Source organism: Paraburkholderia bryophila (assembly GCF_003269035.1).
GTDB classification, from domain to species: Bacteria; Pseudomonadota; Gammaproteobacteria; order Burkholderiales; family Burkholderiaceae; genus Paraburkholderia; species Paraburkholderia bryophila.
The window spans coordinates 1-115,343 of sequence record NZ_QLTK01000008.1; the positions used below are offsets into that span (position 1 = coordinate 1).

Sequence of the window (115,343 nt, forward strand, 5' to 3'; positions counted from 1 at the left end):
TAGAAAAACGCCTTGTCCCAAGGTACCGCGATTACTCCGCCCGGCCCGTTGTGCCGGAAGGCGTACACCATTCGCGTCTGGCGATTGAAGCGCACGGCCTTGTGCCTGTAGTTGAAGCAATCGCGCAGCAATATCACAACCGTGAGCACGCAGCACAGCACCGTAATCACGGTGAAGACCCACATGCCGGCGCTGAACACTCCCTGTTCACCGTTCCTGACCATCGCAGGCGTATCGACAATCGCGCTCTGCGCGGCTTCCACGGTGAGTAAAGCAAATGCCGGGAAACAAAGCAGGAAAGCAAGAAGGCCCCAGCCAATCTGCGAGTAAGAAGCGTCGCAGACTTCGAGATAAACATCGTTCATCCCGAATACGGTGTAAGCATCGGCAGCTTCATCGACGACGGGCTTGTGAACATTAATGCGCCGTGCGACCTCTTCCTCGGTTAGTGGACGGTTGATTTGAATCTTTGTCAGGTAATCGTATGCCATGGTGACTCGCTTATGAGGTCAGCGCTTCGAACTGCTTGCGTTCGTCGAGTTCTGAGAACTTTTCCGTCGCTGTACCGAAGAAGCACTTACTGAGCCATTCCTCGATTTCCCGGTGCTTCTTCCATGCTATTAAAAGACCGATGACAACAAGCACAACCATAAGTGCAAAAATCAGGACGGTTGCGCCGGCAATCATGGCAAGGCACAGCAGGCCGTTTGTAACGGCAGATGCAAAATACAAGGAGGCTAGGCCCGCATGTCCGGACTCTCGTTCGGTCTTGAATTGCTGGAGGTCATACCACGCCCCGACCAATCCGGCTACCGCACCTACGACACGGAAGGCAATTTCGATAACGGTGCCCCATTTCAGCAACAGCTGCGAATAACGCCCCCCTAGTTTGCTAAATGCCTTCATTCCATTACCAACCGTCTGGAAGGACGCCGCACACGTTGAGACGATAGCAGCAACGAACTTGTCATGGTTCTCCTTGCGGTTCAGCGCACTCGACTTTGCCAACTCCTTGCTAGCCAACATCCAGTTCACCGCATTGAAGATGACCCCGATGACGCCGTATCCAACTTCACCCTGTGTCGCGGCCCGAAATTTTGGAAGAAAGCTCGCATTGATGTTCTCTTCCGTCAATACCGCGCGCACTCCCGGTGCAAAGATTGCCGCCCCCCTGCCACTGAGGGAAGTAGCGCCCGATGACGCCTGGAGAGCCTCATCGGCGTTGAAGACAATGAACTGCGGAACCTTGATTGGGCCATCCTTGGGAGACGAGCTCTGGAAAGTCTTACGCAGGTTCGCGTTCAACGAACCCAGGCTTGGACGTTTGTTCGCGGGCATCTGTTCGTACATCTGGCGCGCCATATAGGAAATCCACTGGTTGACGGTTCCTTCGACGGGCTTGTAGATGACGGTGGTGCGCGAACGCAGACTCATGCACGCTGTGAGAACCCGGACACTCGCTGTATCGCCAGTCTTGGCAATAAAGCCGGCAATCGGGCCACCCAGTTCGTGCAGCATTCCAGCCACTGCCTTGTCGGCCCGCACAATCAGGCCCTGACCTTTCTTCTCGAGAATCTCGTTGGCAGCGTGGTTCAGCTCAATGAGCTTTGCTGCCGGCTCCCGCACTTCAAGCATAGGGAATCCTGCCGCTTCCTTCAGTTTTTCAGCCGACGGGTCGTGGTTCAGAATCATCGAACGCAGAAGCGGATTGTGGCGGTCCTTCAAGTCTCCCTTGGCCCATTCGAGGACCAGGTCATAGACCACCCTGCGGTCAGCCGACCCATATATACATGCGTAGAAGAGTTCGGCGTATTCGACGCCCTTTGCCACATCGAGTTCGTGGAAGTCCCACGCAAACACCGTCCTCAGCTGCGTGCCCTTTAGCCAGGCGACATAGTCGTCTGCGAGCGGGTTGAGCACAGTGTCTTCTATCTGCTGCATCTGCGTCTTCATGTTATTGCGGAACTGCGTCACCGCATTCTGGCTGTAGGATTCGGTGTACGGCTTCCAGGCCGCGGCCTTCACCGAATCCATCTCCCGTTCCTTCTGCTCGTCGATGGACTTGACCTCCTTTTCGTAGGCCTTCCCCCCATCAAACAGGGAGTAAAGGGCGTACGTTTCAGCCGACTGTCCCTTGAGCTGCTCTGCGGCCGCATTCTCGTCCTCCTCTGCACTTTCTTCGATAGAGGATTTCATTCCGTCAATCGCGCTCGCCGTCCACATTTTTCTCTGATACGGCTTCATGGCCGCACCCATCGCTACAAACTGCTCGGCGTTGAGCTCCTGCGTGATGCCAGCTGGGTCCCAAAGTGCGAAGAAGACGCCATTGCCCTTGTCGTGTGCGTCCGTAAATTGCTTGAGCCCGTCCGCTTCGCTTGCGCGGTCCTTGAAGGCAAACGGCGAGCAAGATGCAGCGACGTCCACGCCGCCCTTGTACTCGAGCACATAGTCGGTAACGTGCGCAATGGTCTGGGCATGCTTCTGCGAATGGTTGCCGCTCGCCCATCCCGCTGCATCGAAGAGCTGCATCCGGTGGTCCCTGCAACCATTTTCGTTGGCTTCATAGCGCTTGCGCACAGGGCCCGTCCAGCGTACGTCGCTGAAAGCCAGATAGACCTTGCCGGCCTTCTGCGGATGGTCGATGCTGATGCACTGCGCGAGTTCCTTGTGCCCGGTCTGTTGACAGTTGAACCCTTTCTCCTGGGTTTCAGGCAGGTCGACGTCGAGCGGGTAGTTGAAGACATAGCCCTCGGACGTCACGCCGTAGATTTGCCACTTGCTTTGGGACGGGTAATAGACGTGGATGAACCCTTTGCGCACCGAGCGCAAGAAGTAGGTCGCCTTCTTGGGACCTACGCCTGTGACCCCGTCACCAAACGGTCCCTTCGGCAACGCAAGCGCCGTGGCCGCGCCGAGATTGTGAGCATTGGTCGCGGCAGCTGCCGCATACCGTACCGGCAGAATCAGAAGACCCGTCTTTTCACACATGTTGCAGGACTTCTGGCACGCTGCATTGGCTTTGGCGTTTGCCGATGCGGCCTGGACCTTCGGAATGGTACCCATAGTTACTCTCTCTGCCTTGCGTTATGTGTTGTTGCGTTACGCATACAGCGCCGCTTCCTGCGCAATCTGCGCCCAGTTTTCATCGGTCCACAAAGCGGTGATTTCCGAGTACGACGACGTCTGCCCCGGCTGAAGCGCCGCGGCGACCTTCGGATGTCGGTCGAAATTCGGTGAGACCAGCAAGCCCTGTACGGCAAACACCGTCAGGTCCTCTCCCGCGAGGCGATATCGGGCTCCCTTCGTGAACAGGGCGTCGAGCTGACGAGGGGTGCGCTCATCAACGGGCTCCCCAGCGTTCCGGATGGACTGCAGCGCCTGCTCGATGAGATGCAGGCGGCGCAGCGATGCCCACTGGTCAGTCGACGGCGACAGGCGTTCAGCAGGCGCGACCGCCGGACGCTCCACCGTCAGCCATCCACTGCCTGAGAAATAGCGCCAGCGCAGCACTGGTCCGAACACGAGCGATAGCTGTTCCGGTCGAAGCACCCATCCAAGGTTGCGAACCACCCGGGGGTCGTAGAATCGGAATACCGAGTGGCCCTCGGGTTCGCGCGGCAGCGCAAGCATGCCACTGACGTGCCGCATCAACGTCTCGGCGCTTGCATCAGTCTCAAGCAGCGCACAGACGCGCGGTGGGAGGCCCTCCTGCAGGTCCCGAGCCGCAATGGTCTCGATAGCCGGAAGTTGCTGTTCAGAGTGCTCCACTGCGTAAAGCAACGGCATCACCCCTTTGAGTTCCGGCATCGCAGTCGGGACAATCTCGCCGACTTCGTACATCCGTGGCGCCGTGCCAAGGTCAACGAGGCCGTTGTCGGGCTCCACAATCAGGTACTGGTCCATGGGTACGCCTAGTCGACAATGGCCGCACCGGCCTGCGAGGCAGAAGCAAATTTCTGCGCACACGACTCAGTCACTGGCAGTTGTGCTGCGGCGTTCTCACTCGCCGGGCCCTGGAACGAATGCTGGGTACCTTTGATTTCGACCAGGCCCGGCGCATGTACATAGATGTTGCCCCCAGCCAGGCGAATCGTTGCACCACCCGCCATCAGTTTGATTTCCTTGTCTGCCATCACATTGACGGCATCAGAAGTCGACACAACCTTGACAGTCCTGTCGGCCGTAATCTCGACGTTATCGGATTGGGCCTGCAGCTCGACCTTTCCTTTGCCTGCGAAGAGCTTCATGCCCGAGTTCTGCACGAAGAGACTGAGTTTTTCGCCCACGCTTGCGATGAGTGACTTGGACGCCGCAATGTGCGTGCTGGCGCCACTCACGATGTTGACGTGCTCCGTCGCCGCGGCCTGGATGGATTTCTGCGTCGAAAGGCCGATACCGGAGGGGCTGGCGAGCAGCATCACGGGCTGAGCGAATCCATTCGCCTCGCCAGTTCCACCGCCGGCCGTGTTGCCGCCCCCCGAGTTTGCCTGCCGCGCGCTCTGCGTCGCGGCTGCGAAATCGTTGATGGTGTCCTGAGCATCCTGCAAGCCTTCGGCCTGACTGCCTGTTGCGACTTCGGAGCGTCGCTCAACGACACCGCCCGAGTCGACGAGGTGCTGGTGTGCCTCCTTGACATCGAGCGGCTGGCTCGACGTGCCGACCTTCGCGTACGTCGAGAGGTACATACCCTGCGAAGCGCGCACAGCGCCGTACGAATCGGTCTTCAGGTCGAAGCCAGTCCCGAGATAGCTGCCGCGCGTATTGCCTTGCTGGTCAATGAGGTAGCCGAGATGCAAATAGCTTTGGGACGTGCTGCTGAAAAGCTGCGCCCGGTTCTGGCCCGTCGAATCGTCCATGACAAGCTGGTTGTAGCCTGTGCCCTGGAATTCCTTGGACTTGTAACCCGAGAGCAAGCCGTTGGAGTGCCATTGCGGCGTCTGCTGTCCGTTGAACAGGCTTCCGCTGACGACCGGGCGGTCACAATCGCCGTCCAGGTAGACGATTCCCACCTCATGTCCCACACGCGGGACAAATACGCCGCCGAGCGTCCCGCCGGCATTCGGTGACATGACGCGTAGCCAGCAGGAAGCCTTTTCATCGCCGCCGTTCTGCCGGTCCCAGTGCATTAGCACTTTGACCCGGTTGAGGCTGTCCGTGAACACTTCCTCATGATTCGGGCCGACCACTGTCGCGGTCTGGGTATGCATCAGGGGCTTACGGTGTTCGAAGGGACTGCGAAACGGAACAGTGCGTCGCTGCGTTTCCAGTTCGACGAGGAAGAAACCTTCGCCGCCCAACGCGTCATTTACATTGAAGGCATCCGACGAACCCGCGTGATATGAGCGAGCTTCAGCAAGTTGTGACTGAAGGCTATGGCGGAACTGTGTTCCGGTCGAAACCGGCAGGTTGTTCTCGATGTACCAGGTCACGGCCAGAATCGCAAACTGACGATTTTCCGCGCTGTCGGATGCGAGAGCGGTTGCGCCCTCAAGCTGGAACCAACGTCCCACATCGGCTCGCCGTACGCTGCCCGTCGCAAAGAAGCGCTTCGCGCGGGACTCCCATTCTTCGAGCCGTGTTTTTGACAAAGTGTCGCCACGAGCACTGTCGCCGTAGGTATATGCGCCTGTGTACTCGTAGACCTCGGCCTGGTCGGGCAGGTCACCTTGCTTGTCGACTGTCGGCGTGGACAGCTCTTTCTTGAAGGTTGGATTCTTATAGTCGAATGTGCGCGTGGTGTAGCTCACACTCTGCAATGTGCGTGCTCCGCCCCACTGGACTATTGCATCCGTTTCACTTCCAGCCCCCGCTCGATAAAACGACACATCTTGCGGAGCAAGGGCTTTAACGGTGTAGAGGTCGTCCGTGATGACCAGCGTGTGCGCTTTGCCGTCATCCGCCTGTTCAAAATAGCCGAAGAGACCTTCCGCTTCCATAATCCGGTGCACGAAGTTCCAGTCGTCTTCATATTGAACGCAGAACGACCGCGGAGGTAGCTGGTTACGGAGGTCGAAGCGATAAGCGCCACTTGACTGGGGATGCTCGTTGAATACCGCCGAGATTATGTCCTCTGCCGTCTTGTCCTGAAATATCCGCGCGTCGCTGCGAAATTTCAGGAAGTGCAACCACGACGAAAAGCTAATCTGGTAAAGCTGAACGCTGCCGTCGGAGCCCAGAAATCGCGCAGTATGAACGTAGCCATGACGCGGTAAATACGACGAGTCAGTCTGTTGAGTCCAGAGCGTCACCGGTTTCGCGATGAGGGATTTGAGCTCGATAGAGTCTTTCAGGGAAGCGACATCGACAGTGAAGTCGTAGTTGCGTCCAATGCGTGAAGTGCCGACCACGCGGACTGGCACCAGCGTATTGCCGCCCAACGCAGTATCCAGTTTCAACAAGCGTCGAGATTGGTCCATCCCCGCGCCCAGCACCGTTGCCAGGTCATTTACCGTCATTTTCAGACTCCACCCCCAGATTGCCACGCAGAATAATATGATGAAAAACTTTTCCAGACAATTTTTGTCAACGAACGCGTGCAATCAGTTTGCGATTCGGAATTATTTGCAGATGCGCACATGAAAGGTAGCTTTTTCCGCTTTGGTGTTTATCTGCGCGGCGGGAGATAGTTTTGCTATGCGATGAACAGGCTGCATTGATTGTCGCAGTAGTCTCCCTCAAAAATTGAAATATCGAAGCGTCCGAATCATGGACAAACACAAATATCGCCCATACCGAGTACGCGCCGCGCTCCGACTGACACGCCATTTACGTTCCCAGCCAACATTCGTTGCCCCATCCCGCACTTTATGGAAAAACAGTTTTCCGGGGCAACTGCCGATGAATGACACATGATGTTCACCTAAGCATCACTTTCAGATTGTTAAATATTGCAATCCACGGCAGCGATTTTCGTTTTGGATTCATAGTGCCTATGTTTTCAGCGGGTCATTGACAACAAAACTCCACAAGATTGAAAACGAGTACAACGTGTATGGATTTCATGGGCCAGCGCCAGAATCAATCGATTTGCGATTTTTATGCGAAATGAATAGAAAGAGAGGCGGTGGTCGTTATGTATCCACTAAGACATCCGCAAAGGCCACGCTTCTACCACCAACGCTAGAAGCTGTCCGCTCGCTTTCACTACGCAATCACCTTGCGCTCACCGCATTACGAGCAGGCAGTGGAAACGGGCACCTGCTAAGCGACCTGATACGTGCGCTGTACCTAGCCTGGTATCTTCGTGAAGCAGGCTTCGGAGCGATTCACCACGCATTTTTTCCTGAAGCCGCAGAGGCGCTCGAGAGCAGCGCGGCGCGGGCAACAGCAGACGATGTCTGGCAGGTCAGTCCGGACGAAGCGGCGATTCTCGAACGGCTGCTGGCACTTCATGACGAGCAACTGGCGAATACGCCTGTCGGCGTCATGCTCGGGGCACAAAGGCGGCTATTGCGATTCGCAACGAGTGACCGGAAAACACCGTGGCAAGAGACCGGCCGGTGACCGGGGAAGACGGGCGCGTGGCGCTCACGCGCGCTTCTCCGACCTGGCCGCAACAGCCGCTAAAATCGGCGCATCGAGAAGGACGGGGAAAATCATCATGGCTGCAAGAGGCGCTTCCGGCGCGATGACGCTGATAACGGAATACGACGTAGCGGGCAGCCCAATACGCGTGCTGCGACTGGAATCTGCGACCAATGGAAGAGCCGTTCTGCTGCTGGAAGTCGATGAGCGCAAACCCGGCATACACCGCGAGGTGAGGCACGAGATAACGCCGTCGGAACTCATTGCCGTCATTCGAGCAAATGGGGCAGCGCTGCCAAGCAAACCGCACAACGACCGTCTCATCTCCGACCCGATGTGAGTGCCCTCCATGGGCGATAGGTACGTCGTTCAACTCAATTTTTACGCCATGGCGGTGGGCGAGTTCAATAATCTAGTGCTTGCGAAAAGATATCTCGTCGAGCTCCTCGAAAACGATTCTGCGCGGCAATACGTTGCTCAACGTCATCCGGATTTGATGGTGGCGTTCGAGTCCATCATTGCAACCATTTCCCTCGACCAGCAGCAATTCAGCGCGGTCCTCTAGTCGAACCCTGACATAGCGGCGGTCCACACCGCGTGCGACGCGCAGTGAGATAAGCGCCATCGATTCGACTTCTGCGCCCCGCAATGGCGATGTTGCGTCCTTCTTTCGTTTTTGCAGAACCGCGCGCCCGTTTCGCGGCGAACCGCGCAGCAACGATGGCCAACGTCCTCGTGAACAGCTCCCAGCCAAGCTTTCGGTCCTCACTCATGAGGTCCCAGTGTTCTTCATTGATACCCCGTTTTACATTTGCGGCCATTGGTCGCCGACCTGGCGAATCGTCATTTTTGGGCTTCCATGCAAGAGATTCGCCTTACGATACATCGTTGAAATTGCGACAGCCATGTCTGGTCCGCGCAGAGTGTCTGCCCATGCTGGGGTAAGACCGTCGACCACACAGGCGAACGAGACAATCAGACTGGCCAATCAGTCAATAATCGGACAAAATCTATCGTAATTCGAGTTGTTTTCGGACAAACGATGGGTAACGGGCCGGTAATTCAGATAATTTTCGGCTAACGGTAGCGCCACATTATTCCGGCGTATTGCATGCGTTCCGGACAGTGCGGCGTATTATTTCGCTAATTTACGGACAAACTGGTCATCTCGGAACGGACGATGACGCTAAATTCAGACGCGAGCACGGCAGAGGTCTTCTTTTCCGGGGAAGACGAGGCTCAAGCGCGCGCGCTGCGCCGCCAGGTAGAGAGTGGCGCGTTCAGGCGCATTTACGCTGGCGTCTTCACGCAAAACCTGGACAGTCCACTCGAATCGGTCGTTACCCGAAACTGGGCGGCAATTGCAAGCCACCTGCTTCCGGGCGCAGTGATGGCGTACCGGTCTGCGTTGGAGCATCGTCCGGTTGACGGTGTCATCCACGTTCGCCGCGGCCGCACGCGCCGCACGCTCGCGCTGCCCGGACTCCTTGTCGAGGTGTATCCGGGAGCGGGACCGTTACTCGAACCGCCGGCGTCGGACGTTCCCTATCGCGGCATTTACTTGCCGAGCGAGGCACGGGGTTTCCTCGAGAACATGGCAACGGGACGCGGAGCTTCCGAGCGGGTGATGCCTCAGGAAGCGGTTGAGCGACGGCTCGACAACATTCTCACCATCAGGGGCAAGTTCAAGCTTAACGACTTGCGAGAGTGCGCTCGGGTGGTCGCGGACAAGCTGGACATGCAATCGGCGTTCACGCGGCTTGACGGTCTTATCGGCGCGCTGTTGGGCACACATGAAAAGAAAAAACTCAAAAGCAAACAAGCCTTAGCGAGAGCAGCAGGCAAGCCATATGACCCTGAGCGGCTCGACCTCTTTGATGCGTTGTTCGCGCAGTTGACCGCGAATGTGTTTCCGCACGTCGCAGACCCAGCGGCAGAAGGCAGCGCCATGGAGAATTTTGCTTTCTTCGAGGCATACTTTTCGAACTACATCGAAGGCACAACGTTCGAGGTAGCTGAAGCCGAGCAAATCGTTTTCGAGGGCGCCATTATTCAAGACCGTCCTGAGGACTCGCAAGATATTCTCGGAACATTCCATGTTGCGACTTCGTCTCCCTGGAGAAACAGGACCGCGCCGAACGCCGACCAATTTCTCGCCTGGCTCAAAAACATCAATGCAATTGTGATGTCGGGCCGCCCCGACAAGTTGCCGGGACAGTGGAAGGAGCAAGCAAATCAGGCAGGGAACACGTATTTTGTCGCGCCAGAACTGGTGCCGGGGACATTGAAAGAAGGGTACGAACGCATTGCTGCACAGACGGACCCCATGGCACGAGCGCTGATGACGATGTTCGTAGTGACGGAGGTTCATCCGTTCAAGGATGGCAACGGCCGTACGGCGCGACTGGCAATGAACGGCGCCTTAACGGAAGCCGGCCTTTGCCGCATTATTGTGCCTACCGTGTATCGCGAGGACTACCTGCTTCCCTTGAAGCGATTGTCAAATGAACGGGACGCGGGGCCATACATAAGGTCGATGACGCGTGCACAAGACTGGACCTCGCGATTCGACTATCGCCAGCCGCGGGCAGGCTTGAAGCAACAGCTCGAACTGAGCAACGCGTTTCAGGAAGACCTGAAGAACTACAGGCTGATTTTCCCTGAAAAGACGACTACACCGTAACTGAGCGAAGAACATAAACGCTGCTGACAAAAGCCCGCAATATCGACCAGAGCGTTGTGCGAAAAACTGCCCGTAAAACAAGGAAATTCTGGCGGATTCCGTGAAGAAGTGGCGCTCACGCGTATGGCGGACATGATGAGAGCACCACCGTGAGGAATGGGGCGGTACCGCCGGCCGGTCGTCGAGCAAAATAACAGTGGCGATGCTTCGTCACCCGATGAGTTGCGACAAACCGCTGCGGTGTGGCCACTAGCTCACCCTATGTATCCGGCAATGGGTCGAATTCATTTATAGCAGCGGGGTTCGCAACATTCTCGCTCTTAATTTACCTAACGCTTTGTCGTTCAGCCAAAGCGACTTCCGATATTGAAGTGAGAGTTCCGCGTGCTGCAGAAGCGCGTACGTGTCCTCTGGCGTTGGCTGGCTCGGTGCGATTTCCGCGGACAAGCGGGCCGTAACCCGCATCAAGTGTTCCTGGACCGATTCAAGATTGGCGAAGTCCAGCTCTTCTGTTTCGTATTGCATGGCGCCGTCGAGGTCGCGGCGCGCGAGTAGCATCTGGCCTTGGAGGAGGTTCCGAAATGTGTTCCACTCGTACATGGTGATTCCATGCCGTGTGCACATGTCAAAGTTTTCAACTGTGTGAACAAGAAGAAAGCGGCTCCTCTCGCCCAGTGGCCCTGCACCCACCAACTTCTTTCCCAGCTTACTCACGAGACGGTTGCGAACTTGCTCTGTATCAATCAACTCGCGGAGGCGACTGAGTTGCCCGATACCGTGATTGATGTTTTCGCCGCGACCGAACTCGTCGAGTTCGTCGCGCAAATACGGTTGAAGCACCTGGGCTCGATGTTTGACTTGGCAGAAGTAAAAAAGGTGCGTCGCATTGTCGTAAATGATGATGTCTGCGTCGTACCTGGCGTCCTTGTCCTTGAATTCGGGCCACGCCATAAAACGCGAGCCTTCGAGTCGGTCCCGGAGATACTGGAGAATGTAGTCGCGTTCGAACCAGTGCCCGATGGGTGGGCCGATTTGGCTGAAAAGCGGCCGCACATAGCGTTGCACTGCGAATTTTAAATTCAGGTTGTGGACGTGCAAGTGTCGAGAGTCGTCCGCTTGAGTAATAAACTGGTCGCCGGGAATTTGCGCGGCCGATTCATCCAATAGCGCATCTATTTCCGCATTGCCAAACCCTGCTCGCCGCAAGTGCTCGCGGGAGATTGAAGCCAGCGGGCGGTCTTCCAGGACGACGCGCGAGAAGTTACCCACGTCCCATCGAGTTGCAAGGGGATGCAACCAGACAAAGCACAGAAGCTCGGCGCGCGCCCACAGTTTTGGGACCACAGCACCATTCTTCGTCGGCAAGAGCTTCGTGACGTATTGCCGGTGCAAGCAGAGGTACTTATCAAGGATGGAATCGACCCATGCTCGAAAGTACTCGGCTTCTCGTGCCGGTCCGTCAAACTGGTCAAGGCTGCGCGACACCATCAAAGCATTGTAAGTGTCCGCCATGTTGCTCTGCTGCGCCCAGTAGAGTGAGAACCAACGTATCTTGCGCGCGGCATGCAGTCGAGCAGGAATGACGTAATGCATGGCGCGGCCGGCATCATTGGCGGCTTCGAACATACCGGTCATCAAGTGCACAGCGACCTCGCATTTGACATAGAGCGCCAGGAGCGAGGCCCGAGCCGGCCCGGATAATTCATTCCATCGAATGTTAGCTTTTGCCAGGTCTTCCTTGGCTAACCCAACGTATGCCTCGACTGCGATGACGGTATTTTGTCCCAGTGGCTCGGGAGGGCCATTCGGTTCATTCGCAAATGCGCCGACCCACACATCAAGGGCGGCAGTACCCAGGCTCAGGCGAGACCGTTCCCGAAAGACATGCCGCAAGACGCTGTCTTGCAAGAAAACGATTGAACTACCCAACGGCGACGGCACGTGTTCGAGCACATCATCACGCGAACATTTCCACGGTGAATATAAGAGCGAATACGCGGTGCGTCGCGCATCGGCGGGCAGACGTTCGAGATTGTCGGACAGGTGTTCAAGCCAGTGAGCCGATGCCGAGCCATCGAGAGGAAAGCCGTGATGCATGTTTTGTCGTTGTTGGCGTAAGTCGATTGCGGGTGGGCTGGGCATGCGGGAGCTATGACGCCCAATGACTATGTCGAAACGTCCGTTCGATAGAGTGGTCTGAACGGCTTGAACCCGTTACACGACCAAGGCCACTAGCGGTGAATAGACGAGGGGCAGGAGCACGCAGTCCGGTTTGCCGGATACCGTTACAGCGTCTTCTCGGCTCGCTCGCTAGTTGCAACCACGGGGTCGCAAGCCTCGGCAAATTTTCGGAATGAACCGAGCGTCAGCTGCAGTCCCGTTTCACCTCGCGGCACGGTCGTGAATAACCTTAAGCCACGTCACTTGCCAACTTTTCGTATCCCGCGCGTATCACGTTCGCGATGAGCGGACGGCGGGCGGTGAGGAATTCCTCGTAGTCCATGCTCCACCAATCGTTTGGTAGCGCGTGCCACCTGCACATCTGCGCCAGCTCCTCATGCGAAAAACGAGCGGCATAGTGCGGCCAGTAGCTGGCCGGCGGCCCGTCTGAAATTGCGATGTTGTCGTCCCATTCAACCAGTGCGTAGTTTGCAATCTGATTGATGTCACGCACACTATCAATGCCTTGCTTCTTCAAATATTGCTTCGGAAACAGGTGGTGACGCTCCAGCGCTTTTTTCTGTCCGTAAGCAGGTGGGTCCAGTAAGTCCGCAACCGGACTCTTGGAAAAAAGCGCTCGGGCGCCAATCAGCGTTTGCGCGGCATAGAAGCCAAAAAGTGCTGGACTGCGGCCTGCCGACGTAGCGAGCTCCATGGGCAGAGTCTTTGTCCAGTAGTCATCGGTCAGCGTTACAGCCTCCACAGCGGCGAGACGTGCCAGAAACTGCTCGGCTGACTTCAAATCGCGTAGCTCGGCGAGGTCCTGCTCCATTCGTGACTCGGGTGAGGACGTGAAGCGACCAGTCAGCAGCGACATGAACAACCACCGCGCAACCGCATTCTTGAGCAGAAAACCATCCACGTCATACTCCGTGCGCCCGAGCAGATACAGCTGGTAAGCAAATACCAGTGCATTAACCGAGCTGATGGTCTTCTCACTGCGATAACCTGCCGCGCGCACGATATTGAGGAAATCGGCCCAGTATGTGAGGTTCAACACGCGGGCCTGAGCGTCGCGCAGCTTGGTGAACTGGCTGTCGCGCTGGCCTGGACTCACGTCCCCCGTGGATAGGTCCTTCCCACGAAGCAGCGAGTACACGTGTTCCAGACGCGCGCGCCGGAAAGCGACACCGACATCGACGCGAAGTAAATGGTCGGGGTCCGGCTGAAAGATTTGGTTGAACGGGCTCGGCTGCCCTGTGGGTGATGGCTGACGAGCACGACGGCAGAACTGCTCCAGTTCGGAACGACCATCGTCCCAGAAAACTGACATGAGGGTGAGGATGAAGTCCGACTGGTTGAGCTTCTTGCCCTCGCTATTAATGCGAACAAAAACGTCAGCCACCTGTTCCTCGCTGCACTGTTGCGAGAGTTCCAGCGCAATGAAGGGGAAGTTCGTCAGACCAGCCAAGCGACCGATGGCATCGGCAATCTTGTCTTCCTCTGCCTCAGTCACCTCGCGCGCTGCCGATAAACGCTCAAGGTATTCGCGAATGGTCTTGTGGGTCGGCCGGCTGAATACCTCGGAAATATCAAGAATGTATTCCGGGTCTCGCTCGGTGGTTGCATCAGGTACTGCGAAAGTGCCGGTCTGGGGACGGAAGGCGATGCGAATGTGTTCGCGCTCAAAATTTTCTCGCAACACGGCCTCTCGGCGAATGACCGCATACAGGGATGTCAGCCGTTGCTGGCCGTCGACGATGAGCAGCGAAGGTGCCTTCTGTTTGTTCTGGTCACCAATCACTTTGGCATCAGTGCCCTCCGCTCCCGTCTGCCAGAACAGGAAGTAGCCGACCGGATAGCCGCGATACATTGAATCAAACAGGTCCCGCACCTTGGCATTTGCCCAGACGAAGGGTCGCTGAATGTCGGGGAGGCCGATGCGGCCGAAACCAATATCATTGATAAGACCGTCGAGGCTGTAGTGGACTTCTTTGAATAGGGTGTCGCTCATAGTCACTGGAGGGTTAAATTTCTTGCCTGGAGATAACGTACTGCGGCATGTCTGAGTCCGCCCCGATAATCCACTTCGAGCACTCTTCTCAAAGTACAACCTTACTAATCCCAGCGCCGTCTCAATGTAGCAATTCTCGCGTCCGACCGGAGAGCCTTGCCATCCGGTCCACACAACGCAACTGAACCTTCTGGCAGACCGAAAACGGACTCAATTTGCCGTTTGATGCTGCCGATACTGGCATCAGCACGTGCCGCGCGGTAGCGCGCCGCAGATTCAATTCTGAACCCCTTAAGGTTTACCTCGTCCTCCTCTGGCAATTCATCTTCGATTTCTTCAATAACTGCCTTCTCCGTCCCCGTGTCGTCACACTCGAGGGACTGGGGTGAGCGGCCACCATCCTCCGACCGGCTTTCGACGCTAGACCAGGTGAGAGCATCCTCAGGAACCCACAGGTTCCCATGTTCAAGGTGATATGCCATCACCGATTCACGGGTCGAGATATAGTCGCTCAGTCGCGACCGAGCACCCGGCAGGCGAGACAGTTCCGATTGGAGCGCCTGAAGAATGGACAATGGACCGGCTACGCCGATGAAGTCCGAGTTAGTCATCTCGTGGAAATTGAAACTTACGGTTGCGTGAACGTATATCGTGGCGCGCATGCTGGGTTCCTTACTTGCGAGCGAGGCAAGCGTCCGCCGTATTGTTCGCATCCGCTCCAGGTCGGAAATGCTATCCGTATCAATCTCGACTGTCGGAATAGGCTCTGAACTCTTCTTGAAATTTAGTTCACTTTCAGGCTTCGTGGTCACGGTCTCTCTCGCAATTGTTATGGACGCCGCGCACCTGACAAAACGGATGGCGCATCCACTGGCACTATAGAACTGTTACAACACCAATGCAGTTACGGCATAACCGGCAAATCCTTTAGGCACACTACATCGTTCGACCTTGCTGGAAAGAAGGACTTATGTGATGTAGTCAAACCGGGCCATCGTGGTATTTCCAAACTACAGCCAGGCGAAAAGGACTTTCAGCACTTCCAATACGCATAAACATCACACCGCCCCGTAGGCGCCCCCCGTGATTCGCATCAGCGCGGACTCTTAGGGGCATAGAAAGTGCATCGAAGAGTGGTTCGGCAAGCTACGTACATTTCATCGCAACAATCCGCTTCTCAATGCAGCTAGGCGCGCGTCGTCCAGTTCAATCTCGCCGGCGCTTGTCCTGCCCTCGTCGACGAACCGCGTTAGCGAGCCACAGTCTCGGCAGTAAGTCTCACCACGCGACCTGCTACGGGCAGATACAGCCATTGCTCCTTGACCTGCTTACCCGTGCACTTTTCAACAGCTTCCGCGTAGGCAGACAGCTGCGAACCGTACTTTTGCACACTCGCATCGTCTCGACTGGTACCGCCCGGGTTGGACTTATGGTCAATGAGGACCCAACCGTCAGGCGTATCCACTAGCAAATCGACGCGGCCTCGCAGCCGCGTTCCGTCTGTCCGGTTCGCCTCGAGAGGCATCTCAACGCGAACCGAGCCGCCCGGCCAGCGACGCTCCAGCCAGCTAAAGAAGGCTTGCACCTGGGCAACGACGGCCGCGCTGTCCACCGCATGTGCTACTCCCCAAGCACCAAGAATGCGTTCGACATCGGCGACGTCGCCCCTTCCAGCCACGCCGACACGGGCGATACACAGATGTAACGCGCTTCCCAGCATTTCCATTTCGATGCTGGCGGTAATCGCGACGCGCACGCCAATGGGTTCGGATTCGGCGACAGCGTACATACCGCCTTCCGCATCGCTCGGTCGATACCAGAGGGGCGGCGCATCTTTCGCCGGGGCGGCAACGTACCAGCTACATGTGGACTCGTCCTGTGCGGGCGGCGCAAGACCAATGTCTGCCGCGGTCCAAGTTCGGGCCTCGCGGAAGATGGTTCGTTCATCCGGAAGTACGACTGGCTCGGTTGCCCCGAAAAGCAGGTCCCCCGCTCTCACCTCATCAACCCATGCACGGTTGACGCCTCGACTCCGCTGGCAGGTGACAAGGACGTTTGCGTCGCGTGCACGCGTCATGCTGACATAAAGCAGGCGCTTGCTCTCCGCGAGCGCATCCGCCTCCATCATCTGCCCGATGGCGCTTCCCTCTGCGTTAGCGGCGGACTGCGGCTGAGTTCGCTTGGCCCAGGTTTTTGGCCAGAAGTGCACAAAGCGATTTTCCAGTGGCCGCTCGGGATTGAACTCGCCGTCAGTACGCGCGCGAACACCCCACAGGGCACTTCTTGTTGCGGTTCCGAGGGACGTGAGAATGACGACGGGCCACTCAAGCCCTTTCGCACCATGGTGGGTCATCACGCTGACAGCGTCGTCAGCGGTCGCCGACCGGTCGTCGGCTTGACTATCGGCGAGCGAGTCGAGCCAGCGCAGAAGTCCGCTAACTGTGGCTGGACGCCTGGCAGCGATACATTCGTCTTCATAGGCCGCACCGAGGTCCATTAAGGCTTCAACGTTGGCAATTCGGGTCCTTGCCTGATGCGGCGAACTCGACCACTGGCTTGCAACACGGGCAACGTGTGACTCGGACTTCGCGAGTCGCAATGCCTCTCGCGGCGTCAAAGCAGCGAGGGTCGGCCTCAATGTCTCCAGACGGACAAGAAGCGGATGCGCGTCGTCACCCTCGGCTTTCCACAGGGAAGGGCTAGCGCCCTCGCCGGCGATATATTCGAGCCGGTCACCCAGCCACTTCTGCGCCGGAACGCTATCCGCGAGGGTCAATATCAGCGCAGTTGCGACGCTGTCCCCCGCGTCAAGCAGGCGTCGAAGGCACGCAAGGACGAAGATGGCTTCGGGTGTGCCAAGAAGTCCGGCTCTCGGGCTTGCGGACGGTACGCCCCATTGCGTCAGAGACGTCACTGCAAGTTCAACCTGGTCGTTCTTGCGACACAGGACCGCGATGTCTCCAGGGCGAACGGGACGTTCCTCTTGAGTTTGCCGGTCCACGACCCTCAGCTCTGACTTAAGCAGCTCGCTGACTGCCTGCCCCAAGGCGAGGTAGTCGGACTCGTTGTTCCTGCTTTCGAAGTTCCAGTGAAATAGTGCTGGTTGCCCTGCGATGTCCCCCCGCGATGGTTGCAGGCATACCTGCGATGGTTGTAGTTGCGGAAGGAATGCGGAGTTGAAGACAGCATTCGTCAGGGACACAAGCGATGGCGTCGAGCGTCGGGAAGTGGTCAATGGCTCTCCCAGCTTGCCGCCCCAACTTTCGACAGCTGCAAGAATGCCGGCAATGAGCCGTGCGTCCGTCCCACGGAATCCGTAAATGGCCTGCTTCGGGTCCCCAACCCAGACCGAATGTTTGGCCAGTTTGGCGAGTTCCACGAAGAGCGCCAACTGCAACGGACTCGTGTCCTGAAATTCGTCGACCATCACGAGGTCGAGCTCGTCGGCCAATGCCTTCCGGACGTCCTCGTTTTTCCGGATGACTTCCAGCAGCAAGACCTCCTGGTCGCTAAAGTCCACTGCGCCCATCATGCGCTTGGTTTCGGCATAGGTCTCGAGCGTCCCGCCTGCGAGGTCAAACACCAGGTCAAGATAGGCGCGCACATCGTCATGAAACTCGGGATGCGATTCGTGCGCCTGGGCAGCTTCCGAGACGGGAGTTATGGCCGCACGGACCGCCGCGCCGGCATTCAGGCTACAAGCCGCAATCCAGTCGGGCCAGCACCAGCGCCCCTCACGAAAACACCGTTCGAGACGTTCCAGGTCCCGGTGACCGTTCCGGAGGTTTTGGGCGACATTGCCACCCGCTGCCTCGATTGCCGCGATGTGCAACGACACATCCGACAGGGCCTTCGTCAGGGCACCAGAAAGTACGCTTGTTGGGTCGTCCCCTGTCGATGGGGTCGACCAGTTTTCCAACATCAGGTCGGCGTTCCGGCGACCCATCGCTCGCACCTCTTCGGCGGGAATATCGTTATTCCTCGCGGCGTTGACCACGTCCTCAATTTGCGCAGACCACTCCGCGTGCTCGATGCCAAACTTGATGGTGAGCGCGACGAGCTTTTCCCGCCCCGATTCATCGAGCGTCTCTGCAAGTGAAGTCGCCAGCAGGCGCCTGCCCTGACCTTCACTCAGGACCGTCTGGTCCGGGGATAGCCCTATCTCAAAACAGAAGCGCTTCAGCAACTGGCCGCACACACTATTGACCGTACCGAGCTTCGCCTGTCCGATGGCAGTGGCGAGTTCGATTTTGCCTTTATTCAACAGCCAGGAGCGGGCGCGCTCGCGCAGCTCCGTTGCTGCCTTGACCGTGAACGTAGTCGCGAGGACGGCGTGCGGCCGCGCCTCACCTGACTCGAGTGCCTCGGCGAGCGTAGATGTGAGCTTGTAGGTCTTACCGCTTCCAGCGCCCGCACTAATGAATTCGATGTTATTCATTGCTCCCACCCTCCGAGCAGCACCATATAGTCCTTATCCCACGTGTTCGGCCCGTTCACCTGCAGCGTGCCCTCCGGTCCCTGGAAATCTTCTCCGCCGCCAACAGGAACGACCTCGATGTTGCCCGCAGCCCATTGGTTGGTTCGCCAGTCCCAGCTTGCCTTTGCCTGCTGAATGAGACCAGTCGTTGCAGCCAGAGGCGGTGTCCGAACCTGGGCGGTCGGGATAACGTCGGGTGCGCTCACGTACATGGCGCCCGACTCAAAAATGAAATACCCCAGTGCCGCCGGCGTTACACCGGTTTGCTGCTGGTAAAGCGAGGAGTAGAGTGCCAGTTGGAGATGCTGTCCATCGAGCAGCGTGGCAGCGTAATACTTGTCGCCGCGCCACTTCATATCCAACGCGACGACATTGCCTCCCGGCAGTTCAACGAGCAGGTCGATTTTGCCAATGAGCGGCACGTGGCCGAGCTGGCCCGCGACAGGCAGCTCCGTGTAAACGCGCCTAGCGCACGCCGCACGCAGATGGCGCATCATCGAGCGGATTGCGTGCTCGCATACGCTTTTGAATCGTTGCTGACCGACCCCGGCACCGTGCATCAGCAAGACTGCCCCCTCTGTCCGAAGGAGAGAATCGACGTTGTCCCGGAACCACGTCACTGCTTGCTCATCGGTCCAGTTGAGGCAGTCCGCCTGCTGAAAGAACTTTTCGAAAACCCGATGCGCGAGCGTTCCGAGGAGATTGTTGCCGTCCCTTGCCTCTAGTATCGAGGCCGGACGCATACGTGCGATGCGCTTGAACGCATAGAGTGCCGGCGCATTGAACAGTTCGGATATGGACGTGTACGACTGGTCCGTCGTCGGAAGCGTAATCGGACCATCGAGGTCGAGCGCACGAGGCGTTGGAGGCAATGCCGTGTGCTTGAGGTTTTCTGCAAGCGTCCCGACGAGCTCACTCTCAACTTGTGCGTCAAGGTCGACACGGTGCTTCATCAGGTCCGGCCACAGTTTCAGTAGCAGTTGCCGAACGGGATGCTCCTCAGCCCCAGGAGGCGGCAGAACCATAATGAACTGCCGCCTGGCGGCCAGCAGCGGACGCAGCCATTGCCGCGCCAATAGCTCCAGCTCACGCTGCGGATTTCGTACCTCGACGCCAAGGCTACTGAATGCCTCGAGCTCCGACTTCGTCCAGTGAAGCGGCGGGGGCAACTGCGGGGTCGAAGGCATCCACCAGATGACCTCGTCAGCTGGCTCAATGCAGGCAGCGGTGTCCGACTCGGCCCGAAGGCAGCCCACCTGCGCCGGTGCGAACGGATTTCCTGCACTCGCGGGCGTTGCGTGTTCCAGAAGCTGTTCGACCACGCGCGGCGTGATGTTGGGTGCGCCCTGGTTTTTCAACTCGAGCAGCCCATCCCGAACAGCGGCGCATTGCTCTATCGCAGCGCCGAGCGTTGCGTTCAGCAGGCCATTGTCCGCCAGACGTTTGCGCAACGCGCCGGCCAGCTTCTCGACCCGTACCAGCAGCGCATCCACCGGTGCGCCAGTATCACGATTCCAGCGCTCGCCCTCGAGCCAGAAAGCGATGTCCTCGAGTATGGAGTCCCCGTTCTCTTCGACGCGAATTTCCTGTTTCGCTGACTCCCAGGCCCCGCCTCCGATACCCGGCTGCTCCGCGACAGCTTTTGCGAGGCGGACTCGCGCCTTGCGTCGGAAGGGACCGATGGGATGGGAGAGAAACTCGACGAGGTACCCGATGTCAACCGGGTCCCAGCACATTTCGAGCGCGAGCCCGAGGGCCTGCAAGGCAGGGCGCAAGCTGCTGGTATGGCGAAAGCCGCTGCTGGCGCCACCCGTCGCTACCATTGTGGCATCCACAGAGTCACCGTCTGACCCACAGACCAGGAGCCGGTCGGCGGCGGTTTGACGGCAATATGCGCTGAGCCAGTGCTCAGCGGCCTCGCGGGTCGACGCCTGAACGAGTACAACACTGCCGTCAGCAATCGGGTTCACGAGGGGACAAAGTTCCCCGTGCACAACCGCCTCGAGCGCGTGCTGCTGAAGTTCGCGAAGCAGTCCATCACCCTGAGGCTCGGGCTGCCACTCTCTGACATCCGGCAGGCACGAGAGGACCTCGCGCCACAACCGTGGGAAACTGTCCAGCGGGTCGACGAGCAGTACCGATTCGATTGGCGTCCGCTCAGCTTCGAGCGGTGCGAGCACGGCCACGAGCCGTTCCGCCTCTCCGGGTGGGATGTTGCCCATCGCACTGTGCTCCACCTCTGCCATCTCCCGCAGCCGTTGGGGACTATCCGTGGGCGCGGTTCCATCCCAGCCGCCCATACGCCATTCGTCACGCCAAGAAAGAAGTTTGGCGCTCGTACCGACACCATCGGCCTCGAGCGAACGACCATAGAACCGCGGCTGCGCGGTTTGCCAGCGCAGGTGCCCGAGATAGCTCGTGACGCGCTGCGCCGCGCTCACCTCGGGACGGCTCAGTCCCAGCCAGGTTTCGAGAAGCCCCAGCAGGCCCATGGGCCCGACGACAGGCTGGTCAAGGGCGTCCTTGCGGGACGGGCCTAGTCGACTGTCCAGGTTCAGTCCAAGAATGATATGCATGAGTGGTCTCGAGTAAGGCAATCCTTGAATGCCACGCCCTTTACTGCATCGTCATCAAAGCACGGACGCGACTTTCGAGATTGCGCAGGCCGACAGTCGCAAGTTCTGGTTCGACGCATCCAAAAAACTCCGCGCGACGCGGTTCCAGGTCAATCAGAAAATTCCTTTCATGCTGACGCCACCTTTCGCGAGGCAGCATACTCTCGGGCGAAACGACGTGAAAGGCGCTCCCAATCGCGACGAAGAGGTCGTCGTCGGTCATTTCGAGTTGCATTCGATGCAACTTGACATATTCGGGCGCATCTTCCTGGAAGAACACAACGCCAGGTTTGACCGCTTCAACCTCGCCACAACGCGGGCAGGCTGTTTCAAGGTGATATTCGTCCCCGTCTTTAGGGAAGCGGAGGTCGCACGACGTACAAAGCATCGAATGCATGTCACCGTGAAGGTGTGTGACGTGCTGCGCGCCAGCCCGCTCGAGCAAATCGTCGATGTTCTGGGTGACGAGCCGGACGCGCTCGTTTCCCCACGTGTTTTGCCACGCGGCGAGAATCCGGTGCGCTTCGTTCGGACGTGCGTCCCGTTACTGTCTCGGATGCAAGCGCTCCGCACTCGCTCCATTCGATACCCTCGCGTTCGAGCCACTGAACAATGTGGGAGCGGCTCTCGAGACACCGATAGTCGGCGCGGTGCGGTCGCTTCGCCTTCAGGAAATCGAGATAAAGCACGTCCCGCTTCAGTCTCCGGGCGATTGCATCAACGTGTTCCAGAATCTGTGGCATGGGATTTCACGGTTTAATTGCAGTGAGAAGGTTCTGTCGAGCCGGCATCATTCGAGGACGTAGTCAATCGCCGCGGCACACGTTTGATTGCCAGTCCATGGTGTCGAGCCGACGTGAACACCCGCAGCCCAGTGACCGGGTCATTGCGCGACAGGATTGCGACCTCGACGTCGTTGCTCTCGCCGCCATTGAAGGCAAGAAGCTTCCGCACCAGCGGAAAGGCCACGCCGGGGCCTGCGGGGATATCCAGCCGCGCTGCCTGAAGCGCGCAATATGTTGACGGGTCATCTTCCACGAACATCTGGTTCTCTTCCTCGAAATCGAAAAGCGCTCGTGCGGAGACAGCGATGGTGATTTTCGTGCTCGAAGTCATAGGTCTCTCCTGTGGCCGAGCACCATGATGCAGGACGACTGGGACAAAAAGTGTCCGCATCGTCCCGTAGAATCATCGCTAACGGGATGCAGAACAACTCACCTTCGACCAGAGCCCAGAATGACAACCTCAAGCCTTGATGAAGCGATTCTTCGCATCCTGCCGACAGACAGGGACCTGGAGTCGTGGATGTCCACGTCTCAGGTTCTTCAGTTGCTGGAAGACCGGGGACACGGCGTCGACTATCCGAAGCAACTTCGACGACGCCTTTCCATGCTGGAGCGGGACCTGCTTGTCCTATCGACCGTGTCGGGCCGGCATCGGCTCTGGCAACGCAAATCCTGGCTGCACGGCGCCGGCCAGGTGGCGAGTCTCATGAGCGCTTCCGAGGCTGTCGCGTTTCACGCGCTGAGGCGTTTTGTGGGAGACAAGCTACCCGCGGCAGTGACCAAGGACATCGAGCCACTCTTCAAGGCCGCTGACACGCGACTTTCTCAAGCCCGCGAGGACAGTCGACTGTATCGGGCATGGGTCAACAAGATTGACTCGGTCGAGCCCACCTATATGCTGAGCCGGCCCCACGTCAATCCCGAGGTCTTTCAGACGGTCGTGACCGCGACATTCTTTGAGCGCGAACTGCTTGTCCGATATCGCCAGGCTTATAGGGAGACCAGGGCCGACGACTTCAAGCCGAAGCGGCTCTGGCCGCTCGCGCTTGTCGAGTCAGCTGGGCTCATGTACATGGTTGCGCAGAGTCCGGACCACCCGCCAAGACCCGATGATGGCAAGCCTGACTGGCTTCGGCTTTTGTATCGGCTGGACAGAATCGTTTCGGCAGTCGATTCCGGAGACAAGTTCGCGTACCCACGCGATTTCCGGCTTCAGGACACGATTGAGAATGAACAGGTTTTCGACTTTCTGCCAGAGGAGCCTGTCGTACTGGAGCTTGCGCTGGAACCGGGTGAGGCGAAACGACTGGAGGAGCGGCGCATGTCGAAAGACCAAAAACCTGAGCCGCTACCTGATGGTCGTATAAAGGTGACCGGGACGGTGGTTCCCAGTGTGAAGCTGCGATGGTGGCTTCGCTCGCTCGGCGCTGCAGTGGAAATACTGGCACCACCTGCGCTTCGAGACGAGTTCGCGCGCGACGCGGTCGCGTTAGCGAAGCGCTACGGCGCGGCAGCCTGAATCGCGGAAACGATGTTTCCGCCCGGCATAGGTCAAACAGCGTAATCGAGGTACCAGGTGGATAACGACGATGCAATCAGGCACGCAGCCGACTGGATTCGCGACGCGGACGGGCTGCTCATCACTGCGGGCGCCGGCATGGGCGTGGATTCCGGGCTGCCTGATTTTCGGGGAACAGAGGGGTTCTGGCGTGCCTACCCGGCGCTGCGCCATCATGGGTTTTCGTTCGAGGATATCGCCAATCCCGCCGGCTTTGCGAGCAATCCACGCTTGAGTTGGGGATTCTATGGGCACCGACTCGCGCTTTACCGCGCAACCGTACCGCATGCCGGTTTTGACATTCTTCTCAAGTGGGCGTCGACGATGAAGCACGGTGCCTTCGTGTTCACCAGCAACGTCGACGGTCAGTTCCAGAAAGCAGGCTTTGATGTTGAACGCATCGCGGAATGCCATGGAACCATCCACCGTCTTCAATGCGTCGAGGCGTGTACCGAGGAAACCTGGCCGGCTGACGCCTTCCTGCCCATCGTCAACGAGACGACCTGTCTGCTCGAAAACGCGATGCCGAGGTGCCCGCATTGCAATGGCCTCGCACGGCCGAACATTCTGATGTTTGGGGACTGGCAATGGGTGGAGAAGTATGCGGACCGGCAGGAGAGACGACTCGCAACCTGGCTTGAGTCCGTCGAGCGACTCGCCGTTGTCGAAATGGGGGCAGGCCGTGCTTTACCGACCGTCAGGCGCTTCAGCGAGCGCCACGGACCTCGCGTCATCCGTATCAACCCGCGTGAGTACGCGATTCCGGAAGTCGTGGGTTTGGGTATCTCAGGCGGCGCGTCCGAAGCGCTTCAGCTGCTTGATAACGTGCTCGGTGGCAGCGTGTAAATCACGCAGGTAAAGAAATGAAAGGGTTGGTCGTTAACAACAGTCGATGACGTCGTAATGAGGCATAGCGAGTGCACATCTACGGGCAAGAGACGAGCGCTCAGCTTTTAAACGGGTTCATGGCATTCACGAAAGCCATCAGCGAACAGCAATCAGAGAGAAGATATGACACGACTGAGTACGGCGACGGGGAAAAAGCAGTTTGAATACTCGGGGGACACAAAAACCGGAATCGAACTCTTCTACGGCGATGGCCTGCAGACTCCCGGTCGCGTTAGCGCGGAGACTATCCATGCGCTCCTCGCTGAGTTTGCGTCGAGAGGGGGTCCGGTTTATGTCGGGACCAGCTTCAACAACCCCCGACTCGGCAGTATTGGTGACTGGTTGCTATCGCGTGAAAAACAGAACCTCGCATGCTATCTGGTTCCGACGCTGGAGCATCTTGGCTTGGGAGCATATGACGCGAGCCGTCGTCGATTTTCATTCATCGAGCGTCATGGCAACGGAAATGCAGATATGTCAGACGCGCAGGCGCAGTTGATGCCGACTGAGAGCTTCGACGGCGGGTCGCTGGCAATGGAAGCTGGGAAAATGATGTCGCGTGTTGCCGAAGAAGTGACTAGGGTTGCGCTGTCTCCAGTCCAGCGGATTGAGTGTTCGCTGTCCGGTTTCGCTAATGCCGAGACATTGCGTTTGCGATTGAATGAATGGAGCCTCCCTAAAGAAGGCGAGTTCGTCGTGTACCGTTTCCAGACCGAGGCACCAGAGGAATTTCACGCTGCGTTCCCTGAAAGCTCGGCGTGCACGTACAAGCTTAGCCGCAAGAATGAACTGACGGATGATGGCGTCACGCTCTATGTCGGAAGTTCAAGAAGCTTCGCGAGCAGGCTGCAGCAGCATTTCGGTTTCGGCTCCGAAGGAACCTATTCACTTCATCTGAAGCGCTGGGTCCCGGAAACGCTGTGCCATACGCCGCTGGTGCTTGAGTATTGGACCGTTCGCGATAGCAAACAGGTGCGACCCATTGTTCTCCAGACTCTGGAGGACTACCTATGGGACCATAGTCAGCCTGTATTCGGCCGACGCGGCTCGAAATAGCGGTGCGGGACAACGGCGCGCCAATCGGGTGGTGGCGCAATTCAAGGCTTTCGGCGTTGACCGCCCGCCCGAGTCGACGAGATGTTGGTTGCGAACTCAATCCCGGAGCCGATATGTTTTCGCATGGCCAGAACCTTATCTTGTGCGAGGCAGGCATCGCGCATCGCAGTGGTGAACGGGTCAATCGGCTGCCGGGCCGGCGGAGCAGTTCTTCATGCTTCAAGTCTTGTTCTTTCGATGTTGAATGTCCTTCGGACGGAACGTCCGTCCAACGTATTGCCGCGACAAGCCGCGACGGCGGCTCTCACGCGCGCTGCGAGGCGTAAAATCTCGAAAGATTTAGCCGTAAAGAAGAGGTCTTTCCCGAACACGGGATGGACAGACGAGAGAGACCATGCGGACTGCGCCGCCGAGCGAAGCCGCCTGAGGACCGGGGTTATGCAAAAGACATTGTTGTCGCTTATCCAGGAGGCGAAGCCGCGTCGCGCGCTCTTCACCACCTATACGTTCAGCGTCTTCTGGTTCGAGACGTTCGTGCTGCCGACACTCCGTAACTGTGGGTGTGAGCAGATTGACGTGCTGATTGACGCACGCGAGGCGCAGCGGTCGACGGAGGAGGCGACAAGCCTGCACGCGGGCACTGCGTACCGGGTCATCCCGGTGGAGATGGAAGGCGGCGCCGTCTTCCATCCGAAGCTGGTCTACATGCAGGGTGACTCGTACGATAACCTCGTCGTTTCGAGTGGCAACCTGACGCTGGCGGGGTATGGCAAGAATCTGGAAGTGCTCGATGCGGTCAGCTCGCACACTGACCCGGGCGTCTTCGACGAATTCGCTGCCTTCCTCGACTCGCTACAGGCAGCACATGAGTTCTCGCACGAGAACGTGAAGGTCATCGAGGGCTACCGTCAGCGGGCGCAAGCGCAACGCGACCGCGCAGGCCCGCTTGACGCCGCTGCGCGGGACACCTGGCTCATCCATACCCTCGAAACTCCGGCCGCCGACCAGTTCGCGGTGCTGGCGGACCGCGTGCGGCGCCCCGAAACACTTACCGTTCTATCGCCCTATCACAGCCCGTCCGGGCAACCGGTCCAGAACCTCGCGGCGACCGTGAAGGCTTTCAACGTGCGAGTCGGCGTGCACGCGAAGACGCGTATCGTGCCGTTCGCCGAGGACAAGATGGTCTTCACCGAGGCGGTGGAGTATGTCGCCGCGGATACGGAGAGTCCTTACCGGTTCCCGCACGCAAAGTGCTTCGAGCTAGAGGGCACCAACGGCGTGCTGGTGATGACGGGCTCAGTCAACGCGACGGCGCAGAGCCTGGAGACCACCCGCAATGTCGAGGTCTCGCTCGTGCGCTTCCTCAAGAAGTCGCCGTTTGCGTGGAAGGAGGTTGAGCCTGTCGCCTTCGAGCCCTGTGAGTTCGAGCAGGTCGGCCGGATGGGCCCGTCGCTGTCTTTGCAGGCCACCTGGACCGCGTCTCAACACATCGTCGGCGTGCTCAAGCCTGCACAGGGCGCCATGCGCGTGGAGCTATCCATCTGGGAAGGGCCGAAGTGCCTGGAGGTGATGCGAGACGTTGCGCTCGATGACGACGGCGCTTTCCTCGTCCGGATGAAAGACTACTTTGAGACTGAGCGGGCACTACGGTTGGTGTTGCACAGCGAGGGAATTGACGCAGCCACCTGGCTGAACCTGGAATTCGCGCTGACGGCCGACGAGTCGGAGCGCAAGCTCCTGCGCGCAGCCAATCGGATGCGCGCAGGCGACTACCATCTCGACGACATCGAGACGATTTTCAAATGGCTTCAGGGGCTGCAAGCGAAGATGCATCCTGTCGCCCCTAACAAAGGCGCGCCGCCAGCAACCGAGAAAGAGAAGGCGGAGCCGGGCACGCGCCCGAAAATCAGCTACGACGAGTGGCGAAACAGCGTCGAGCAATATGGTGCGCTCGCGCGGTCGGCGGACGTGGCGCGTGTCTCGCTTGAAGCGGCGTTCCGCTGGCTGAACCGTGACCTCGAAGGTCTGGCCGACGGGGACAGCAAAGATAAGCCGCAGCAACAACCCGGGAAATCAAAACCAAAAAGCGCGCCCCTGTCCACCGGGCGCCGCATGAAGCTTCTCACCACGGACAACGCTGAGTATGAGGACAGCGACGAGGCGGATGAAGATGAGCAACGCGCCGGCATCGAGGAGGAAAGCAAGGCGCTGTTCCAGCACCTCATCGAGAGTCTTCCGCTTGCTCTCGCCCGGGATTCGCAGTCGCCTATCGTGCCCATGATGGTTGAGCTGGCGGGGTGCGCGGTGCTCAAGCGCGCTTTCGCCCACCGCACCGCGGTCAAGGGTGTGCTGCCGCCTGTCGAACCGCTCGTGCTGGACGCGTGGCTTCAGCAGTATTCGGCATTCGACTACAGCCCGGAAAACAGGGAACGGCTTCTCCCGTTCTTCTGCGCTATGGCATGCTGTGCCGCGCACTACCACAACAAGTCCGAGTGGCCTGCATTGAAAGAATCCATCGGGCGGCTGGCTGGGCGCGTGCTCGCCACCGGAGAGATGGAGACGCTCGCGCGCCTGGCACTGGGTTCCCCGCGCTTCCTGCGCGTGCCCGCCGAAGACCGTGAAGCTATCGCTACGAGCGCGGCAGCCGTCCAGGACTGTGCGACGCTCACCGAGCAGCTGATGTTGCTCATCCTCCGGATTCTTCGGGATGAGCAGCCCGCACCCCGTGTCGACGCACCATACACAGAGGCGTTCAGCGCGCTGCGGGCTCAAAAACGCAAGAACAAGCCGTTCCTGTTCGGCATCATTCGCGGGAAGGGGAACCAGTGCTTCTGCGGTCTTACCCTGCACGCGGACGACGCGCGGCGACTGCGCCACGAGCGAGTCTGGGTATGCAAGGGCATGTCGTGCGGACGCCCGCTCTTCTATGAGCTGGACGCCGAGTATCTCGAACAGAATGGCCTCGCGGGCCGCTTCAAGGAGCCGCGCAATGCTTGACCAGCCCGTTTTTTCGCAATACATCGACGATACCCAGTCCGTCGACCCGCTGGGCACGGCCCCGTCGGTGGAGGCTCTGTACCGCTCCATCTTTCCCGGCATCAACAACGCGGTCGAGTACATCCGCGTGTATTCCGCCATCTGCTGGATGGTGCGCCAGATTGACATCGCAGCGAAGAAGACCCGGAACCCCGATATTGCAGCGATGTCGGCCGCCGGGCTCGAAAAAATCCAGTTGCTGCTGACCTGGTACAACATCACCGAGGAGGTGGGTGGCCTGGCCGGTGCCGACCGCACCTGGCCGCAGGACAATAGCCGTGTAACCCTGAATTTCGAGTCGATTCCCGGCACTCAGACCGCGAAGCGCCTTGCCGTCGACCCCGACTATGAGGTTCGCGACGGCGGCGCGCACTTCCTCACCGCACCGCAATACCGGCCCAGCCTGGTGCGGGGGATGCGTTTTCTCGCGGAGGTGCCGGCGCTGCCGGGCACGTACCGCTTGACGCCGGCCGGTGAAGCGCTCGCCGACGGTTATGAGGAGGCCATCGAGCACCATGAGCGCCGGGACTGGCTGGCGAGTGTCACGCAGGTCACCGTGCGGCGAGACGACATGCTGCAACTTGGCGAGATGCTGGACCTACGCGAGCCGTCGGAAGGTGAAATCGCAGCATTTGTGAGCCAGTTCTACTCGGAGGACGGAGAAGGCGTCACCGGCGCGCAGTGGCAGAACCGGTGGGCTGGGCTAACGCTTGCCTTGCGCGCAATGGAGGCGGAGCAGCCCCAGGCGCGCGAGGCGGGCTGGCGCGGCGTGCCGCTCGACACGGTGCGTTTCACGATGGCGCGCGGATACAGCCTGGCCGGGACGCTGCTCAATCTCGATGAGATTGAAGAAGTACAAGGCTGGTGGGCGAATCTCCAGCTTCGCCAGTACCTTCGCCTTGCGATGGAAACGCTCGGCCGGTACGTTCAGTTCTGGATTCACGACGCCGTCGTGAATGAGCATCCCCGGGACATAGCCGACTGCGCTCAGGGACTGGGTGCGCGCCTTGAGGCGACGTTGCGCGAGGAGTGCCAGGACGGCACAGTGGGTGTGCTGGCGGACCAGCTTCTCGTACTTAAAGGCGAGCACAGCACTTTCTTCGAGGCATCGCCGTATGTGAAAGAGCTGCGGCTCGAAGACATGCTCACGCGACTCCAGGCGGTGTGCAATTTTCATCCGCACACCGAGGAAGCAAGGCTCGCCCTGCGCGAAGTGTACGTTGCGCTGGTCTATTGCGCGGTGGAAGCGGAGAACCTGTTGGTGAATCCGTATGTCGAGCAGGAATACGCGAACGACCGTGTCCCTCTTACGGCACTGCGCGATGTGCTTGCGAAATATCGTGACGAGGCGCCTGCGACATTCCTTGCGCACATCGTGCAGTTCTACGTCATCCTGCTTCACTTCGCAGTGGTACAGGAGCGCACGAACGACGGGCGCAACCGGTTCTTCTTCATCCTCGGCGACAATGGGTTGGAGCGCGTCACGACCAAGGGCGAAGTCGGCGGGGTAGGACTTATGCAGGACCGTCTTTACCACGCAATGCTGCTGCTGACGCAATGCGGATTGGTCCAGCGCTTCGATGACAACACATACGGTTTGACGAAGGCGGGCCGCAAGCGGCTGCGCGGCACGGAGAGGGGGGCGCAGGCTGCCTGACGGTGGGAGTATGGTCTGAGCCCTGTGAAGCAGGCCATAGCGGAGGCGCGCCGAACGAGGCTCTACGTGGATTCTTTCCGCGTCCCGAGTCCGTCTATGCCATCCGCTCACACGTCTTTGATTTCGTCACGCACGGTGGCGGGCAAGTCGCGGTCGCGGGGGGCTTCGACGATTGCGGAGCGACTTGGCGGGATGTTCCACCCATCCAACGGTCACAAATGAATCTTGTCTCCGAGCTGGTAGTGAAGGTAGAGCAGCCATGGAGGCGCGGGGAGTCGGCTTGCCGACGGCGCCATGCGCGGTCACCGCGAGCAATCGAGACGTTGGCCTAGCGCAGCACGTGCTTCGGTCGTCCGTCAGGCGACACGTTTTCCCAGAACTGGTCGACCAGAAAACGGGCCGCCTCGCTTACTGAATACTCTCTACTTTACATGCCTCGTCCGCCCTCTCGAGGTCTTCCTTCGACCAGGTGATACGCGCCTTCAGGAGCGCTTCCCTAAGTGTTCTGGTCGTGGAGCCTGCCGTCTCGTTGAGCGACTGCTGGAACACCAGCAATGCACTTTCGTCCCAACCAGGAAGAGCGTTCAATGATTCGCGAATCTTCGGTTCCGTCTTGTCCATCAGATTCTGTAAAGCCTCTTTCCCGGTGAGATTATTGACACCCCGGATGGCTGCGTAACAATTAAACACGGCAAAAGTCATCCGCCCATTCGAGATTTCCTGCAACGCTTCCGACCGGATTTGGCTGCGCAGAACATCCAGTCGTGCTTCCTTAGATTCGTGGTATGACATCCCCGCAAAGACCGCAGATAGAGCAGCAACGGCTAGCGACCAGATTGCCAGCTGGCGTGTGACGCGCTTCTCCTTTTGCTCGGCGGCAGTCACAGCATTTTGCTGACCGCTATCCTGGCTATCCATGTACGTGTTTGCGGTAGCCACACTTTCAGTCGCGGGGGCTTCGCCCTGAATGTTGACCGCCGAAACGTCAAATTGTGTCGTGGGAGAGGTGCCACTTCGGTTTGCCGAAGAAGTGTTATTCTTGCTCGCTGAAGCACTATCGCATGTTTTTTTCTTGTGGTTCTCATTAGCCTGCATCTGAGATGGCATTCGAGTTATTCTCCAGTTCAAGTGCGACCAAGGACACTGTGGTGCGCGCACTGAGGTACTTCCGGTGTTTTATTCTAATGAAAGGCTTGTGGTTTCGGCGAAGGACTTCGCCTAACCTCGGAGCAATCTGATGTCAGGTACTATCACGTCGCTTGGGACGCCAAGGGCCACCAGCAGGTCTACTAACTCTTTGCCATCACCTTTGCCGCTTGACCGTCCTTCGTCGCTGTAGACATTCGAATAGTTCCACAGACTCAAGAACGCATTGCGGGCGACTCGCGCTAGGGCACGTTCCGAGTCTGTCGTGCCTTGCGCTTCAGCGGCTTCTTCCCAAGGAGTCTTGTCGTTCACAGTTGCAGTGCCTATGCGGTACGCTTGCTGGCTACGACCATGGGATAGCATGTCCCTGTGGGCACATCGAATGAACAGAGCCTCAGCAGCAGTCCCGCGTTACCTTACAGTGCGCTCATGGTGGTTGCTTACCAGTCCGGACCATACGTTGGAGCCGGAGGCGGGGGCGCAGGGGGGCGCCTACTTTGAAACCAGTCGTACAGCAACCTCACTGACTCAAATTCCATGAGGTCGCAGTTGCCAGAATTTTCATCCCCAACGAGGAGCTCTAGTCCAGAAGCATTGCGGCCACCGAGGCTGCAGAGCCATTTCACATAGAGTTCGAACTCATCGATGGGCAGCGTCCTAGCGGTCGGCTCTTCGAAAAACGAGCGTGCGAACTCGACTGCACTTACGCGAGATTTCGCAGCCGGAAATTCAGGTTCGAGCTCGCAATTGCGTCCCAAAATTTGACGATTACATATCTCCTTCCTATAGATGTTAACGCTGGGGCGGCGCTCAGGAAGGTGCATCCAAGCGATGAAGTGGCAAAGGTCATGACGAGCGCGCATGCTCCTAGTAAACGCCAGCTGCTCGCAAAGGATTGCGGCCTTATCCTTCTTTTCCTCACTCGCAAGTTGAGATAGCGTGTATTTGAACTCGACGAGCGTGAAGGTCGATTCATTGGTCAAAATATAGTCAGCCAGAACGTGCCGGTCCTGACCGTCCAGCGCGATATGCCTGAAGTTGCCTTGGCGCTTGCCTGCTTCAATGCGCATGAATGTGTTGAAGCCGTCGATTACGGCCTGTTCGTGACGTGGCATGCTTACTTTGTAGCGTTTTAGAATTAGCGGGCGCCGGACCTCGGTAGTGTCCCTACATCAGACAATCGGAAGTCGGAGTGTCTCGTAGCATCAAGACGACTCTCTATTGTCGCCCTTTTTGGCTTCCTTCATGGGAAGGAAGTCTCTGGGTTGCGCTGAATCGGCCCCTGACAGACGAAGAGAGACAGCGACTGCGGCTGACCTCTCTCGGACTCTCGCACCTTGGTTAGCCAACGGTCTAATACAGTTCTCCGTATTGCGCGGGAGCATTGTCGACATCGTCCCATCGACATTCGACGGTGGGGTCCAGCCAATCCGCAGCTCGTCTTATCCACGTCGCATCTACGACGTCATTGGATGACCTGAGCTGCTTTGACTCGAACTCGACGGCCAGGGCCCGCAGGCGGTTCGCTCGCTCCAGTTTTGACGCCCAGTCCTCAACTCGCTTTAGGTGATTGAGGGCGACTCGGCGAATTTCCGCAAGTCTTGCTCGTTCAGCCTCTTTGGCCGCTGCGATGACTCGCTCCTCGGCGGCCATCTCTGCCCGCACGGATTCGCGAATGACCAAGTTCCGTAGCCGACACACGAGCGCCTGGATTTTTGTCTCGATGGGAAGGCTTCGCGTGTCCGCGATGTTTGCCAACACGTAGCTGCTCCCGAGTTCGAACGCCGAAATCTCGAATTCGTTCGTCGGATGAGAAATGGAGTTCGGGCGGTTCGCGCTCCATCCGAGACGCTTGTTTTCGGCCAGTTGTTCCTGTGTCAGTGGGATGCTCTCTTGCCGACTACGTTCCTTCACGCGAAACGTCAACTTGACGTCAAAGATAGTTGCGTAGGCAGGGTCGCTTTCCTTGTCTCCCGACGAGACCGAATAACCCGCCGCCGACAGCGTCTCGAGTAGATGATTCAGCACAAGAAGCGCCCGCAACGAGTTTTGCCGCGACACGGAGATACGCATGAGTCCAGCCCCTTCACAATAAGGCCAGGTGCGCGAATCCCGCTGCTTGCCATCAAGCTTCTTCGCCATCCGCTTTACAAGTGGCAGGCATTCGTCAATGGTAGTGCGCACGGTGATGGCCGGCACCTCTGGCGCGCGGGCGGCGTCCTCATTGATTTTGGCCTGGGCGCGTGTGGAAAGCTCGTCATCTCGCGGGTCTTTGAACATGGAGCGCTGGTAAGTTGTCGGACCTTTGGTCGGCGGCAACGGCGGCTTCTTGACAGTCTTGCCTGCGGCCACTTTTGCCCAGTGGCCGGCTACAGGGAGCGGAACGCCGAGACTAATACAAATCTTCCGAAGACCAACATCGGAGATTTGATACCTCTTCGCCACCGTCGTGACGGGCTCCGCCCAAACTTCTTCGTAAAGCTTCTCTCGCTCGAAATCCTGGTTTGCGTATGGCATCTCAGTCACTCGATGTTTACCGGGAAGGCTTCGCAGGAACGCAGTCTCTCGACGACGCCTCTTTTTCGTCTCAACCATCAACTGCTCGTCGCTCTTGCCACCCCGTTCGTAATGGTCATCTGAGCGCTAAGGATAATTTCAGCCGTACGGCCAGCGACGACGAGATACACCTACTGCACCTTTAACAACTTGCCCACGCACGTTTCAACGGCTTTCGCATGAGGCGGACATGGAGGTTTATCGCGGACTCGGACCGGTCATCGTAGGTCATTCGTTGTGTAATCTGTACGACGTGACCTCGTACAATTCGCACCACCTCATCCAGACGTATTCAACATTCAACGACCAGCCTTTCCTGCCGACCAGCTCATAAATACGTCCCGTCTGAGTCTTACCCTGCAAGGTGGCCGGGTCGAACGTTACTATCGGGGAGCTGACGCGCGCCGACGAGTCAAACATATCTACGCCAACGAAATGCCGGGTCCCATCCTCCGTCTCGAATATGCGCCATCGAGATAACGGAATCTTCGGCACTTCGGAAGCGGGACGTGGTTTCCAGATAGGCATCGCGGTCTCCTGGTGGTGGAAAGTCATACCCGTCGGTTCCGTCGTATTGACCCGGCGGCACTATGTGCGGGCCCAGCTATGTCCCGACCCGCGCATACATCGCCGGTCGTGACCCGCAGGTGGTGAGACTTATTGCTGGCCCTCTCATGGCGTCAACGATGCGGGCACAAACAGGTCGTGCCCTGCTCTCGCACCGATAACTGCCAGTCGCCCGAGGTCTGCGATGCGGACCAGGCCGCCCCGCATCGCGCCATCAGGGAGCTGTTTCGCACCGACCAGTTCGACGCCGGGTAACAAGCGCGACAGCGCCGAGGACTTTGTACCCATGGCACGCGCCAGGTCTGCCAGCGGAACGTAGGCTTGCCGGAACTCCAGCAACTGTTGCGGCAGCACGACACGGCAAGGCTGGCCACGGCGCTGAATCCGTTCCGACGCCAGCATCCCTTCGTCCACCCAGTTCTGGATGGACTCCCATTTCCATCCGGTCGCTTTGGACAGTTGCTGAATCGACATGCCGGCCTCGAGCAGCGGCGTGCCGAAATACTGCGACACGTCTGTCGTCGTGGTTATCCGCACGGGACTCAAGCGAATCGAAGTTTGCATTGACCAGCCCGCTAAGGGCGTACGCGGATTTTTGGGGTCGGCCGTCCTGAGCGTCTTCGGGACCCTGTGTAACAATATTCCCGCGTTGAAGACCGCGTGGCAAGATGCACCCCATAACGTGTTCAAGGCAATCGGTGGAATCTATTTCCAGCAAGGTGAAGGTACGGTCCGGTCCCTGTCGTTCCGCACGCAAACGGGTTCACGCAAGCACGAGAAGATGATTAAGTCAGACGACGATTTGCGTTCCGAGAAGTTTCACAACGCTGGCGCGAAAGCCGTGAGCAACAAGCTTAGCCCTTACGAACTGACCGTAGATTGGGACCTGAAACTCCCCGCCGGACAAGTCGAGGTGACAATGAAAGCGTTGATTCGCGAGGTTTCTAGCCCCGCCCCTCAGCTGGACGGCTTCTATGTTACAGCCGACTCTACGCAGCTAATGGCGGTCGGCGTGAACAAAGTCCTGAAGTATCTTTGAGCGGCAATGGTTCCTGCAAACAAAGACGAGGCCTTGGCCGAACTTGCGCAGCTTTGGGGCGACCGCCCCGAGGCGCAGGTAGGCCATGTCATTCTCGATTTGGTTGCCGAGAATCTCGACAGCAAATTCCTCCCGCTTTCAGCTTTCTTCGAAGCAACCAATAGTGTGCGGTCAGAGGATAAGCTTACCGTGCTGAACGTAATTCATCTGTTCTCGGGCGCTGGCTTCCAGCTTCTAAAGCTGCAGTTCGAATACATCGACGAGGATGAGGACGATGTAATCCTACTCGACGAAGACGAGGCAAAAGCCGCGACGGAGCGCAACATAAATCCAGTCACTGGAGAACCAGACAGCGAACTCCGCACTAAGCTGTTCATGTGCTTCGCGCCGTCAGATGTTGCCCGGAGGGCCCTTAGAAAATGAATGGCCTGCCGAACGTATCATTCGAAGATTTCATGTTGATGGTGAAGGACAATCCAGTGCATCGGAATATGGTCCGCCAGCACCTTGTCAAAACATACGACGAGTTTATTGAAATCTTCAGTGAGATATTGGATTACGCAATTACTCGGCTGGAAGAAAATCCTCAGCATCATCAGAATGACAACGAAGACGCTTTGACCGAAAAGCTTGTTACGTCACTGAAGATGGCTGGTTACGACGCCACACATGGAACTGCGGGTGGTGGCAGCAAGGACCTCACAGTTAAATGGAAGAATCCTCAATGGACTTGGATTGGGGAGGCGAAGAAGTACAAGAGTCTGAACGATGTCCGTGAGGGGTTCTTGCAGCTAACGACGCGGTATCGCACCGCGAATCCCCTGTACACACGAGGTGCCCTGATTGCTTACACCTTCCGCCCGAAAGCTGCCGCGCTGCTTAAGGAATGGATGGATGAAGCTGCGAACGTGGCCAAGGATAAGAATGTACTGCTGGATAACTTTCGAGTCGAAGATTGCTCCCTTCGGCCTCAACTGGCCTACAACTCTTTTCATGACCATGTCGCCACCGGCCTGCCATGTCAAATTCGGCATATAGCGGTGGCTTTGTATCATCTTCCTAAAGATAAAAGCGGTCGCTCCGCAAAAAAGTACAAACAAAAGAACGACACCGGTCTTACCGACCCCAGCGACCCGTTGCAGCCCACACGAGTGGGTCGCAAAAAAGCATCCGTGTAACGAGGCAACATTTCCGCCGCGGCTATTCGAGCATCAGACCTACTATCGTACGCGGCAATCACCGACGTGCCACCTCCAGCAGTTACTGCTGCGGGCCACGTCCTTATCGAGCTTGAGCACAACGCAGCGTGGTTGCGCCCCGGCTCGAAAGACCTAGGCTCGCAACAATCCAGCCTCTTCGACCCGCACCGCTCGAATTCCCAGCACTGCCAGGTGACGAGCGCGCTCGGTCTCCAAGGTACCCGTTAATTCGAGCTATCAAAGAAAAAGACCCATGAGTTTCTCAACTCATGGGTCCCAGATTCTCAGGTTATGCGTTCAGCTACAAACAACATTAAACGTCAATATTCCCCGCCCTCAACGCATTCGACTCAATAAACGCTCGCCGCGGCTCCACATCATCCCCCATGAGCGTCGTAAAGATCCCATCAGCCGCAATAGCATCCTCAATCTGCACACGAAGAAGACGACGCACGGTCGGATCCATCGTCGTTTCCCAAAGCTGCCCAGGATTCATTTCACCGAGACCCTTATAGCGCTGCTTCGAGATATTCCGCTCGGCATCCGCCAGCAACCACTTCATCGCACTCTTGAAGTCGGTAACCGCCATACTCCGCTCACCGCGCTTGATCACCGCCCCGGCCTGGATCAACCCCTTAAACGTATTAGCCGTATTAAGCAGCTGTCGATAATCCGCGGTCAGCTGAAACTCTTCATCCAGCACAAAAATCTTTTGATTCCCGTGATGCGATCGCGCGATGCGCAGCGAGCGCAGTTCACGCACTTCGTCATACATTGTCGTCACGCGAACTTCAGGCTTCAGCGGCTCATCGCGCAACTTCGCTTCCATCGCGCGCGCGGATGCCTCGGCTGCTTCCTCACTGGACAGGTCCATCACCACCCCATCCATGACCGCTTCAAGTGCGCCGGCGTCATACAGCCGGCTCAACCGATTCACCACCGCCTGCGCGAGCAGATAGGCACGAGCCAACTCACCCAATGCATCGCCAGTAATCGGCGTAGCGCCTTCAGCCGGCACCAGTTCCGAGCCCTGCAACGCCAGCTTCAAAATGTGAGCATTAACCTCGGACTCATCCTTCAGATACCGCTCGTCCTTACCCGCCTTGATCTTGAACAGCGGCGGTTGCGCGATATAGATAAACCCACGCTCGATCATCTCCGGCATCTGACGATAGAAGAACGTGAGCAACAGCGTCCGGATATGCGCGCCGTCCACGTCAGCATCGGTCATGATGATGATGCGGTGATAACGCAGCTTCTCGAGGTTGTAATCGTCCTTGCCGATCCCACAGCCCAACGCGGTAATCAGCGTGACGATCTGTTCCGAAGAAATCAGCTTGTCGAATCGCGCCTTTTCAACGTTCAGCACCTTGCCGCGCAGCGGCAAAATCGCCTGAAACTTCCGATCGCGGCCTTGCTTCGCCGAGCCGCCCGCCGAGTCACCCTCGACGATATAAATTTCGGACTTCGCCGGATCCTTCTCCTGGCAATCCGCGAGCTTTCCAGGCAAGCCGACGCCGTCGAGCACGCCTTTACGACGCGTCATTTCCCGCGCCTTTCGAGCCGCATCCCGCGCGCGAGCCGCGTCGACGATCTTGCCGACAATGATCTTCGCGTCATTCGGCGTTTCGAGCAGGTACTCTTCGAGCGCCTTCGCGACCACATCTTCCACCGGCGCGCGCACTTCCGACGACACCAGCTTGTCCTTCGTCTGCGCGCTGAACTTCGGCTCCGGGACCTTCACCGACAACACGCACGACAACCCCTCGCGCATATCGTCACCCGACGTCTCGACCTTCGCCTTCTTCGCAATGTCGTGGTCGTTGATGTACTTGTTCAGCACGCGCGTCATTGCCGCACGCAACCCGGTCAGGTGAGAACCGCCGTCGCGCTGCGGAATGTTGTTCGTGAAGCACAGCACGTTTTCGTTGTAGCTGTCGTTCCACTGCATGGCGACTTCGACGGCAATGCCGTCCTTCTCGCCGCTCACGTGGAAAATATTCGGGTGCAGCACAGCCTTGTTCTTGTTGATGTACTCGACAAAGCCCTTCACACCGCCCACGAAAGCGAAATCTTCTTCCTTACCCGAACGCTGATCCGTCAAACGAATCCGCACGCCGTTATTCAGGAACGACAGTTCGCGAATCCGCTTGGCCAGAATGTCGTAGTGATATTCGACGTTGCCGAAAATCGTGTCGTCCGCCAGGAAGTGCACTTCGGTACCGCGGTTTTCGGTGTCGCCCGTCACCTGAATCGGCGACACGGCCACGCCATCGATTTCTTCGATGATGCGGTTTTGCGGCACGCCACGGTGAAACTCCATGAAATGCTTCTTGCCGTCGCGACGGATCACGAGGCGCAACCACGCCGATAGCGCGTTCACGCACGACACGCCCACGCCGTGCAAGCCACCGGACACCTTGTAGCTGTTCTGGTCGAACTTGCCGCCCGCATGCAGTTCGGTCATCACGATTTCGGCGGCGCTGCGCTTCGGATCGTGCTTGTCGTCCATCTTCAGGCCGGTCGGCACGCCGCGGCCGTTGTCGGTGATCGAGATCGAGTTGTCCGCGTGAATGATCACCTGGATATCGTTGCAATGCCCGGCCAATGCTTCGTCGATCGAGTTGTCGAGCACCTCGAACACGAGGTGATGCAAACCGGTGCCATCCGATGTATCCCCGATGTACATCCCCGGCCGCTTGCGCACCGCCTCCAGACCTTCGAGGATCTGAATGGACGAGGCGCCGTAGCTGTTGTCGGGTTGCGTATTGTTCGTTTCAGTCATGGATTTTTTCCGGTTCTGCGTTACTGCAAGGTTGCTGCTCGGGACTTTTCAAAACACCATAAAAACGCCAAAGGGGCACTGCGCCCCTTGGTGTCTTCTCGGTATTGGACGCGTTAGATGCGCATCGGCATCACTACGTATTTGAACTCGTCGTTCTCGGGAATCGTGATCAACGCGCTGGAGCTGGCGTCGCCCAGGCTCACTTGCAACATGTCGACCTTCAGGTTCGCGAGCACGTCGAGCAGATACGTGACGTTGAACCCGATATCGACGCTGTCGCCGTCGTACGCGATTTCCAGTTCTTCCTGCGCCTCTTCCTGATCGGCGTTGGTCGACATGATCTTCAACTGGCCCGGCTCGATAATGCAGCGCACGCCCTTGAATTTGTCCGACGTCAGAATCGCGGCGCGTTGCAGCGAGCGCTGCAGTTCTTCACGGCCGATCAAAAACTGATTCTTGTGCGATTTCGGAATCACGCGCTGAAAGTCGGGGAATTTGCCTTCCACCAGTTTCGACACCAGTTCGACCTGGCCGAACGTGAACTTCACCTGCGTTTGCGCGATGTCGATCTTCAGCGTGTCGTCGATGTCTTCCAGCAGGCGCTGCAATTCCAGAATCGTCTTGCGCGGAATAATCACTTCCTGACGTGCGAACGTGCCCTCGATCTTCATCGACGAGAACGCCAGACGGTGACCGTCGGTTGCAACCGCCATCAACTGGTCGCCGTCCACCACCAGCAGCATGCCGTTCAGGTAGTAGCGAATGTCCTGCTGGGCCATCGAAAAATGGACCATGCCGAGCAACTGGCGGAACGTCTTCTGGGGAACCACGAGGTTCGCGCCGTAGTCTTTAGCTTGCGCGACCGTCGGGAATTCGTCTGCGGCGAGCGTTTGCAGCGCAAAGCGGCTCTTGCCGGATTGCACGGTCAAACGCTTGTCGTTCAGCGTGAGCGTGACCTGCCCGTCGGGCATGGCGCGCAGAATGTCGAGGAGCTTTCTTGCTGCCACCGTGGTCGCCACCGAATCGCCGCCCACGCCGAAATCGGCACGCGTGGTGATCTGCAATTCGAGGTCGGTGGACAGGAACGACACGTCAGGGCCGTTCTTGGTAATCAGCAAATTGGCGAGGATCGGCAACGTATGGCGGCGTTCGACGATGCCGCTCACGGTTTGCAGCGGCCTGAGGAGGTTATCGCGTTCGGTCTTGACCAGTTGCATAGAGTTCCTTCGTTGATATAACGGCCTGCGCGCCTTGCCAGGCAAGCGTTCCAGCTCACAGCCGTGGCCCTCCGCCGGCGCCACGCAGCACCTGCCACAGCGTGAAACCCGCCCGCGGCCGCCGGGCGGTTAAACCTGTATTGTGCCTGAAAACAGAACCGCCTCACTAAAATGGGGGCGAGTCTGGAAATAAACAGGTCGTTTTTCCCAGTCGACTTGCTTAACCCTTGAGCGTCTGCTCCAGCACGTGCAATTCGTGGTTCAGTTGCGCGTCAGTGCCGCGTTCGGCTGCGATCTTGCGCACCGCGTGCAGCACCGTGGTGTGGTCGCGCCCGCCGAACAGCTCGCCGATTTCCGGCAAGCTCTTCTGCGTCAACTCTTTCGCCAGATACATCGCAATCTGCCGCGGCCGCGCGATGTTCGCCGGACGCTTCTTCGAATACATGTCCGCGACCTTGATGCTGTAGAAGTCCGCGACCGTCTTCTGGATGTTTTCCACCGAAATCTGCCGGTTCTGTACCGTCAACAGGTCTTTCAGCGCTTCCTTGGTCAGTTCGATCGTGATTTCGCGGCCGTGGAACTTCGAATACGCGAGGATCTTGCGCAGCGCGCCTTCCAGTTCGCGCACGTTCGAGCGCAAGTGTTTCGCGACGAAAAACGCGACGTCCTCGTTCAGGCTCACGAACTCCGATTGCGCCTTGCGCATCAGAATCGCGACGCGCATTTCCAGCTCGGGCGGCTCGATCGCCACCGTCAGCCCGGAATCGAAGCGCGAGATCAAACGGTCGTCGATGCCCGAGATTTCCTTCGGATACGTGTCGCTGGTGATGATCACCTGCGCCTTGTTCGCGACCAGCGCCTCGAACGCGTAGAAGAATTCCTCTTGTGTGCGCGACTTGCCCGAGAAGAACTGAATGTCGTCGATCAGCAGCAGGTCGAGCGAGTGGTAGTAGCGCTTGAAATCGTCGAACGCCTTGCGCTGGTAAGCCTTCACCACGTCGGACACATACTGTTCCGCATGGATATAGCGAATCCGCGCGCCGGCCTTGTCCATCAGCAGCTGGTTGCCGATCGCGTGGATCAGGTGGGTCTTGCCGAGGCCGACGCCGCCATACAGGAACAGCGGGTTGTACGAGATGCCGGGGTTGTCCGCGACCTGAATCGCCGCGGCGCGCGCCAACTGGTTGGCCTTACCGGTCACGAAGTTGTCGAAGGTCAGCACCGGGTTGAGCTTCGAGCGCTCGTACATCGAGTCGTTTTCGCCGTTGCCGTTCGAGCTCGCGCTCTGGCCCGGACGCCACGTGCGACGGGCGGCCGCGGCTTCGTTCGCGTCGAGGCTGGGCAGATCGAGGTCGGCGGCGTCTTCGGCGGCGGCGGAAGCCGCGCGCGCGTTCGCCTGTTGCTGCGCCGCGGCGTTCACCCCACCGGCGCGCGCGGCATGCGCCGCTTGCACGGCGCCGACGGCCGCGTCCACTGCGGCGCCACCGCCGGCATGGCCGCCCATCGGCGCGGATGAGGATGACACGGTGCGAGTCGAACCCGGCGACGACGTGGCCTGCGGCGCGCGCATGCCGGCTTTCGGGTCCAGAACAAATTGCACGTCGACCGGGGCTTGCCAGAAATCGCGGGCCATGTCTGCGATGCGGCCGGAGAACTGGCTCTTGACCCAGTCGAGTTTGAAACGGTTCGGCGCGGCGATGCTAAGCGTGTTCGCAGCGGCGTCGAAGGCGACCGGGGCCAACGGTTTGATCCACGTCACGAACTGCTGGGGCGTAAGCTCACGCTCCAGCAATGCGGAACAGTGTTGCCAGAAATCGTTCATCGAGTTGCTGTCGTTATGGTGTGCACGGCGGTCGCCGCTGCCCCTGTCGCGTGCGCGCAACAAGGCCCTGAGCAGCCAGGCGTAACGGCTCCAGGCGCTTGTGCCACAAGGGTTTGCGGGGCAAGCGAGCCGGAGCGGCGTGCAGGATTTTTGGGAAGTAAGGCGAGATTCTAACGCCAAATGCCACCCGAAAGGGAGTTATCCACAGGGACGGATCATCGGTCCGAGCCGGCGTCGTCGCAGGCTAGGGAGCGCTAAACTATTGACGGCCAACAGAAAACCGGTTTAAATAGCGGGTTCCGCGAAAACCAATTCTGTAAACCTCCGGCCATTGCCGCTTCAGCGATGATCGTGCGGTTATTTTTCGATCAGTCGATCAAGTGAGAGCAACATGAAACGTACTTACCAACCTTCCGTTACCCGTCGCAAGCGCACCCACGGCTTCCGCGTTCGCATGAAGACCGCAGGTGGCCGCAAGGTCATCAACGCACGTCGCGCGAAGGGCCGCAAGCGCCTCGCCATCTAAGGTTGGCGAGCGGATTGCACGCTCTGTCTGTGCCAACTGGCGAAGTCCGCGGCAATGCGGGAACGGTCGGAGCGACGCAACTGGGCTCGATTCCGTTGCGAGCGCAAGCCGCCTTCCCCAAAGCCGCAAGGCTACTGAAAACGGATGAATTTTCATCCGTTTTTCGTTTGCGCCCGTGGCGCCGCACCGCGCACTTCGTGGTGTACGGCCGGCCCACCGGCAACGACGCTCGCCTAGGCCTCGTGATCGGCAAGAAGTACGCGCCGCGCGCGGCCACGCGTAATCTGGTACGCCGAATCGCGCGGGAAGCCTTCCGGCTGCGTCGCGCGGAATTTGGCGGTTGGGATGTGCTGCTGCGCTTGCACACGCGCTTCGACAAGAAAGCTTTGCCGAGCGCTTCGTCGCCGCCGTTGAGGGCGTTGTGCCGCAGCGAAATCGAGGCGTTGCTCGACAAGGCAGCGCGCGAAATTGTCCGTCGACAGGCGCCGCCCGCGGAAGCGCCCCAAACGGAATGACGCTCAAGTGACCGCCCGTTGCGCCGCTTTGCGGCTCCCGCAGCCCTGCTGCGCGGGCATCACCCGGACCTCCACGTTGCGCGGCGCTGTTAGCCGCACCAGCCATGCAAACGGTACTCTTCGCTTTATTGCGTTTCTACAAGGTTGCCGTGAGCCCAATGCTCGGCAACCGGTGCCGTTTTTACCCTTCCTGCTCTGATTACGCGCGCGAAGCAATCCAGTATCATGGCGCCGCGCGCGGGACTTATCTCGCCGCCAGGCGTATTTGCCGTTGCCATCCGTTTTCCGCGGGCGGCATCGATCTCGTCCCGCCTCCCACTTCTGAAAAGCGCTGACGCGCCGTTCCATCGACACTGAGACAACGCATGGATATCAAACGCACCGTCCTATGGGTCATCTTTTTCATGTCAGCGGTCATGCTGTTCGACAACTGGCAACGCGACCACGGACGCCCGTCGATGTTCTTCCCGAGCCAGACGCCGACGCACACCGTCGGTAGCGCCGAACCGGGAACCACGACGCCGGGAACCCAGCCCGCCGATCTGCCGGCCACGAACGCAGCTGCTCCGGGCAACGCGCCGGCCGCCGCGCAATCGCAACTGATCAAGTTCAGCACCGACGTCTATAACGGCGAGATCGACACCCGCGGCGGCACGCTGTCGAAGCTGTCGCTCGTGAAGCAAGGCGACGGCAAGACGCCGGATCTGGTGATCACGCTGTTCGACCGCACCGCGAACCATACGTATCTGGCGCGCACGGGTCTGCTCGGCGGCGATTTCCCGAACCACAACGACATTTACACGCCGTTGCCGAACCAGCCGCACGATCTGACGGGCGACGAAAAATCGTTCCAGCTCAGCTTCGAATCGCCGGTGAAGGGTGGCGTGAAGGTCATCAAGACCTACACGTTCACGCGTGGCAGCTATGTGATCGGCGTCGACACGAAGATCCAGAACGTCGGCACCGCGCCGGTGACGCCGTCGGTCTACATGGAACTGGTGCGTGACGACCAGCCGGTGGAAACGCCGCGCTTCTCGCACACGTTCATCGGGCCGGCTGTTTACACCGACCAGCATCACTTCCAGAAGATGACGTTCAGCGACATCGACAAGAACAAGCAGGATTACGCGACCGCGGCCGACAACGGCTGGATCGCGATGGTCCAGCACTACTTCGCGTCGGCCTGGATTCCTCAGCAGGGCGTGAAGCGCGACATCTACGTCGAGAAGATCGATCCGGCGCTGTATCGCGTCGGCGTGAAGGAACCGGTGGCCACGATTGCCCCGGGCCAAACGGTCGATGTATCCGCGAAGCTGTTCGCCGGTCCGGAAGAAGAGCGCATGCTCGAAGGCATCGCGCCGGGCCTGGAACTGGTGAAGGACTACGGCTGGGTCACGATCATCGCGAAGCCGCTGTTCTGGCTGCTCGAGAAGATCCACAGCTATGTCGGCAACTGGGGCTGGTCGATCGTGCTGCTCACGCTGCTGATCAAGGCGGTGTTCTTCCCGCTGTCGGCCGCGAGCTACAAGTCGATGGCGCGCATGAAAGCGATCACGCCGCGCATGCAAGCGCTGCGCGAACGCTTCAAGGGCGATCCGCAGAAGATGAACTCGGCGCTGATGGAGTTGTACAAGACCGAGAAGGTCAATCCGTTCGGCGGCTGTCTGCCGGTCGTGATTCAGATTCCGGTGTTCATCTCGTTGTACTGGGTGCTGCTGTCGTCGGTGGAAATGCGCGGCGCGCCGTGGATTCTGTGGATTCACGATCTGTCGCAACAGGACCCGTTTTTCATTCTGCCGGTGCTGATGGCCGTCTCGATGTTCCTGCAGACGCGTCTGAACCCGACGCCGCCGGACCCGGTTCAAGCCAAGATGATGATGTTCATGCCGATCGCGTTCTCGGTCATGTTCTTCTTCTTCCCGGCGGGTCTGGTGCTGTATTACGTCGTGAATAACGTGTTGTCGATCGCCCAGCAGTACTACATCACGCGGATGATGGGTCAGTCGAAGACGAAAGCGGCCTGAGATCGGGTCTGACAATGGCGAGCAGAGCAGTCATGCGCTCGCTGTCGGCAAGACCGATTCACGTCGACGCCAACTGATCGCGGTACTGAAAACCGCTGCAGCGCGTAAAAAAAGAAAAGCCGCCCGGTGCAAACCGGGCGGCTTTTTTCATGCTTGGCGCGGCAAAGTTCGGCCGGCAAACGTCGCCGCTATTCTCCTGCCGCATCCTCGCCGTAAAAACGCACGATCATCTCCTCCACGAGGAACCGGTCTTTCGGCGTAAGCGACTCGATCTTCGACGCCAACTCGATCGTTTCAGGCGAAGGCGGATACTTCTCACCCCGCGCGAGCGGCCTGGCATTCGCGCCCGGCGCCGGGCCGTAATGAAGCCAATGCTCTTTCACGTTCAACCATTCGGCCAGCATGCGCAGTTTGTCCGGCTTCGGAATCGTGGTGCCCGATAGCCACTTGTGAGCGGCTTGCGTCGTAACCGGACGCTCCCCGTGATAACGAAGATTAAACTGCTCGGCGAGCTTGGTCCCGCCGCGGATTTTCAGCGGTTCTAGCAGGTCACGCAGCCTCTTGGCAAAGGCCGCTTTCTCTTGTTTGGTCGGCATGGGCCAGATTGTGCAATTCAGCGTCTAACCAGTTGACAACCATATGGGCTATGATTTAGCGTATTTGAGCTAGATTTAGCTTGTATCCCGCGCCACACAGGCCGCTTCACCGAATGCGAAATTTTTGATTTTTCTTTATGTGGCGGGCGCAGCAGCGGCGCTACGGTTGTAGAAGTCTTAATTTGTCTCAAGAATCGCAGTAACAATCCTAGCTTAGTTGAGATAAATCCGAATCGCTGAGATAAAGCGGCGCCTCAGGCCAAAAGCAGGGAGAGACGAGCCACTACACTCGCACCCTGCCGCGCGCTACGTCCCACTCTCACCCTCTTCCGCCTCTTCTCCGTAAAACCGCACGATCATCTCCTCGACCAGAAATCGATCCTTCGGATTCAGCGCGCCGATCTTCGAAGCCAGCTCGATGATTTCGGGCGACGGCGGATACTTCTCCTCGCGTGCGAGCGGCTTCGCGGCCATACCTGGCGACGGTCCATAGCGAAGCCAATGTTCGGTCACCAGCAGCCACTCGGCTAACGTGCGCAATTTGTCGGGCATCGGAATGGTGGTGCCCGAGTGCCACTTATGCGCGGTTTGCGGCGTCACGGGTTCGCCACGATAGTGTTTGTTGAATTCCTTGGCGAGCCTGGTCCCACCGCGAATCTTGAGCGGTTCCAGCAGGCCCTTCAGTCTCTTGGCGAAGGCGGCTTTTTCTTGTTTGGTCGGCATGCGCCGGATTGTGCAATTCGGCGTCCATTCTGTTGACAACCCGGCGGGCTATGACGTGGCGTAATTGAGATAAATTTAGCTTGTCTCCCGCTAGGCGCAACGCGTTTCATCGATTTCAATTTTTTCGATCTTTTCCTTACTGGATGGACCTTCAGGCGATCCGGCCAGCCTATGCGCTCCTAATTATTCTCATAACCGAGCGCCACATTCCTAGCCTAATTGAGATAAGTCTAGGTCGACGGGGTAAAGTGATCGATGCCGCGCGCCACTTTAGCGGCAAGCCACCCGTCTCAAACGCCGGCAAACGCTCGCGTTACAATGCCTCGCGCCGCGGCGGCCAGCGCTATACCGCGCCGCCCTTCCCCCGTTTTCTGCCCGACACCCCATGCTCACCACCGATTCCGATCCCATCGTCGCCATTGCCACCGCACCCGGTCGAGGCGGCATCGGTGTCGTGCGGATTTCGTTTGGCCGCGCTGGAGAAGCGGCGGCCCAGCCGCTGATGCAGGCGCTCACCGGTCAAACCCTCGCGCCGCGTCACGCGAGCTACGTGCCGTTTCTCGATGGCAGCGGCAACGTGCTCGACCGCGGCATCGCGCTGTACTTTCCGGCGCCGCACTCTTACACCGGCGAACACGTGCTCGAACTTCAAGGCCACGGCGGTCCGGTCGTGCTGCAACTCGTGCTGCAGCGTTGCGTCGACGCCGGCCGCGCGTTCGGCCTGCGTCTCGCGGAACCGGGCGAATTCACGCGCCGCGCGTTCCTCAATGACAAGCTGGACCTGGCGCAAGCCGAAGCCGTCGCCGATCTGATCGAGGCCAGCACCGAAGCCGCCGCGCGTTCGGCCGGCCGTTCGCTCGACGGCGCGTTTTCGCGCGACATCCACGCGCTGGTCGAAGACGTGATTACGCTGCGCATGCTGGTCGAAGCCACGCTCGATTTTCCGGAAGAAGAAATCGACTTCCTCGAAGCCGCCGACGCCCGCGGCAAGCTCACCCGGATTCGCGAGCGCCTCGCGCACGTGCTGCGCGAAGCGCGCCAGGGCGCGCTGCTGCGCGAGGGCTTGTCGGTGGTGCTGGCGGGGCAGCCGAACGTCGGCAAGTCGTCGTTGCTGAACGCGCTGGCCGGCGCGGAACTGGCGATCGTCACGCCGATCGCCGGCACGACGCGCGACAAGGTCGCGCAAACCATCCAGATCGAAGGTATTCCGCTGCACGTGATCGACACGGCGGGCCTGCGCGATACCGAGGACGAAGTCGAAAAGATCGGCATTGCGCGCACCTGGAGCGAGATCGAACGCGCGGACGTGGTGTTGCATCTGCTCGATGCACGCATCGGCATGACCGCCGAGGACAAAACGATCGCCGACCGCTTTCCGCGCGGCGTGCCGGTAGTACGCGTGCTGAACAAGACCGACCTGACCGGCCTTGCGCCGGCAAAGCAAGCCCTCGACGTCGACGCCGAACTCAGCGAGGTGCGGCTGTCGGCGAAACAGGGCGACGGCGTGGCGCTGTTGCGTCACGAGTTGCTGCGCATTGCCGGCTGGCAAGCCGGCGCGGAGAGCGTTTACCTGGCACGCGAGCGCCATCTGATCGCCCTGCGTGCCGCCGAGGAGCATCTCGCGACGGCGGCCGCCCACGCGGACCAGAACTCGCAGGCGTTGGATCTGTTTGCCGAAGAACTGCGGCTCGCCCAGGATCAGCTGAATTCGATCACGGGCGAATTCAGTTCGGACGATCTTCTCGGGGTGATTTTCAGCCGGTTTTGTATCGGGAAGTAGCGGGCACCCGGTTTTTTCGGCAGATTCATGAAATACCGCTTCAAAATAGGCTTTTTGAATCAGCCATCCTATTCTGAACGGCCACCTTCAAGTCACCTCTGTAGTACCAAATTAGACGGATTCTTTGGTACACAGCGAGCATAAGCGCTAAAATCCCTGCTGCCCACCTACCCGCGATCCCAGCATGCCCCGACTCGCCGTCCCGCTCACCGAAAGCCAGATTCGTGCGCTCGAACCACGCGCCACCCGTTATTGCGTGGCGGACGGCAACGGCCTCGTCATCGAAGTCATGACGACCGGCACCAAGGTCTGGCGCTTCCGCTATTCGCTGAACGGCCGCCGGCAGCCGCTCGCCACGATCGGCGACTATCGGATGATCTCGCTGCGCGTCGCGCGCGCCAAGGCGCAGAAATATGCGGAAATGGTGGCGCAAGGCGTCTCGCCGGTCGCGACGGCGCGCCGGGACCGGGGCGCCGAAAGCAAGGCCGACGTGTTGCGCGAAGCCGCCGAGTTGTACCTCGCCACGGAAATGGCGGCCAAATCGGCCGAGTATCGCCGCACCACCCGTCGCGCGCTCGACAAGGACGTGTTACCAGCCATCGGCGGCATGGCGATCAAAGCGGTGACGGCTGACGACGTCGTGGCAATCTGCGAGCGCATCAAAAGCCGGGGCTCGCCGAAAATGGCGCTGCACACGCGCAACGTGATCAAGCGTCTCTACGCGTATCTGATCGCCCGGCAACTCGCCACCGGCAATCCGGCCGACGTCGTTCCGGCGCGCTCCATCGCCACGTTCGACAGCCGTACCCGCGTGCTGTCCGGCGACGAGATCGGCGTCATGCTGCGCGCTATCGACGCGTCGAGCATTCGCCGTCCGCTGAAACTGGCGCTGCATCTACTGGTGCTGACGATGGCCCGTAAATCGGATCTGGTGGAAGCACGCTGGGACGAATTCGACCTGGACCGCGCGTGCTGGACGATACCCGCCACACGTCTGAACAAAGAGCAGGACCAGCTGGTGCATCTGCCGCATCAGGCCGTGTCGATACTGCGCGAGCTTCAGCATGCCAGGGCGAATGGAAACTTCGTATTCCCGAGCGTCAGAGGCGGCGACCGGCCCATTGCCAGGAGCACGCTGAATCAGGCGATCAAGGCGCTGGGGCTGGAGGTGGAGCATTTCGTTCTACATGACTTCCGGCGCACGGCGGCCGCGCATGTGCGGAACATGACGCAAACGGCCGACGCCGCCAATGAAACCGCGTCGCCGGCATCCGCCGAAACTGCGGGTCAGGACGTGGACCAGGATGCGGCGCACCAGCGTGCGCGCGTGCAGAGCTGGGCAGACTTCGTCGAATCGCACATCGAGAGCGGCCGGAAAACCGGCTGAGCAGCGTCTAACGATCGACGCTTCCGGCTCGACACCCGCTTCGAGAAACCTCAACCAAGTCGTCTTTTTGGTACACAAGACCCAAAACACCCGACTTAAACCATTATCACAAAAAGGAAATTACCTTCTTCGCGGCGTTTCAAAAGGTGAGAGGAATAGGACGCCCCCACGCACATCACTTCGCCCTTCTTTCCCGCGATTCATCGCCTAAACTGAAAGTCCGACGCAACCCGATACGGGGGCTCCCATGTCTGAATCATTGTTGGCTTATTTGCTGGGACCCGTTGTCATGCTGCTGGTCGGCGTGGTTATCTGGGCGGCGTCCCACTATCACCACAAGACCAGGCCGCCACGGTTCGAGCGCTGGCTCGACACGCACTATGCGGAGTGGCTGCATCACCGGCACTAAGCGGCATAGGAAACAAAAAGCCGTCGCTTCAACAAAGCGACGGCTTTTTCATGCTCGTACGGCGCGCGTCGAGCACGCCCACGCTCACCAACCCGGCTGAGGCTGCGGATAGCCCGGATACCCGTATTGCGCTTGCGGCGGCGGCGCTTCGCACGCGACATAGCCACCGCTGTAGCGGTCATAGCAGTATCCCGGCGGTGGCCCCGCATAGGCGGGCGCGGGCTGATACGCCGGCTGCGCATACACAGGCTGCGCGTAGACCGGTTGCGGGTAAGCCACCACCGGCGCCGGATTCAACGCCGAGGTCACCACCGCGCCCAGCAAGGCGCCGCCGATCAGCGCACCGACCACGTCGCCGCCATTGCCATGAGCCGAGGCTTGCCCCGCCACGCTCAGACTCCCAATCATCACCAACGCCACTGCGATCTTTTTCATGTTCGACTCCCGCCGTTGAGGCATGGAACGGATTGTGGCGGGCGCGGGCAGAAATAGATGCTGCAAGTGGTAACCGGACATTACCCGTGTAACCGCCGTGCGCCGTACGATTGCCGCAAGTCCCAGCGTCGACGAGATCAGCCCCCCAATCCACCGATCAATGTAAAATTCGCCGCGTAAGCCGTCGGATCGATCCGGCGACCCGCAAAGCTTTCCGATCCCTCGATCCGGGACATTCCACGTCGACTAACCGGGTTCGAGACCAAGCCAAAAGTAAGGGGCGTGCGCGTGAAACAATGGACCATCCGGCAACGGATTCTGTGCAGCTTCGGGATCGTGCTGATCGTGATGCTGACAATGGCGATCGTCACTTTCGAACAGCTCGGCGGCATCGACCGCAACGCGAAGAGCCAGCAGCAGGACTCGATGCCCGGCCTCTACTACGCCACCGCCATGCGCGCGGCGTGGTTCGAGAACTACTCCGTCACACAGCGCCTGATCTACGTCGACGCGGACCCCGATACGGTCAAGCGCGACACCACGCGGCTGCAGGAAACCCAGCAGACCCTCCAGAAGCTGCTCAACGACTACAGCGCGACCATCTTCCGCGAAGTCGACCGTGAGCTCTTCAACGATTTCCGCCAGCAACAGGCGCAGTATTTGCCGATCCAGGCGTCGTTACTGAACGTCCTGCCGGGTTCGAAAGACAACGCCGCGCGCATCTTCAACACGCAACTCACGCCGATCTGGGAAACCGGCCGGCTGTCGGTGCGCAAGCTGGTCGACAACAACAAGAGCTACGCGGACGCGTCCGCCGAAAGCATTCGCGGCTCGGTCGAAGCCACCCGCATCGTACTGCTCGTCATGCTGCTGCTCGCCGCGGCCGTCGCCGTGCTGTCCGGCTACTGGCTGCTGCGCGCCGTCACCACGCCGATGGCCAAGGTGCTGCAGGTCGTCGACATCATGCGCACGGGCGACCTGACGCAACGCCTGCAACTGAACCGCGCGGACGAAATCGGCGCGCTCGAAACGGGCTTCAACCGCATGACCGACGAAATCACCGCGCTGGTCGGCCAGGCGCAGAAATCGGCGGTGCAGGTCACCACGTCGGTGACGGAAATCGCCGCGACCTCGCGCGAACAGCAGGCCACGGCGAACGAAACCGCCGCCACCACCACCGAGATCGGCGCCACCTCGCGCGAGATCTTCGCGACATCGCGCGATCTGCTGCGCACCATGAACGAAGTCTCGGAAGTCGCCGGCCAGTCGGCGGCGCTCGCGGGCACCGGTCACGCCGGTCTCGCGCGCATGGAAGAAACCATGCGCCTCGTGATGGAAGCGGCCGGCTCGGTCAACGCGAAGCTCGCGATCCTCAACGAGAAAGCCAGCAACATCAACCAGGTCGTTGCCACCATCACCAAGGTCGCGGATCAGACCAACCTGCTATCGCTGAACGCGGCGATCGAAGCGGAAAAAGCCGGCGAATACGGCCGCGGCTTCGCGGTCGTGGCGACCGAAATTCGCCGCCTCGCCGATCAGACCGCGGTTGCGACCTACGACATCGAACAGATGGTCAAGGAGATCCAGTCGGCGGTGGCCGCGGGCGTGATGGGCATGGACAAGTTCTCTGAAGAAGTGCGGCGCGGCATGCTCGACGTGCAGAACGTGGGCGGCCATCTCACGCAGATCATCCAGCAGGTGCAGCAACTCGCGCCGCGCTTCTCGATGGTCAACGAAGGCATGCAGACCCAGGCGACCGGCGCCGAGCAGATCACCCAGGCGCTGACGCAGCTTTCCGAGGCCGCGCAGCAAACGGCGGAATCGCTGCGCCAGTCGACCCAGGCGATCGACGATCTGACGCACGTCGCCAACAGTCTGCGCACCGGCGTGTCGCGCTTCAAGGTCACGGCCTGACGCGCGGCAGCCCGCGCAACGAAGCCAGACACCGTCCCCGTCCCGCCACCGCCCACGCCGATGCTCTTCATCCTCTTCACGCTCGATAGCGAACGCTACGTGATCGACGCGACGCAGGTGGAGCGTCTGATGCCGCTCACGCCGCAGTCGCCGCCGAAGAGAATCCCCGGTGCGCCGTCATGGGTCGCCGGCGTGCTGGACCACGAGGGCGCGCCGCTGCCGCTGATCGATCTGCCGGCGCTCGCGCTCGGCCGTCCCGCCGCGCAACTCATGTCGACGCGCGTGGTGCTGGTGCGCTATCCGTACGCAGGCAGCGTGCGCCTGCTTGCATTACTGCTCGAAGGCGCGACCCGCACGCTGCGTCTGGAGGCCGACGCGTTCCACGACGCCGGCATCGACCTGCCGCACGCGCGCTATCTCGGCCCGGTCGCGAGCGAGGCCGGCGGTCTGGTGCAATGGATTCGCGTCGAGCATCTGTTGCCGGACGACGTGAAAGCGCTGCTGTTTCCCGAGGCGCACGCATGAACGCGCACCACGACAATGCGCCGCTGTACCGACGCTTCGCCGAATTGCTGCATCGGGCCATGGGACTCGACGCGGCGTCGCTCGGCCATAGCGCGATCGAGCGCGCGGTCGACCGGCGCGCCGCGGCGTGGTACGCGGACGGTCACGCCGACGCCACGCTCGCCGACTACTGGAACGCGGCGCTCGCGTCGCCGGCCATCGTGCAGGCGCTGATCGAAACCGTGGTGGTGCCGGAGACCTGGTTCTACCGCGACGCCGACGCGTTCAAGGCCCTCGCGCGGCTCGCGCACGAGCGCTTGTATGAACGCGGCAACGCGCTGCCGCTGCGCATTCTGAGCCTGCCGTGCTCGACCGGCGAAGAGCCGTACACGATCGCGATGAGCCTGCTCGATGCGGGCATCGACGCCGCCCAGTTGCGCATCGACGCGATGGATATCAGCGAACGATCGCTCGCCGTCGCGCAACGTGCGCACTACGGCCGCAATTCGTTTCGCGGCAACGCGTTTCCGTTTCGCGACGCGCACTTTACGCGCACCGAAGACGGCTGGCGTCTCGCGCCGCGCATCGTCGATACGGTGCGATTCTCGCGCGCCAATCTGATGCAGCTCGACACGGCGGCGCTGGGCGTCTACGACTTCGTGTTCTGCCGCAACGTGCTGATCTACTTCGACCGTGAGGCGCAGCAAACCGCGTTGCAAGCGCTCAATAACGTTCTTGCCGAAAACGGCACGCTGTTCGTCGGTCCGGCGGAAACCGGGCTGCTGATGCGTTACGGCATGCAGTCCGCGAAGATCCCGCTGGCGTTCGCCTTCCATCGCGCGGCGTCCGGCGAAACGCCGTTGAACGGCTGGCACACCGCGCCGCTCGCCACCGCGGCCGCGCTCGCCATGACACCCACACCGGTACCCGCGCTTGCGCCCTTGCAGGTGTTCTCCGCGGAGCCGTTCGCGTGGCCCGATCCGGTTGCACGCGCATCGCTCAATGGCGCCGCGCCTCAGGCGGCGTTCAACGGCAGCAGCGCCGCTGGGCCCACCACGGCGCTCAGCGACGCAACGCTGTACGCGCCGCTTCACGGCCATTCGCTGCCGGCACTGAAGCCAATGACTTCAGCGCCAACGCACCACGCGTTGCCACCAACCGTCGCCACGCCGATCAACGCCGCCCGCGACAGTCTGGACGCCGCGCACGCGCTCGCCAATGCCGGCCGTCTCGCGGAAGCCGCCACGGCGATTAACGTTTATCTGGAGCAACACGCGCCGCACGCGGACGCGTTTTATCTGCTCGGCGTCCTGGCCGATGCCAACGGCGAAACGAACCTCGCGCGCGGCCACTATCGCAAGGCGCTCTATCTCGATCCGCAGCACACGGAAGCGCTTGCCCATCTGGCCACGCTGCTCGAACTCGAAGGCGACCGCAATGGCGCGCGTCTGCTGATGCAACGCGCGTCGCGCACACAGGGAGCGTCACGTGGTTGATACGCAGACGATCGGTTTCGACGATTGCTGGAACCGCATCGGCGTGCGCGGCGATTCGTCGTGCGAGCGTCTCGACGAGTATGTTCGCTGCCTGAATTGCCCGGTGTTCGAAGCGGCTGCGGCCCGATTGCTGGAGCGGCCGATTCCGCGCGTCGATCTCGCGCGGCATGAAGCTCGCGTGCCGGGTCAGACACGCTCAACGCACGAAGGGCAAAGCGCGAGCGAATCCTTCCTCGTCTTTCGTATCGGCGACGAATGGCTGGCGCTGCCCACGCCGATCTTCAAGCGCATCGTGCAGACGCGGCCGATCCATACGTTGCCGCATCGGCAGCATCGCGCGGTATTGGGCGTGGTGAATGTGCAGGGCGAGTTGCTCGTGTGTATGTCGCTCGCGCATCTGCTCGGTTTCGATGCCGGCGGCGCTGCACAAGGCAACCGCGAAAAACACGACAAGCGCGACGAACGCACGCGGCAAGACCTGCCACGTCTGCTGGTGATCTCGCGCGGCGAGGAACACGCGGTGTTGCCGGTCGATCAGGTCGACGGCGTGCACCGGATCGCGCTCGACAGTTTCTGCCCGCCGCCCGCCACGCTGTCGCAAGCGGCCGCCGCGCACACGCGCGCGGTCGCGCCGTGGCGCGGCATGAGCGTCGGCCTGCTCGACGCCGACGCGCTATTCGACACCTTGAACCGGAGTCTCGGATGACGGACGACCCGCGCCGCCCGTCGCTGATCGATCTTTTCCGCGAAGAAGCGCGGACTCAGGCGCGTGTGCTGAACGACGGCCTGCTTGCGCTCGACCGCGCGCCGCGCGACGCCGCCGCGCTCGAAGCCTGCATGCGGGCCGCGCATTCGCTGAAGGGCGCGGCGCGGATTGTCGGCGTGCAGGTCGGCGTCGAACTCGCGCACGAGATGGAGGAGTGTTTCGTCGCCGCGCAGGACGGGCGCGCGTTGCTCGACGCGGCGTGGATCGACGAGTTGCTGCGTGGCGTGGATATCATCGCGCGCATCGGCAATGACGAGGATGAATCGTCGCGCGATGCGGTCAGCAACTGCGTGGCGGCATTGCATACGCGGATGGCGAGTGTGCCGCCGCATGGGGCGACGACGCGGGGGGGATTTGCGCTAAGTACCGACTCGGCGTCGGTTGCCGGCGCCACGGCCGCTTCCGGTTCCACGCCCGCGATGTCCGCCACGCCTGCGGCATCCGCATCGAGCACCACGACACCATCAACCGCTGCCGGCAACACAGCCCCCGCCTTCGACCCCGACGCCGCGTTCAACCTGCTGGCCGAAGCGCTGCGCGCTGAAGCGAAGTTGAGCGCGTCCGCACCTGCGAACGCACCTGCAACTGCGGCCGCACCCGAAGATCCAACAATCGCCCTGCCGCCTTCTGCGTCCTCGGCGGCCGTCGAGACCATCGCCGGCAACGCCATCACCGCGCAGCCCGCAACACCCGCCGCGAACGCCGCGCCCACTGCGACTACTGCAACCACCACCACCGAATCCGGCCGCATGCTGCGCGTCCGCGCCGACAACCTCGACCGCCTGCTGTCGCTGTCCGGCGAATCGCTGGTCGAATCGCGCTGGCTGAAACCCTTCGCGCAATCGATGCTGCGCATCAAACGGGTCCATCGCGACGGCACCCGCGCGCTCGACCAACTGCACGAAACGCTCGCCGACCTCAAGCTCGACCCGCGCGCCCAGGCCGCGCTCGAAGAAGTGCGCCGTCTCACCGCCGAATCGCAGCACCTGCTTGCCGAGCGGCTAGCCGATCTCGAAAGCTTCGACCGTCGCTCGACCCACCTGTCGCAGCAACTCTACGACGCCGCGCTGCAATGCCGGATGCGCCCGTTCGGCGACGGCACCGGCGGACTGGCGCGAATGGTGCGCGACGTAGCGCGTTCGCTCGGCAAAAAGGTGCGCTGGCAACTGGTCGGCGAATCGACTCAGGTGGACCGCGACATTCTCGATCTGCTCGAGGCGCCGCTCGGCCATATGCTGCGCAACGCGCTCGACCACGGCATCGAAGCGCCCGCGGTCCGCCTTGCGCGCGGCAAGCCGGAAGAAGGCACGCTCACGCTCGACGCACGCCACACTGCCGGCGCGCTGCTCATCACCGTCTCCGACGACGGCGCGGGCATCGACCTCGACGCGTTGCGTGCGTCGATCGTGCACAAGAAACTGGCGAGCGACGAAACCACCGCGCGTCTGTCCGAAGCCGAACTGCTCGAATTCCTGCTGCTGCCCGGCTTCTCGCTGCGCGACCAGGTGACCGATCTGTCCGGCCGCGGCGTCGGACTCGACGCAGTGCACGACGTCGTCAAACGCGTGCGCGGCACCGTGCGCATCACCCATGAACCCGGCCTCGGCACGCGCGTGCAACTGCAGTTGCCGCTCACGCTGTCGGTGATACGCAGCCTGTTGGTCGAAGTCGCGGGCGAACCGTACGCGGTACCGCTCGCGCACGTGAATCGCACGCTGAACGTGAACCGCGCGGAGATCGAACTACTCGAAGGCCATCAGCACATCGCTTTCGCCGGCCAGCGCATCGGCGTCGTCACCGCGCATCAGATTCTGGACACGGCACCGCCCGCCGATCAAAGCGACGCCGTCAGCATGATCGTGATCGGCGACGGTCCGCACACGTACGGCGTGGTGGTCGACCGGTTTCTCGGCGAGCGCATGCTGGTGGTGCAGCCGCTCGACCCGCGGCTCGGCAAGGTCCGCAATATCACCGCCGGCGCGTTGATGGAAAACGGCGACCCGGTGCTGATCGCCGACGTCGACGACTGGTTGCGTTCGGTCGAACGGCTCGTCGCGGGCGGCGATCTGAAGCACACGCAACACGGCGTCACGCAGGTCGCACAACGCACCACCCGCCGCGTGCTGGTGGTCGACGACTCGCTCACCGTGCGCGAACTCGAGCGCAAGCTGCTGGCCACGCGCGGCTACGACGTGACGATCGCCGTCGACGGCATGGACGGCTGGAACGCCGTGCGCGGCGAGCGCTTCGACCTCGTGATTACCGACATCGACATGCCGCGCATGGACGGCATCGAACTCGTCACACTGATCAAGCGCGACCCGCAGTTGCAGTCGCTGCCGGTGATGATAGTTTCCTATAAAGATCGCGAAGAAGACCGTCGCGCCGGCCTGAACGCCGGCGCCGACTACTATCTGGCGAAAGGCAGTTTTCACGACGAAGCACTACTCGATGCGGTGCGTGATCTGATTGGCGAAGCTTACGGCTAAGCCCGGGGGTAAAACGGATGAAAATCGGAATCGTCAACGACATGCCGCTCGCCATCGAGGCGCTGCGCCACGCGCTCGCGGCGCGCCGCGACTACGACGTGCTATGGGTCGCGCAAGACGGCCAGCAGGCGGTCGATTTCTGCACCGCGCAGCGGCCCGACATCGTGCTGATGGATCTGGTGATGCCGAATGTGGACGGCATCGAGGCCACGCGCCGCATCATGGCGCGCGCGCCGTGCGCGATCCTGATCGTCACCGTCGACGTCGGCGCGAACGCGTGGCGCGTCTATGAAGCCATGGGCGCGGGCGCGCTCGACGCCGTCGATACGCCGTCGCTGAGCGGCCCCGACGCGCATAAAAGCATCGCCACACTGATCGCGAAGATCGACCGCATCGGCGCGCTGGTCAAGGAACGCATCGCGCCCGGCGCGGCCGCTGCCGGCGCGCCCGCCAGCGCGACGAGCCGCGATACGCCGCTGGTGGCGATCGGCGCGTCGGCGGGCGGTCCCGCCGCGCTTGCCACGCTGCTCGCCGGTCTGCCGAAAGATTTTCCGGCGGCGACCGTAATCGTGCAGCACGTCGACGCGGCCTTTGCGGCCGGCATGGCCGACTGGCTGAACCAGCAATCGGCGTTGCCGGTACGGATCGCCCGCGAAGGCGACCGGCCGCAAGCGGGCGTCGTGCTGCTCGCCGCCACCGACGATCATCTGCATCTCAAGTTGCCGAACGTGCTCGGCTACACGCGGGTGCCGGAAGAAACGCCGTACCGCCCTTCCGTCGACGTGTTCTTTCACAGCGTGGTGGCACGCTGGCCGGCGCGCGCCGTCGGCGTGCTGCTGACGGGCATGGGCCGCGACGGCGCGATCGGCCTCAAGGCAATGCGCACCAAGGGCTATCACACGATCGCGCAGGACGAAGCGACCTGCGCGGTGTACGGCATGCCGAAAGCGGCTGCCGCGCTCGACGCCGCCGTCAGGATCCTGCCATTACCGAGGATTGCGACTGCACTCACGGCTGCGATCAGTCCGTGATTGGCGCACACTGACCGCGCGAGCGCATCTGGGCATGCTTCGATTCACTGACATTCATTCTGGCTGAACATCATGGACACTCCTAAACCGCATCGGAACGCCGCCGCGCAGGACCTCGCAGAAGACGACGCGAGCGCGCAGGCGCAAGCGTTGGAAGCGGAGGACGCCCCCAATCTCGCCGTCGACGACGCATTGGCTCGCATCCTCGGTAATCCGCCTGCTGCCGAATGCCCGATCATGGTGTTGCTGGTCGACGACCAGGCGATCATCGCCGAAGCAATCCGGCTGGCGCTGGCCGGCGAGCCGAGCGTCGATTTCCACTACTGCGCGTCGCCAGAAGAGGCCGTGCGCTGCGCCGAAGAAACGCGCGCCACGGTGATCCTGCAAGACCTCGTGATGCCCGGCACCGACGGTCTGACGCTGGTGCGCCAATACCGGCAGAATCCGGCCACCCGCGACATTCCGATCATCGTGCTGTCGACCAAGGAAGAGCCGCTGGTGAAAAGCGCGGCGTTCGCCGCCGGCGCCAACGACTATCTGGTGAAGCTGCCGGACCGCATCGAGTTGATCGCGCGGATTCGTTACCACTCACGCTCGTATCTGAACCTGCTGCAACGCGACGAGGCCTATCAGGCGCTGCGTCAGTCGCAACAGCAGTTGCTCGCCACCAACCTGGAGTTGCAGCGGCTCACGCATTCGGACGGTCTGACGGGGCTGGCGAATCGCCGTTACCTCGATCAGTATCTGGCCGCCGAATGGCGCCGCGCCACACGCGACAAGACCGGCCTCGGCTTTCTGATGATCGATGTGGATAACTTCAAGGCCTACAACGACACCTACGGTCATGTGGCCGGCGACGAAGTGCTCAAGCGTGTCGCGCAGACCGTCGAGGCTTGCCTCGGCCGCTCGCCGGATCTCGCCGCGCGCTTCGGCGGGGAAGAGTTCGCAGTGGTGTTGCCGGGCACGTCGTCGGGCGGCTTGCGGCTGCTTGCCGAGAAGATCCGCATCGCGATCGAAGGGCTCATGATTCCGCACGCGGGCTCCGCGATCGGCGTGGTGACGATCAGCATCGGCGCGGCGACGCTGGTGCCGTCCTTGACCGAGCCGGTGACCAGGCTGATCGAAGCCGCCGACGTCGGCCTGTATCGCGCCAAGCGGGATGGGAAGAATCAGGTCGCGGTGAGCGACTGATCGTTCAGCGTTGCCAGGACGCGGCGCCGGGCGCTGCGTCACCCAGATATCGGGCACGCGCTCCGGCGAGCACGCTTGCCTCGACGGCCCCCTCGTCCACCAGCGCTTTTAGCGCGGCTATCACGATGGAGCGGCGGTCCACTTCGAAGAATTCGCGCAGCGCCTGGCGCGTATCGCTGCGGCCGAAACCATCGGTGCCGAGCGTCACATAGCGGCGCGGCATGTAGGCGCGAATCAGTTCGGGCACCGCGCGCACATAATCGGTTGCGGCAACGATCGGACCTTGCGAGGCAGCGAGCGCTTGCGTGACGTAGGGCGTTTCAGCATCATCGCCGCCAAGACGCGCGAGCCGTTCCGCCGCCATGCCGTCGCGCTGCAATTCCGTGAAACTCGTGACGCTCCACACGGCAGCGTCGATCTCCCAGTCGTCCTTGAGCATCTGCTGCGCCGCGATCACTTCGCCGAGAATCGCGCCCGCGCCGAGCAACTGCACCCTGGCGTTCGCGGTACCTTCCTGCTGAGCGCCCAACGCGTAGATGCCCTTCAGGATCCCCTCTTTCACCGCCGGCCAATCGCCACCCGGCACCGAAGGCTGCGCGTAGTTTTCGTTCATCACGGTGACGTAATAGAACACGTCGCGCTGCGCGTCGACCATCTCGCGCATGCCTTCGTCGACGATCGCCGCAAGCTCGTAGGCGAACGCCGGATCGTAAGCGCGGCAATTCGGAATCGTCGATGCCGCCAGATGGCTCGACCCGTCCTGATGCTGCAAACCCTCGCCGCCGAGCGTCGTCTTGCCCGAGGTCGCGCCGATCAGAAAACCTCTGGCGCGCTGATCCGCCGCCGCCCAGATCAGATCGCCGATGCGCTGGAAACCGAACATCGAGTAATCGATGTAGAACGGCAGCATCGGCAGATCGTGCACGCTGTACGACGTCGCCGCCGCGATCCACGACGACACCGCGCCCGCTTCCGAAATGCCTTCCTCGAGAATCTGGCCCTGGGTGTCCTCGCGGTAGTACAGCATCGAACCGAGGTCTTCCGGTTCGTACAACTGCCCGAGCGGCGAATAGATGCCGACCTGGCGGAACATGTTCGCCATGCCGAAGGTGCGCGCTTCGTCGGCGACGATCGGCACCACGCGCGAGCCGACTTCCTTGTCCTTCAGCAGCGCGGTCAGCATGCGCACCAGCGCCATGGTCGTGGACATCTCGCGGCCGTTCGAGTCCAGCGCGAATTGCCCCCAGGAGGACACCGGCGGGACGATCAGCCCCGCCGATGCGACTCTCCGCCTTCTGGGCAGATAGCCTCCAAGAGCCGCCCGGCGAGCATGCAGGTAGTGCATTTCCGGGCTGTCCGCTGCGGGTTGGTAAAACTTCACCTGTTCGACGTCGTCGTCCGTCAGCGGCAGCCGGAAACGGTCGCGAAACGCCTTCAGGTCGTCGAAATCGAGTTTCTTCTGTTGATGCGTGGTCATGCGGCCCTGCCCCGCGGCGCCCATGCCGAAGCCCTTCATCGTCTTGGCGAGGATCACCGTCGGCTGGCCTCGATGCGCCAACGCTTTCGCATAGGCTGCGTGCAGCTTGCGCACGTCGTGACCGCCGCGCCGCAAACGGTCGATATCGTCGTCGCTCAATTGCGCGGCGAGTGCGGCCAGTTCCGGGTTCTGGCCAAAGAAGCGTTCGCGGTTATACGCGCCGTCGTTCGCGGAGAAGGTCTGGAATTGACCGTCGACGGTTTGCGCGAACGCGCGCAGCAGAGCGCCGGTGCGGTCGCGCGAGAACAGCGCGTCCCAGTCCGAGCCCCACAGTACCTTGATCACGTTCCAGCCGGCGCCGACGAAATGCGCCTCCAGTTCGTCGATAATGCGGCCGTTGCTGCGCACCGGGCCGTAGAGACGCTGCAGGTTGCAGTTGATCACGAACACCAGATTGTCGAGCCCCTCGCGCGCGGCGAGCGACAACGCGCCGGTCGATTCCGGCTCGTCCATTTCGCCGTCGCCGAAGAAGCCCCACACTGTGCGGCCATCGGTTTGCGCGAGGCCGCGGTTGGCCAGGTAGCGCATGAAGCGCGCCTGGTAAATCGCGTTGATCGGGCCGATGCCCATCGAGCCGGTCGGGAACTGCCAGAAATCCGGCATCAGCCACGGATGCGGATACGAACACAAACCCGGGCCGCCGATTTCGCGCCGGTAATGCTGCAGGTTCTCCTCGGACAGAAAGCCTTCGAGGTAAGCCCGCGCATAGACGCCCGGCGACGAATGCGGCTGGAAATAGACCAGGTCGCCGGTACCCTCTGCTCCGTCCGGCGCGGCCGCGCGGAAGAAATGGTTGAAGCCGACTTCGAACAGATCCGCCGCCGACGCATAACTCGCGATATGGCCGCCGAGTTCGCCATAAGCCTTGTTCGCGCGCACCACCATGGCGAGCGCGTTCCAGCGCAAGGCGGCGGCGAGCCGTTCCTCGAGTTCGAGGTTGCCCGGATAGCGCGGCTGCTGCTCGAACGGGATCGTGTTCTGGTACGGCGTGACGTTGGTGCGCGCCGATTCGACGCCGAGCGACAGCGCGTGGCTCGCCAGTTTGTCGAACAGAAACTGCGCGCGCTCGCGGCCGACGTGTTCGACCACCGCATCGAGCGCGTCCAGCCATTCGGCGGTTTCCTGCGGATCGTCGTCCGCCTGCTCCGCGCCGTCGACCTGCTGCGCATTCAACGCCCGCACCTGCTCGTTACCGCTGGACAAATCCGTCATGGCACCACTCCCGCAATCGACGCGTTCGGCTCAAGATCGAGTGAGTCAATGGTAACCATGAGGTCGTAAAATGAGCGTCTGAATTGCTTGTGATCCTGCACTGCGATAGGTTATTTATTCCGAAATTCGCCGCCCACACGGAATATTTCATCTATGACCACGCCACCCCGCCGGCTCGACCGCATCGACATCGGCATCCTGAGCCAGTTGCAGCAGAACGCGCGCATCACCAATGCCGATCTGGCGCGCTCGGTGAATCTGTCGCCTACGCCGTGCTTCAACCGCGTGCGTGCGCTCGAAAAGCTGGGCCTGTTCAAACAGCAGGTCACGTTGCTCAATCCGGAGCCGCTCGGGCTGCGCATCAACGTGTTTATTCAGGTGAGTCTGGAAAAGCAGGTGGAAGACGCGCTGCAGCGTTTCGAGCAGGCGATTTCGGCGCGCCCCGAGGTGATGGAGTGCTATCTGATGACGGGCGACGCCGATTATCTGTTGCGCGTCGTAATGCCGGATATGCAGACGCTGGAGCGCTTCATTGTCGATCATCTGACGAAGATTCCGGGTATTTCCAACATCCGCTCGAGTTTTGCGCTCAAGCAGGTGCGCTATAAAACCGCGCTGCCGTTGCCATCGTCGGGATTGACTCTGGTCGATCCCGACGACGTGGCGACGGATTGGCGCTAGCGCATCAAGCCGCGTTGGCGCGCGTGTAACGCGCCGCAGGCTGCTGACGCGACAGGTTCGGCTTCAGGTCCTGACGCGCGGTGTTGAAACGCTCCCAGTCCGCGGCGTCCGGCAACGACGGAATCGTCACCAGTTCGCCCTGGTCCAAACCGGCCAGCGCCGCGTCCACCATGTCGTCGGCGGTCATCACGATCTGCGCGGGCAGATGCTCGACCGCGAGTCCGGCACGGTCCCAGAACGCCGTGCTGGTGGCGCCCGGCAACACGGCCTGCAACTGCACGCCCTTGTCGCCCACTTCATGCTGCAGCGACTGCGTCAGATTCAGCACATAGGCCTTGGTGCCGCTATACGTGCCGTTCAACATCTCCGGCGACAACGCCACGACCGACGAGACGTTGATCAGAATCCCCTTGCCCCGCGCGACGAATCCCGGCACGGCGGCCGCCGTCAGGCGTGTCAGCGCCGTCACGTTCAACTCGATCATCTGTTCGAGCGAGTCGACGTCGGAATCGATCAGCGACGCCGTCGCGCCGACGCCTGCGTTGTTGACCAGCATGGTGATGCTCTGGTCCGCGCGCAGCCGGTCTTCGATGCGGCGCGTATCGGCCTTGACGGTCAGATCCGCGCCGATGGTCTCGACGCTGCGACCGGTGGCCTGCTTCAGACGCTCGGCGAGACCGTTCAACCGTGCGACATCGCGCGCGACCAGGATCAGGTCGTAACCACGCCGCGCGAGGCGGTCCGCATACACCGCGCCGATGCCCGACGACGCGCCCGTTACCAATGCCGTGCCCTTGCTGTTTGCTTGCGTTGCCATTTGAAGCGCTCCTTGCGGGCGTGGCGCCTTGCGCCTGTGCCCTGTCAGATTCAGATGAATGGAAAAACCGGAAACCGCCGCTGCCGTGCCGTTTTCGCCGCGCACTGCAGGTTGACGAGGCAAGTCTAGACGCGTAGTCTCTCGTCACAAATGTCGTATTTACCTCGTTTTAGGACATCGCGATGAGACACGTCGGCGTGGTGGTTTTTCCTGGCTTCCAGATCCTCGACATGGTCGCGATCTCGGTGTTCGAACTGGCTAACCTGGTCGCCGGTCAACCCGAATATCAGGTCGAGGTGATTTCCGAACACGGCGGCATGGTGCGCAGTTCGTCCGGCGTCGAGGTCAACTCGCACCCGTTCGGCGATCCCGCCTACGACACGGTGGTCGTGACAGGCGCGATGGAAATCGCGCCGTCGTCACCCGGCATGCTGGCGTTCCTGAACGACGCGCTCGCGGCGTCGCGCCGCACCACCAGCATCTGCACCGGCGCCTTCGTGCTGGCGGAGGCCGGCATTCTGGACGGCCGCCACGCCACCACGCACTGGGCGTATTCGGGCGAACTGCAACGGCGCTTTCCCGGCGCGCGGGTGGACGACGACCGCATTTTTATTGTCGACGGTTCCGTGTGGACGTCCGCCGGCATGACCGCGTGCATCGACCTGTGTCTGGCGCTGGTTGAAAGCGATCTCGGCACGGCGGTGTCGCGCGCGATTGCCAAGAAGCTCGTGGTGTATCACCGGCGCACCGGCGGTCAATCGCAGTTTTCCGCCATGCTCGATCTCGAGCCGAAATCCGATCGCATCCAGAGCGCGCTGTCGTATGCCAGGAACCATCTGCGCGAGCCGTTGACGGTCGAACAGCTTGCCGACGTCGCGCATCTGAGCCCACGGCAGTTCAGCCGCGCGTTTCGCGACGAAACCCGCCAATCGCCCGCCAAAGCGATTGAAGCGTTGCGCGTGGAGGCCGCGCGCGCCATGCTGGAGGCAGGCCGCCATTCAATGGAAGCCGTCGCGGTCGACACCGGTTTCGTCGACACCGAACGAATGCGGCGCGCCTTTCTGCGGGCGTTCGGCCAACCGCCCCAGGCAATCAAGCGCGCAGCCCGCGCGTTGTAACAGTCGAGGCGGACAATAGAGGCGAATGCGGCATCCCTCTAGCTGTCCCTGCAACCCAGGAAAGGAAGCGTGAATGAACTACGACAACAGCAATCCCTTCGCGAGGATTCTGCGTGGCGAACTACCCTGCATCAAAGTCGCGGAAACCAGCACGGCGCTGGCCTTTATGGACCTGATGCCGCAAGCGGACGGCCATGTGCTGGTGGTGCCGAAAGAGGCGGCGGCGGAGATTTTCGAGCTGTCGGATGCGTCGACGGTGGCCTGCATGCGCATGACGCAGAAACTGGCGATTGCCGTACGCGCGGCCTTGCGGCCCGACGGCGTGTTCATCGGCCAGTTCAACGGCGCGGCGGCGGGACAAACCGTGCCGCATGTGCATTTTCACGTGATCCCGCGCTGGGACGGCCAGCCGCTGCGCATGCACGGCCGCGAGGTCGCCGACGCGGATACGCTCGAAGCCCTCGCCCAAAGGATTCGCGCTCATTGGCGTGCCGATTGAGTCTGAGCGGCTTCGCGTATTGCGCGGTAATAACTGTAAAGGCGCATGAAACCAGCGGCGCGCGTTCACCAGTTAGACTTCTCTCTGCCTTGTGTACCCGCAAGGCATTGAGTGTGGATCTCTTTTTCAGCCTGCCCGAAACGGCAGGCTTTTTTATTGGCGCACCGGCGGCGCGGGCGCTTGCGACGCTGGCGCCTCGCGTAAAAAAACCCGCGCGCGGCGGGTTCGTGATCGATCAACGGTGATACGGCGACGGGCCATGATGTGGCGGCGGCCGACGATGATGGTGGTAATGATGCGGCGGCGGCACACGGCGGCAACGTTTCACCAGACGGCCATGCACCCAGACGCGTTTGCACACCACCCGGGAATGGGAATGCGCCTCGGCAGACGCCGGCACGAAGGTCGCGGCGGTGGCCGCCAGCAGCATCAAAGACATCAGTTTGCGCACAGTACCTCCTGTTCAACGGGCCGTCATTCTAAAACGGTAGCGTCGATTCGTGCCGCGCGGCACCCAAGAGGATCAGCGATCGGTCAAAGCGGCGCGTTAAGCCCTGGGCCGCGTGCGGCGCAACGGATGCCGCCAGTCGATGCGCCGCGGTTTAACGTGCGCAGGTCGCATCTCGTGGAGATGGCGGTGTTCTTGCCACAATTCGTCGGAGAAAAGAAACGCGACGATAAGCAGCGGAATCACCAGAAAAACGCCCAGAATCAAGTGCTCGATCACGGTGGCCTCCGATCGCAGGAGCATGATTTCATTGTAGAGCACCGCCTGTGCCCGAACGGTGTCGCGCCACGCATAAACACGCGGCAGCCCACCTGCGACAACGCGACGCCCCACCCGTGCCAAACCCGCACACCGCCTCGGTTCGCCACGCGCTCATGCCGCGCCGCGCGGCACGTCACACGAACTCCCGGCCACGCGCCCTGACTAACCGGAGCGCGCTTGATGCGCCGTCACCGGCCTCGCGCGCCCAGACCAATAATTCTCAAGGGGAATCTCATGACCACCGAACGCAGCAACGACCTCACCTTGCGTCCGCTCGAGCGTACCGATCTGCGCTTCGTTCACGAAGTGAACAACAACGCGAAAATCATGCGTTACTGGTTCGAGGAACCGTACGAAACCTTCTCCGAACTGACCCAACTGTACGATCAGCACGTGCACGATCTGCGCGAGCGCCGCTTCGTGGCGATCGACAACGAGGGGCAAACCGTCGGCGTCGTCGAGTTGATCGAGCTGGACTATATTCACCGGCGCGGCGAATTTCAGATCATCATCGCGCCGCACGCGCAGGGTCGCGGCTACGCGACCGTCGCCACTCAACTAGCGATCGACTATGCGTTTTCGGTGCTGAATCTGCGCAAGGTGTATCTGATCGTCGACAAGTCGAATACCGCAGCGATCCACGTCTACGAAAAGTGCGGCTTCCGCCACGAGGCCGAGTTGATCGAAGAGTTTTTCGGCAACGGCAGCTATCACAACGCCTTGCGCATGTGCCTGTTCCAGGCGGAGTTTTTCGCGTCGAAGCAGCGCGTCAAGTGAACGCCTGAGGGTCGCCGGGCGTCGCTCACGCGCGCCGGCGACGCGGCCTGGCATCGTTTATCTTCTGCACGTACACCGTTATTTCGCGATTTTGCTTTGGTCATCTGAATGACTTTGTGTGCAATGCACCAAGTCCGCAAATCAAATGTAGTAAATCGCTTAATTGGTGCTGCTCGTTTACGCCAATACGCGCCGCAAAGCTTTACTGGTTAAAGCGCCGTGCTTTACGCGCCCGTCAGTTATCCACCGCCATTCGGACCATTTAAGCGGCTGCTCAATGTTTAAGCAGCCATGACGCATGGTGCGACAATTCGCCACTGTTGCGACCGCACACAAGATGTGCTTGTCGTTCTTCGCCATTCTCCTAAAGTGCAAGTTGCGGGTGGGACGTTAAAGTTAAATACATAGCTAACCTGAGTATTCCCGACCCGCACCGGAGGAAAATATGAAAACGCGAATCGCCCTTGTTTTCGCCATTGCGGGTTTGGCTGCCGCGACTGTTCAGGCGCAAGACGTCATGATCAAGCCGCAGCAAACCATCCAGTTCAAAGCCAATGCGTACGGCTGTCTGTCGAAAGATAAACTCGACGCCGCCGACGTACATGCGCAAGCTGGCGAACAGCAGAAGATGCAGGAATTCTTCTCCGGATATCAATGCGTTTCCACGCCGGAAAACTCGAGCTTCCGCGTGGTGCGCGTAGTCGGCCACGACGTCGAATTCGTGAATTCCGGCAATAGCGATACGGAAGGCCTCTGGGCAAACGATCGCTTTATCAAACAATAAATTGAAAATAAGCTGAACGCCGTCATTCCGGCCTCGCGCCGGAATGAGTTGCTGTGTCTGACAATTAAATTCTCTGACTGTTGAAAGCCGGAGGCGGTGGACCTGTGAGTAATGGATCGGCTGGGCATTATGTGCCCAGCCGATTTTATTTTGTGCGGGCAGCTAATTCGTGGCAGAGGCAGAGGCGAACGCAGAAGCGAACGCGGACAAAAAGGCCGATGCGGCTTATCGGCCCACATCGGCAGTACGCCTTCTCGCAAAGCGCAGGTTCAATCAATCCATTCGTCAGCCAACACACCAGTCAACACGTCAATCAACGCGGCGATCAATGCGAATCGCGCGGCACCGGCGCGCCGCTCGAGCCGACCAGAAAGTCCAGATCCGCGCCCTGATCCGCTTGCAGCACGTGCTCGACATACAGCTTGTAGTAACCGCGTTTGGGCGGCTCAGGCGGCTGCCATGCGGCGCGCCGGCGGGCGAGTTCGTCGTCGGAAACGTCGAGGTGCAGACGGCGCGCTTCGACGTCCAGTTCGATCATGTCGCCGGTTTGCACGAACGCGAGCGGGCCGCCCGCTGCCGCTTCCGGCGACACATGCAGCACCACCGCGCCGTAGGCCGTGCCGCTCATGCGGCCGTCGGAAATCCGCACCATGTCGGTGATGCCTTTTTGCAGCACCTTTTTCGGCAGCGGCATGTTGCCGACCTCCGCGAAACCCGGATAGCCCTTCGGGCCCGCGCCCTTGAGCACCATGATGCAATGCTCGTCGATGTCGAGCGACTCGTCGTCGATCTTCGCGTGCAGTTCCTCGATGTTCTCGAACACGACGGCGCGGCCGCGATGCTTGAGCAACTGCGCGGTCGCCGCCGACGGCTTGATCACCGCGCCATTCGGCGCCAGGTTGCCCTTGAGCACGGCGATGCCCGCCTTCGGCTTGAACGGCTCGGCAAACGTGGTGATGACTTTCTCGTCGTGATTCGGCGCGTTGCGCACGTTGTCCCAGATCGTTTTACCGTTGACGGTCAGCGCTTCGCGATGCAACAAACCTTGCTCGCCCATCTGCTTCAACACCGCCGGCAAACCGCCCGCGTAGTAAAAATCTTCCATCAGATATTCACCCGACGGCTGCAGATTCACCAGACACGGCACGTTCGAACCCAGCTCCCAATCCTCCAGCGACAACTCCACGCCAATGCGCTTGGCCAGCGCGATCAGATGCACCACCGCATTGGTCGAACCGCCGATCGCCGCGTTCGTGCGAATCGCGTTTTCGAACGCCTGACGCGTGAGGATCTTGTCCATGGTCAGATCCTCGCGAACCATGTCGACGATGCGTCGGCCCGCGAGATGCGCGAGCACCTGACGGCGCGCGTCGACGGCGGGAATCGCCGCGTTGTGCGGCAAGCCCATGCCGAGCGATTCGACCATCGAGGCCATCGTCGACGCCGTGCCCATCGTCATGCAATGGCCGCGCGAGCGGTTCATGCACGACTCGGCTTCGGTGAATTCTTCCTGCGTCATCGAACCGGCGCGGACTTCCTCCGACATCTGCCAGACGCCCGTGCCCGAACCGATATGCTTGCCGCGAAACCGGCCGTTGAGCATCGGCCCGCCGGACACCGCCAGCGCCGGCAGATTGCACGACGCGGCGCCCATCAGCAGCGCGGGCGTGGTCTTATCGCAGCCGACCAGCAGGATCACGCCGTCCATCGGATTGCCGCGAATCGACTCCTCGACGTCCATTGAAGCGAGGTTGCGAAACAGCATCGCGGTAGGCCGCAAATTGGTCTCACCGAGCGACATGACCGGAAACTCGAGCGGCAGACCGCCCGCTTCGTGCACGCCTTTTTTCACGTACTCGGCGAGCTCGCGAAAGTGTGCGTTGCACGGCGTCAGTTCAGACCACGTGTTGCAGATGCCGATCACCGGACGCCCGTCGAACTCGTCGTGCGGAATGCCCTGGTTTTTCATCCACGAGCGATGCAGAAAACCGTCGCGGTCCTTGAGGCCGAACCACGCCTGGCTGCGCAGCGGCTTTTTAGTCTGGTTCGAATCAGCCATGAAATCTCCTGTTGGCAAAGAGGGGGAGCAGGGCATGCGTCAGTGCACGCGCTTGCTGCGGCGGAACTGATCGAACAGCACCGCGAGCAGCAGAATCCCGCCGCGAATCAGGTACTGATAAAAGGTCGGCACGTTCATCAGGCTCATGGCGTCCTGCACCGAGCCCATGATCAGCACGCCGACCAGCACACCGGAAATCGTCGCGACGCCGCCCGTCAGCGACACGCCGCCGAGCACGCACGCGGAAATCACACCCAGTTCGAGCCCGACCGATGTTTTCGGGTCGCCCAGACTCATGCGCGACGCCAGCATCACGCCGGCGAAACCGGTCACGAGGCCTTGCAATACGAACACGGTGATCTTGATCCGCGTGACCGGCAAGCCCGCCAGCAAGGCCGCCTCGCTATTGCCGCCGACCGCCAGCACGTTCTTGCCGAACACGGTTTTCTTCAGCAAGAAACCGAACAGCACGAAGCCGACGATGTTGCTCCAGATCGGGTAGGAAATGCCGAGAAATGCGCCGCCGCCCAGGTCGAAGAAACGCTCTTCGGAGATCATCACCGCGTCGCCGTTCGACGTGATGTAGGCGAGGCCGCGCACGACTTCCATCATCGCGAGCGTGACGATCAGCGAGTTGATCTTGAAGCGCGCGACCAGCACGCCGTTCACCAGCCCGACCGCGCCACCCGCGAGCACGCCGGCGGCAATGCCGAGCGTCACGCTATGCGTCGCGGTGATCAGCGTGGACGCCACCACGCCCGCGAACGCAACGATCGACGCCACCGAGAGATCCACTTCGCCGAGCGCGAGCACGAACATCATCGTCACGGAGATCGAGCCGATCAGCGTGACGGAGAGCAGCAGGCCCTGGATGTTTCGCGAGCTCAGAAAATCCGGCACCGTGAACGACAGCGCCGCGAACAGAATCACGAACACCATCACGATGCCGGACTTGTTGATCAGATCCCAGGTGCGCGCGGCGCGCGCGCTAAGTCCTGCGGAGGCGACGGGGGAGGTCGACGTGTCGGTTGAAGGTGTCTGCATGATGTGTGTTCCGTTTCAATGGCGCGGTGCGTTTGCCTGGTTTGTCCGGTCGTGCATCGAAGGCCTCGCTCAGCGCGGCAGCGCGAGCTTGATCAACGCGTCGGGCGTGGCCTGCGCTTTCGGCAGATCGCCGACGATGCGGCCTTCCTTCATCACGATCACGCGATCCGCCACGCCGATCACTTCGGCGAGATCGCTCGACACGACGATCACCGTGCGGCCCGCCTCGGCGAGCCCATACAGCAAGCCGTAGATTTCGCTGCGCGCGCCGACGTCGATACCGCGCGTGGGTTCGTCCATCAGAAACACGTCGATCTCTTCCGCGAGCCAGCGCGACAGAATCACCTTCTGCTGATTGCCGCCGGACAGCGTGCCGATCGGCGTCTCGCCGTTACGCGTCTTGATCGCGAGCCTGCCGATGAAGGTCCTGGCGGTCTGCGCTTCCTTGCGGCCGTTGAGCACGTTGAAGCGGCTGAAGTGACGACGGCAACTGATATTGAGGTTGTCCGACACCGACGCGATCGAGACGATGCCTTCCTGTTTGCGATCTTCCGGACACAGCGCGACACCGGCGCGCACTGCGTCGCGCGGGGTGGCGAAATGCACCGCTTTTCCCTTGAGCGTGATGGCGCCCGCAGTGGGTTTGACGGCGCCGTAGATCAGCTTCATCAACTCCGAACGCCCCGCGCCGACGAGACCGAAGAAGCCGACGATTTCACCTTGGCGCGCCGTAAAAGAAGCCGGTTCACGCAGGCCACGTCCCATCAATCCCTTGACGTCGAGCTGCACGTCGCCGAGTTCGCGTGAGCGGTAGCCGTACACATCGGCAATCGAGCGGCCCACCATGCCGCTGATCAGACGATCGCGGTCGAGTCCTTCGCCGGCGTCGAACGTCTCGATGCGGCGGCCGTCGCGAAACACCGTCACGCGATCGCACAGCTCATAGACCTCGTCCATGCGATGCGTGACGTAGATAATCGCGCGGCCTTCGGCTCTCAACGTGCGAATGATCCGGAACAGTTGCGCGGTTTCGCGCGACGACAGCGAACTGGTCGGTTCGTCGAACGCGATCACGCGCGCGTCGCGCATCAGCGCCTTGCCGATCTCGATCATCTGCCGCTGCCCGATCGACAGATTCTTCACCTGTTGCGATGGGTCGATTTTCTCGCCGAGCCGTTCCAGTTCACGCACCGCGCGCGCCACCAGTGCCTTTTCGTCGAGCACGCCGAAGCGGTTGGGCAGCGCGCCGAGCATCAGGTTTTCCGCGACGGTCAGCTCCGGCACGAGATGCAATTCCTGATAGATGATGGCCACGCCCGCCGCGATCGCCGCTTTCGTCGTGGTGAATTGCTGCTCGACGCCGTCGAGCGACAACGTGCCCGCAGCGGGTTGATTCACACCGGACAGCACCTTGAGCAGCGTCGATTTGCCGGCGCCGTTTTCGCCCATCAGACCATGCACTTCGCCGCGTCGCACTTCGAGCGAAACCTGGTCGAGCGCGAGCACCCCGGGAAAGCGCACGGTGATGCCGTCGAGTCGCAGATAAGGACGCGAGGCGTTGGATGCTGTGACGGGCGAGGGCGCTTGCGTCGGCAGCGCCGCCTCGCCGAGGTGAGACTCACTGGGTGAAGCCGTCATCGAAAACCTCGAAACCTCGAACTGATGGACAAGCTGGGCAAGCCGCGTTCGCGTGAATCCGCGAGAAACGGCCCGCCGCGTGCGAGCGCGAACCCTGCTTAAATGCCGAGTTCTTTACGCACGTCCTGCCAGTTGCCGCGCACCATCAGCTTGCCGGTGGTCTGCGTATCGGCGGGCGGCTGCTTGCCGTCCTTGATCCACTCGACGAGGTTCTCCGTGCTCTCCTTGCCGTGCATCGTCGAACTCACGGCGATCGTGCCGTAGAAGCCTGTCGGCTCTTTCTTCTGGAATTCGGCGAAGGCTTCGCCCGCGCCGTTGATGCCGACGCCGATCACGTCCGCCGCAGGAATATGCAACTGCTCGGTCGCGCGCACGCCACCCAGCACGCTTTCCTCGTTGAGCGCGAAGATCACCCACTTCTTGATGTTCGGGTGCTGCGCCAGCACCGGCGACGACGCGTTGAAGCCGCCTTCGTCATCGGTCGTTTTCTGCGGGGCGTCGAAGATGTTTTCCTTCCTGAAGCCGCCGGCCAGCAGCGATTGCGTCGCGCCGTCGGTGCGCAGCTTCGCGGTCGGCAGTTCGTAGTTCGTGATGCGCAGCGCGCCGACTTCTTCGGGTTTCCAGCCGCGGCGTTTCATTTCGTCGCTGATCGCCTGGCCGACCTGATTGCCGATCTTGAACGCGGACATGCCCAGATGCGGCACGTTCGGCAGCGGCTTGCCGGTGGAGTCGACCAGTTGATCGTCGACGGTGACGAACTTCATGTTGTAGCGTTTCGCGCGCGCCTGGATCGCCGGTCCGAGGCGCACGTCGGGCGCGCAGATCACGAAGCCGCTCGCGCCTTGCGCGCCGAGGTTGTCGATCGCGGCCAGCACTTTTTCCCCGTCAGGCGTGCCGATGTTCACCACTGAGAAACCGTCCTTCTGACCGAGCGCGGTCGCCGCTTTCTGTTCGTTGATGAACCACGCCTGTTCCGGCATCTTCACGAGGAAGCCGACCTTGAGCGGCTGATCCGCGTGCGCGGAAAATTGAGCGGCGAAGGGCGCGGCGAGTGCGACGGCGGCTATTGCGGATAGCGTCAAACGACGAAGCTTGCGGGTCATGGTTGTCTCCTGAAGTTGTAGGGCTGCGTTGATTTGATTTATGGGCAGCGGGGCGAAGCGGAACGGCTCGGAAAGTCCACGAATGGTATGAGCGGCTCCGATAACTTTCCAATCCCTTTTTAGGCTAACCCGATACCAATTCCGGTATGGCATCATGAAGTCTGGATCGGCACTCATGGAACAGCGGACGGCGTTCAGCCGTTCGATGCAAATCGTCCGGGAGTGCGGGAATCTGCGAGATTGGGAGATGGGGAGACAGGCCATGACGCGTAACTACTCGAACTGGTTCGTCCGCGCGCGCCTGAAGACGCGGCAATTGCAGTTGCTCGCGGCCATGGAAGAGGAGGGCAACGTCCGCCGTGCCGCGGACATGCTCGGCATGACCCAGCCGGCGGCGTCGCGCCTGCTGAAGGAGCTGGAGGACATGCTGGAGGTCAGCCTGTTCGACCGCACGCCGCACGGCATGCGCGCCACGCTGTACGGCGAGGTGATGATTCGTCACGCGCGCATGGTGCTGTCGAATCTGAGCCATGCGCACGACGAGATTTCGGCGTTGCGCGCCGGTCTGGCGGGGCAGGTGCGCATCGGCGTGATCGCGGCGGCCGCCGCGACGATGGTGCCGCGCGCGATCTCGCGCGTGAAGGAGCGCTACCCGCAGCTACAGATCTGGGCCGAAGTGGAAACCTCCGACGTCATGCTGCCGCGACTCGCCGAAGGCGACCTGGACATTATGATCGGCCGGGTTCTGGAGCGGCAGAACCAGTTCAAGGCCGACGTCAGCTACGAACCGCTCGCCGACGAACCGCTGTGCGTGGTCGCGCGCCCCGGCCATCCTCTCGAATATGAGACAGGTTTGACACTACGGGGAATCGTCAACGCAAGCTGGGTTTTGCATCCGCCGGGCAGCGTGTTGCGCCATCGCTTTGATCTGATGTTTTCGCATATTGGACTGAATCCGCCCCAAAACGTCGTGAATACGAACAATTTCCTGGCGATTTCGAGCTTACTGTTGCAAAGCGACATGTTGGCGGTTTTACCGGAAGAAGTGGCGCGTCAGTACCAACAGTACGGTGTCCTGAAGCGTATACCGATCGATTTACCGTACAGAATGGATACATTCGGTATCATCACGCGCCAGTCGCATCTCCTTTCGCCAGCCGCCTGCGTCGTGCTCGACGCCTTACGGGAGGCGGCCGGCGAGGTCTACGGCACGGCATTCGAGCCGGTCGTGGCGCGATAAATGCGTCTCCCGTGGTATCGGAAGCCGGTCTACGGCGCGGGAGGACCCTAAGATGTACGACAAACACGGAAAACGGCAACGCGCCGTCGACGATTCTTTTTCTGTTCGCTCCGGTGGAGCGAGCGCCTGGTTTAGCAACGGCATGGCTCTTAAATCGACGATTTACAAGGCGGAACTGCAGATCGCCAACATGGACCGGCACTACTACGCCGACCATTCGCTGACGATCGCCCGCCATCCCTCGGAAACCGACGACCGCATGATGGTCCGCGTCGCCGCGTTCGCGCTGTTCGCGCAGGAACGCCTCGAATTCTGTAAAGGTTTGTCGGATGTCGACGAACCCGACCTGTGGCAGAAGGATCTGACCGGCGCGATCGAAACGTGGATCGAAGTCGGCCAGCCGGACGAACGGCGCATTGCCAAGGCGAGCGGCCGCTCGAACGAGGTGATCGTGATCGCCTACGGCGGCCGCACCTCGGATATCTGGTGGCAGGGCGTGCGTAACAAGGTGGAACGCATGCGTAACGTGACGGTGTGGTCGCTCGGCGAAGACGTCGCCACCGCCCTCGGCTCGCTCGCCGCGCGGACCATGCGGCTGCAATGCACGGTACAGGACGGCGAAGCCTGGCTCGGCAGCGCCGACGCCGACGCCGTGAAAATCGACTGGGCGGTGTTGAAAGAGCCCGACAACGCTTGATGCCGGGCTGACACAGCCGGCGTCAGCCATCTGACGCCAAGGCGCTCAGAGCGACGTCATGCGCGCCGAGTCAGGCGGCCCTTTGAGTTCGACCATATTGCCCTCCGGATCGAACAGATACAGCGACGGCCCGAAGCCGTCCGCGCCATAGCGTAGTCCCAGCTCGCCCAACCGAACGCCGTGCCCGGTCAGATGCGCCTTGAGCGCCTCGGCGTCGAACGGTTCGACGCGCAGACACAGGTGATCCATATTCCGTCCCGTGCCCGGCACGCCGTTTTCGGCGCGATCGAGCCGGGCGCCGACCTGCAACAGGTCGATCAGCGAATGCCCCGCGCGCAATTGCGTCAAACCCAGATCCCGCTGTTCCTTCTCGAGGCTGCAACCGAGCACGTCGCAGTAAAAGCGCGCCATCGTCTCGGCATTCGTCGCACGAATGACGACGTGGTCGATCTCGCGAATGTGAATTTTCATGCCGAACGCCCCTTGGCTGCTTCGCTGAACGGAGGAATTGCCAGTGTAGAAGAAAGGGCGCAGCGGCGAGCGACGGGCGTGAAACCCGCCTGCAGGGCCGGATCGGGAAACGATGGACGAAAAAAAGCCCGCTCTATGTGGAGCGGGCTGAATCCATATCAGGAGGAGACATGGAGGAGACAAGGACTAATATACACACAGGGTTGGTGCGACGCAATAACTTTTTAAGGGAAAACCCGATATTGAGCCAAATTGTCGCAGTTTTCGGCAAACTGACCGCCCGGCGGGCGTTTCAGCGTACGGGGAAGCGCAATGACAGAGCAAGAACCGGAGCGTAGTGTTTGGGCAGGCGGCCTACATTGGTGAACATCCACACCGCCTATTCGGAACCATCATGACTCGCAATCCCATCGAGCACACTGCAGCCCCCGCCAACTGGATTTCCGACGACCAACGCTGGGACGCCGTCACACGCCGCGAGCCGCAGGCCGACGGCGCGTTCTTCTACGCCGTCAAAACCACCGGTGTGTTCTGCCGCCCGTCGTGCGCGTCGCGCCAGCCGCGTCGCGAGAACGTGGCGTTTTTCGCCGATGCCGCCGCTGCGCGCGCCGCGGGCTTTCGCGATTGCAAGCGCTGCCAGCCCGGCGGTCTGCCGCGCGAACTGGCGATCGTCAACCGTGCCTGCGCCGCGCTCGACGCCGATCCGCAGCAGCGCCTGACGCTTGCGCAATTGAGCGACGCCGTACACGTCAGCCCGTTTCACCTTCAGCGTCTGTTCAAGCGGGTGGTGGGCGTGTCGCCGCGTCAGTATCAGGCGGCGCAACGCGGCGCGGCCTTACGCGACGCGCTGCAAAGCGGCTCGGACGTGACGCGCGCCTCGCTCGACGCCGGCTTCGGCTCGCCGTCGCGCATGTACGACAGCGCGTCGGCCGAACTCGGCATGGCGCCGTCCGCGTACCGCCGCAAGGGCGCGGGACTCACCGTACGCTACGCGTGTGCGTCGACGTCGCTTGGTTTCGTGCTGGTCGCCGCGACGGACAAAGGCATCTGCAAGATCGGTTTCGGCGACGACGAAGCCATGCTCGCCGACGACCTGCGCGGCGAATTCGCCAATGCCGATCTGCTGCAAGACACTGAGAGGCTCGCACCGTTCATCGCGCAGATCGACGCGTATTTGCACGGCAGCCGTCAGGACTTCGATCTACCGCTGGATATCGCCGCGACGGCGTTCCGGCAGCGCGTGTGGGACGCGCTGCGGCGCATTCCGTACGGCGAGACGCGCAGCTATTCCGACATCGCCGAAGCGGTCGGCTCGCCGCGTGCCGTGCGCGCGGTGGCGAGCGCCTGCGCGACGAATCCGGTGGCGCTGGCGATTCCTTGTCATCGCGTGGTGCAGAAAGGTGGGGCGTTGGCGGGTTATCGCTGGGGCCTGCCGCGCAAAGCGGCGTTGCTCGATAATGAAGCGGAGCATGCGGGCAATGTTTCGTCCCATCCGCGCTTGCGCCGGCAGGCCGCCGCTGACGGAGCCGCCGGCGGCGCCGGTGTCGAACCCACTCATACCAAACTGGATCACGTCGCGTGAGCACGCTTGAAGACGTAGCAACTCTCGAACTCCCGTTCAAACCTCCCTTCGACTGGCCACGTCTGCTGCGTTTTTTCGGCGGACGCGCGACGCCCGGCGTCGAAGCCGTCGAAGCCGGCGCATATCGCCGCGCAATCGATTGGGCTGGCGACAGCGGCACGCTCAGCGTGCGGCTGCATCCACGCAAACGCTGCCTGGTGGCGACTATCGACGGACCGGCAAGCCGTCACGCCGACGCGCTCGCCGCGCCGATTGCCAGGATGTTCGATCTGCGCGCCGAGCCGAAAAAGATCGCCGCCGAACTCGCTACGGACCCATGGCTCGCGCCGCTGGTCGAAGCCGTGCCCGGCTTGCGCGTGCCCGGCGCATGGTCGGGTTTCGAGCTGGTGGTACGCGCGATCGTCGGCCAGCAGGTCAGCGTGAAAGCGGCGACCACGATCATCGGCCGGCTGGTGCAACGTGCCGGCGAGCGCATCGAAGGGCATCCGCATGAAAACACCGCGTGGCGTTTCCCGACGCCCGCCGCATTGGCCGCGGTGGATCTCGCGCAGATCGGTATGCCGGGTAAACGCGTAGCCGCGTTGCAAGGCTTCGCGCACGCGGTCGCCACTGGCGAAGTCCCACTCGACAGCACGACCGCCGACACCGCCACGTTGCGCGCCGCGTTGCTCGCACGGCCCGGCATCGGACCGTGGACGGTTGAATACGTCGCAATGCGCGTATGGCGTGACGCCGATGCCTGGCCCGCGTCGGATCTCGTGCTGATGCAGTCGATCAGCGCACGCGACCCGTCGCTCGTGCGGCCCACGCAGCAGCGCGCGCGGACCGACGCCTGGCGGCCCTGGCGCGCCTACGCGGCCATGCATCTGTGGAACGAGATTGCGGATCGGGCGGGCGGCGCACGCGGCGGTTGAGGGCGCGAGCAGTGCGGCCGGCGAGCCGGTTCAGGCGCTGGAAACGTCCGCCGAAGCGGCCTCAAGCAGGCGTTCTGGCGAGATGTTAAAGTGCCCGCTACTGAAAATTCCGCCGAACGTTGTCGACCGCGCCGTGCTGCCAGCGAGCAGCGCAGCGGCACATGGCGGCCGACAACGCCCGACTCGCCTCAATGCCAAACACCACACCTTCCCGCACGACCGACGCGTTCTCGCACCGCCTGTCCGTGCTGACCTCAGGCCCGCAGCGCGATGCGCTGTTGCGCGGCTTGCGCGGCATCGAAAAGGAAAGCCTGCGCGTCACGCGCCAGGGCCAGCTCGTCTTGACGCCGCATCCGCGCGCGCTGGGTTCAGCGCTCACGCATCCGTCGCTCACCACTGACTATTCCGAAGCGCTGATCGAACTGATCACGCCGGCCGAGCACGACGTCGCGCTCACGCTCGAGAAGCTCGACACGCTGCATCGTTTCGTCTACGCGGAACTCGACGACGAGATTCTCTGGAACAACTCGATGCCGGGCCTGCTGCCCGACACCGACGAAGGCATTCCGATCGCGCGTTACGGCAACTCGAACATCGGCAAACTGAAGTACGTGTACCGCATTGGTCTCGCGCTGCGTTACGGCCGCACGATGCAATGTATTGCGGGCATCCACTACAACTATTCGCTGAACGAAGAAGTGTGGCGCGTGCTGCATGCCGACCAGCGATCCACCGCGAACGCCGTCGACTATCAGTCCGAGCGCTACCTCGCGCTGATCCGCAATTTTCGCCGCACCAACTGGCTGCTAATGTATCTGTTCGGTGCGTCGCCCGCGCTGGATCGGCGCTTCCTGCGCGATCGCCAGCACACGCTCGACAACTTCGACGCCGACACGTTGTATCGTCCATACGCGACCAGCCTGCGCATGAGCGATCTCGGCTATTCGAACACCACGGCGCAGGCCGAGTTGCATGCCGACTACGACACGCTGCCGGGCTATCTCGACGCGCTTGCAAAAGCCGTGAGCCAGCCGTATCCCGCATACGAGGCAATCGGCACGCAACGCGACGGCGAGTGGGTGCAGATCAACACCAACGTGCTGCAGATCGAGAACGAGTTTTACTCGACGATCCGTCCGAAGCGCGTCACGTATCCGGGCGAGCGTCCGCTGCATGCGTTGGCCGCGCGCGGCGTGCAATACGTCGAAGTGCGCTGCATGGATATCGATCCGTTCGAGCCGACCGGTATTTCGCTGGAGACATCGCGCTTTCTCGACGCCTACCTGCTGGTCTGCGCGCTCGACGACAGCGCGTTGCTGCCGCCGGACGCCTACGCAGAAGCGAACCAGAACTTCGGCAGCGTGACGATGGAAGGCCGCAAGCCGGGCCTCGAACTGACCCGCGACGCTCAGCCGGTCGCCATGCTCGACTGGGCCAACGAGTTGATGCTCAAGATCGACGCAGCAGCAGCAACGCTCGACGCTTTGCACGGCGGCGACGCTCATGCGCGCTCGGTGGCGGTGCAACGTGCGAAGCTCGCGGATGCGTCCTTGACGCCGTCGGCACGCGTACTGCAAACCATGCGCGACAAGCAGCAAAGCTTCCTCGCTTTCGGGCTCGAACAGAGCGAAGCGCACGCCGCACATTTCCGCGCGCGTCCGCTGGATGCCGAGCAAACGAAGGTGTTCACCGACCTCGCCGCGCAGTCGCTTGCGGAGCAAACCAGGCTCGAACAGGAAGAAGTCGGTTCGTTCGATGCATTCGTCGCGGCTTATCGGGCCTACACGTTGAATCGCTTCAGCGTATAAGCGGCGAGCACACTCCAGCAGTACGACGAAAAGCGGCCCACGTGGCCGCTTTTTCTTTGTGCGCAGGTAACGTCTACGTCAAAAGCCGTTGAGCGCCGCGCGATATCGGCAAATTCTCCGCACGCGCTGACGATTCTCTGATGCAGATGAAACACCGCATCGACCGGACGGTCCAAACTTGCATGAGGCACTCCAGCGAGGGAGGAATCAACGTGATGAAAAAAGGTCTGTTGGCTGTGTTGTGCGCAGCGGCGGCAGGGTGTTCGACGCAAGGGCAGGTCAACCCGGACGTGATGCAGATCGCGACAACGCCGTTGACGTGCACGAGTAAAGCTCAGTGCGACGTCTGGTGGCAACGCGCGCAAACGTGGGTGTCGGGTCACTCGAAGTACAAGATCGAATCCGCCACCGACACCTTGATCCAGACCGCCGGCCCCGACGGCGGCAAACGCGCGCTGGCGTACCAGATCACGCGCACCGCGAACCCCGACGGCACCGCGACGATCGGCTTCTCTGCGCATTGCGATGGCGCGATGGGCTGCAAACCGAATCCATGGGAAGCAGGCGCCGACTTCAAGGAGTATGTGCGTGGTGTCGCGAACGGTACCCCGCAGGGTGGGGACGGTGTGAAACCTGCGGCGCGTCCGGAAGTTTCGCAGGGTCAGTCGATCCCGTCGACGAACGGCGAAGCGGTGACGCAATGAAGCGCGGTTTTGGCCCTGGCGGAAGCGGGAGCCGAAGCCAAAAAACGAAAACGCGCGACGCGGCGTTTGAACACACTCCGCTTCGTCGCGCGTCTTCGTTTTAACGTGAAGGCCTGGCCTAATGGCCCAACGAAGGCCCCGCACCTTTACGCGGCCTGGTGAACCAGACCAGCACCGCCAGCGCCACAAATGCCGCGCAGGAAATCCGGAAGAAATCGTTCGTGGCCATCATGTAGGCCTGCGCGGTCACCACCTGATTCAACTGCGCCGTAATGCTGTCGCCCGATAGACCAATGCCGGCCAACGCATTGGTATACGCATTCGTATTGTCCGCATAGACGTTGACCGAATCGGTCAGCATCGCGTGATGGCGGATCATGTCGTTTTCCCAATACGTCGTACTGATCGCCGTGCCGATCGCGCCTGATAACGTCCGGAAAAAGTTCGACAGACCGGACGCACTCGCCAGCCGCTCATCCGACACGCTCGACAGCGTGATGGTCGTCATCGGCACGAAGAAGCACGCCACGCCGATGCCTTGCACGATGCGCGGCCAGATCACGTGATTGAACGGGACGTCGAGCGTGAAGGTGGAGTTCCAGATCGAGACGAACGCAAACACGATGAACGCGAAACTCGCCACCACGCGTAGATTCAGACGGTGCATGTTGCGGCCGATCATCGGCGATAAAAACAGGGCAAGCAGACCGACCGGTGCGGTGGCGAGTCCGGCGAGCCCGGCCGTGTAGCCCATCACCGTCTGCAGCCACAGCGGGAAAATCACCACCGAGCCGAAGAAGGCCATGAAGCCGAACGAAATGATCACCACGCCGAGCGCGAAATTGCGATCCTTGAACAGCGAGAGATCGACGACCGGCTCTTTCTCCGTCGTCTCCCACACCAGCATGAACGCGAGCGACACTACCGCGATGATCGCCAGCGTCACGATGAACGTGGAGTTGAACCAGTCGCGGTCCTTGCCGAGGTCGAGCACCATCTGCAGGCACGACACGCCGATCACCAGCAACGCGAGGCCGATCGCGTCGATGCGCTGTTTGGTGACCTGCGTTTCGCGGCCACGCAGCAACAGGAACGCGCACACCGCCGAGAACAAACCGATCGGCACGTTGATGTAGAAGATCCACGGCCACGTGTAGTTGTCGGTGATATAGCCGCCCATCACAGGGCCGAAGATCGGCGCGCAGATCACGGTCATCGCCCATAGGCCGAGCGCCAGGCCGCGCTTTTCCGGTGGATACGAGCGCATCAGAATAGTCTGCGAGAGCGGTACCATCGGTCCGGACACGAGCCCTTGCACCAACCGGAACGCGATCAGCGACTCGAAGTTATGGGCGAAGCCGCACAGCGCCGAGGCGATCGTGAACAGCAGCACGGACAGCGTGAAAAGCCGCACTTCGCCCACGCGCCGCGCGAGCCAGCCGGTCAGCGGCACCGCGATCGCCGACGCGACCGAATACGACGAGATCACCCAGGTGCCCTGGCTGGTCGCCACGCCGAGGCTGCCGGAAATGGTCGGCACCGCGACGTTCGCGATCGACGTGTCGAGCACTTCCATAAACGTGCCCAGCGCAAGGCCGACGGTGAGCAGGGCCAGCGTGCCGCCCTTGAGCTGCGCGGGTTCGGCGGCGGGTAGGGCGGCGGCGGGAGCCGTAGCGCTCATAGGTTGTTCTCCTCAGCCGGGAAAGCTTGTCGCGGCAGCTTTATCGCACCCATCGACCGATGTGCTTATATGCCGGATCACTCTCTGCCCAGACAGATATCCTCAGACTTCGACGCCCTCAAAAAGCGCCGTGTGGTTAGGGTTCGCCGCGCTCAGGCGACGATGCTTCGGGTGATGCCTGCTGCGATTCATCGTGCGCGCCTAACCCGCAGCCCGCGCTGGCGCCTTCGCCGATACCGTTCGCGATAAAGCGCGCGAGCAGGTCGATCAACGCGGTCAGGTCGGCGGTGGAAAAGCCGCGCAACTGTTCGTTCAGCACTTCCGCGCCGAGCCCCGGTAACTGCCGCGCGGCTTGGTGGCCTTGCGGCGTCAACTCCAGCTTCACCATGCGGCGATCGGCGTCGCTGCGCGTGCGCACGATAAAGCCTTTCTTTTCAAGGCGATCGAGCAGGCGCGTCATGGAACCGCTGTCGTAAGACATGGCGCGCGACAACTCGAACGGCGTATTCGCCCGCCCCGACGACAACATCAGCACCACGCCAATCTGCTGCGCGGTCAACCCCAGCGGCTTGACGGCACGGTCGGTTCGCTCGACCAGCACGTTTCGCGCTTTCGACAGGTAATAGCCAAGACTCGATTCGAGGTGAATCTCGTCCGCCTTGTAGGGACCTTCAGTCATCGTGTTTTCGGGACATCGTCAAGCAGAGCGAATTTTAGCTGCCTAAGCAGACAAGTCAAATCTGATTTCGCGTAGACGAACCGTCAAAAAACAACGGTATGGTTTCGTCCGGTGCAAAGTATCTTGAAATTTAATTGCATAGTCAATATTATTATAGGCAACGAGTTACGCGCGATCCGCGCCACCCGAGACCATGTTCTGACCGATTGTCTGCACGCCGCACCCGCGCCGTGCGAAAAAGGATTTCCCCCATGCTGTACCTCAAAAACACGCTTGGCGGCTTGAGCCGCTCCCTGACCGATTCCGCGCTGAACAGCTTTCAAGGCCCGTACCGCTGGTGGAAACTGGCGCTATTCGCGGTGCTGTTCGTGCTGCCCGGCGGCTCAGTGGGCGTGGCGGTATTGGCGTGGGTCGAGCATCGGCGGGCACGCAAGGGCGGCAAGCTTACCGCGGTGAAGTTACTCGGCGCACCGGCCTCGGCGGCGAGCGTCGTTCGTGCGGCGATGTCCGCCGGCACGCCGGGCTCGACGCTGCAGCCGGGTAATGTGGTCGCGGCCGCCGGCCCTTGCCTCGCGCGCGGCGACGCGCCGTGTCGCGCGGCAGCCGGCAAACAGGCCCGCCAAACCAAGTCGGTGGAGTCGCGCGTTTGACGCGCGGCCAGTAACGGCACGTAACCATCGCGACACCCTCAGTAACACACCTGCGCTCTTCCCCGCATTACCCTTTCAGTTTCCCGCGCTCCCGCGGGCTCATACGCTAACATTCCGGCAGACCCTGATCTCGCCCGGCCAGTGGTGCCGCCCTTGCCGGCGCCACGGCGTCCTGAAGGAATCCATTGCATGCAGTCTGATCGAATCGCGCGCGCGCGGACACTTGTACCTCGCGCCCTGACTATCGCGGTAACCGCTGCCCTTGCCAGCCTGCTCGCCGCTTGTGTGGTCGGCCCCGACTACAAGCGGCCGGCGGCGGAAATCCCCGCTTCGTACAAGGAAGCGGCGCCCGGCTGGAAAGTCGCGGAGCCCGCCGATCAGCAGGATCGCGGCGCGTGGTGGACTATTTATCAGGACCCGCAACTCAACGCGCTCCAGGACAAGCTGAACGTCGCCAACCAGACCGTCGCCCAATACGCCGCCGCTTACCGGCAGGCGCGCGCGCTGGTCGGCGAGGCGAGGGCAGCGTATTTCCCGACCATCGGTGCATCGGCGGGCGCAACGCGCTCCGGCAACGGTTCGTCGTCGAGCGGCAATTCGACGACGGCAACGAGCCGCTCCGGCGTCAACAATAGCTTCAACGCGCAACTCCAGGCGAGCTGGGAGCCGGATCTGTGGGGTTCGGTGACCCGCTCGGTCAATTCGCAGAAAGCCGGTCAGCAAGGCGCTGCGGCCGATCTCGCGAACGCGCGGCTGTCCGCCCAGGCCACGCTCGCGCAAACGTACTTCTCGCTGCGCGCGCTCGACTCCAGTCAGAAGCTGCTCGACGATACCGTCGCGGCTTATCAGCGCTCGCTGCAACTCACGCAGAACCAGTACGCGGCAGGCGTCGCGGCGCGCTCCGACGTGATTCAGGCGCAAACGCAATTGCAATCGGCGCAGGCCGCCGCGATCGACAACGGCGTGCAGCGCGCTCAAGACGAACATGCAATCGCCGTGCTGGTCGGGGAGCCGGCGTCGACCTTTGCGATTCCGCCGTCACCGCTCACCGCCACGCCGCCCGCCGTGCCCGAGCAGATGCCATCGGCACTGCTCGAGCGGCGGCCGGATATTGCGTCGGCGGAACGCAAGGCGGCGGCGGCCAACGAACAGATCGGCGTCGCGATCGCCGCGTTCTTCCCGACCTTGACGTTGTCGGCCACGGGCGGCTACGAAAACTCGGTGTTCTCGCAATTGCTGACCATGCCGTCGCGTTTCTGGACGGTCGGCCCGCAACTCGCCGCAACGCTGTTCGACGCGGGTCTGCGTCAGGCGAAAACCGAAGCCGCGCGCGCGGCCTACGACCAGGACGTCGCGAGCTATCGTCAAACGGTGCTGGCCGCGTTCCAGGACGTCGAGGACAACCTCGCGTCGCAACGCATCCTCGAACAGGAAATCGTCGTGCAGCGGGAAGCGGTGGATTCGGCGCGTCAGGCGCTCGCCATCGTCACCAATGAGTACAAGGCGGGGACGGTCGGTTACGTCAACGTGCTGACCGCGCAAACCACGGCGTTCACGGCGGAGCAGAAGCTCGAAACCATCGCCGGACAGCGGATGGTGTCGTCGGTCGGTCTGGTGAAGGCGTTGGGCGGCGGCTGGGACATCGCGCAAATGAACCGCGAAACGGGCGACGTCGCGGCGCCCGCGCCGTTGCCGGCGTCGTCGGCCGTGCCGGTTGCGCAGAGTGGAACGACGCCGCCGGCGATGCAAACGTCGCAGAACAAATAGGCGCAACGCTGGATGAAGTAAAAAGGCTTGGCCGCGAAATGCGGCTAGGCCTTTTTTATCGGCGCGAGAAATGCAATCGAGCCCTATCGGCTAGAACAAAGCGCGTTCGCTAGGCGCCAACAGGCCGCTGAGCTGCTCAGCGGCTCAGCGGCTCAGCGGCTCAGCGGCTCAGCGGCTCAGCGGCCCAACATGCCAATCAATGCGCAAACGTCAACGCCACCGTATCCGGACCGCTCGGCCGTCCCAGCAGATTCAGCAGTCCCGCGAGGTTGTCGCGCGCCTCGGGCGCGGCGCTCGCCGTGCCGTGAAACTCCGTGGATGCCGCCGACACCGTGCCGTTCCCCGACAGCATCAACGGCCCCTTGATGGTCGTCAGATCGAGCGTCGACGACGCCCCCTGCGCCTGAAACACCACCCGGTAGGACCCCAGCGGCCTGACCAGCGAAACGCGCGAGCTGGCGTCGGTCAGCGTGATCGTCATCTGACCGAACGCTTCGCGATTGAAGCGGCGCCAATCCGACCACGACAACTGCACGTCGCCCTGCAAATCGAGCGTATTGAACGGCGCGCCCAAACCGCTCAGCAACGAAGCCGGCACGGCGATCGTGCCGGGCGTCACCGTGGCGGTACGCAACGTGGCGTCGACCGTGATCGGCTCCGGCATCGCCTCGCTGTGCCGCATGGTCATCCGCACGCGGCCGGTGAAGAGCGGCCAGAACGCGGTCTGCCATTCGATCCGTCCGGGCAGCAGGGTCGCCGTGCTCGTGTCGGCGCCGGCGGCCAGCATCAGCGTGGCCGAACCGTGCCACAGCGAGCCCGCCGGGTTGACGAGATTGACGTGACCGCCAGTCTGTCTGGCGAACTGCGGGGTGATCCAGGCGGCCGGCAACAGCGTGAGCATCACAGCCGCGGCCGACAAGACCGCAACCACGAGCCAGGGTAGCGCGGCGCGTAGGCGCCGCATCCAGTAAGTCATGCGAGACAGTCCTGTGACGACGCCGCGATCATTTCGCGGTGGACGGCTGCAACGACGCCGTCAGATCCACCTGGCCGTCGTCCTTCAACGCGGTCACGTGCGCTTCGGCGACTTGAACCTTGAACTGCTTGCGTACGTCGTCGACCCAGCTCGTCCACGCCGGAAACGACGCGTTCTTCATCTGGATCTGCACGGCGTTGCCGATCACCTGCACCTGCGTCGCGGCAAGACCGTGATCGGTGAGCGACGCGGCGAGCGCATCCTTCAACGCGGCGCCGGTCGGCGCGACGCCTTGCGCAGCCGCCGACAACGTACGCGCTTCGTTCGCCTGCGCGGTCATCGAAGCGAGCTGCCGCTGCAGGCTGGGCAGCGATTCCTTCAGATGCGCGCGGCCCTCCTGCGCCGGCGCCCACAGCACCGACCATGCGATCACTACCGCGAGGACACCGCTGCCCCACGCCAGGATGGTTTTTTCGCGTTCGGTGCGCTGGTCCCAGAATCCGGCCCATGTTTGAGCGAGTTCAGCTTTCATTGTCCGTTCCTGATGGTCCACTTGCCGGTGTTGCTGTCGATCTCGCCCGTCAGGCCATTGCGCGTGAGGCGCTTGGCGAAGTCCGGATCGAGTTTCACCTCGGGTTTGAAGGTCACGTCGAGGCGGCGGTCGTGATAATCGAGCGCGGCAATGCCGTTGACCGGCACCGGCGCCAGCGAGCGCGCGAGGCCGTCGGCGAGCGACAGGAAATCGTCCGGCGACAACTCACCCGCGGCCACGCGCAGTTGCTGCAACTGGCGCGACATCTGGTCGGGCGCGTCGAGCACGACGGTCGTCTTCGGGAAGGTGTTGAGCAGCAGCTCGGTCATTTGCGTGTTGATCGCGTCGCGTTGATGCGCGAGCATCAGCCACTGCACGTTCATGCCGACAATCGCCACCACCAGCGCGCCGACCGCGAGCAGCACCGGCAAACGCAAACGGCGCAGCGTCGCGCGGTCGAGCCGCCACGGCTGCGACGCGAACTCGAACTGGCACAGGTCGAAGCGGCATTCCAGCGCGCGCCGCGCCAGTTGCTCGAACGGCAGCGGACTCGCGCCGTGGATGTGCGCAGCCAACCGCGCCGGGCTTTTGGCTGCGAGGCTGGGCTCATTGCCCGGCAGTTCCGTCAGCATGTACAGCGAGACGGGCGCCGCACCCGCGAGCGCGGCGAGTGTCGCGTTGACGGCGGTGGCCGGCACCGCCAGCCCTTCGCCTTGTACACCGCGAGCAATGGCCAGCTCGACGCGCGGCGCGCCGCTGTCGACCACGCTTTCGAGCAGCAACGCGGGCGCGGTCTGGACCACGGGGCCGAGCACGGTCGCCACCATCGGCATGACCGACGCCACGCCGGGCGCGACCACCGGCGCAACGCCCGGCAGCGACGTCGCCACCTGGGCAGCGCCGCCCACGCCGGGCTCGCCCGCGCTGACCAGTTCGGCGACTTCAGCGGGCACATCGGGCGAGACCGCTTGCGGCAGGCAGCGCGTGACCGGCACGGCGCGCAGGCTACGGTGTCCGGCGGCCGCGAAGGCTTCGCAGATAAAGCGGAACCAGCCACGGTCGATGATCGCGAGCATCTGCTTACCGCCCGCGAGCGGTTTCGGGTCGACGGCGATATGACAGGTTTGCGGGTCCTGGATCAGTTGATCCTCGACGATATTCGGCAACGCCTGGCGCAGCTTCGGACCGCGCAGCGGCGGCAGCGTGGTGGGCATCATCAGCAGATCGCGGGCGGCGACCATCAGCACCGTCGACGACGCGCGCGGCAGCAGCGCGAGCGACGAGCGTCCGGCGCGCTGGGTGCGGCCCGACTTGTCGAGCAGCACGAACGGCAGCTCCGGCAGTTGCCATTCCTGCGATGGCACCGCCGGATCACGCGGCGGGAGTAGGACGATCAGCGTGCTCAAAGGCCACTCTCTCTGGGAAAGACGTTATTCATAGTTGGTCTTGTACTCGCACGATACGCGTAGTGTGAGTCAATGGATCGCGATACACGAGGGTGTTGCGATCGACTTCCGCGCGTTCGTGCTGCACGCGGCCGTGGATCAGGAAATAACTGGTGTTGACGTCGAGCTGATTCGGGTCGATCGAGACCTGCTGCGCGCCGGCGCCTTGCAGTGCGAGCATCACATCGCTGGCGTTATGGAAAAACACGGTTTGCCGGCGCGCGACGAACGCTTGCGCGGACGACAGACTCATGCCCGGCACGACGGCCGCGACCACTTCGGCGGAGGCTGTGTTCATGTTGACCGCCGAGACGGTGGGCAGCACGGTGACGAACGGGCGCAGGCGCGCGACGGTTTCCGGCGTATAGCCGGGAATGTCGAGCAGCGAGTCGACGCTGGTTAATTGCAACGGGGCTGGCACGGCGCTGTCGTTGTTGTCTTCCATGCCGGGTTTGTCGGTGAACGTACCGCCCGTGGCGCCGCCTTGAGGCGTCGGGGTCGGTGCGGTGCCGTTGGTCGACGTGATCGTCTGGAAGCGGGTCGCCGATTGGCCGAGGCTTGCGCGGACTTGCAGGGCGGTGGCTTTGGCTAGCTGGCCGCTGATGCCTAGCGAGACCAGTAGCCGCTGGTAGGAGGCGATTTGCTCCACGTTCAGTTGCATCACGCCGGGGGCTGGGCTCGAGACCAGGTTTCGAAGGTTGAACTTGGATTGGGCGTCTTCTATCGAGCCTGATAAGTAAGTTTCTGCGCCTTGGGCCGAGCGGGCCTCGCCGATCTGGCCCAAGAAATCGGATAGACGGGTTTTGGCTATGGGGACGCCCCATAGGCCGCCCAGGTAGGTGATGCCTGCTGAGGTGTCGCCTTCTGAGCGCAGGATCAGGCGAGTCCAGTCCAGCGCGCCTCGCGAGACCCATTGGGCCTGGGATAGCAGGCGCTGGTTTTCTATCCGGCGGATTTGGACTTGCTGGCGCCAGAGCATGCCGGAGACCAGGATGGCGGATAGGGCGACTACTAGCAAGGCGCTGATTATGGCTACGCCGGTTTGGTGGTTTTTTCTGGTTGGGCTTTTGTTGTTGGCCTTTCCTTGTTTTGTTAGTGGTCTATTGGCGTTCCCCCTGTGCGGGGGGGCACCTACTTTTCTTTGCCTGCCGCAAAGAAAAGTAGGCAAAAGAAAGCGGCTCACACCGCTAATTCTTAAGTGGGTTTCGTGGTCCACCGCCGGTAGTGGTGCATCTGGAATCCGTGTTACCGCACACTCCGCGCTTGTGACACAGCCGTCATTCATCCCGTCTTGCACTGCGTGCGCGTCGGAAGGGTTGCTCCCAAAAACGCGCGGGTTTATTTGCGCGTTAGCGCGGCCTTCGGCCTCGCCTTGGCGTGAGGCGAAAGCACCCCGCTGGTTTTCAGCGCTGGCGGTCGGCGCGCGTAGCGCCGCCGGAGCTGATGATGGCTTTGTCACGAGCGCGGGGTGTGCGGCGGCACGGATTCCAGATGAGCCACTACCGTGGCTGCGCGAGGGGGCCGCTTCAAAATTAGCGGTGTGAGCCGCTTTCTTTTGCCTACTTTTCTTTGCGGCAGGCAAAGAAAAGTAGGTGCCCCCCCGCACAGGGGGAACGCCAATAGACCACCAGCAAAACAAGGAAAGGCCAACACAATCAGAACACCGACAAAAACAAAACCCCCGTCCAGAAGAACGAAGAACCACCAACCGTCGCGGAGACAAAAAAGAGAACCTCATTTCATTCTCCGACGAGAAAAACGCGCGTCACTGGCCGCGCCAGCGAAGTCGCCCCAATACTGACCTCGAGCCCGGTCACCGACCGCGGCAGCGGCGCACTCCCCAACTGGGGCACCTTCAGATTGTTATCCGCCTCGGTAATCGCATTCTGCACATCGCCCATCTGGGTCGTCCAGCCAACCTTAGGCACATACAACCGCGCATTGATCGCGCCCACCCCGCCCATCAACGGTACAGCACTCCACCCATCGCCTTCTCCACCGCGCAACGCGCGCCGCAGATCCCCAGCACTGCCCAACGGCGGCGACGCATACCGAACCACCCGCCCGTTGGAAATCCGATACCGCACCACCTGCAAGCGCGGCGCCGTGCCCGGCAACATCAACTGCCGCACGACCTGCAACACGTTGCCCGACACCGAGACCGCCGCCTGTCCGGCTTCGTCGTCCGACGCGGCCTGGCGCACGTCGATCCGCATCTGATCGAACAGCTGCGCAAACACGCGCTCGTCTTCCATTGCGTTCGTAATGGTCTGCCGGCCACGAATGATCTGGTCGAGCCCACGCCACGACAGCACGGCAATCACCGCGAGAATCGCAATCGCGACCATCAGCTCGATCAGCGTGAAACCACGCCCGCCCGATCGGCGGCGGCGCTCAGAGCGAACGGTTGGTTTCATTCGCGACCACCGTCACCATCTGGGCAAGATTGCCGCTACCGCCCGGCGTCGTCACCATCACTTCCACCCGACGAAACACCGGGTTCGGCGTCGCCGTCACACGCTCAGTACAGATCAACTGCAAATTACCCTGCGAACAATCGAAACTCGTCGAACCGACATTCGGCCAGCCATGTGTCAGATGCAATTGCGCCAACGTGTTGTCCGCGCTCCAGCCAGCCAGCAAGCGCTTGTGCAGATCGGCTTCGCCGGTCGCCAGACTGCCCACGGCGCGCAACGACGCCGCCAATGCCACCGCGATGATCGCCAGCGCCACCAGCACCTCGATCATCGTAAAACCGCGCTGCGCGCGGCCGACCTTCTCGTGAGCCATCCTGCTCCTGCAACGACGCATCTCAGTGCACCTCGTAGCGGCCATTGCCGGTGCCGACGATCGTCGCGCGCCCCGCCGCCGAAAACAGCGTGATCTGCACGGGCACGTCGATCGCCTCGGTGCCGAACACCACCCGGCTCGGTTGCGTATCCGAACCCGGATAGTTGATCGCCACACCCGTCACACCGCCTTCCCAGCGGCGCGGCCCAAGCAGATCGTCGCGCAGCGGACGCCAGCCATCTTCGGTACGCAGATCGAAACGGAAACCGCCGTCCACCGGCTGCCATGCCACGGGCCGCGCGCGCACCTGCGCTTCATCCCCGGCCGATTCGAACAGCAGCGCGAGACGCTGCGCTTCCTCGTTCAGATCGGTGCGTGGATTGCGCGTGATCGTGAGCGCGGTCAACGACACCAGCAAGCCCGCGATCACCAGCACCACCAGCATTTCCAGCAGCGTAAAACCCGCGGTGCGGCGGCGGCCGTTCGGCAGTGGACCTCGCATGAAAATCTTCTCTATGCCCGCGGCTTATTGCCACGAACCGATGTCGGCATCGTTGCCTTCGCCGCCCGGCTTGCCGTCCGCGCCGTAGCTGAACACGTCGATCTCGCCGTGCACGCCCGGGTTCAGATACTGATAGGCATTGCCCCACGGATCGTTCGGCAGACGTTCGAGATAGCCGCCGTCTTTCCAGTTGTTCGGCACCGGGTCCGTGCTCGGCTTTTCGATCAGCGCGCGCAGACCTTGCTCCTGGGTCGGATAACGACCGTTGTCGAGACGGTAGAGCTTCATGGCCTGCATCACAGTGCCGATGTCCTGCTTCGCGGCAACACGCCGTGCTTCATCCGGACGACTCATGATCTTCGGTACGATCAATGCCGCGAGAATGCCCAGAATCGCAATCACGACCATGATTTCAATCAGCGTGAATCCACGTTGACGACGGCTGCGCGAACCCGCGATTTCATTGCGGCGAGTGGTCGACAGTTGCATAGCTTGCTACCTCATATCAGGTGGAATTTTTTCGACGGGGCGGGAACCGCGTGTCAGCAATCAGGCTGCCATTGAACACGCCCGGCCGGTCATTTTAATGTTACGCAGTTGAAGGGTTGTGAGAAAACACCGAGACGCTTTCAACCAACGCAATTTTCACAATAGTCCGTACAATGATGCGTATGAACGCTATCCAAATCCGCCTTCTGTCGCTCGCACTGTTCGCCGTGTTTTGTGCGACGGTGACCTACTGGGTCATCACGCTCAGCACGTTGTCCGGTGCGCCGTTGCCCGCTGCCGCCGCGCACGCGCAGGTCTCGACCGACCAGGCCGCCACGCTGTTCGGCGGACAGCTCACGCGTAACGCCAATCAAGACGTGCATCTGTTCGGCATCCTCGCGTTGACGGAAGGTGCCGCGGCCATCGTCAGCGTCGGCGGCGAACCGCCGCATGCAGTGTCGCTCGGCAGCACGCTGATGCAAGGCGCCACGCTCGGCGAAGTCCGCGCCCGCTCCATCATCATCAACCGCAATGGCGCGCATTCCGAAGTATTTCTGCCGGCCAATCCGGCAGGTCCCACGATCTACGTGCGCTGAAGCGAAACGCATCGAATTGCCGCTTCGCTTCAGTTGATGCTTCATCTGATCGCGCGGCCGCCGCAACGGTGGCCGCTGCGCAATCCAGATTCACCCAGCCTTACTGCACCAGATTGTTCAACTCGATGATCGGCAGCATCACCGCCAGCACGATCACCAGCACCACGCCCCCCATCGCCAGAATCAGCAACGGTTCAAGCAGGCTCGTCAGGAACATCGTGCGGCGTTCCAGTTCGCGCGCTTCGCCGTCGGCCGCACGGTCGAGCATGGTCGTCACGTCGCCGGTCGCTTCGCCCGAGCGGATCAGGTGAACCAGCACCGGCGGAAACGTCTTCGTATTGCCGAGCGCACGCGACAACGACGTGCCTTCACGCACCCGCACGATCGCATCGTCGATGTTCTCGCGCATGGCATTGTTGCTGAGCGTTTCGGCGGCCGCTTGCAACGCGCGCAGAATCGGCACGCCCGCCGCGGTCAGAATGCCTAGCGTGCTGGCAAAGCGCACGGTGTTATAGCCGCGCACGAGTTTGCCGAGCAGCGGCGCGGTCAACAGCCAGCGGTCGAACGCGAGACGCGGGCCGGGCTGTCTGAGCACCGAGCGCACCAGATACGCGATCACGACCACGCCGATCAGCACCGCCCACCACCAATGCCGCACGAAACCGGACAACGCCATCATCATGATGGTGAGAATCGGCAGTTGCTGTTTGGTGCTGGCGAACACGTTCACCACCTGCGGCACCACGTAACTCAACAGAAACGTCACGATGCCGAACGCGATGATCGTGACGATGGTCGGATAGGTGAACGCGAGCACGATCTTCTGCTTGAGCGCGTTGCGTTGCTCGATATAGTCGGCGAGCCGCGACAGCACGAGACCGAGCTTGCCGGTGTGTTCACCCGCCGCGACCAGCGCGCGATAAATCTCGGGGAAGTCTTTCGGATGCTGCGTCAGCGCATTGGCAAGCGAATGGCCGCCGAGTACTTCCGCGCGAATCGACGCCATCAGCTCGCGAATGTAGTCGCGCTCCGACTGCTCGGTCAGCACGGACAAGGCTTCGTCGAGCGGCAGCCCGGCGATCAGCAGACTCGCGAGCTGCCGTGTGAGGATGGCCTGTTCGCGCTGCGACAAGCGCCGTCCGAGCGACAGCCGCTGATTGCGTTCGCCACGCGTGCGCGACGCCGCCGGTTCGACGACGAGCGGCGTCAGTCCCTGCGAGCGCAGATTGGTCCGCGCACCACGCGCGCTGTCCGCGTCGAGCACGCCTTTTTGCGCCTTGCCCGCCGCGTCGATCGCTTCGAAACGAAATGCCGGCATGCGCTTACGCTCCGCCCGTTACGCGGATCACTTCTTCGAGTGACGTCAGCCCCGATTCGAGCCAACGGTCCGCGTCCTCGCGCAGCGTGCGCATGCCTTGCGCGCGGCCTGCCGTGAGAATTTCCGAATCGGCGGCGTTGCGGTGAACCAGCGAGCGGATCTCGTCGTCGATCAGCAGCAGTTCGTACACGCCGCGCCGTCCCCCATAACCGGACTGCCCGCACTTGTCGCAACCCACCGGATGCCAGCGCACGCTACCGTCTTCTTCGGTACGCTCTTCGCGGCATACCGGACACAGCCGCCGCACCAGCCGCTGCGCCAGCACGCCGAGCAGCGAGGACGCCAGCAGATACGGTTCCACACCCATGTCGGTCAAACGCGTAACAGCCGAAGCTGCGTCGTTCGTGTGCAAGGTGGCCAGCACCAGGTGGCCTGTGAGCGAGGCCTGCACCGCGATCTGCGCCGTTTCGAGGTCACGGATTTCACCGATCATGATGACGTCCGGGTCCTGCCGCAGAATCGAGCGCAGCGCCCGCGCGAAGGTCATGCCGATCCGTTCGTTGACCTGCGTCTGGCCGATGCCGGACAGGTCGTATTCGATCGGATCCTCGACCGTCATGATGTTGGTGGTCGCCGTTTCGAGCCGCGACATCGCGGCATAGAGCGTGGTCGTCTTACCCGAACCGGTCGGGCCGGTCACCAGCACGATGCCGTGCGGCCTGCCGATCAGTTTGTCGAATTTGACCAGCGTATCGCGCCCCATGCCGAGCGCTTCGAGGTTCAGGCGCGACGCATCTTTTTCCAGCAGACGCAGCACCGCGCGTTCGCCGTGACCGGTGGGCAATGTCGAGACCCGCACGTCGACCGGACGACCGCCCACGCGCAGCGTGATCCGGCCATCTTGCGGCAGACGCTTTTCGGCGATATCGAGCTGCGCCATGATCTTGATCCGCGAGATCAGCGCGCCGTGCAGGGCTTTCTTCGGCCGTACGACGTCGCGCAGCGTGCCGTCCACCCGAAAGCGCACGACCGACGAGGTCTCGAACGGCTCGATGTGAATATCCGACGCCTGCTCGCGTGCCGCTTGGGTGAGCAGCGCGTTGATCATGCGGATGATCGGCGCATCATCTTCCGATTCGAGCAGATCCTCGACCTCGGGAATGTCCTGCATCAAGCGCGACAGGTCGACTTCGCCTTCCACTTCACCGACCACTTGCGCGGCGCTGCCGTCCTGGCGCGCGTACGCCTGGTTGATCGCCTGCGCGAGTTCGTCGGCCGACAAGCGCACCACCGAGACCGCGCCGAAGTTGCGCGTCACTTCGGCGAGCGCGGCTTCGCTGGTGCGTTCGCTGATCCAGACTTCGAGGCTGTCGGGATGCTGATGCGCGACCAGAATCTGGCCACTGCGCGCGAAGCCGTACGGCACGAGACGCGCGGCGAGCGGCGAGGGCGCGCTACGTTCGACGTGCTCGGCAGCGGCGCCGCCCGGCATCGCCGAAGCTTGAGTCGACGCCGCAGCACGCGACGCCGACGGCGGCGTGGACGGCGTGCTCACGGCTGCACTCCAGGCGCCGCGGTCGACGGGGTCGGGCTGCTTTGCACCGCGCCGTTGTTCGACGGCACCGGATTGGTCTGCACCGCGCCGCTATTGCTCGGCACCGGGTTCGTCTGCACCGCGCCACCGTTGGCCGGCGGGGGCAGATTGAGCGGCGGACGCGTCATCTGCTGGCGACGCATCTGGTCGAGATCGAACAGGTTCAGTGCGGAACCGCCCTGGCTCGGACCGATCGGCATCGGCGGCATGACCGGATCGTCGTTGTCCTTGATCACGCGGTTGTCCTGCTTGTACGCGCCCTGCACACCCTGGATGTAGTCGTAACGGTTCGACGTCACGGCCTGTGCCGTGGCGTTGTCGTTGATGATCACCGGACGCAGGAACACCATCAGGTTGGTCTTGTTGCGCGTTTTCTGTTCCGAGCGGAACAGCTGGCCGATCCACGGAATATCGCCCAGCAGCGGCACCTTGCTGTTGCTGACCTGGTAGTTATCCTGCATCAAGCCGCCGAGCACGATGATCTCGCCGTTGTCGGCAAGCACCGTCGACTGGATGGAGCGCTTGGTGAATTCCGGACCGGACGGATTGGTCGTGACATTGGTCGTGCCGTTCACGATCGCCGAATCTTCGGTGTAGAGCTGCAGCTTGAGAATGCCGCCTTCGGTGATCTGCGGTTTGACGTGCAACGTCAGACCGACGTCGACGCGGTCATAGGTATTGAACGCCGAGCTCGCCGTGGAGCTCGTCAGGTTCGAATACGAGCCGGTCTGGATCGGCACGTTCGTCCCGACGACGATCTTCGCTTCTTCGTTGTCGAGCGTGATCAGGTTAGGCGTGGACAGCACGTTCGCGTCGGCGGTCTGCGACAACGCCTGAAGCAGGGCGCCCAGACCCTGAACCCCGAAAATGTTGCGGATCCAGCCGACGTTAAGCCCTTGCTGCAGCCCCGTGTTGCTGTTTCCCAGCGCGCCGGCGAGGCCGCCGGCACCGCCGGTTGCCGCAGCCAGGGCAGCCGCGCCCGTCAGATTCACGATGCTGTTGCCGGCGCCGCCGGTCGTCAGGTTGGTGCCTGCATAGATCGAACTATTCGCGACCTGCCACTGAATACCGAGGTTGGCGTTCGTGTTCGAGTTCAGTTCGACGATCAGCGCTTCGATATACACCTGCGCGCGACGCGCATCGAGCTGGTCGATCACCGCGCGCAGATTGCGGTACACCGGTTCGGCCGCCGTGATGATCAGCGAGTTCGACGCGGCATCCGCCTGAATCATGCCGCCAGGCTGATTGTCGTCGCCCTTGTCCTTGTCGCCGCCGAGCAGGCCGGCCGAACCGGCGCCGCCGTTCGAGCCGTAACCACCGCCCGAACCGCCGCCACCCAACGACGACGAGCCCAGCGAGCCACCACCGCCGAGTCCGCCGGAGGGCAACGGAGGCGTGCCGGAGTTGCCCGTCGAATTGTTGCCGAAGCCGCCGCCACCGCCGCCGCTGCCGTTCTGGTTGAACGAATTGGCGTCGTTCGAGCTGGCCGACGAACCCGTGTCGCCCTTACCAAGCATGCCGCGCAAGGTCTTGGCGAGCTTGGTGGCGTCCGCGTTGCGCAGCGGTACGACATGAATGTTGCCGGGCATCGAGGTCGGTGCGTCGAGCTCTTTCGCCAGCGTCTTCGCAGCCGCGAGACGCGCGCCGTTCGATGCGCGGATCAGCAGCGAGTTGGTGCGCGGGTCGGCGGTGATCTGTACCTTCAGCGTGGCGTCGGTGCTACCGATCGCGCCGGGGTCGAGCATCTTGGTCAGTTGCTGCGCGATGTCGATCGCGTTCGCGTTCTTCAGCGGCACGACCGACACCGACTGGCCCGCCGCCGTATCCACACCCGCGATGATCTGCGCGATGCGGCGTACGTTGTCGGCGTAATCGGTGACGACGATCGTATTGTTGGCCGGGTAAGCGGCCACGGTGTTGTTCGGCGAGATCAGCGGACGCAGCACCGGCAGCAGGTTGTTGGCCGATTCGTTCTTCAGCACGAACACCTGCGTGACCACCTGATCGCCACGCGCGACCGGCGTATTGCCGACGTAGGTCGGCACGCCTTGCAGCTTGGCATCGGCCTCCGGCACAACCTTCAATACGCCATGGTCCTGGACCAACGCGAAGCCCTGCATGCGCAAGGCCGATTGCAAGGTCTTCAGTGCCTGATCTTCAGGCACTGCATTTTCCGACACCAGGTTCAACTGCCCCTTCACACGCGGGTCGACGATGATCGTTTTACCGGTGGCGGCACCGATCGCCCTGGCCACCTGGTCGATGTCTGCGTTCACGAAGTTCAGTGTCACCTGTGCCTGTGCTGTCTGCGCGGTGATCAAGCCAGCCACCAGCAGCGCCGTTGCGACGCGACGCAAAGCCATACGATTTATTCTCATGGAATGTGGTTTCGATGCCGGCAGCCTGAGCTGCCGACGGTCACGCCGTGCGGACATGGGAACAGGCCGCCGCCCTATCGGTCTGCCAGGCCGCCTTGCGAACAGACTTCGCCCGCGTTGCCGGCCACCCTATGTCCGAAAAAAATGAACAGTAACAGTTTTTCATGTCGGATTTGTCACAAAACGAACGGCGCCGTGCGAATACTCTAAAGACTGTTTGCGCTCGTCAATCAAATGAAAGCTCGTGCGAGATTGGGCGCGAATGACGCAGCGCCTTGTTTTCACATGCTTATGTCTGTTAGCTAACTTGACGCGAGTCTGCCTGTCGGTATGATACGAGCCGTTCGAGTCAGCAGTTGCGGCTTGCCGACGCGGGTTTTCCCCGATGCCCGACAAACGCCCGGCCAGCCGGGCTCGACGGCTGCAAGCGGCTGAAGTATGGCCGACGAACCGCCTTACCAAACCTTACCCTTGCGCTTTACTTAGTCGTCTTGACCGATGAAACGAGCCTTCGTCACTGTCGTCGCAGGACTTGCCGTGCTGGCCGCAGCAGGGCAGGCGCGCGCCGACTGTTTCGACGAAGCCGCGAAGTATCAAAAGGTCAATCCGTTGATTCTGCGTGCTATTGCGTGGCAGGAGTCGCACAACCGGCCCGATGCCCAGCATAAGAACGCCAACGGTTCGACCGACTACGGCGTTATGCAGATCAACTCGATTCATTTGCCGGTGCTCGCGCAATACGGCATCTCGCAGGGCACGCTGATGGAGCCGTGCAAGAACGTCTACATCGCCGCATGGCACCTGCGCCGTCAGATGAACAAGTACGGCAACACCTGGCAAGCGATCGGCGCGTATCACTCGGAAACACCGGCGCTGCGTGATAAGTATGCGATGCAGATCGCCGCGATTCTGCGCAAGTGGAATCTGATGCCGGCCGCACGGTAACTGAGCGAGTCTGTCTTATCCATATTGGATCGCTATTGTTATATAGGCGATCTTTCGTATGGCCGTTCGGTCATGCGCTTCAGCTTCAACTTCAGCCTCTGCGTCGTTTCAGCCATGCGGCGATCTGGCTCGCCAGACGGCCGTGGCCCGTTTTGATGCACAATGCGGCTTCGTGCTGCCGTCGCGTTGCGACCGCCATGGCGGTCGCGCGGTCATGCGACCCACGCCCGGCACGCCTTCCAATCTCTTTGTTTCCCGTACTGCGATGAACCAGCCGCTACTGCCCGTCACCGTGCTCTCCGGTTTTCTGGGCGCCGGCAAGACGACGCTCCTGAACCACATCCTCGCGAATCGCGCCGGCTTGCGCGTCGCCGTGATCGTCAACGATCTGGCCGCCGTCAATATCGACGCCACCCTCGTGCGCGACGCCGCCGCGCTCTCGCATGTCGAAGAGCAACTGGTCGAGCTGTCGAACGGCTGTATCTGCTGCACGCTGCGCGACGACCTGCTGAAGGAGATCAAGCGCCTTGCCGGCGAGCAGCGTTTCGACGCGATCCTGATCGAATCGACCGGCGTGGCCGAGCCCATGCCGATCGCCGAGACCTTCACCTTCGTCGATGACGACGGCGCGTCGCTCTCCGACGTCGCGCGGCTCGATACGATGGTGACCGTGGTCGACGCGTTCAACTTCCTGCGCGACTACGGTTCCGCCGAGGCGCTCGCCGAGCGCGGCATTGCCGCGACCGAAGAAGACGATCGCACGCTGGTCGAGCTGCTGATCGAGCAGATCGAATTCTGCGACGTGCTGGTGGTGAATAAGGCCGACCTCGTCGGCGCCGACGAGCTCACGCGTTTGCAACGCATCCTCGCCCGCATCAACCCGCGCGCGGTCCAAGTGGTCAGCCGGTTTGGCGAAGTGCCGCTCGCGCAAGTGCTGAACACCGGCCGTTTCGATTTCGACGAAGCGTCGAGCGCGCCGGGCTGGCTGGCGTCGCTGAATCACGAACATGATCACGAGCACGGTCATGCGCATCACGGCGAAGCGGACGAATTCGGCATCGGCAATTTCATTTACCGGGCGCGCCGGCCGTTCCATCCGGAACGTCTGTGGGCGCTGCTGCATCAGGAGTGGAAGGGCGTTCTGCGCAGCAAAGGCTTCTTCTGGCTGGCAACGCGTAACGATATCGCCGGTTCGCTCTCGCAGGCCGGCGGCGCTTGCCGGCATGGTCCGGCGGGCATGTGGTGGGCGGCGCAGGACCGTAGCGAATGGCCGGACGGCGACGACGAACTGGCCGCGGAAATCGCCGCCGACTGGCACGGCGATCCGGACGATCTGAGCATCGGCGATCGACGCCAGGAACTGGTGATGATCGGCGTCGGTATCGAACCGGCGGTGTGGAAGGCGAAGTTCGACGCCTGCCTGCTGACCGACGACGAATACGCGTTGGGGCCGCAAGCGTGGCAGCAGTTCACGGATCCGTTCCCGACATGGGACTTCGACGAAGACGATCATCACGGCCATGATCACAGTCACGACCACCACGGCCACGATCACGACGGTCACGGTGAAATCATCCACCGTCACGACTAGGCGAGCTTAATTGCCCGCACCTGAAGGTTGAACCGCGACACGACACACGTCGACGCGGTTCAACCAGCTACCGCAAAACCAGTAGACGAAAAAAACCCGCCGTTGGCGGGTGTCAACTGCCGGGCAGTAATCTGCTTAGCGCTTGTTGACTGCGTCCTTGAACGCCTTACCAGCCGTGAACTTGACGGTCTTGGCGGCCGGGATCTTGATAGTCTCGCCGGTCTTGGGGTTACGACCCGTACGTGCTGCGCGCTTGCCCGAACCGAAGCTACCGAAGCCGATCAACTGGACCGCGTCGCCCTTCGACACAGACTTCTTGATCACTTCAAGCAACGTGTCCAGCGTTTCACCGGTTTGAGCCTTGCTGGCGCCCGTCTGTCCTGCGACGGCGTCGATCAGTTCCTGTTTGTTCATTAAGGTTCCTTTCTGAGTTTAGGTTGACACGAACAGCGCGAACGCGCCGATTATACGTGCGCGGGCCGCGCCGTCGAGCAGCTGCGGCTCCGGATCCCCTCCGGACCTGAGCACCCGGCAGATGACTGCCTGGCGGCCGTGCTGCCGCTCCCTTCGCGGCGCTTGCTATGATAGCGCAGCGCAAACCCAATCAGGATAAGGGTTTCGAAGATTTACGCGGTTCCGGGGCCGATATTGCAAGGAAACCGCAATTTTTGCTGTCGGCGCCCTCCGCAGATGGCTGAAACCCAGTATGGACGGGGCTTGGCGTTGGTTTTTGCCAACGCTCGGCGCGTCCTTTTCGCCGTCCGGCGAGCGGCGCGCGCGGACGGTAACGTTCGACCCGCTCTCGCAAGCGTCCATTTCCGTCCCGCATGACCGATCCGCTGATCCCCGCCGTCGTTGCCTATCGCGACAACGGCTCGCTTTATTCACCGCTTTATAACGACATTTATCACAGCGTCGTTGGCGGTCTCGAGCAATCTCAATACGTTTTTCTGCGCGGCAATGCGCTGCCGGAACGCTGGCAAAAGCGCCGCGTTTTCACCGTGCTCGAAACCGGTTTCGGCATGGGCATCAACTTTCTGATGACTTGGGCCGCATGGCGCGCCGACCCGGCGCGCTGCGAGCGGCTGCATTTCGTGTCGACCGAGAAGCATCCGTTCGTTCTGGACGATCTGCGTAGCGTCTACGCGAAAACAATCTCCGACCCGACCATTAGCGCGCTGGCGGCAACGCTCGCCGACGCCTGGCCGATGCTGGTTCCGGGTACGCACCGGCTCGAATTCGACGACGGCCGCGTCGTGCTCACCCTGGTATTCGGCGACGCGCTCGAGAGCTTGCCCGCGTTGAGACTACGTGCCGACGCGTTCTATCTGGACGGTTTCGCGCCGGCCAAAAACCCGGAACTCTGGACCCCGGCGATCTTCAAGTCGCTCGCGCGTCTGGCTGGCGAGGGCGCGACCTTCGCCACCTACAGCAGTGCCGGCGACATTAAGCGCGCGTTGACGCAATGCGGCTTCGAATACCGCAAGGTGGACGGCTTCGGCTGGAAACGGGCGATGCTGGTCGGCCACTTCGCGCCGCGCTGGCGCGTGCGGCGCTATGAACCGCCGGCGCCGCTCGCGGTGCAGGAACGGCATGCGGTCGTGATCGGCGCGGGGCTCGCGGGCTGCGCGGTGATCGAGCGGCTCGCGGCGCGCGGCTGGCGCGTGACGTCGCTGGAGCGGCATGCGTCGGTGGCGCAAGAGGCGTCGGGAAACCCCGCCGGCGTGTTCCATCCCATGATCTCGCGCGACGACAGCGTCGCGTCGCGCGTGACGCGTGCGGGCTTTCTGTACACGCTCAGGCGCTGGGCCGAGCTCGAACGGCAAGGCCATCGGCTGTTACGCGGCGTGCCAGGCCTGTTGCAGATTGCCGCGGACGACGAAGAAGCCCGCTCGATCAGCGACACGATCGCCGCGTTCGGCTATCCGTCCGACTATGTGACGCCCGTGTCGGCGCAAGACGCGCAGCAACTTGCCGGCATGCGGCTCGCACGCGGCGGCTGGTTCTTTCCCCACGGCAGCTGGATCGATCCGGCGTCGCTGTGCGCCGCGCAATGCGCCGCGGCGGGCAGCCTGCTCGAACGCCGCTTCGGCGTGGACGTCGCGCGAATCGAACGGGATGGCGACCAATGGGCCGTGTTCGACACGTCGGGGCAGGCGGTGGCGCGCGCGCCGGTCGTGATCGTCGCCAATGCGCACGATGCCGCGCGTATCGCCGGTTTGCGACATGCGCCGACGCGCAGCATCCGCGGCCAATTGACCTTGCTCCCGGCCGGTGCGGTTGCGCCGCTGGCGCTGCCGGTTATCGGCGAAGGCTACGCGGTGCCGCTCGCCGACGGCGTCACGCTAACCGGCGCCACCTACGAGCTGGACGATCCCGATACAGCGCTGCGTGCGGACGGCCACCTGGAAAACCTCGAGCGCGTCGCGCAGATGCTGCCGGCGTTCGCGGGAGTTGCGTCGCACGTCGCTGCTCAAGTCGGACCCATGGCCGGCCGCGTTGCCTTCCGCTGCGTCACCAGCGATCGCATGCCGATGATCGGCCAGCTCGCCGACGAAACTCTCGCAGCTCGCGACGCCCAACGTCTGCGTGGCGCCTGGCCGCTCGACCTGCCGCGCACGGACGGCTTGTACGGCGCCTTCGCCTACGGTTCCCGCGGCCTGGTGTGGGCGGCGCTCGGCGCTGAACTGATCGCGTCCCAACTGGAAGGCGAACCGTGGCCGCTCGAACGAGATCTGGCCGAAGACATCGACCCGGCTCGCTTCCTGTTGCGTGCGTTACGTCAGGGCAGCGCGAGTTGAGTTAACCGCGTGCCGAGCTGTGTTTACTCGTGGATAAAGTTACCCACTGAAGCCTGTGGATAAGCTTGCGGTTAACCTGCGAAACTCATGTGGAGCCGTTGTGGACGTAAACGGGGTAACTTTGCCGCCGACGAAAATCGCCAAAAGTTACCCTTGTATACCCGCCGTTCCCGCACACGCTGTACATCTGGTTATGCCGTCGGCAAGCTGATGATTCATTTCGGTAAACAGGAGTTATCCACAGAAACCGAGGCAGCTTGTTAACTGTTACTACGTATACATACGGTAAACCTGTAAACAGAAAGACCGAGACGAGCTGGAAAGCGGTCGTCATCGAAAAGCTCTCCCAAACCGCCGAAAAATAGACGGCGAGCCTTCCCGAAAAACACATCTCGCCTCTTCAAACTGGTCGCCTGAACACCGCAAGTTCATCTCAAAACGGTCGCTTTTTCCTCGTGCTGCGGAGATAACGTACGTTTTTACCGCTTTGCCTGCATGTTCGCGCCTTTTCGATCAAGTCTGAAAAACCTATGGCACAATCGCCGTTCTTTTCCGCGTCGTGCCTTGCCCATACCGGCACACGCAGCAACGGAACGGTGGCGGTCAATCAGAATCTGATTCAAAGTCGCCGGCGTTCTTTCACCGTGCCGGACCGGTTGCTACGGCCGCACTCAGGAATGCGCCCGGCTCCCAGCGGCTGCGGTGCATTCAGATCATCCGATCGTTGAAAAACTCGCAACGCGGGTCACGCGAAGCGGTCGCGACTGTGAGCGCCTCATGCGCCGGCCCGCTCGCCGGTGTTCGCGCCGGTTCGTGTCGCCTGCCGTTGCTGCCAAGGAGAACCCATCACGATGAAGTCGGCGTTTTCATTCTTTCCGGCCTGGCCTCTCGCACCCGACGCCATTTTTTGGGCGGGTCTCGCCTTGCTTGCCGCCGGCCTGTGCGGTGAACTGTGCTATCGCGCGTGGCGTCTGCCGCGTATTTCCGGCTATGCGGTGATTGGTCTCATCGCCGGGGCGGCCGGTTCGGGCGTGATCGATGCCGATTCCGCCAGCGCCGCGCGGCCTTTGCTCGACGTCGCGCTCGGTTTGCTGCTGTTCGAACTCGGCAGCCGGCTCGATTTGCGCTGGATTCGCCGCAACCCGTGGCTGATTCTGTCGAGCGTGGCGGAAGCCACGCTGACGTTCGCACTGGTATTGCCGGTGTTGCTGTTGCTGAACGTGCCGGTCATCGTGGCGACGGTGCTCGCCGCGATCGCCATGGCCACCTCGCCCGCCATGGTGATCCAGCTCAAAACGGAATTGCGCGCGGAAGGCCAGGTCACGCAACGCATGCTGACCTTGACCGCGTTGAACAGCATGTACGCCGTGGTGATCGAAAAGCTGGTGTCGAGCTGGTTGCATCAGGAGGCTTACGGCAATGTTTTCGCCACCATCCTGCAACCGCTGTATCTGCTGGTCGGCTCGCTCGTGCTCGCGTATCTGCTGGCGCGCACCTGCACGTTCTTTTATCGCCGTCTGAACATGCAGGACGAACACTCGTTTGTTGCGCTGTTTGGCCTCGTGTTGCTGGCGATCGCGGTTGCGCATCTGTTCAAACTGTCGACGATTCTGGCGCTGCTCGCAGCCGGCATCATCGTGAAAAATCACGAGGCGCGTCCGCAATTGTGGCCGGAGCATTTCGGCACGGCCGGCTGGTTGCTGACGGTGATTCTGTTTGTGCTGACGCTAACTTCGTTCGAATGGAAAGATATTGCGCTCGGCGGTGTCGCGGCATTGGGCCTGATCGTTGCGCGTCTTGTAGCGAAACTGGTTGGCGTGCTGGCCTTTGCGAAACCGAGCGGCTTGAACTGGAAGCAGGGCATAGCGCTCGGTTTATCGTTATCGCCCATGTCGGCGCTCGCGTATCTGCTGGTCGACGATACGTACAACCTGTATCCGAATTTCGACCCGCAACTGCGCGCCATCGTGATGTGTTCGATTTTCGTGCTGCAGATTCTCGGGCCGTGGCTCGTCTATCGCAGTCTCGCGCTCGTGGCCGAGCGGCGCGAAGAGTAAGCGCAGCGGCGCTACTCGACGTTTCATCCGCCTGATTCGACTTACTCGAGTTATTCGATTCAAAAAACGGCCGGGCAGGCGACAACTTCCCGGCCGACTGACACAGGGGACGCTATGTCACTCGAACCCTTCATCGATTCGAAACCGTTTACCTTCGGTGTCGAACTCGAGATGCAGATCGTCAACACGCACGACTATGATCTGACCAAAGCCGGCTCGGATCTGCTGCGCCTCATCAAGGACGAAAAAATTCCCGGCAATATCACGCCGGAAATTACCGAAAGCATGATCGAGCTGTCGACCGGTATCTGCACGACGCACGAGCAGGCCGTCACCGATTTGCGCAAGATTCGCGACACGCTGGTGTCCGCGGCGGATCATCTGAACGTGGGTTTGTGCGGTGGCGGCACGCACGCGTTCCAGCAATGGAGCGAGCGGCAGATCGTCGACACGCCGCGCTTTCAGTACCTTTCCGAGTTGTACGGCTATCTGGCCAAGCAATTCACGGTGTTCGGGCAGCACGTGCACATTGGCTGTCCTGATCCGGACAGCGCGCTGTATCTGCTGCATTCCATGTCGCGCTTCATTCCGCATTTCATCGCGTTGTCCGCTTCGTCGCCGTTCGTGCAAGGTGTCGACACTGGCTTTCATTCGGCACGCCTGAATTCCGTGTTCGCGTTCCCGCTGTCGGGCCGCGCGCCGTTCGTGCTGACGTGGGACAGCTTCGAGGAGTATTTCTCGAAGATGGTCCACACGGGCGTGGTCAACAGCATGAAAGATTTCTACTGGGATATCCGGCCGAAGCCGGGATTCGGCACGATCGAAGTCCGCGTGATGGACACGCCGCTCTCGGTGGATCGCGCGGCGGCGATTGCCTGCTACATCCAGACGCTGGCGCGGCATCTGTTGCTCGACAAACCGATCGCACCGCAGGAAGACGATTACCTCGTCTACACCTTCAATCGCTTCGAAGCGTGCCGCTTCGGTCTGGCCGGCGTCTGCATCAATCCGCAAACCGGCGAACGCAAGACGATTTCCGAAGACATTGTCGAAACGCTCGATCTGATTGCACCGCATGCCGAAGCATTGGGCTCGGGTAATGCGCTTGCCGAGATCGGCGCGATCGCGCGTGGGCAGGTGAACGACGCGACCTGGTTGCGTGGTGTGTTCGAGAAGGAAAAATCCTTGCACGAAGCTGTCCGTCAGCAATGTTTGCAATGGCGAGCCTGATCGGCTGCAGAACGGATTACGTCAAACCGTAAGGAAACCCGCTTCGAGCGGGTTTTTTTATGTCATTTATTTTTCCAGCCCGACGTCTTTCAGGTTTTTATAAAGTTAACGTATACCAACGTAGTAGTAGTTAACAAGCATCCCCCTGGGCTGTGGACAACTGAATAATTCCCTGCAAAGTCAACGCGCTGCGTAAACCATAACTGGACGGAACGCGAGCCAGACGCCGCCGGTATACAAGGACAACTTCAGCGGGCAAAAAGATCGCCTGGATGCTTATCAAGAATCGCTGCACAAGCCGTCCCCAGGTTTTCCTGTGGTTATCCACAGCTTGCCTTGGATAAGTTAGCTGTACGATTCGCCGCTCTCGCATAGAATGTCGTTTTCGCTGCCTTGGCTGTGATCAGGCGGCAAATTTTTGAGATAGTAGAAACCGTCTTGTCCGCAGCTGGGCAAGGCTACCCCCACAGGCCGCGGGCGTGGTCGGCGAGCAAGTCGCCGGTCTTGAGCCAAAGCTGTAAATAAACGAATCGAAGATTATGAGCGAAGGCGTATACGGAGAACAGGCAGCCGGGCGGGTGACCCACAGCCTCTTGCGATTGAGCACGGCGATGCGAAGCCAGGCTTGGGAATGGGCCGAAGGCGCGGGTCTCACTCCGACGCAAGGCGAAATTCTCGTCCTGCTGATGCAACGCAAGGGGCCGATGCGCCTCGGCGAGATCGCCCGTGAAACGGCTCTGACCGCAGCGACCACGAGCGATGCGGTCAGCACGCTCGAAACCAAGGGTCTGGTTGAAAAGCGCCGCGCCCTCGACGACGGCCGGGCGCTCGCGGTTCGTCTGACGGCACGTGGCCGTACCGCCGCGAAGCGCGCCGCGCAATGGCCGGACTTCCTCGCGAAAGCGGTCGGCACGTTGCGTGACGACGAGCAGTCGGTGTTTTATCGCACGTTGCTCAAGACGGTCCATCAACTGGAAGCGCAAGGCACGATTCCGCCGCATCGCATGTGCCTGAGCTGCGCGCACTTCGAGCCGAGCAAGAATCCGAAGAAGACGCCGCATCACTGCTCGCTGCTCGACATGAACATGTCGGACACGAACGTGCGTCTGGATTGCTCGGTCTACGAAATCGCCGACGTCGCCACCCAGAAAAAGACCTGGAAGATCTTCGCCCAGTAAGGCAGCTTCTTCCGGCGCAATCCGCTACACTGCCAAGCCGGCTTGGGGTCGCATGGGCGAGCTCAAGCCGATCGGCGCCGCGTCGCGGCAAGTCTTTAGTCAACCTGAAGGTGGGTCAGGCCGATGAATCGCGAAGTTCTGGCCATTCGCCATGTGCACTTCGAGGATCTGGGCAGTCTTGAGCTGGTGCTCGGCGAGCGCGGCCGTCCGGTCCGTTATCTCGACGTCGGCTTAGGCCGCATCGAGGCGCCGAATCCGGTTTCCGCGTCGGTCATGGTCGTTCTCGGCGGGCCGATCAGCGCCACCGACGACGCGCTTTATCCGACGCTCGTGCCGTTGCTGTCGCTCATCGAAAAACGCATTGCCGCGGGTTTGCCGACGCTCGGCATTTGCCTCGGCGCTCAACTGATCGCGCGTGCGCTCGGCGCACGGGTTTATCCCGCCGGGCATACCGAACTCGGCTGGACGCCGCTCACGCTGACCGATGCCGGTCGCGCTTCGCCGGTGCGTCATCTGGACGGCGTGCAGACCTCCATGCTGCATTGGCATGGCGATACCTTCGATCTCCCTGACAACGCCACGCGTCTTGCCTCCACGCCGGCCTGCGAGAACCAGGCGTTCAGTTGGGGCAACCATGTGCTCGGCTTGCAATGTCATCCGGAAATTCGCACGGATCGCTTCGAGCCCTGGCTGATCGGGAATGCCGGCGAGCTTGTCGGCCATGGAATCGATGCGCGCCGGTTGCGCGCCGAAACCGCGCAGTTTGGCCCCGCACTGGAAGCCGCCGCCTGCCGGATGTTCGGCGAGTGGCTCGATCAGGTCGAGCCCAAGCCCTGAAGCCCTAAGCTCGCGCGCCCCCTGTCTGCAGTAAATCCTTTGCGGTGCTATGCTCGACCGCTCTCGGGTTTCTACTGGGCGACATCCATGAGCGCGCTTTTTTCTCCGCTCACGCTGCGTAGCGTGACGCTTCCCAATCGTATCGTCGTGTCCCCGATGTGCCAGTATTCCGCCGATCGTGGCGAGGCCACCGCGTGGCACATGATCCACCTCGGCAGCATGGCGTTGTCGGGTGCCGGCATGTTGTGCATCGAAGCGACCTCGGTCGAACCGGACGGTCGTATCACCCCCGGCGATCTCGGCCTGTGGGACGACGCCACGGAAGCCGCGCTCGTGCCGGTGCTGGCCGCGATCCGCAAGCATTCCCATATCAAGGTGACGATGCAGTTGTCGCACGCCGGGCGCAAGGCATCGAGTCATGCGCCGTGGGAAGGTGGTCAGCTCATCCCGGTGTCGCAAGGCGGGTGGTTGCCGCATGCGCCGTCGGCGCTGCCGCACAAGGCCGGTGAAGAGCCGCCGCTCGCGCTCGATACGCCGGCGCTGAACCGCATTCGCGAAGCGTTCGCGGCCTCCGCACGGCGTGCCGCGCGCCTCGGGATCGACGGTCTGGAGGTGCATGCGGCGCACGGTTATCTACTGCATCAATTCCTGTCGCCGATCGCCAACCAGCGTACCGACGACTACGGCGGTTCGCTCGAAAACCGCATGCGTTTTCCGCTGGAAATTTTCGACATCGTGCGCGCTGCGTTTCCCGCCGATAAGCCGGTCGGCGTGCGCGTTTCGGCAACCGACTGGGTCGAAGGCGGCTGGACCCTGGAAGACACGATCGCGTTTGCGCAGGAACTGAAGAAGCGCGGCTGCGACTGGATCGACGTCTCGTCCGGTGGTGTCTCGCCGTTGCAGAAGATTCCGCTCGAACCGGGCTATCAAATTCCATTTGCAAAGGCGGTCAAGGAAGCGACCGGCCTGACCACCATCGGCGTGGGCCTGATCACCGATCCGCTTCATGCCGAGCAACTGATCGAGGCCGGCGATGCCGATCTGATCGCGCTGGCCCGTGCATTGCTGTACAACCCGCGTTGGCCGTGGCACGCCGCAGCGCAACTCGGTGCGACGGTCGAGGCGCCGCCGCAATACTGGCGTTCGCAGCCGCGCGAGCAAAAGGCGCTGTTCGGCGACATTTCGTTCGGACAACGTTGAAGCGGGTGAGCTACGTGACACGATCACGTCTTTTTGACGGTTGAAGGAAGCCGTCTGGAGCGTGTAGGATGCCGGATGTGGCGTAGGTGCGCCGCACGTCGACGCGGCGCTCGCTAGGGCGCCGCGTTTGCTATCCGCGTCGGAAAAAGCAGCGCGTCAGACGCGGGCATGTCCGGCGACTGCCGGACCTCATCCCCGTTATTCACAAGGATTCATTCAATGAGTTCACGCAGGATCGTCGTGCGCCGTTCGGGTGTGCACGGCAAAGGCGTGTTTGCCACCGAACCGATCAAAGCCGGCGAGCGGCTAATCGAATACAAGGGCGAGCGGATCTCCTGGAAAGAAGCGCTGCGCCGGCACCCGCACAATCCGGCCGAACCGAATCACACGTTCTATTTCGCGCTCGACAGCGGCAAGGTGATCGACGGCAAGGTCGACGGCAACAGCGCGCGCTGGATCAACCACTCGTGCGCGCCGAATTGCGAAGCCGAGGAAATCGACGGTCATGTGTACGTGCACGCGTTGCGCGACATCGCGGAAGGCGAGGAGGTCTTTTACGATTACGGCCTCGTGATCGACGCGCGTCAGACCCGCAAGTTGAAAAAGGAATACGAATGCCGTTGCGGCGCGCGCAAGTGCCGCGGCACGATGCTGGCGCCGCCGGAGAAAGAGAAGGGCGAGGGCAAGTCCGAAAAGTCGCCGAAGAAGGCGGCAAGGAAAGCGAAGAAGAAATGAAAAACGCTGGCTGCCAGCTCACTCGAGTGCGGGCGTGGCAGCCAGCGTTGGTATGTCTACGTCAAATATCGATCGGCGCCGAGTGCGCCGATTTTTTTACCGGACGCCGTTCGTCGGCAACCGGCTTGCTCTCCACCGTGATCGGCATGAGCGGAATACGCACGATGAAACGTGCGCCGCCATCGGGCGCGTCTTCGTAATGCACGCTGCCGTGATGCAGCACCATGATGTCGTGAACGATTGCGAGGCCGAGACCGGCGCCGCTGTCGACACCCGCTTCGGTCTGACCGTCGCCGCGGAAGAAGCGTTTGAACAGATCCGCTTGCTGCGTGGAGGGCACGCCTGGTCCGTTGTCTTCGACGATGATCTCCGCCATGCGCAATTCGTCGATCACCGTTTGCGACACGGTCACGGTGATACGTCCGCCGTCGAAGCGCGACGGCGGTACATACTTCAGCGCGTTATCCAGCAGATTGGCAATCACTTCATGCAGCAACACAGGATTGCCGCGGGCTATCAACGGTTGCGCGTTGGCAGGGTCGTCGAGGCGCTGGAAGCCGAGGTCGACCTGGAAGGTCAGTGCGCGCGGCACCCATTCCGCGCCGGTGTCGAACGCGAGCGCGGCCATGTCCACATTCACGAAGCGTGCCGCCTGTTCTCCCGGCTCGGCGCGCGCAAGCGACAGCAACTGATTCGATAGACGCACTGCGCGGTCGGCTGCGGCGCGCAGTTCGCGAACCGCCGCGAGCGTCTGCTGCGGGTCGCGTGCAACGGCAGCTTGCTCCGCATGCAGCTTGACCGCGGTGAGCGGCGTACGCAATTGATGCGCCGCGTCGGCGATAAATTTGCGCTGACCGTCGAGCGCGGTTTTCAGGCGATCGAGCAGCGCGTTCAACGCGCCGGTGAGTGGCCGGATTTCGACCGGCACATACGTTTCGTCGACCGGTTCGAGCGACGTGTGCGTCTGGCGATTCAACGAGTCGGCAAGATCGGTCAGCGGATTGAGCTGCTGATTCACCACGCGCCACACGATCACCCAACCCGCCAGCAGCAGCAACAGCAGCGGCATCATGATCGCGACCAAGAACTCGGCGGCGATCCTGAAGCGGTGATGCACCGGTTGCCCGACTTCGACGACGATCGGATTGCCTCTGGGCTGATCCACACGCACCTGAGCGACGCGCACGGTCGTGCCTTCATGCTGCGTTTCGAACACGTAGGCGTAATGCATGCGCCGTACGCTGGTGCCTTGCAGCGGCAAGTTATGGTCGCCGGCGATTTCGGTGTCGCCGTTGCTGATCCGGTAGACGAGATTTTCGGTCGGATCGGAGAACATGGCCTGCGCGAGCGGCGGCACGGTGATGCGGGCATCCGGTCCGGCAATCTGGATCTGTTTGGAAATCGCGGTGGCGAGATCGGCGAGCGAACGGTCGACCACGTGTTGCGTGTATTGCCAGGCGAGCCAGTAAGCGATCAGGCCGCTCATCAGCGCGAGCAATGAAAGGGGAGCAGCGAGGCGCCGCAGCAGCGTGCGGCGCAGACTATTGGCGGCCGGCTGGGGCATGATCGAACGCGCGGGAAAGTGACTACGGCACAGACGCCGTGAAATTCCGCCGGGTGCCGGCGCATTGCGCACCGAGTGCGCGGCGCCGGCCCGGCGCCGTCAGGCCACCATGACGATGGCGGCCTTCGTGACGATTATGCGGCCTGACGGATTTCCTGCAACAGATAACCGAAGCCGCGCACCGTGACGATCTCGACACGGCAGTTCTCGAGCTTTTTGCGGACCCGGTGCACGTAGACTTCGATCGCGGTGTCGCCGAGATCGCCGCCGAAGTGCGTCAGATGGTCTTGCAGTTGCGCCTTGCTGACCACGCGGCCGTGGCGCAGCAGCAGCATTTCGAGCACAGCGAATTCACGCGGCGACAGTTCGAGCGGCTTGTCGTCGTTGAAAATGCGACGGTCGACGCCCGACAGACGCACACCGCCCAGCGACACTTCCGGACGCGGCATATCGCCGTGCGGACCGCTACGGCGCATCACCGCGCGAATGCGTGCTTCGAGTTCGGTCGGTTCGAACGGCTTCAGCATGTAGTCGTCGGCGCCGGAATTCAGGCCCTGGACGCGGTCGTTCAATTCGTCGCGCGCAGTGAGGATGATCACCGGTGTATGACGGTTGCTCTGGCGAAAACGCGACAGCAGCGTCATGCCGTCGATACCGGGCAGACCCAGATCGAGGATGACCAGCTCGTGGCGGTTTTGGGTCAACGCCTGTTCGGCGAAAATACCGTCATGGACCATGTCGACGGTGAAGCCGGCTTGTTCGAGACTACTTTGGATGCCGCGTGCGATGGGGCGGTCATCTTCGATCAGAAGGAGTCGCATGGATTTCGCTCAAGTACAATGGGTTTAGGCGTTTGGGCAAGCGGTTCGCCGGGGCGCCTGCTGCACAGATCTGGAGAGCGATCACGACGTCATGTCCGAAATAAGCATTCACGAACTGGAAGCCGCGATCAACTTCTGGCGCGCCCGCTCACCTTCCAGCGGCGACGAACTCGTTCTGTGCAAGGAGGCAAGCGCGCTCTCCAAGCCGTATGCGCTGATGATTGTACAGCGTCAGCACACGCTATCACCGGAACGTTTGGACGGGATTGCCAGGCAAGCATGGGAATCTTACGTGCGCCTTAATAATAGCCTGTAGAACTGAAGGTTTCGATCAGGGATTGCCTGCAATGCCCTTTCATTCCGTCCCATTGTTTGAATCACTTGGCATAAACGTCATCGAAGCGACTCTGATTGCGTGTATTACGCGGTAATACTATCAATGAAGGTGGCCAATTTAATGTCGCGCTCGGTCAATCCATTGGCATCGTGCGTGGACAGCGTGATCTCGACCTTGTTGTAGACGTTGAACCACTCCGGATGGTGATCCATTTCCTGCGCCTTGATCGCCACGCGCGTCATGAAGCCGAATGCTTCGTTGAAGTCGGCGAATTTGAACTGGCGCTGAATCGCATCGCGACCGGCCACGGCTTGCCAGCCGTGCAACTGGGCGATCTTCGTCGCGCGTTCTTCGGAAGTCAGTTTTTGAATCATGATGTTTACCTCTCAGGTCTGAACGGACCTGCCTGCAAGCAGGTTCCTCCGCTATTTTTCCATGGATGCCGTCGGCCCGTTGCCGGCGCATTCGACTAACGCATTGGGCGGTTCGCTCAGATATCGCCGTCGGTTTGCCAGCCTTGCTGCGAGCCGCGTGTGATCACGCGATCGTACCCGAGCACGTCGCCCGCCGCGAACGCGGGTTCGTTAATGAGTTTCGCCAGAAGCGGCGCGAAATCGGTTTGCGCG

The 115,343-nt window shown here is 61.4% G+C and carries 97 protein-coding genes and 2 pseudogenes (1 of these 99 running past the window's edge); 50 read left to right on the forward strand and 49 right to left on the reverse strand.

The features are described from left to right. The 4 genes and pseudogenes from BX591_RS14715 to BX591_RS14730 form a co-directional block, all read right to left on the reverse strand. Nucleotides 1-491 (reverse strand): annotated as a pseudogene (locus tag BX591_RS14715) (DUF6708 domain-containing protein); the annotation flags it as partial. Nucleotides 492-501: 10 nt separating this feature from the next. After that, a complete protein-coding gene (locus tag BX591_RS14720; RefSeq protein ID WP_111932175.1) occupies nucleotides 502-3,063 on the reverse strand; it encodes a T6SS effector BTH_I2691 family protein in 2,562 nt (853 codons plus the stop codon). A gap of 36 nt (nucleotides 3,064-3,099) precedes the next feature. Then, nucleotides 3,100-3,903 carry a DUF4123 domain-containing protein gene (locus BX591_RS14725; protein ID WP_111932176.1) on the reverse strand — a complete coding sequence of 268 codons (804 nt, stop codon included), beginning with the start codon at nucleotides 3,901-3,903 and terminating at the stop codon, nucleotides 3,100-3,102. Nucleotides 3,904-3,911: 8 nt separating this feature from the next. Continuing rightward, complete coding sequence (locus BX591_RS14730) at nucleotides 3,912-6,455, reverse strand: type VI secretion system Vgr family protein (RefSeq protein WP_111932340.1); 2,544 nt, start codon at nucleotides 6,453-6,455, stop codon at nucleotides 3,912-3,914. 493 nt (nucleotides 6,456-6,948) lie between these two features. Here BX591_RS14730 and BX591_RS36100 point away from each other — a divergent pair, with 493 nt between their 5' ends. Together BX591_RS36100 and BX591_RS14735 are read left to right on the forward strand one after the other, a co-directional pair. Further along, complete coding sequence (locus BX591_RS36100) at nucleotides 6,949-7,503, forward strand: hypothetical protein (protein ID WP_146749763.1); 555 nt, start codon at nucleotides 6,949-6,951, stop codon at nucleotides 7,501-7,503. 97 nt (nucleotides 7,504-7,600) lie between these two features. Beyond that, nucleotides 7,601-7,864 carry a hypothetical protein gene (locus BX591_RS14735; RefSeq protein WP_111932177.1) on the forward strand — a complete coding sequence of 88 codons (264 nt, stop codon included), beginning with the start codon at nucleotides 7,601-7,603 and terminating at the stop codon, nucleotides 7,862-7,864. 72 nt (nucleotides 7,865-7,936) lie between these two features. On the opposite strand, the gene BX591_RS36465 is transcribed toward BX591_RS14735, so the two are convergent. Continuing rightward, a complete protein-coding gene (locus BX591_RS36465) occupies nucleotides 7,937-8,242 on the reverse strand; it encodes a hypothetical protein (RefSeq protein WP_167444557.1) in 306 nt (101 codons plus the stop codon). A gap of 462 nt (nucleotides 8,243-8,704) precedes the next feature. Between BX591_RS36465 and BX591_RS14745 the strand changes: the two genes are divergently transcribed. Beyond that, the gene (locus tag BX591_RS14745) at nucleotides 8,705-10,207 is read left to right on the forward strand and encodes a Fic family protein (RefSeq protein WP_111932178.1); all 1,503 of its coding nucleotides are present in this window, start codon (nucleotides 8,705-8,707) and stop codon (nucleotides 10,205-10,207) included. Between the two features lie 288 nt (nucleotides 10,208-10,495). On the opposite strand, the gene BX591_RS14750 is transcribed toward BX591_RS14745, so the two are convergent. From BX591_RS14750 to BX591_RS14780, 7 genes and pseudogenes are all read right to left on the reverse strand, one after another. After that, entirely contained in the window at nucleotides 10,496-12,304 is a 1,809-nt protein-coding gene (locus tag BX591_RS14750) for a hypothetical protein (protein WP_146749764.1), read from the reverse strand. 313 nt (nucleotides 12,305-12,617) lie between these two features. After that, on the reverse strand, nucleotides 12,618-14,381 hold the full coding sequence (locus BX591_RS14755; protein WP_111932180.1) for a GmrSD restriction endonuclease domain-containing protein: 1,764 nt from the start codon (nucleotides 14,379-14,381) through the stop codon (nucleotides 12,618-12,620). Between the two features lie 104 nt (nucleotides 14,382-14,485). After that, nucleotides 14,486-15,193 (reverse strand): hypothetical protein, encoded by a 708-nt coding sequence (locus BX591_RS14760; RefSeq protein ID WP_146749765.1) that lies wholly within the window; start codon nucleotides 15,191-15,193, stop codon nucleotides 14,486-14,488. Between the two features lie 437 nt (nucleotides 15,194-15,630). Next, complete coding sequence (locus BX591_RS14765) at nucleotides 15,631-18,819, reverse strand: UvrD-helicase domain-containing protein (RefSeq protein WP_111932182.1); 3,189 nt, start codon at nucleotides 18,817-18,819, stop codon at nucleotides 15,631-15,633. Beyond that, on the reverse strand, nucleotides 18,816-21,434 hold the full coding sequence (locus BX591_RS14770) for a PD-(D/E)XK nuclease family protein (protein ID WP_111932183.1): 2,619 nt from the start codon (nucleotides 21,432-21,434) through the stop codon (nucleotides 18,816-18,818). Before BX591_RS14770 ends, BX591_RS14765 begins: the two co-directional genes overlap by 4 nt. A 40-nt stretch (nucleotides 21,435-21,474) precedes the next feature. Continuing rightward, nucleotides 21,475-22,002: pseudogene (locus BX591_RS14775) on the reverse strand (SIR2 family NAD-dependent protein deacylase); the annotation flags it as partial. A gap of 227 nt (nucleotides 22,003-22,229) precedes the next feature. Further along, nucleotides 22,230-22,589, reverse strand: coding sequence for a 5'-nucleotidase (locus BX591_RS14780; RefSeq protein WP_420849373.1), 360 nt, complete (start codon nucleotides 22,587-22,589; stop codon nucleotides 22,230-22,232). 120 nt (nucleotides 22,590-22,709) lie between these two features. Between BX591_RS14780 and BX591_RS14785 the strand changes: the two genes are divergently transcribed. The 5 genes from BX591_RS14785 (at nucleotide 22,710) to BX591_RS14805 (ending at nucleotide 30,453) form a co-directional block, all read left to right on the forward strand. Further along, nucleotides 22,710-23,777 carry a helix-turn-helix transcriptional regulator gene (locus tag BX591_RS14785; protein ID WP_111932185.1) on the forward strand — a complete coding sequence of 356 codons (1,068 nt, stop codon included), beginning with the start codon at nucleotides 22,710-22,712 and terminating at the stop codon, nucleotides 23,775-23,777. 57 nt (nucleotides 23,778-23,834) lie between these two features. Further along, on the forward strand, nucleotides 23,835-24,662 hold the full coding sequence (locus tag BX591_RS14790) for an SIR2 family NAD-dependent protein deacylase (RefSeq protein ID WP_244146976.1): 828 nt from the start codon (nucleotides 23,835-23,837) through the stop codon (nucleotides 24,660-24,662). A 165-nt stretch (nucleotides 24,663-24,827) separates the two neighbouring features. Then, nucleotides 24,828-25,760: a hypothetical protein gene (locus BX591_RS14795; RefSeq protein WP_111932186.1), complete on the forward strand. Its 933-nt coding sequence runs from the start codon at nucleotides 24,828-24,830 to the stop codon at nucleotides 25,758-25,760. 438 nt (nucleotides 25,761-26,198) lie between these two features. After that, on the forward strand, nucleotides 26,199-28,757 hold the full coding sequence (locus BX591_RS14800; protein ID WP_146749766.1) for a phospholipase D family protein: 2,559 nt from the start codon (nucleotides 26,199-26,201) through the stop codon (nucleotides 28,755-28,757). After that, the gene (locus BX591_RS14805; protein ID WP_111932188.1) at nucleotides 28,750-30,453 is read left to right on the forward strand and encodes a hypothetical protein; all 1,704 of its coding nucleotides are present in this window, start codon (nucleotides 28,750-28,752) and stop codon (nucleotides 30,451-30,453) included. The genes BX591_RS14800 and BX591_RS14805 overlap by 8 nt, the downstream gene beginning before the upstream one ends. Nucleotides 30,454-30,861: 408 nt before the next feature. On the opposite strand, the gene BX591_RS14810 is transcribed toward BX591_RS14805, so the two are convergent. From BX591_RS14810 to BX591_RS14835, 4 genes are all read right to left on the reverse strand, one after another. Next, the gene (locus BX591_RS14810; RefSeq protein ID WP_146749767.1) at nucleotides 30,862-31,560 is read right to left on the reverse strand and encodes a hypothetical protein; all 699 of its coding nucleotides are present in this window, start codon (nucleotides 31,558-31,560) and stop codon (nucleotides 30,862-30,864) included. 479 nt (nucleotides 31,561-32,039) lie between these two features. After that, complete coding sequence (locus BX591_RS14820; RefSeq protein WP_111932190.1) at nucleotides 32,040-32,714, reverse strand: hypothetical protein; 675 nt, start codon at nucleotides 32,712-32,714, stop codon at nucleotides 32,040-32,042. Between the two features lie 238 nt (nucleotides 32,715-32,952). After that, the gene (locus BX591_RS14825) at nucleotides 32,953-34,194 is read right to left on the reverse strand and encodes a hypothetical protein (protein ID WP_146749768.1); all 1,242 of its coding nucleotides are present in this window, start codon (nucleotides 34,192-34,194) and stop codon (nucleotides 32,953-32,955) included. A 633-nt stretch (nucleotides 34,195-34,827) separates the two neighbouring features. Next, nucleotides 34,828-35,196, reverse strand: a complete 369-nt coding sequence (locus BX591_RS14835; RefSeq protein ID WP_244146977.1) for a hypothetical protein — start codon at nucleotides 35,194-35,196, stop codon at nucleotides 34,828-34,830. On the opposite strand from BX591_RS14835, the gene BX591_RS36470 reads away from it, so the two are divergent. Genes BX591_RS36470 through BX591_RS14850 form a run of 3 tightly spaced genes read left to right on the forward strand, consistent with a single transcriptional unit; the run spans nucleotide 35,195 to nucleotide 36,939 of the window. Next, nucleotides 35,195-35,761, forward strand: coding sequence for a hypothetical protein (locus BX591_RS36470; protein WP_167444556.1), 567 nt, complete (start codon nucleotides 35,195-35,197; stop codon nucleotides 35,759-35,761). The genes BX591_RS14835 and BX591_RS36470 overlap by 2 nt on opposite strands. A 6-nt stretch (nucleotides 35,762-35,767) precedes the next feature. Then, nucleotides 35,768-36,184 carry a hypothetical protein gene (locus BX591_RS14845; protein ID WP_111932193.1) on the forward strand — a complete coding sequence of 139 codons (417 nt, stop codon included), beginning with the start codon at nucleotides 35,768-35,770 and terminating at the stop codon, nucleotides 36,182-36,184. After that, the gene (locus BX591_RS14850; protein WP_176343078.1) at nucleotides 36,181-36,939 is read left to right on the forward strand and encodes a hypothetical protein; all 759 of its coding nucleotides are present in this window, start codon (nucleotides 36,181-36,183) and stop codon (nucleotides 36,937-36,939) included. The genes BX591_RS14845 and BX591_RS14850 overlap by 4 nt, the downstream gene beginning before the upstream one ends. A 334-nt stretch (nucleotides 36,940-37,273) precedes the next feature. Here BX591_RS14850 and gyrB read toward each other — a convergent pair whose 3' ends face one another. The 3 genes from gyrB to dnaA all read right to left on the reverse strand — a co-directional run bounded on the left by gyrB (nucleotide 37,274) and on the right by dnaA (nucleotide 42,784). Continuing rightward, entirely contained in the window at nucleotides 37,274-39,745 is a 2,472-nt protein-coding gene (gyrB, locus tag BX591_RS14855) for a DNA topoisomerase (ATP-hydrolyzing) subunit B (protein ID WP_111932194.1), read from the reverse strand. A gap of 113 nt (nucleotides 39,746-39,858) precedes the next feature. Then, nucleotides 39,859-40,962, reverse strand: coding sequence for a DNA polymerase III subunit beta (dnaN, locus tag BX591_RS14865; RefSeq protein WP_035554206.1), 1,104 nt, complete (start codon nucleotides 40,960-40,962; stop codon nucleotides 39,859-39,861). 220 nt (nucleotides 40,963-41,182) lie between these two features. After that, entirely contained in the window at nucleotides 41,183-42,784 is a 1,602-nt protein-coding gene (dnaA, locus tag BX591_RS14870; protein ID WP_244146978.1) for a chromosomal replication initiator protein DnaA, read from the reverse strand. A 391-nt stretch (nucleotides 42,785-43,175) separates the two neighbouring features. Between dnaA and rpmH the strand changes: the two genes are divergently transcribed. The 4 genes from rpmH to yidC all read left to right on the forward strand — a co-directional run bounded on the left by rpmH (nucleotide 43,176) and on the right by yidC (nucleotide 45,849). Beyond that, nucleotides 43,176-43,310, forward strand: a complete 135-nt coding sequence (gene rpmH / locus BX591_RS14880; RefSeq protein ID WP_004198824.1) for a 50S ribosomal protein L34 — start codon at nucleotides 43,176-43,178, stop codon at nucleotides 43,308-43,310. Nucleotides 43,311-43,324: 14 nt separating this feature from the next. Then, a complete protein-coding gene (locus BX591_RS14885; RefSeq protein WP_420849377.1) occupies nucleotides 43,325-43,825 on the forward strand; it encodes a ribonuclease P protein component in 501 nt (166 codons plus the stop codon). Nucleotides 43,826-43,929: 104 nt separating this feature from the next. Next, nucleotides 43,930-44,160, forward strand: a complete 231-nt coding sequence (gene yidD, locus BX591_RS14890; RefSeq protein ID WP_081936011.1) for a membrane protein insertion efficiency factor YidD — start codon at nucleotides 43,930-43,932, stop codon at nucleotides 44,158-44,160. Nucleotides 44,161-44,190: 30 nt separating this feature from the next. Further along, nucleotides 44,191-45,849: a membrane protein insertase YidC gene (yidC, locus tag BX591_RS14895; RefSeq protein ID WP_111932197.1), complete on the forward strand. Its 1,659-nt coding sequence runs from the start codon at nucleotides 44,191-44,193 to the stop codon at nucleotides 45,847-45,849. A gap of 188 nt (nucleotides 45,850-46,037) precedes the next feature. On the opposite strand, the gene BX591_RS14900 is transcribed toward yidC, so the two are convergent. Both BX591_RS14900 and BX591_RS14905 read right to left on the reverse strand, forming a co-directional pair. Further along, nucleotides 46,038-46,445 (reverse strand): XRE family transcriptional regulator, encoded by a 408-nt coding sequence (locus BX591_RS14900; RefSeq protein WP_111932198.1) that lies wholly within the window; start codon nucleotides 46,443-46,445, stop codon nucleotides 46,038-46,040. Nucleotides 46,446-46,751: 306 nt separating this feature from the next. Next, nucleotides 46,752-47,168, reverse strand: a complete 417-nt coding sequence (locus tag BX591_RS14905; RefSeq protein ID WP_111932199.1) for an XRE family transcriptional regulator — start codon at nucleotides 47,166-47,168, stop codon at nucleotides 46,752-46,754. A gap of 385 nt (nucleotides 47,169-47,553) precedes the next feature. Here BX591_RS14905 and mnmE point away from each other — a divergent pair, with 385 nt between their 5' ends. The 3 genes from mnmE to BX591_RS36475 all read left to right on the forward strand — a co-directional run bounded on the left by mnmE (nucleotide 47,554) and on the right by BX591_RS36475 (nucleotide 50,744). Then, nucleotides 47,554-48,948, forward strand: a complete 1,395-nt coding sequence (gene mnmE, locus BX591_RS14910) for a tRNA uridine-5-carboxymethylaminomethyl(34) synthesis GTPase MnmE (RefSeq protein WP_111932200.1) — start codon at nucleotides 47,554-47,556, stop codon at nucleotides 48,946-48,948. A 184-nt stretch (nucleotides 48,949-49,132) separates the two neighbouring features. Then, nucleotides 49,133-50,335 carry a tyrosine-type recombinase/integrase gene (locus tag BX591_RS14915; protein WP_111932201.1) on the forward strand — a complete coding sequence of 401 codons (1,203 nt, stop codon included), beginning with the start codon at nucleotides 49,133-49,135 and terminating at the stop codon, nucleotides 50,333-50,335. A 247-nt stretch (nucleotides 50,336-50,582) separates the two neighbouring features. After that, nucleotides 50,583-50,744, forward strand: a complete 162-nt coding sequence (locus tag BX591_RS36475) for a hypothetical protein (protein WP_167444558.1) — start codon at nucleotides 50,583-50,585, stop codon at nucleotides 50,742-50,744. 84 nt (nucleotides 50,745-50,828) lie between these two features. Here the strand turns inward: BX591_RS36475 and BX591_RS14920 are convergent, their stop codons facing one another. Next, a complete protein-coding gene (locus BX591_RS14920; protein WP_111932202.1) occupies nucleotides 50,829-51,179 on the reverse strand; it encodes an ecotin precursor in 351 nt (116 codons plus the stop codon). 282 nt (nucleotides 51,180-51,461) lie between these two features. On the opposite strand from BX591_RS14920, the gene BX591_RS14925 reads away from it, so the two are divergent. The 7 genes from BX591_RS14925 (at nucleotide 51,462) to BX591_RS14955 (ending at nucleotide 60,570) form a co-directional block, all read left to right on the forward strand. Beyond that, nucleotides 51,462-53,093: a methyl-accepting chemotaxis protein gene (locus BX591_RS14925; protein WP_176343079.1), complete on the forward strand. Its 1,632-nt coding sequence runs from the start codon at nucleotides 51,462-51,464 to the stop codon at nucleotides 53,091-53,093. Between the two features lie 60 nt (nucleotides 53,094-53,153). Next, nucleotides 53,154-53,618, forward strand: coding sequence for a chemotaxis protein CheW (locus tag BX591_RS14930; RefSeq protein WP_111932203.1), 465 nt, complete (start codon nucleotides 53,154-53,156; stop codon nucleotides 53,616-53,618). After that, nucleotides 53,615-55,093 carry a CheR family methyltransferase gene (locus BX591_RS14935; RefSeq protein ID WP_111932204.1) on the forward strand — a complete coding sequence of 493 codons (1,479 nt, stop codon included), beginning with the start codon at nucleotides 53,615-53,617 and terminating at the stop codon, nucleotides 55,091-55,093. The genes BX591_RS14930 and BX591_RS14935 overlap by 4 nt, the downstream gene beginning before the upstream one ends. Then, nucleotides 55,086-55,799, forward strand: coding sequence for a chemotaxis protein CheW (locus BX591_RS14940; RefSeq protein ID WP_111932205.1), 714 nt, complete (start codon nucleotides 55,086-55,088; stop codon nucleotides 55,797-55,799). The genes BX591_RS14935 and BX591_RS14940 overlap by 8 nt, the downstream gene beginning before the upstream one ends. Further along, nucleotides 55,796-58,348 (forward strand): hybrid sensor histidine kinase/response regulator, encoded by a 2,553-nt coding sequence (locus BX591_RS14945; protein WP_111932206.1) that lies wholly within the window; start codon nucleotides 55,796-55,798, stop codon nucleotides 58,346-58,348. The genes BX591_RS14940 and BX591_RS14945 overlap by 4 nt, the downstream gene beginning before the upstream one ends. Nucleotides 58,349-58,365: 17 nt before the next feature. Beyond that, nucleotides 58,366-59,379 carry a chemotaxis response regulator protein-glutamate methylesterase gene (gene cheB, locus BX591_RS14950; RefSeq protein ID WP_111932207.1) on the forward strand — a complete coding sequence of 338 codons (1,014 nt, stop codon included), beginning with the start codon at nucleotides 58,366-58,368 and terminating at the stop codon, nucleotides 59,377-59,379. Nucleotides 59,380-59,451: 72 nt separating this feature from the next. Further along, nucleotides 59,452-60,570, forward strand: a complete 1,119-nt coding sequence (locus BX591_RS14955; protein WP_111932208.1) for a diguanylate cyclase — start codon at nucleotides 59,452-59,454, stop codon at nucleotides 60,568-60,570. A 4-nt stretch (nucleotides 60,571-60,574) separates the two neighbouring features. On the opposite strand, the gene mdeB is transcribed toward BX591_RS14955, so the two are convergent. Continuing rightward, nucleotides 60,575-63,319 (reverse strand): alpha-ketoglutarate dehydrogenase, encoded by a 2,745-nt coding sequence (gene mdeB / locus BX591_RS14960; RefSeq protein ID WP_111932209.1) that lies wholly within the window; start codon nucleotides 63,317-63,319, stop codon nucleotides 60,575-60,577. Nucleotides 63,320-63,472: 153 nt separating this feature from the next. Here mdeB and BX591_RS14965 point away from each other — a divergent pair, with 153 nt between their 5' ends. Beyond that, entirely contained in the window at nucleotides 63,473-64,000 is a 528-nt protein-coding gene (locus tag BX591_RS14965) for an Lrp/AsnC family transcriptional regulator (RefSeq protein ID WP_105512263.1), read from the forward strand. Between the two features lie 4 nt (nucleotides 64,001-64,004). Here BX591_RS14965 and BX591_RS14970 read toward each other — a convergent pair whose 3' ends face one another. Next, nucleotides 64,005-64,817: an SDR family NAD(P)-dependent oxidoreductase gene (locus BX591_RS14970; protein ID WP_111932210.1), complete on the reverse strand. Its 813-nt coding sequence runs from the start codon at nucleotides 64,815-64,817 to the stop codon at nucleotides 64,005-64,007. 182 nt (nucleotides 64,818-64,999) lie between these two features. On the opposite strand from BX591_RS14970, the gene BX591_RS14975 reads away from it, so the two are divergent. From BX591_RS14975 to BX591_RS36105, 3 genes are all read left to right on the forward strand, one after another. Next, complete coding sequence (locus BX591_RS14975) at nucleotides 65,000-65,935, forward strand: GlxA family transcriptional regulator (protein ID WP_111932211.1); 936 nt, start codon at nucleotides 65,000-65,002, stop codon at nucleotides 65,933-65,935. 73 nt (nucleotides 65,936-66,008) lie between these two features. Beyond that, on the forward strand, nucleotides 66,009-66,434 hold the full coding sequence (locus BX591_RS14980; protein ID WP_111932212.1) for an HIT family protein: 426 nt from the start codon (nucleotides 66,009-66,011) through the stop codon (nucleotides 66,432-66,434). After that, nucleotides 66,431-66,679: a hypothetical protein gene (locus BX591_RS36105; protein WP_146749770.1), complete on the forward strand. Its 249-nt coding sequence runs from the start codon at nucleotides 66,431-66,433 to the stop codon at nucleotides 66,677-66,679. Before BX591_RS14980 ends, BX591_RS36105 begins: the two co-directional genes overlap by 4 nt. Here BX591_RS36105 and BX591_RS14985 read toward each other — a convergent pair. Continuing rightward, nucleotides 66,670-66,885 (reverse strand): hypothetical protein, encoded by a 216-nt coding sequence (locus tag BX591_RS14985; protein WP_111932213.1) that lies wholly within the window; start codon nucleotides 66,883-66,885, stop codon nucleotides 66,670-66,672. The two genes, BX591_RS36105 and BX591_RS14985, sit on opposite strands and share 10 nt — an antisense overlap. A 96-nt stretch (nucleotides 66,886-66,981) precedes the next feature. After that, entirely contained in the window at nucleotides 66,982-67,161 is a 180-nt protein-coding gene (locus BX591_RS14990; RefSeq protein WP_111932344.1) for a hypothetical protein, read from the reverse strand. 276 nt (nucleotides 67,162-67,437) lie between these two features. On the opposite strand from BX591_RS14990, the gene speG reads away from it, so the two are divergent. Both speG and sap1 read left to right on the forward strand, forming a co-directional pair. Beyond that, nucleotides 67,438-67,980, forward strand: coding sequence for a spermidine N1-acetyltransferase (gene speG / locus BX591_RS14995; RefSeq protein WP_111932214.1), 543 nt, complete (start codon nucleotides 67,438-67,440; stop codon nucleotides 67,978-67,980). A gap of 445 nt (nucleotides 67,981-68,425) precedes the next feature. Then, nucleotides 68,426-68,764: a surface attachment protein Sap1 gene (gene sap1, locus BX591_RS15000; RefSeq protein WP_035554244.1), complete on the forward strand. Its 339-nt coding sequence runs from the start codon at nucleotides 68,426-68,428 to the stop codon at nucleotides 68,762-68,764. Between the two features lie 325 nt (nucleotides 68,765-69,089). Here sap1 and BX591_RS15005 read toward each other — a convergent pair whose 3' ends face one another. The 4 genes from BX591_RS15005 to BX591_RS15020 form a co-directional block, all read right to left on the reverse strand. Beyond that, a complete protein-coding gene (locus BX591_RS15005; protein WP_111932215.1) occupies nucleotides 69,090-70,823 on the reverse strand; it encodes an IlvD/Edd family dehydratase in 1,734 nt (577 codons plus the stop codon). A 39-nt stretch (nucleotides 70,824-70,862) separates the two neighbouring features. Continuing rightward, nucleotides 70,863-71,867, reverse strand: a complete 1,005-nt coding sequence (gene araH / locus BX591_RS15010) for an L-arabinose ABC transporter permease AraH (protein ID WP_111932216.1) — start codon at nucleotides 71,865-71,867, stop codon at nucleotides 70,863-70,865. A gap of 69 nt (nucleotides 71,868-71,936) precedes the next feature. After that, nucleotides 71,937-73,505: an L-arabinose ABC transporter ATP-binding protein AraG gene (gene araG, locus BX591_RS15015; RefSeq protein ID WP_111932217.1), complete on the reverse strand. Its 1,569-nt coding sequence runs from the start codon at nucleotides 73,503-73,505 to the stop codon at nucleotides 71,937-71,939. A gap of 98 nt (nucleotides 73,506-73,603) precedes the next feature. Further along, entirely contained in the window at nucleotides 73,604-74,608 is a 1,005-nt protein-coding gene (locus BX591_RS15020) for an arabinose ABC transporter substrate-binding protein (RefSeq protein WP_111932218.1), read from the reverse strand. A 262-nt stretch (nucleotides 74,609-74,870) separates the two neighbouring features. Between BX591_RS15020 and BX591_RS15025 the strand changes: the two genes are divergently transcribed. Together BX591_RS15025 and BX591_RS15030 are read left to right on the forward strand one after the other, a co-directional pair. After that, nucleotides 74,871-75,848: a LysR substrate-binding domain-containing protein gene (locus BX591_RS15025; protein WP_111932219.1), complete on the forward strand. Its 978-nt coding sequence runs from the start codon at nucleotides 74,871-74,873 to the stop codon at nucleotides 75,846-75,848. A 142-nt stretch (nucleotides 75,849-75,990) separates the two neighbouring features. Further along, nucleotides 75,991-76,545, forward strand: a complete 555-nt coding sequence (locus BX591_RS15030) for a YaeQ family protein (RefSeq protein WP_111932220.1) — start codon at nucleotides 75,991-75,993, stop codon at nucleotides 76,543-76,545. A gap of 45 nt (nucleotides 76,546-76,590) precedes the next feature. Here the strand turns inward: BX591_RS15030 and BX591_RS15035 are convergent, their stop codons facing one another. Continuing rightward, on the reverse strand, nucleotides 76,591-77,016 hold the full coding sequence (locus BX591_RS15035; protein ID WP_111932221.1) for a VOC family protein: 426 nt from the start codon (nucleotides 77,014-77,016) through the stop codon (nucleotides 76,591-76,593). Nucleotides 77,017-77,410: 394 nt separating this feature from the next. On the opposite strand from BX591_RS15035, the gene ada reads away from it, so the two are divergent. The 4 genes from ada (at nucleotide 77,411) to BX591_RS15055 (ending at nucleotide 82,024) form a co-directional block, all read left to right on the forward strand. Then, nucleotides 77,411-78,598: a bifunctional DNA-binding transcriptional regulator/O6-methylguanine-DNA methyltransferase Ada gene (gene ada / locus BX591_RS15040; RefSeq protein WP_111932222.1), complete on the forward strand. Its 1,188-nt coding sequence runs from the start codon at nucleotides 77,411-77,413 to the stop codon at nucleotides 78,596-78,598. Continuing rightward, nucleotides 78,595-79,512, forward strand: a complete 918-nt coding sequence (locus tag BX591_RS15045) for a DNA-3-methyladenine glycosylase family protein (protein WP_111932223.1) — start codon at nucleotides 78,595-78,597, stop codon at nucleotides 79,510-79,512. The genes ada and BX591_RS15045 overlap by 4 nt, the downstream gene beginning before the upstream one ends. Before the next feature lie 191 nt (nucleotides 79,513-79,703). Beyond that, nucleotides 79,704-81,320, forward strand: coding sequence for a glutamate--cysteine ligase (gene gshA / locus BX591_RS15050; RefSeq protein WP_111932345.1), 1,617 nt, complete (start codon nucleotides 79,704-79,706; stop codon nucleotides 81,318-81,320). A gap of 215 nt (nucleotides 81,321-81,535) precedes the next feature. Then, the gene (locus BX591_RS15055) at nucleotides 81,536-82,024 is read left to right on the forward strand and encodes a hypothetical protein (RefSeq protein ID WP_111932224.1); all 489 of its coding nucleotides are present in this window, start codon (nucleotides 81,536-81,538) and stop codon (nucleotides 82,022-82,024) included. Nucleotides 82,025-82,142: 118 nt separating this feature from the next. Here BX591_RS15055 and BX591_RS15060 read toward each other — a convergent pair whose 3' ends face one another. Both BX591_RS15060 and BX591_RS15065 read right to left on the reverse strand, forming a co-directional pair. Next, nucleotides 82,143-83,705: a DHA2 family efflux MFS transporter permease subunit gene (locus BX591_RS15060; RefSeq protein ID WP_111932225.1), complete on the reverse strand. Its 1,563-nt coding sequence runs from the start codon at nucleotides 83,703-83,705 to the stop codon at nucleotides 82,143-82,145. 136 nt (nucleotides 83,706-83,841) lie between these two features. Further along, a complete protein-coding gene (locus BX591_RS15065) occupies nucleotides 83,842-84,384 on the reverse strand; it encodes a MarR family winged helix-turn-helix transcriptional regulator (RefSeq protein WP_111932226.1) in 543 nt (180 codons plus the stop codon). 251 nt (nucleotides 84,385-84,635) lie between these two features. Between BX591_RS15065 and BX591_RS15070 the strand changes: the two genes are divergently transcribed. Together BX591_RS15070 and BX591_RS15075 are read left to right on the forward strand one after the other, a co-directional pair. After that, nucleotides 84,636-85,034 (forward strand): hypothetical protein, encoded by a 399-nt coding sequence (locus BX591_RS15070; protein WP_111932227.1) that lies wholly within the window; start codon nucleotides 84,636-84,638, stop codon nucleotides 85,032-85,034. A gap of 189 nt (nucleotides 85,035-85,223) precedes the next feature. Next, nucleotides 85,224-86,801, forward strand: coding sequence for an efflux transporter outer membrane subunit (locus BX591_RS15075; RefSeq protein WP_111932228.1), 1,578 nt, complete (start codon nucleotides 85,224-85,226; stop codon nucleotides 86,799-86,801). Between the two features lie 196 nt (nucleotides 86,802-86,997). Here BX591_RS15075 and BX591_RS15080 read toward each other — a convergent pair whose 3' ends face one another. From BX591_RS15080 to gspG, 8 genes are all read right to left on the reverse strand, one after another. Further along, the gene (locus tag BX591_RS15080; RefSeq protein ID WP_111932229.1) at nucleotides 86,998-87,777 is read right to left on the reverse strand and encodes a type II secretion system protein N; all 780 of its coding nucleotides are present in this window, start codon (nucleotides 87,775-87,777) and stop codon (nucleotides 86,998-87,000) included. Between the two features lie 28 nt (nucleotides 87,778-87,805). Beyond that, nucleotides 87,806-88,309, reverse strand: a complete 504-nt coding sequence (locus BX591_RS15085; RefSeq protein ID WP_111932230.1) for a type II secretion system protein M — start codon at nucleotides 88,307-88,309, stop codon at nucleotides 87,806-87,808. Then, nucleotides 88,306-89,715 (reverse strand): type II secretion system protein GspL, encoded by a 1,410-nt coding sequence (gene gspL / locus BX591_RS15090; RefSeq protein WP_111932231.1) that lies wholly within the window; start codon nucleotides 89,713-89,715, stop codon nucleotides 88,306-88,308. The genes BX591_RS15085 and gspL overlap by 4 nt, the downstream gene beginning before the upstream one ends. Before the next feature lie 28 nt (nucleotides 89,716-89,743). After that, the gene (gene gspK / locus BX591_RS15095; RefSeq protein WP_420849378.1) at nucleotides 89,744-90,937 is read right to left on the reverse strand and encodes a type II secretion system minor pseudopilin GspK; all 1,194 of its coding nucleotides are present in this window, start codon (nucleotides 90,935-90,937) and stop codon (nucleotides 89,744-89,746) included. Nucleotides 90,938-91,493: 556 nt separating this feature from the next. After that, a complete protein-coding gene (locus BX591_RS15100; protein ID WP_111932233.1) occupies nucleotides 91,494-92,171 on the reverse strand; it encodes a PulJ/GspJ family protein in 678 nt (225 codons plus the stop codon). After that, entirely contained in the window at nucleotides 92,149-92,565 is a 417-nt protein-coding gene (gene gspI / locus BX591_RS15105) for a type II secretion system minor pseudopilin GspI (protein WP_420849379.1), read from the reverse strand. Before gspI ends, BX591_RS15100 begins: the two co-directional genes overlap by 23 nt. 1 nt (nucleotide 92,566) lies before the next feature. Further along, nucleotides 92,567-93,046, reverse strand: coding sequence for a GspH/FimT family pseudopilin (locus BX591_RS15110; protein ID WP_244146979.1), 480 nt, complete (start codon nucleotides 93,044-93,046; stop codon nucleotides 92,567-92,569). A gap of 24 nt (nucleotides 93,047-93,070) precedes the next feature. After that, nucleotides 93,071-93,535, reverse strand: coding sequence for a type II secretion system major pseudopilin GspG (gspG, locus tag BX591_RS15115; RefSeq protein ID WP_111932235.1), 465 nt, complete (start codon nucleotides 93,533-93,535; stop codon nucleotides 93,071-93,073). A gap of 182 nt (nucleotides 93,536-93,717) precedes the next feature. On the opposite strand from gspG, the gene BX591_RS15120 reads away from it, so the two are divergent. Further along, on the forward strand, nucleotides 93,718-94,131 hold the full coding sequence (locus tag BX591_RS15120; RefSeq protein WP_035562549.1) for a type II secretion system protein N: 414 nt from the start codon (nucleotides 93,718-93,720) through the stop codon (nucleotides 94,129-94,131). Nucleotides 94,132-94,231: 100 nt separating this feature from the next. Here BX591_RS15120 and gspF read toward each other — a convergent pair whose 3' ends face one another. Genes gspF through gspD form a run of 3 tightly spaced genes read right to left on the reverse strand, consistent with a single transcriptional unit; the run spans nucleotide 94,232 to nucleotide 99,406 of the window. Beyond that, complete coding sequence (gene gspF / locus BX591_RS15125) at nucleotides 94,232-95,449, reverse strand: type II secretion system inner membrane protein GspF (RefSeq protein WP_111932236.1); 1,218 nt, start codon at nucleotides 95,447-95,449, stop codon at nucleotides 94,232-94,234. A 4-nt stretch (nucleotides 95,450-95,453) separates the two neighbouring features. Then, complete coding sequence (gene gspE / locus BX591_RS15130) at nucleotides 95,454-97,004, reverse strand: type II secretion system ATPase GspE (protein ID WP_111932237.1); 1,551 nt, start codon at nucleotides 97,002-97,004, stop codon at nucleotides 95,454-95,456. Next, nucleotides 97,001-99,406: a type II secretion system secretin GspD gene (gene gspD, locus BX591_RS15135; protein WP_111932238.1), complete on the reverse strand. Its 2,406-nt coding sequence runs from the start codon at nucleotides 99,404-99,406 to the stop codon at nucleotides 97,001-97,003. The genes gspE and gspD overlap by 4 nt, the downstream gene beginning before the upstream one ends. 513 nt (nucleotides 99,407-99,919) lie before the next feature. Between gspD and BX591_RS15140 the strand changes: the two genes are divergently transcribed. Together BX591_RS15140 and BX591_RS15145 are read left to right on the forward strand one after the other, a co-directional pair. Continuing rightward, nucleotides 99,920-100,366, forward strand: a complete 447-nt coding sequence (locus BX591_RS15140; RefSeq protein ID WP_111932239.1) for a lytic transglycosylase domain-containing protein — start codon at nucleotides 99,920-99,922, stop codon at nucleotides 100,364-100,366. Nucleotides 100,367-100,631: 265 nt separating this feature from the next. Further along, nucleotides 100,632-101,957: a GTP-binding protein gene (locus BX591_RS15145; protein ID WP_111932240.1), complete on the forward strand. Its 1,326-nt coding sequence runs from the start codon at nucleotides 100,632-100,634 to the stop codon at nucleotides 101,955-101,957. 135 nt (nucleotides 101,958-102,092) lie between these two features. On the opposite strand, the gene BX591_RS15150 is transcribed toward BX591_RS15145, so the two are convergent. Further along, entirely contained in the window at nucleotides 102,093-102,371 is a 279-nt protein-coding gene (locus BX591_RS15150; RefSeq protein WP_006050811.1) for an HU family DNA-binding protein, read from the reverse strand. 413 nt (nucleotides 102,372-102,784) lie between these two features. Here BX591_RS15150 and mnmC point away from each other — a divergent pair, with 413 nt between their 5' ends. From mnmC to BX591_RS15185, 7 genes are all read left to right on the forward strand, one after another. After that, nucleotides 102,785-104,758: a bifunctional tRNA (5-methylaminomethyl-2-thiouridine)(34)-methyltransferase MnmC2/FAD-dependent 5-carboxymethylaminomethyl-2-thiouridine(34) oxidoreductase MnmC1 gene (mnmC, locus tag BX591_RS15155; RefSeq protein WP_111932241.1), complete on the forward strand. Its 1,974-nt coding sequence runs from the start codon at nucleotides 102,785-102,787 to the stop codon at nucleotides 104,756-104,758. Nucleotides 104,759-105,609: 851 nt separating this feature from the next. Continuing rightward, entirely contained in the window at nucleotides 105,610-106,815 is a 1,206-nt protein-coding gene (locus tag BX591_RS15160) for a cation:proton antiporter (protein WP_111932242.1), read from the forward strand. 114 nt (nucleotides 106,816-106,929) lie between these two features. After that, nucleotides 106,930-108,045, forward strand: a complete 1,116-nt coding sequence (locus BX591_RS15165) for a YbdK family carboxylate-amine ligase (RefSeq protein WP_111932243.1) — start codon at nucleotides 106,930-106,932, stop codon at nucleotides 108,043-108,045. Between the two features lie 539 nt (nucleotides 108,046-108,584). Further along, the gene (locus tag BX591_RS15170; RefSeq protein WP_035554298.1) at nucleotides 108,585-109,223 is read left to right on the forward strand and encodes a MarR family winged helix-turn-helix transcriptional regulator; all 639 of its coding nucleotides are present in this window, start codon (nucleotides 108,585-108,587) and stop codon (nucleotides 109,221-109,223) included. Between the two features lie 123 nt (nucleotides 109,224-109,346). Then, the gene (locus tag BX591_RS15175) at nucleotides 109,347-110,060 is read left to right on the forward strand and encodes a glutamine amidotransferase (RefSeq protein WP_111932244.1); all 714 of its coding nucleotides are present in this window, start codon (nucleotides 109,347-109,349) and stop codon (nucleotides 110,058-110,060) included. 87 nt (nucleotides 110,061-110,147) lie between these two features. Then, the gene (locus tag BX591_RS15180; RefSeq protein WP_105510181.1) at nucleotides 110,148-111,260 is read left to right on the forward strand and encodes an NADH:flavin oxidoreductase/NADH oxidase; all 1,113 of its coding nucleotides are present in this window, start codon (nucleotides 110,148-110,150) and stop codon (nucleotides 111,258-111,260) included. A gap of 219 nt (nucleotides 111,261-111,479) precedes the next feature. Continuing rightward, nucleotides 111,480-111,995, forward strand: coding sequence for an SET domain-containing protein (locus tag BX591_RS15185; protein WP_111932245.1), 516 nt, complete (start codon nucleotides 111,480-111,482; stop codon nucleotides 111,993-111,995). Between the two features lie 61 nt (nucleotides 111,996-112,056). Here BX591_RS15185 and BX591_RS15190 read toward each other — a convergent pair whose 3' ends face one another. Continuing rightward, complete coding sequence (locus tag BX591_RS15190; protein ID WP_111932246.1) at nucleotides 112,057-113,559, reverse strand: sensor histidine kinase; 1,503 nt, start codon at nucleotides 113,557-113,559, stop codon at nucleotides 112,057-112,059. A gap of 134 nt (nucleotides 113,560-113,693) precedes the next feature. After that, nucleotides 113,694-114,380, reverse strand: coding sequence for a response regulator (locus BX591_RS15195; RefSeq protein WP_013590077.1), 687 nt, complete (start codon nucleotides 114,378-114,380; stop codon nucleotides 113,694-113,696). A gap of 91 nt (nucleotides 114,381-114,471) precedes the next feature. Here BX591_RS15195 and BX591_RS15200 point away from each other — a divergent pair, with 91 nt between their 5' ends. Next, on the forward strand, nucleotides 114,472-114,696 hold the full coding sequence (locus BX591_RS15200; protein ID WP_111932247.1) for a DUF3717 domain-containing protein: 225 nt from the start codon (nucleotides 114,472-114,474) through the stop codon (nucleotides 114,694-114,696). Nucleotides 114,697-114,800: 104 nt separating this feature from the next. Here the strand turns inward: BX591_RS15200 and BX591_RS15205 are convergent, their stop codons facing one another. After that, nucleotides 114,801-115,091 carry a 4a-hydroxytetrahydrobiopterin dehydratase gene (locus tag BX591_RS15205; protein WP_111932248.1) on the reverse strand — a complete coding sequence of 97 codons (291 nt, stop codon included), beginning with the start codon at nucleotides 115,089-115,091 and terminating at the stop codon, nucleotides 114,801-114,803. A 116-nt stretch (nucleotides 115,092-115,207) separates the two neighbouring features. Further along, on the reverse strand, nucleotides 115,208-115,343 hold the 3' end of the coding sequence (gene phhA / locus BX591_RS15210) for a phenylalanine 4-monooxygenase (protein ID WP_111932249.1). The gene runs 755 nt beyond the window's last position; the window shows 136 of its 891 coding nt (coding positions 756-891); its start codon lies off the right edge, out of view; its stop codon occupies nucleotides 115,208-115,210.

Bases quoted from the DNA above. Each gene is read 5' to 3' on its own strand.
- BX591_RS14720 (WP_111932175.1), bottom strand. From the start codon at position 3,063: ATGGGTACCATTCCGAAGGTCCAGGCCGCATCGGCAAACGCCAAAGCC.
- BX591_RS14725 (WP_111932176.1), bottom strand. From the start codon at position 3,903: ATGGACCAGTACCTGATTGTGGAGCCCGACAACGGCCTCGTTGACCTT.
- BX591_RS14730 (WP_111932340.1), bottom strand. From the start codon at position 6,455: ATGACGGTAAATGACCTGGCAACGGTGCTGGGCGCGGGGATGGACCAA.
- BX591_RS14735 (WP_111932177.1), top strand. From the start codon at position 7,601: ATGGCTGCAAGAGGCGCTTCCGGCGCGATGACGCTGATAACGGAATAC.
- BX591_RS14745 (WP_111932178.1), top strand. From the start codon at position 8,705: ATGACGCTAAATTCAGACGCGAGCACGGCAGAGGTCTTCTTTTCCGGG.
- BX591_RS14750 (WP_146749764.1), bottom strand. From the start codon at position 12,304: ATGCATCACGGCTTTCCTCTCGATGGCTCGGCATCGGCTCACTGGCTT.
- BX591_RS14755 (WP_111932180.1), bottom strand. From the start codon at position 14,381: ATGAGCGACACCCTATTCAAAGAAGTCCACTACAGCCTCGACGGTCTT.
- BX591_RS14765 (WP_111932182.1), bottom strand. From the start codon at position 18,819: ATGAATAACATCGAATTCATTAGTGCGGGCGCTGGAAGCGGTAAGACC.
- BX591_RS14770 (WP_111932183.1), bottom strand. From the start codon at position 21,434: ATGCATATCATTCTTGGACTGAACCTGGACAGTCGACTAGGCCCGTCC.
- BX591_RS14780 (WP_420849373.1), bottom strand. From the start codon at position 22,589: ATGACTTCGAGCACGAAAATCACCATCGCTGTCTCCGCACGAGCGCTT.
- BX591_RS14785 (WP_111932185.1), top strand. From the start codon at position 22,710: ATGACAACCTCAAGCCTTGATGAAGCGATTCTTCGCATCCTGCCGACA.
- BX591_RS14795 (WP_111932186.1), top strand. From the start codon at position 24,828: ATGACACGACTGAGTACGGCGACGGGGAAAAAGCAGTTTGAATACTCG.
- BX591_RS14800 (WP_146749766.1), top strand. From the start codon at position 26,199: ATGCAAAAGACATTGTTGTCGCTTATCCAGGAGGCGAAGCCGCGTCGC.
- BX591_RS14805 (WP_111932188.1), top strand. From the start codon at position 28,750: ATGCTTGACCAGCCCGTTTTTTCGCAATACATCGACGATACCCAGTCC.
- BX591_RS14810 (WP_146749767.1), bottom strand. From the start codon at position 31,560: ATGCCATCTCAGATGCAGGCTAATGAGAACCACAAGAAAAAAACATGC.
- BX591_RS14820 (WP_111932190.1), bottom strand. From the start codon at position 32,714: ATGCCACGTCACGAACAGGCCGTAATCGACGGCTTCAACACATTCATG.
- BX591_RS14825 (WP_146749768.1), bottom strand. From the start codon at position 34,194: ATGGTTGAGACGAAAAAGAGGCGTCGTCGAGAGACTGCGTTCCTGCGA.
- BX591_RS36470 (WP_167444556.1), top strand. From the start codon at position 35,195: ATGCCGGCCTCGAGCAGCGGCGTGCCGAAATACTGCGACACGTCTGTC.
- BX591_RS14835 (WP_244146977.1), bottom strand. From the start codon at position 35,196: ATGTCGATTCAGCAACTGTCCAAAGCGACCGGATGGAAATGGGAGTCC.
- BX591_RS14845 (WP_111932193.1), top strand. From the start codon at position 35,768: ATGGTTCCTGCAAACAAAGACGAGGCCTTGGCCGAACTTGCGCAGCTT.
- BX591_RS14850 (WP_176343078.1), top strand. From the start codon at position 36,181: ATGAATGGCCTGCCGAACGTATCATTCGAAGATTTCATGTTGATGGTG.
- gyrB (WP_111932194.1), bottom strand. From the start codon at position 39,745: ATGACTGAAACGAACAATACGCAACCCGACAACAGCTACGGCGCCTCG.
- dnaN (WP_035554206.1), bottom strand. From the start codon at position 40,962: ATGCAACTGGTCAAGACCGAACGCGATAACCTCCTCAGGCCGCTGCAA.
- dnaA (WP_244146978.1), bottom strand. From the start codon at position 42,784: ATGAACGATTTCTGGCAACACTGTTCCGCATTGCTGGAGCGTGAGCTT.
- rpmH (WP_004198824.1), top strand. From the start codon at position 43,176: ATGAAACGTACTTACCAACCTTCCGTTACCCGTCGCAAGCGCACCCAC.
- yidD (WP_081936011.1), top strand. From the start codon at position 43,930: ATGCAAACGGTACTCTTCGCTTTATTGCGTTTCTACAAGGTTGCCGTG.
- yidC (WP_111932197.1), top strand. From the start codon at position 44,191: ATGGATATCAAACGCACCGTCCTATGGGTCATCTTTTTCATGTCAGCG.
- BX591_RS14900 (WP_111932198.1), bottom strand. From the start codon at position 46,445: ATGCCGACCAAACAAGAGAAAGCGGCCTTTGCCAAGAGGCTGCGTGAC.
- BX591_RS14905 (WP_111932199.1), bottom strand. From the start codon at position 47,168: ATGCCGACCAAACAAGAAAAAGCCGCCTTCGCCAAGAGACTGAAGGGC.
- mnmE (WP_111932200.1), top strand. From the start codon at position 47,554: ATGCTCACCACCGATTCCGATCCCATCGTCGCCATTGCCACCGCACCC.
- BX591_RS14915 (WP_111932201.1), top strand. From the start codon at position 49,133: ATGCCCCGACTCGCCGTCCCGCTCACCGAAAGCCAGATTCGTGCGCTC.
- BX591_RS36475 (WP_167444558.1), top strand. From the start codon at position 50,583: ATGTCTGAATCATTGTTGGCTTATTTGCTGGGACCCGTTGTCATGCTG.
- BX591_RS14920 (WP_111932202.1), bottom strand. From the start codon at position 51,179: ATGAAAAAGATCGCAGTGGCGTTGGTGATGATTGGGAGTCTGAGCGTG.
- BX591_RS14930 (WP_111932203.1), top strand. From the start codon at position 53,154: ATGCTCTTCATCCTCTTCACGCTCGATAGCGAACGCTACGTGATCGAC.
- BX591_RS14935 (WP_111932204.1), top strand. From the start codon at position 53,615: ATGAACGCGCACCACGACAATGCGCCGCTGTACCGACGCTTCGCCGAA.
- BX591_RS14945 (WP_111932206.1), top strand. From the start codon at position 55,796: ATGACGGACGACCCGCGCCGCCCGTCGCTGATCGATCTTTTCCGCGAA.
- cheB (WP_111932207.1), top strand. From the start codon at position 58,366: ATGAAAATCGGAATCGTCAACGACATGCCGCTCGCCATCGAGGCGCTG.
- BX591_RS14955 (WP_111932208.1), top strand. From the start codon at position 59,452: ATGGACACTCCTAAACCGCATCGGAACGCCGCCGCGCAGGACCTCGCA.
- mdeB (WP_111932209.1), bottom strand. From the start codon at position 63,319: ATGACGGATTTGTCCAGCGGTAACGAGCAGGTGCGGGCGTTGAATGCG.
- BX591_RS14965 (WP_105512263.1), top strand. From the start codon at position 63,473: ATGACCACGCCACCCCGCCGGCTCGACCGCATCGACATCGGCATCCTG.
- BX591_RS14970 (WP_111932210.1), bottom strand. From the start codon at position 64,817: ATGGCAACGCAAGCAAACAGCAAGGGCACGGCATTGGTAACGGGCGCG.
- BX591_RS14975 (WP_111932211.1), top strand. From the start codon at position 65,000: ATGAGACACGTCGGCGTGGTGGTTTTTCCTGGCTTCCAGATCCTCGAC.
- BX591_RS14980 (WP_111932212.1), top strand. From the start codon at position 66,009: ATGAACTACGACAACAGCAATCCCTTCGCGAGGATTCTGCGTGGCGAA.
- speG (WP_111932214.1), top strand. From the start codon at position 67,438: ATGACCACCGAACGCAGCAACGACCTCACCTTGCGTCCGCTCGAGCGT.
- sap1 (WP_035554244.1), top strand. From the start codon at position 68,426: ATGAAAACGCGAATCGCCCTTGTTTTCGCCATTGCGGGTTTGGCTGCC.
- BX591_RS15005 (WP_111932215.1), bottom strand. From the start codon at position 70,823: ATGGCTGATTCGAACCAGACTAAAAAGCCGCTGCGCAGCCAGGCGTGG.
- araH (WP_111932216.1), bottom strand. From the start codon at position 71,867: ATGCAGACACCTTCAACCGACACGTCGACCTCCCCCGTCGCCTCCGCA.
- araG (WP_111932217.1), bottom strand. From the start codon at position 73,505: ATGACGGCTTCACCCAGTGAGTCTCACCTCGGCGAGGCGGCGCTGCCG.
- BX591_RS15020 (WP_111932218.1), bottom strand. From the start codon at position 74,608: ATGACCCGCAAGCTTCGTCGTTTGACGCTATCCGCAATAGCCGCCGTC.
- BX591_RS15025 (WP_111932219.1), top strand. From the start codon at position 74,871: ATGACGCGTAACTACTCGAACTGGTTCGTCCGCGCGCGCCTGAAGACG.
- BX591_RS15030 (WP_111932220.1), top strand. From the start codon at position 75,991: ATGGCTCTTAAATCGACGATTTACAAGGCGGAACTGCAGATCGCCAAC.
- BX591_RS15035 (WP_111932221.1), bottom strand. From the start codon at position 77,016: ATGAAAATTCACATTCGCGAGATCGACCACGTCGTCATTCGTGCGACG.
- ada (WP_111932222.1), top strand. From the start codon at position 77,411: ATGACTCGCAATCCCATCGAGCACACTGCAGCCCCCGCCAACTGGATT.
- gshA (WP_111932345.1), top strand. From the start codon at position 79,704: ATGCCAAACACCACACCTTCCCGCACGACCGACGCGTTCTCGCACCGC.
- BX591_RS15055 (WP_111932224.1), top strand. From the start codon at position 81,536: ATGAAAAAAGGTCTGTTGGCTGTGTTGTGCGCAGCGGCGGCAGGGTGT.
- BX591_RS15060 (WP_111932225.1), bottom strand. From the start codon at position 83,705: ATGAGCGCTACGGCTCCCGCCGCCGCCCTACCCGCCGCCGAACCCGCG.
- BX591_RS15065 (WP_111932226.1), bottom strand. From the start codon at position 84,384: ATGACTGAAGGTCCCTACAAGGCGGACGAGATTCACCTCGAATCGAGT.
- BX591_RS15070 (WP_111932227.1), top strand. From the start codon at position 84,636: ATGCTGTACCTCAAAAACACGCTTGGCGGCTTGAGCCGCTCCCTGACC.
- BX591_RS15075 (WP_111932228.1), top strand. From the start codon at position 85,224: ATGCAGTCTGATCGAATCGCGCGCGCGCGGACACTTGTACCTCGCGCC.
- BX591_RS15080 (WP_111932229.1), bottom strand. From the start codon at position 87,777: ATGACTTACTGGATGCGGCGCCTACGCGCCGCGCTACCCTGGCTCGTG.
- BX591_RS15085 (WP_111932230.1), bottom strand. From the start codon at position 88,309: ATGAAAGCTGAACTCGCTCAAACATGGGCCGGATTCTGGGACCAGCGC.
- BX591_RS15100 (WP_111932233.1), bottom strand. From the start codon at position 92,171: ATGAAACCAACCGTTCGCTCTGAGCGCCGCCGCCGATCGGGCGGGCGT.
- gspI (WP_420849379.1), bottom strand. From the start codon at position 92,565: ATGCGTCGTTGCAGGAGCAGGATGGCTCACGAGAAGGTCGGCCGCGCG.
- BX591_RS15110 (WP_244146979.1), bottom strand. From the start codon at position 93,046: ATGCGAGGTCCACTGCCGAACGGCCGCCGCCGCACCGCGGGTTTTACG.
- gspG (WP_111932235.1), bottom strand. From the start codon at position 93,535: ATGCAACTGTCGACCACTCGCCGCAATGAAATCGCGGGTTCGCGCAGC.
- BX591_RS15120 (WP_035562549.1), top strand. From the start codon at position 93,718: ATGAACGCTATCCAAATCCGCCTTCTGTCGCTCGCACTGTTCGCCGTG.
- gspF (WP_111932236.1), bottom strand. From the start codon at position 95,449: ATGCCGGCATTTCGTTTCGAAGCGATCGACGCGGCGGGCAAGGCGCAA.
- gspD (WP_111932238.1), bottom strand. From the start codon at position 99,406: ATGGCTTTGCGTCGCGTCGCAACGGCGCTGCTGGTGGCTGGCTTGATC.
- BX591_RS15140 (WP_111932239.1), top strand. From the start codon at position 99,920: ATGAAACGAGCCTTCGTCACTGTCGTCGCAGGACTTGCCGTGCTGGCC.
- BX591_RS15145 (WP_111932240.1), top strand. From the start codon at position 100,632: ATGAACCAGCCGCTACTGCCCGTCACCGTGCTCTCCGGTTTTCTGGGC.
- BX591_RS15150 (WP_006050811.1), bottom strand. From the start codon at position 102,371: ATGAACAAACAGGAACTGATCGACGCCGTCGCAGGACAGACGGGCGCC.
- mnmC (WP_111932241.1), top strand. From the start codon at position 102,785: ATGACCGATCCGCTGATCCCCGCCGTCGTTGCCTATCGCGACAACGGC.
- BX591_RS15160 (WP_111932242.1), top strand. From the start codon at position 105,610: ATGAAGTCGGCGTTTTCATTCTTTCCGGCCTGGCCTCTCGCACCCGAC.
- BX591_RS15165 (WP_111932243.1), top strand. From the start codon at position 106,930: ATGTCACTCGAACCCTTCATCGATTCGAAACCGTTTACCTTCGGTGTC.
- BX591_RS15170 (WP_035554298.1), top strand. From the start codon at position 108,585: ATGAGCGAAGGCGTATACGGAGAACAGGCAGCCGGGCGGGTGACCCAC.
- BX591_RS15175 (WP_111932244.1), top strand. From the start codon at position 109,347: ATGAATCGCGAAGTTCTGGCCATTCGCCATGTGCACTTCGAGGATCTG.
- BX591_RS15180 (WP_105510181.1), top strand. From the start codon at position 110,148: ATGAGCGCGCTTTTTTCTCCGCTCACGCTGCGTAGCGTGACGCTTCCC.
- BX591_RS15185 (WP_111932245.1), top strand. From the start codon at position 111,480: ATGAGTTCACGCAGGATCGTCGTGCGCCGTTCGGGTGTGCACGGCAAA.
- BX591_RS15190 (WP_111932246.1), bottom strand. From the start codon at position 113,559: ATGCCCCAGCCGGCCGCCAATAGTCTGCGCCGCACGCTGCTGCGGCGC.
- BX591_RS15195 (WP_013590077.1), bottom strand. From the start codon at position 114,380: ATGCGACTCCTTCTGATCGAAGATGACCGCCCCATCGCACGCGGCATC.
- BX591_RS15200 (WP_111932247.1), top strand. From the start codon at position 114,472: ATGTCCGAAATAAGCATTCACGAACTGGAAGCCGCGATCAACTTCTGG.
- BX591_RS15205 (WP_111932248.1), bottom strand. From the start codon at position 115,091: ATGATTCAAAAACTGACTTCCGAAGAACGCGCGACGAAGATCGCCCAG.